The following is a 115,343-nucleotide window of genomic DNA, read 5'->3' as shown; positions in this document are numbered from 1 at the left end:
TGAGCAAGCATCCCCAAACCGAGCTGAAGTTACTCACAGGCAAAACTCATGAAATCGTCGCTTTTGTACGTGACAAAAAAGCAGACGCCGGTGTTGTCGGGTCTGCCATTCATGAGGCCGGACTGCGTTGCATTCCGCTATTTGACGATCATTTGGAGCTGGTCGTTCCGCTAGGACATGAATTAACAGCCAGAGCAGGAACGGCCTCGATGAAAGACCTGCAGGGTTTGCCAATGATTATTTTCTCCAAAGGAACCTGGTATCGCAGCTTGACAGATGATTTGTTCCAGCGCAGCGGCATCATGCCCGATATCCGGATGGAAATCGACTCCTTCGAGGCCATTGTTCGCCTGCTTCCAACCTGTAAGGCTTCTGCGTTACTGCCCAAATCCTATTTGCGCAGCGAACTGCTGCGGGATAATGGACTCACTGCGCTGTTCTTACCGGACTTGAAGGAGACACGCCGAACGACGTCTCTCATTTATTCAGAGACGGCAGATCTCAGCTCGACAGCGCGAAGCTGGATTAGCGAAACACGCGCGTCGTTTGCCGGCTATCGTATGGTGTAGCACGGTTAGCCTTCTTCATTGACGTTAACGACCTCATCCTCGAAGCGGGCGATATTGTCATTGGAACCGATGATGACCATAATATCGTCCGCTTTTAGCCGATCCATAGCCGTTGGCGCAATGAGAATACCGTTCGCCGTATGAAGAGCCACGATACTGCAGCCAAAGCGGGTACGGGCATTCAGCTCTGATAACGTTTTGCCATTGAGGCATGCGGGTACATTTAGTTCCACAATGCTGTATTCCTTGGATAGCTCCAAATAGTCGAGCAAATTAGGCGTAACCAGCTGATGGGCCACCCGTATTCCCATATCCCGTTCAGGATAAATGACACGGTCCACACCGAGCTTTTCCAATGCCCGTCCGTGCAGCACAGATATCGCTTTGGCTACGACTTTTTTTACACCCAGCTCTTTCAGCAAAATGGTGGTTAGAATGCTTACCTGAATGTCATCCCCAATAGCAACAATACCGCAATCGAAATTACGGATACCTAGCGACCGCAACGAATCCTCATCGGTAGCATCCGCTACAACAGTATGCGTCAGCAGCTCACTCATGCTGTCTACAACGTCCTCATTGCGGTCGATGCCAAGTACCTCGCACCCCATATCCACCAATTGCAAAGCCAGGCTTGAGCCAAACCGTCCCAAGCCAATAACTACAAACTGCTGCGTTTTCATATCTACTCGAAAACTCCCCTATCCTATAATCATTTTGCCTTCCGGATGCCGATATAATTCCTTACCCTTTTTGGGGCCAAGTGCATAAGCCAGCGTGAGCGGTCCGAGTCTACCTGCAAACATCGTCAGAGTAATCACCAGCTTGCCAACAACGGTCAAATCAGGTGTAAGCCCCATCGACAATCCCACCGTTCCAAAGGCAGACACCGTTTCAAACAAAATCATCAGAAAATGATGATCTTCGGTGGCAGACAAAATCATCGTTACCCCAATCACGAACAACAGTCCCAACAGAGTAATGGTCAAAGCCTTGTAAATTCGTGCTTGCGCAAGCCGATACTTGAACAATACAATATCTTCCCGACCTCGCAGCATAGAAAACACCGCTCCAACGAGTAGCGCGAACGTTGTCGTTTTAATCCCGCCACCAGTGGAGCCAGGGGAAGCCCCTATGAACATCAGTATAATGATGAAAAACTGCGTAGCCTGCCGCAGGCTTGCGATATCCAGCGTATTAGCACCAGCGGTACGAGGGGTTACCGACTGGAATAAAGATCCCAGCAGCTTGCCTCCCCAATCGAGCGAGCCTAATGTGTTTGGATTCGTAAACTCGAAAACAAAGATGACAAGGCTACCGACTACAATCAGTGCAGCCGTCATGCTAAGTACCACCTTGGTATGCAAGGTCAGTCTCTGACGTTTGCGATATTCTGCCAGATCCGACATCACCACAAAGCCGATGCCTCCCGAGATAATCAAAAACATAGCGGTAAAATTAACGACGGGATCATATACATAACCTGTCAGGCTGCGAAAGTGACCGAATAAATCGAAACCAGCATTGTTAAACATGGAAATCGCATGCCAGATTCCAAAATAAATCGCCCTGCCTACAGGCATGTCAAAGGACCAGCGAACCGCAAATATCGTAGCGCACACGCCCTCAATGACCAGTGAATACAATAACACCTTACGGATCAAGCCGATGATCCCCTCTACAGAGGTCTGATTCATCGCCTCCTGCAAAATGAGACGCTCCCGCAAGGAGATGCGACGCTTGAACACCAGCGCGATCAGGGTTGCCATGGTCATAAAACCGAGACCGCCGACCTGAATGAGCGCAGCGATCACCACCTGACCGAAGGTTGTAAAAAAAGTCCCCGTGTCCTTAACGACAAGTCCTGTGACACAGGTCGCGGAAGCCGCTGTAAACAAAGCGTCTATAAACGCAAGCGGCTTCCCCGTTGTATTGGAAATCGGCAGCATTAACAATAAACTACCTATAAGTATGATAACGGCAAAGCCCGCAACAAATATCCGCGGTGGAGAAAGCCGAAGCCAGCCGGCATTGGGGTTCATGAATCATCACTTCTCCTACTCCTTAAAACTATAAAAACAGTGATTTAATACGGTGTAAGCCCGCTACGCGGTCCATTTAAATCTGGAGAAGCGTTAGCGATCGGAAGATCAAATGGACCGCGCAGCGTCCTTAACTCAGCAAACTTTTATTTTCACACTTATACACAAAAAAAGACACCGGAAAACCGAGTGCCTGACTGGGTCCCTGTCACAGCCTACGAGGTTAGCTGACGGATTCGGGCAGCACAGTATGCCCTATTCACACGTCCAGTACGAGACCGGCTGTAAAATTCACCCCAGTAACAATGGTTCCCCCGTTTTCCTATGGAAATTCGGCTCAAATGTATGGCGTTACCTATTGATTTTATAGGCATTGCCTCAAGATTATAATCCTTCTGTATCCAGATCACAAAACCGATTTTGTCTAAAAAACGTTAATTTGGCTTTATTTTGCGAATAGGCAGCGTTTAATCGCAGTTTATCTTATTTTATTGAAACTTTAGGGTGCTTTCACTCCATTTTCATGAATATCACAGCTGTGTTGGCGGGAACCTGTGCAGTATGATATCTTTAATGGATGCACTTATTTACAGATTAAGGAGGAAACTCATGAATCCTATCGGGAAACCGGTCGTGCTCTCGGCCAACTTCAAAAGATTAGGCTTGTTGGGCGGGATTGGCCTGATTTGCTTTTTTATCTTTCAATTGCTGATTCCCTCGCTTAGCAATCCAAGTCCAGAATCATTGATGAGCACAGCGACGATCAGCAAACAAGAAGCGGTTAACCACGCATTAGACTTCGCTCGCTCCGAGCTGGGCTATACAGAATCACCGCCAGAAATGCCTGTCGTCACCTATCAGGCTGAAACGGATTTGTACGGTTATTTATCCAGAGAAAAACTGCTTCAACAGTACGACCGTACATGGAAAAAAAGCTACCCTTACGAAACTTTTCGGGTCGATATCCCAGATCCTTCCACGAAGGGAAAATTGCAAATTCATGTGGATTTATCGACTGGCAAAGTCGTTAGCTTTAAACGAATGACCTCCAGTACCAATTACGCACAAGCCGATATTTCTACGGATGAGCAAGCGCGCAGCAGGCTTGTTCGTGCGGCTGAGGGCGACATGACGCTTGAAGCAAAAGAGCAGGCAGCCTCTGTATGGGTCAAGCGCTTTGGCTTTAAGCCGTCGGACTTGAAGCTCGTGACCAACGAAGGGGAGGGTGGATTAAAGTATACCGTGGACGGAAAACAAATCGGCTCCTCGGTACTTACACTGGCGTTTACTTTTGAAGATGGGGATGTTCGCTCGTTTACACAGAGCTTTTCTGCCCCATCGTCCTATACCGATTATGTCAAAAAGCAAACCTACTGGGCCAACTGGATGACCTATGCGGGTTATGCCTTGTTTACCTTCGTATTGGCCGTACTCGCGATTGTCTACGCGTCTCTCACACGACGCCACACTTCCTTTGTACGCGGCATTGTTTTGTCCGTTGTGTATTTTGTTGCTACTATGGCAGGGACCTTGAACATGCTGCCTTTACTGCAAGCAGAAGCAGGCAGCCGGGGAATGCTTATATTTCTCATGGTTTTCCAGGTTGGTGTTTCCTTCGCTATGACCGTAGCACTCTATTTCTCCCTGGTCGGCGGTGACGGGCTTATGCGTCAGGTTGGACTGAATGCATGGCCACGTGCCAAAGAGCCGGGCTACGGGCTGTATGTGCTTCGCAGTATGTATGTTGGTTACCTGTGGGCCTTTATTTTACTTGGAGTACAATCCATTTTGTTCTTTGTACTGGAACGTACCTTCAATACGTTCTCCACAACAGATGCCACGCAATCTCCTTACAATATGGCTTATCCATGGTTATTGCCGATTATGGCCTGGATGGCTGGTATTGGGGAGGAGGCCGTATACCGTCTGTTCGGTATTCCGATGGTGAAAAAAATAGTGAGGAACACTTTTGTCGCTTGCCTGATCACCACGCTTATATGGGCACTGGGGCACACACTGTATCCGATCTATCCGGTGATTTCCAGACCTATTGAGCTGACCTTCCTCGGATTGCTGTTCAGCTTTGTGTTCCTGCGTTACGGCTTTATCGCTGCCATGTTCAGCCACGTTATTTTTGACAGCATTCTCATGGGCTTTAGTGTGATGAGTTTGGGAGATACCGTGAACCTGAGCGCAGGTTTGTTCTGGATCTTACTTCCAGCCATTGTGGGTTACGTTTTTTACTGGTTTAGTCCAAAAAAGCCTAATCGAATCATGTTTGAGCCTATTAAAAAAGAGGAGCCGTATACTACGACTCCTCCTCCCGAAGGGCAGCTATAATCTGACGCGCAAGCTTATCACCAATAGAGAGAGGCCGGAAGTCTTCGACGCTGGCCTCTCTTATTTTTCTGAGGGACCCAAAATGCTTAAGCAGCAGCTTGCGCCGCTTCTCGCCAATGCCCGGAATGGAATCCAGACGGGACGTTATCATGGACTTGCCGCGTTGCTCCCGGTGGAAGGTAATCGCAAAACGGTGAACCTCGTCCTGAATTCGTTGCAGCAGATAAAATTCTTCGCTATTACGAGCCAATTTCACAGCCTCACTGGATTCTCCCACCAGTAGCTGGGAAGTTCTGTGTTTGGCATCCTTCACGAGACCACACACCGGAATGAATAAACCAAGCTCATTTTCCAGTACATCAGTCGCCGCCTTAATTTGCCCACGCCCACCATCGACAACAATCAGATCGGGTCGCTCCAGATTTTCCTTCAGCACACGCTCATATCGGCGCCGAATAACCTCACGCATCGTTTCATAGTCATCTGGCCCCTGCACAGAACGGATTTTATATTTCCGATACTCCTTTTTGGCAGGCTTGCCGTCAATGAACACAATCATGGCTGATACAGGGTCAGAGCCTTGTATGTTGGAATTATCAAACGCCTCCACCCGATGCAAGCGATCCAGTCCAATTGCATGCCCCAGATTGCTCGCAGCCTTGGATGTCCGCTCCTCGTCCCGCTCGATCAGCTTAAACTTCTCATCCAAAGCGACACGTGCATTTTCCGTTGCCATCTCGGTCATTTGTTTTTTCAGACCACGCTGTGGTACAAACACCTTTACATCCAGCCATTCAGCCAGAGCAAGGGCTGCTGTAGCCGGTTCCTCCAGCCCGCCGGAGAGCTGGGCTTCTGTTTCTGGATGTGCTGACTCCGCATAAGAAGCTCGTTCCTCAGCCACCAGAAGTGTATCAGCAGGACGTTCTGAAGCAGGTTCTACACTCTGCCCATCCTGTTCCGTCTGCTTTACCAGCTTGGATGTATCGGGCAGCAAAATTTCCTGCGGTACTGCCGGGTTGTCACTGTAATATTGCGTCACATAGGACATAAAATCGCTGTAAGCCTCTCCGTAGAAAGGAAAAGTCGACATATGCCGCTCGATCATTTTACCCTTGCGAACATATAGGATTTGCACACACATCCAGCCCTTGTCTACCGAAAACCCGAACACATCTCGGTCCTTGGCATCAGAGGTTGTGATTTTCTGCTTTTCCATCATGGCGTCAATACTGATAATCTGATCCCGCAGCTCCTTGGCACGCTCAAAATACAGCTCCTCTGCGGCCTCCTGCATTTTACGCTGGAGATCTTTTTTAATTTCCTCATGTCCCCCGCTCAAAAAAGAAGCAATCTCCTGACCAATCTGGTCATACGTTTCCTGATCAACTTCTTTTACACAGGGTCCCAAACATTGATGCATGTGATAATACAGGCATACTTCCTTGGGCATCACACCGCACTTGCGCAGCGGATACATGCGATCCAACAGCTTCTTCGTCTGATGTGCCGCGTAGGAGTTGGGATAAGGCCCAAAATATTTTGCTTTATCTTTCAGAACGCGCCGGGTCACCTCCAGCTTGGGGTGGGCCTCGTTCGTAATTTTCAAATACGGAAAGGTTTTATCATCCTTCAACAGCACGTTATAGCGCGGCTGATACTTTTTGATCAGGTTGCACTCCAGAATGAGCGCCTCCATATTACTGGCTGTTACGATATATTCAAAATCACGAATATCGGCAACCAGTCGCTGCGTCTTGCCATTATGGCTGCCTGTAAAATAGGAACGGACCCGGTTTTTCAACACTTTGGCCTTGCCGACATAAATAATGGTGCCTTCGCCATTCTTCATCAGATAACAACCTGATGCATCCGGCAGTAACGCTAATTTATGCCGTATGTTCTCCAGCGCCTTCTCCTGATCGTGCAAGTCCTCCGTAAAAGATTTCATCCGCCCGGTTCCCCCTTCCATTCTTAAATGACTGCTTAACTACGATATAATATATAGGAATAATACGCAAAAAACGCCCCCGGTATATACAACCGGAGGCATTGACCAATCACGGCCGCTCCCCAGACCCCCGCAGGAGCATGGGTCACATGCAATGATTATTGGTGTTTGGTAAGCATGTTTTTCAGTGCTTCTTTTGAGTTCAAACCTACCACTTTATCAACAGGCTGTCCGTCTTTGAAGACGATCAGAGTAGGAATGCTCATAACGCCGAAACGAGAAGCAGACTCTGGATTTTCATCCACGTTTACTTTCGCGATTTTGACGCTGTCGCCCACCTCTGTGGACAGATCCTCCAGAATAGGAGCGATCATTTTGCAAGGACCGCACCATGGCGCCCAAAAATCAACCAAAACGGTTCCTGTGCCTTCGACTTCTGCGTTGAAGGATTGATCGGACACGTTAACAATTGCCATTGTATGTTCCTCCTTTATAGAAAAGTCAAGATTATTATAACCTGTAATGTCTTTTTCGACACCTATTAATTATATCACAATAGTTTTTTAATTGTAAGATATCAAAATAGCAGACGGGTGCCCCTTTACCCCCGCTGGTTTTTCCCCTTCACAGTAATGATATCAACAAAAGGACGAATCCGGTCCATCAAACGTTGTCCCTTGTACAATTCCTCCCCATCCTTGCTCGTAAAGCTGAGATGCTTCTCCAGCCCATCCAACGTGTAATTGGAGGTATAAAAGGTGGGCTTGCGGTTCATTCGGTAATTCAAAATAGAGCCCATCACATGATCCCGTACCCAGGGGCTTAAATTTTCGGCCCCAATATCGTCAAATACGAGCAGGTCACAATTTTTTAGCATTTCGGTCGTTTCCTTCAATTTCTGCCCATCCTGAATCATGGACTTTAAGTCCTCTACAAAATCAGGCATATACACGATCACACCGTTCAGCCCATACAAGGCCAGCTCGTGCAGCAAGTATCCCATTAAAAAGGTTTTTCCCGTACCAAATGTACCTTCCAGATACAGTCCTTTTTTTAACAAACCCTGGCTTTTGGTTTCTTCAATATAGCGGAATACCTGATTAACTGCGGGTACCCGCTGCAAGTCCTTGCGCGCAATTTCAACGGCATTATATCCTTCCAGCAGCGCGCGCTCATCTACATAAAAGCTTTTAATTCGCTGACGCACCCGTTGTTCATGTTGGGCAGCAACCAGCTTGGCGCACGGGGTCCGAATGTCCACGATTTCCGCTGTTCCATTCGGATATTCCACGCCCAGCTTGCAAAAATGGCCCTGAAAATCGTTAGGACACCGTTCCAGCCCCGGGCAATTGTCACAATTTCGACGATCCCGGGCATACTGAAAGAGCATGCTCATATTGAGTCGCAATTGCGCTTCGTCCACATCAGGATGCGCAGTGCAAAATTCCTGCACCAGCGGATCATTGAGTACCTGATCGGCCACATTGCGCGTGCGCTGGCGGAACGAAGGGTTCTGCATCTGCTGTAGCAAATCGCCCAGTGATTCCAAGAACACTCCTCCTTTCTAAAATGTGCAGAGTTATGGGGGGAGAGACGCTTCGCGGATGGATCATTCTTACGATCGCTGTTGCCACCGGACTTTTTGGATTAAGTTTCAATGGTAAAAATCCGGTGGCAAAGGCGAACGCTATCGCTTCTCCAGAACGATTCCATCCGCTTCGCTACCGACCGCCATAAAGTCGACACATTATTGAATTGGCTTCGCTTAATAAGTTAAGGACTAAAAACTTGACACCTTAAAATCTATCTACACCTTTTTCTGTTTACCCGATTGCATACGCTCGGCCAGGCGCAGCAGTTCGTCCAGTTCTTCCTCGGATACGGATTCCTCGGAAGGCTGGTCTTGTACGATCGGAATGGATGGCTTGGCAGAGCCATTATTTTTGGCATACGAGCGGGAGCGGCCGCCGGTAGAAGAAGCAGAAGACTGTTTTCCCTTTACCTTGGCTTGATCCCGTATATATTGAACGGCCTTTTCATAAGTATTTACCTGCTTAAGCAGCATGTTGGAAGCAACGGCCTCGACAAAATTGCGGTTGATCCGTTGATCACTCCCCGACACGAGCAGCGACATCAAGTAATGGATAAGAACGTTGATGACTTCACCCTGCAGCTTGTAGCTGATATCAATTTTTTCGAATATATCCAGCAGGTTACCGGGAACCGTGCCGGGGAAAAAGGTTTGCAGCAAACGGCGATAAGGCTCGTTGCGTAACATCATATTATATTGGTGAATGTCACACTTGGCTGTGAACTGTGGTGGCACCTCTACATAAAATTCCATTTCTACCGCTTGCTCTACGGGCGGCTCTTCAGATGGAGAAGCTTCCCTCTGGCGTAAAGCAACCACCTTGGCGGCCTGCACCTGCTGTTCCTCCTGACGCTTCCGATCCTGCCTGGATTGCTGGCTAGCGCGAAGCTGAAGCTCGTCGAGCAGCAAATCGCCTGCTTCGGTAAAAATACCGTCCTCATCCAGCAGACGGCTGATGTCCTGTACAGATAGATCAAATTTGCGGACAACGTAATTCACCATGCCTAACTGCTCATGATCAAAACGCAGACGCTCCACATGCTTGCGATTGACGGATTCACGCGGAAAACGGAGAATGATGTCTGCATAGTTCAGCGCTTCCTCCGACTCTGACGTTAATGCCCCAGTCTGACGGCCTGTGGACACTTCGGACAGCGCCTGCTCCAGCTCATAATCTATAACATGGGTGTTCAGCTCAAACAGCTCATAAAACGGAACCGAAATATTCTCTTTATTATAGGAAGATTGCGACCATTCGCTAGATTCCCTGCTCCACAACGATTCTCTCAGAGAAAGCACCGCAAACTTGCCGATTTTGTCTCTGAGCAAAAGGGTGAGATGCTGCGTTCTGAAAAATTCGGCAGGTGAGAGCGGCGGCTGCAGCTCATATTCATACATGTAATCGTCCGTTTCGGGCGCATACAGCCTGGACGTCTGCAACAGACCAACAGCCTCCAGCTTGGAGGTCTGTTCAATCAAATACTTGCGTCCCTTCTCACTCGGCTCCAGTCCCAGTGTCAAAAAAAGTCGACGCTGCTGTTCCAGCGGCGAATACCCAATCTGTCCGACTGGCACATGCTGGAACAACAGTCGATATAGACTGACCGCAAATGCACCTACCATCGGCTGATAGACGCTTCCCAGCATCAATTCATCCAATGCGCTCAAGCCAAATTCCCGATAAACGCAGTAGCGGTGGTTCTCAGTATAGTGCAGCAGGTTTTTCATCCGCATCCCAACATTCTTCCTTTCCTGACATAACGGTCTCCAAGATGTTTTTCTATTCTATCATACTTGCCCTCTGCTGGGACGAACAAAATAAGGGCAATTGTTCTCCATTTTGGCAGCCGTATTCGTCTGTGTTCTCCTTTTTTCGCGAATACTAACTATTTTATGACTTTGTGACCTGCATCACGGCAAAAATAAAATTCTTCACACTTCTTTCATTGGTGAAAAGTTTTACTTTGAGCTACAATATAATGGTTAAGCATCACGGATTGAATGCAAAGTAGATAGATTGAAGTACACATCATTTCGGCTGTGCCGATTATCATTTACAGATTGCAAAGGAGTGTAGATCGTGAATCAACATCAACCTCAACAACACCCGGCAACACCCAACGAAGTAGCCTCCACACTGGAGGGCTGGTATGCGCTTCACGATTTCCGGTCCATCAACTGGACGGCATGGAAAACGGCAGACGATGAGGAGCGCGCCGGAGCGTTGGACGAGCTTCAAGAATTTATGAAGGAATGGAGCGCTACCGAGGAAGCGGGTCTGGGCAGCTCTGCTGTCTATACGATCGTTGGACAAAAGGCTGATTTCGTTATGCTGCACCTGCGTGAAACGCTGGAAGATCTCAATAAGCTGGAAAATGATTTCAACAAGACAACCTTCGCCAAATATACAACTAAAACCTACTCTTATGTGAGCGTGGTGGAGCTGAGCAACTATTTGAGCAAGGATGAAGATCCAATGCAAAATCCGCAAATCGTCGCTCGCTTGAAGCCTGTTTTGAACAAGGCCCGTTATATTTGTTTCTATCCGATGAACAAAAAACGTGATCTGGACGACAACTGGTACATGCTTTCGATGGACGAGCGCCGTACCCTGATGCGCAGCCACGGTTTGATCGGACGCAGCTACGCCGGCAAAGTGAAGCAAATCATTTCCGGCTCCGTTGGCTTTGACGATTGGGAATGGGGCGTAACGCTGTTCTCCGATGATGCCCTGCAATTCAAGAAGCTCATCTACGAAATGCGTTTTGACGAAGTGAGTGCCCGTTACGGTGAATTCGGCTCCTTCTATGTCGGCAGCGTGTTGAATGAAGAAACATTCGAAGACATGCTGAAGCTGTAAAATGGGAAAGGTGTAACAGCTATACAAGAACAAGAAAATGAGGATTTCGTACTTCCCGCTCAGGGGACTACGGAATCCTTATTTGATTTTGATCTCCGCCTGCTCTTTCATTATACAACGCATTGGGAGTATGAGCTTATGACCTGAAAATATAAAAAAAGAAAGGGCACCTCGATCGGCGCCCGAATCCTGAATTAGCTTATTTTATGGTGTGGCTGGCTGAGCTGCTTGCGTATCTTGCGTATTAACAGATTTGGCCCATTTTCTTTTCTCCCGTGCCATCAAAATAAAGATCACCAGCAATAAGCCGGTTAACAGGAGTAAGAACCCGCCAAGCTCTGGAATAAAATATTGCAAGCCTCCCCCTTTGAACCCCATTCCCCTCAAAAATTTGAATTGCCAGGTGAGCGGAAGGATGTTGCCAATCGTTTGCAGTGGTCCTGGAAGCATGACTGTAGGCAATTGAGCCCCGCTAAGCAAAAAAGATGGGAGCATGATCAGCATGATACGAGAAGAGGCTTTGTCCGGGGTTGCCGCCGTCCATCCCAGGGCCATCCCCAAAAGACTAAGGGTAGTGGTGAACAATAAAAATGGAATACTGATTTCCCACACATTGGCCTCAAAACGAAGCCCGCCAACCTGCTTGAGTACACCAAGACTCAAATAGAAGGCTGCGCATCCCACCAAAGCATAAGGCAGCACTCGCATCAGCAGATTGCTCCAATGCTCCAATTCCCCCTCCAATTTCCCGTTCACCCGCAAACGGGGAACGATCGTCAGAGCAGCAGAGCCAATTAATGAAATCATGACCGTATTGACAAAGCCTATAACCGAGGTCATAAGTGTCGAGTTTGTCGGATTATATAAGAGGCGTTGCTGGAGCAGCATATTGGTGGTCATCCCCGTCAGCTGGCTGTCGCTTAACCCCATAGCCTTGAGACTCCCGCCAGCCAGCGTCGCATTTTCCGTCGAAATCACTTCAGCCACGGCTGAGCGCAGATTCCCTGTTGCCGCCCCCATCGTGTTATCTACATAAAAGCCAATATTGCTCTGAATTCCTTTGAGCCGATTTTCCTCCAGGCCAGCCGGAAGATAGATCACCGCAAAAAACTTTTCATTATATAAAAACAAATTCGGATCGGCCTCATTTTCCTGCACATAACGAACATCGATATATTGGGATGCGTCCAATTTATTAATAAGCTGCCGGCTGTAATTGCTATGGTCCAGATCCACTACGGCTATTGAAGCATCGTTGATCTGATTATTTTTAAAGACATAACCGAACATAGCAGCGACAACAATAGGAACGAACAGGATAATGTAAACCATCTTGCCGTTGAACAAATGCTTCCATTCATCAGCGAATGCTCTCATCGTGTTTTAACCTCCACTGTCATGCCAGGCAACAATTCAGGAGTCCGCTCTACATTGACACGCACCTGGAAAGAACTGATATCCGCCAGACCTTTATCGCGGCTCATTCTCATATTCGTGTACTGTGGAGCAGAGGTGATGTATCTTACCGTGCCTTGGATATCTTTATCTAAAGCAACGACATGGGAAGTAACATTGCCTCCTGCTTTAAACTTGGTCAAGGAAGCCTCATCCACATAAATATCATAGTATAGCTGGTTTGTTTCAATAACTGCACCTGTTGCCCCCGTGGAGACGATCTCACCCAGTTTCGGTACGACACGTGTGACCTTGCCGTCAGTCGTTGCCTTCAACACCATGCGTCCACGTTGCAGTTCCAGTGTTTTGAGCTGAACCGCCAAGGCCTGCTTTTGTTGAACGAGCAGGTCGACATTGTATTCACTGTTTTTGACATCTTTCCGTGTCTGGGCCGTTTGGGTTAATGCTTCCTTGGCCTTTTCTGTTTTGATGCGGGCTTGCTGGCGCTCCTCGGCTGTTGCCCCTGCCTGCATTTTCTCTAGCGCGGTCTGCTGCTGCTCGACCCCATTTTTAGCAATTTCGGCTTGTTTGCCGGCTGCTTTAATCTGATTATTCGCAATCTCTATCTGATCCCGGGCTGTATCTAGGGCAACCTGGGCCGTGTCCATTTGATTTTTGGCATTATCCAGCTCCGCTTTGGTACTGGCCCCGGCATCATACAGCGCTTGAACCCGCTTGTAATTGACCTTGGCCAAATCCAGCGCCTGTTGTCTGGAGGCCACTGTTTTTTGCGCTATCTCTGCGTTGCTTTTAGCCGTCTCCACCCCTGTCTGGGCAGCATCCGCCGATTGCTGCGCCGCTTCAACAGCCAGCTTTTGCCTTTGAATATCCTCCACACGTGTGCCCTGATTCAATAAGGATTCTCCTGCCTGCGCAGCCTGAATATCCAGTTCCCCCTGCTTTTCCGAAGCCGTAATTTTGTCCGACTGATTTTGCAGCCCCTCCTTGGCTTGCTTGATTTTCACATCGGACTGGGTGATATCGGTTTTTAATTTTTCAATTTGCAGATCAAGATCAACAGGATCAAGCGTCATGAGGACATCGCCTTTTTTCACCTGCTGCTCCTCCTTGACTTCAATAGACTTAACCCTTCCACCTACTCCTTGAAAGGAAACATTTACGGTATCTGCTGTAAGCAGCGTGTTTTTTTGTTGGGCCGCCATACTAACGGCATCTTTGCCGCTCATCGCCATCATCGTACCTCCAGTACCGAGTGCAAGTACAAGTAAAGCGTATGGAATAAGCTTTTTATTCATGGAAATGAATCTCCTTCATGATGGATTTAGCACATTATGTCAAAAACAAATTAGCCATCTTATAGTACGGCGTCTAACTATTTGTGTCAGGAAAAACATTATTCCCTTTTTACGCGTTCCACACCCATAGAAAGCTTCTGTAACAGTTCGGCCAAGCGGGCATGATCCTCATCTGCAAATTCAGATAGTAAATTTGAAAAAATTTGGATAAGCAAAGGGACTCTGTCCGTCATGAACTGCTTTCCCGCTTCGGTAAGATGAATGGCGGTCATGCGACGGTCTTTGAGCGTACTCCTCTGAATGATACCGTCACGTTCCAGCTTGTCGATTACACTGGTAACCGTCGAACGTGTAACCCCGGAATGATCAGCCAACTCCGACGGAGTAAACGAGCGGTCATGCAAAAACAAAGGCATGAGAATTTTCAGATTTCCGATCGAAAGGCCGTATTCGGACAATCTGGAGCATACACCATTGTAAACCTCATGAGCTGTCTGTACAAAAAGAATTAACGTGCTCAAACATTGCGGGTTCAATTGCGGAAATTTTTCTGTTAATAACTTTATTCTATTGGGATCGTGTTTAATATTAAACTCCGAATTCAATGTCAAGGTCCCCTTCTGTAATTAGTAAACATACTATACGATGCCGTATAGTTATGTGTCAATACGTATTTTCTGCAACCATACCAAAAAATCCTGTGCATCCGTCAAGCCTTCAAGATTGCACAGGATTTTTTATTTTTAGAAAAACCGTCCCTTTTTTAGTACTAGCGGAATCCCGCCAATGATAAACAGATAGCGGAGATCAACGATTTTTTTCAACTGTGCTGCGACCCAGCCTTTTATTTTGCGTTTGCCCACCACCGCAACAGCCTCACCTTTTCCAAGCGAGGCAACCGTCCCTTTATTGGAAAATACGAACTTGTTAAGCTCTTTATTACGGAGGGTAGCGACCAGATTCTTGGCACAGATCACCCCTTGCTGCATTGCAATTTGCGCAGTAGGCGGGTAGGGGCGACCTTCAGGATTTAACATCAGGGAGCTGTCCCCGATAATGAAAATGTCATCGTGATCCGGCGCACGTAGAAAATCGTCGATTTTCACCCTGCCACGCATCACTTCGAATCCGGCCTTCTCAATCAATCCGTTTCCACGGATACCCCCCGTCCAGACCACCGTGCAGGCTTCGATTTTCTCACCCTCACCCACGATTACGCCATCCTCCAGGCATTCCTTAATCGGAATACCGATGCGGAAGTTAACCCCCTTGCGCTTAAGAACATCCATTGCATATTCCACCAGCTCAGGGTCAAATCCCGGCAATGCCGTAGGGGCCGCCTCGACGTTAATGATTTGAATTCGGTTAAAATCGATGTCATAAGCTTTGGCCAGCTGTGGCAGACGATCTGCCAGTTCCGCAACGAACTCAATGCCGCTGAAGCCAGCGCCACCTACAACAAAGTTTAGTCTGCCTGGTTTACCGTCATTTTTATAGAGAGCCAACTGGTATTCAATATGTTCACGAATCAGGCGAACAGAGTTAATACTGCGGATCGTCAGTGCGAACTTATCCATTCCTGGAATCCCAAATGTTTCCGGCTCCCCACCCAGCCCGATCACCAGGTAATCATAGGACAACGAGCCATCCTCCAGTACGATTTTTTTCTCCTTTGGAATGATTTCCTTCACCGTTCCTTTGACTAAATCGACCTTGAACTCATCAATCAGCTGCGCAATCGGAATCCGTGAATGTTCAATCGTATCCGTGCCGGCTGCTGGCATATGAAGATGTGTCGTAATATAGTGGTAATCATGTCGATTAATCAGTGTGACGCTCGCCTCATTGTGCTTGAGCTCTTTTTGCAATTGCTGGGCCGTCAATATGCCACCATATCCTGCTCCAACAATCACAATTTTAGGAATATTGCCCATATGCCTATACCCCTTCCGGTACATAATCATTACATATTCACAGCTTTTCTCTTGAAATGGTATTTTCTACGCCCATGAAGTGTTCACTAAATATTAATTGCTTTACCTTTGCAAGTGGAATCCGGCAGTTTATAATAAGAAGCAATGAATCATGCATTCGATGGCTATTTAAACCTCTATATGACTGATTCAATATCCATAATTCATACCATAATCCCTTTCGGAGGTGTTTTTAGAGTGACAGCTCAATCTACAGGCGCGGAATTACGCGACCTGATTATTATTGGCGGTGGTCCAGCCGGTATATTCGCTGCTTTCTACGGGGGAATGCGTCAGACATCCGTCACCTTAATTGAAAGTATGCCCCAACTGGGCGGCCAGCTTGCAGCCCTTTATCCAGAAAAATATATTTATGACGTTGCCGGCTTTCCTAAAGTGACCGCACAGGAGCTGGTCAACAATTTGGTCCAGCAAATGAATCACTTCAATCCAGACGTACGACTGGAGGAGAAAGTCGTATCGTTAGAGAAAAAGGATGAACGCCACTTTATCATTAAAACAGACAAAGGCGGCGAGTATCATGGTAAAGCGGTTATCATTACCGCTGGTGTGGGTGCCTTTGAACCACGCAGACTGGAACTGCCTGGCGCAGATCATTTTGAAAAAACGAACCTGCATTACTTTGTCAGCGATCTGAACAAATTTGCAGGCCGAAAAGTGCTCATCAGCGGTGGCGGCGACTCTGCAGTCGACTGGGCACTTATGCTGGAACCGATTGCAGAACAGGTTACATTGATTCACCGCCGTGATAAATTCCGTGCGCATGAACACAGTGTAGAAAACCTTCTCGCTTCCAAGGTAAATGTCATTACACCAACAGAAATTACAGAACTGCATGGGGAAGATACCATTACCAAGGTCACGCTCGCACATGTAAAAACCAAAGAGACTCAGGAAATCGAAGTAGACGATGTCATCGTTAACTTTGGATTTGTGTCCACACTTGGCCCGATTGCTGAATGGGGAATTGAGATCGAAAATAACTCCATCGTGGTCGATTCCCGCCAGGAAACCAATATTCCCGGCATTTTCGCCGCAGGGGATATCACGACTTACCCAGGGAAGCTCAAGCTGATTGCCGTTGGCTTTGGTGAAGCACCTACGGCAGTCAACAACGCCAAGGTCTATGTAGATCCGGACGCCAAGCTGTCACCGGGTCACAGCAGTAACATGAAATTGTAGTTTATTTTAGACTATGACAAAAAAGGGTATTTTACTCCAAATTTGAATCGTTGGAGTGAAATACCCTTTTTCACGGTGTGCCTATTCGTTGCAGTGATTGTCTGTAAAGTCATCCGAACCCTGAACGGCTTTACAGTCGCAGTACGAGAGCTTGTCCGGTCTAATGAAGGACTACGGCTGTATTCATCTCTAGTTTTCTTTTGTGAATTTCAGCCAGCAACAGTGCAATGAAGTCACATTCAAGTTTAAGCTCGATTGCCATCTGATAGGAATCCAAAAGCATTTCATCCGTCAGCATAGCCATCCTCGACACAACCTTTCCTTTTATTTCAAAATCTATTCTATCAAAATACTAAAAACGGAACAAGCGTTCTGTTATCCACAGTCAATTGTGGAAATCCTGTGTATAAATTGTTGGTAAGTGTCGTTAACCCATGTATGTGACAGGGGATAATGTGGACAATACTTATACACAGAATTTTGACGCCTAAATGCAAAAAAATATTTTCATAGTTTGTACAAATTTATTATATTTGACGTCATGTCAAGGCATCTTATTGGGGCCTTGTGTTTACCTCCAAAATCCATACCCGTCCATTGGGATCAAGTCCATAATCAAACCCCAATTGCCCGATCCCTGGAAATCTTCTCTCAAGTACCGGAATACAGTGCCGGGTGAGATCCACGATTTCCCGCCGCTTCTTGATAGCCAGCCGCTGGGGATATATCATCCGAAGCGCCTCTCTTCCCTTTAATAGGGTTCCACCTTTGCACAGGTTCGTAATAACCAAACCAGGGCGGGCATGACGTGCAACCACTGCACGGAAAATCCACTTTTCTCCTTCCTTGGCCACCTTGACCCGATAGTCGACAGGTCGACCTTGAATGCTTGCCAATTGGATGCCTTGCTGAATGAGATACGGCCGCTGGATTCGAAGTCTGCTGATTCCGTCCACAAGTGCTTTAAAATGATTGAAACGATATGTGTTCTCCATACGCGTGCATGTATATTCCCTACGCTCCTTTGCAACGCGCATAACCCCGTTTCCTCCGCCTCCCTTCACGGGCTTTATGAATACAAAAGCATGTCGCCGCAACATCATGCGCAGCTGCTCCTCACTATATAGACACGTTTCCGGTATATAAACGGCGGTATATGGATGGCGGAGCAGCGCCTTCGTCTTTAACCACTTGCTTGCAAGCTGTCTCATCAATCCTCTCTCCTTTCGCCATCAGCTATACTTATACATACTCAACAGGGATACGCTATTCTTGGATGATTGTCTCCAGACGCATAGCATTTCGACAAGATCACTGCAGACGGTAGCATGCACCGGAGATCACTGGTACAATGACAATAATCTGACTACTATTTGCCCGGAGCAGCGGATTTTACCTGCAAATTGTTTTTTTCAACAAGGAGGTTAACGCATGAACAGCAAAATTGGCATCATGGACATTGGCTCCAACTCCATACGTCTGGTGATCTATGAAATGACAGAGACAGGAGCCTACCGGATTGTCCAGGAATGCAAAGAGGCTGCCCGACTAAGTGAAAAGGTTGGGGCAGGCGGCCGCATGGAACGGGAAGCGATTCGAAGCATCGCTCCACTACTGCGCCAATTCATGACGGTATGCCGTATGCACGAAGTAGTTCGTATGCGTGCAGCCGCGACAGCCGCAATCCGCAATGCGGTCAATTCGGACGAAATTGTTCAATGGATTGCGGAGGAAACAGGCTTAACGTTGGAAATATTAAGCGGAGAACAGGAGGGCTATGCCGGTTTTCTGGGTGTGGTCAATACAATGAATATAAACGACGGCATTATTATTGACATCGGGGGCGGAAGTACTGAAATTACACTGTTCCGTGAGCGGAAGCGGCTGCATACCGTTTCGTTTCCCTTTGGTGCGGTCAATATGAATTGGCGTTTTGGACGGGAAGTCAAGAATGGGGAATGGTCTCCTCAGCAGATCGAGGAAATGGAGAGCTTTGTTCGTTCTTCACTGCAAAACCATGATTGGATATTTTCCAATCCGGGCCTGCCATTCATCGGTCTGGGCGGCACCCTGCGCACCTTGGCTAAAATCAATCAAAAACAGCAGGATTACTCGCTGCCTGTCACGCACCATTACGAAATGACGGCAGCAGACGTCAATTATTTTTATGAAACTCTGCCCCATCTCCCTTATGAAAAACGAAAAAAAACAGCCGGCCTGTCCAAAGACAGAGCCGACATCATTGTACCTGGACTCATTATATTAAAAACAATATTCGATGCTGCTCAAGGCATCGCGTATTTGATCAGTGGAGCGGGCCTGCGGGACGGTCTGTTTCATGAGCTGGTGAATACCGACCAACCTGTGGTAGCTAATCCGCTCATCACCTCCATACGCAATATCCTGTCGTTCGGTGTCCCAGTTAGCGAGGCACATATCCGACGTGTTCATGAGTACGCTGTGCTGCTTTATGACGCATTGACCGACACAGCATCCATAGCAATGGACAAGCGCTTGCTGCTGACCGCGGCTACCCTTTACAAGACGGGAGCTGCCTTGAATTATTACCATTTCCGCCAGCATTCCGTGTTCTGGATCCTGCATGCAGGCATAGGCGGTTTAACTCACCGGGAAACGGTACTGGCTGCACTGATCGCTGATTACCATCCCAAAAATCGGACGCCTCGACTGTTGCGTACACATACCGACATTCTGGAGCCCTCGGACGAAGATCGCGTGCATCGGCTCGGTTCCCTGCTTCAGCTCGCCATCGGCATGGATCGGAGCGAATCCGGCATCATTACCAGCATCCATCCCACGACAGGAGAGGATGCACTGCATATTCGCCTGGAAAGCAAGAGTGAACCGATTCTGGAACAACGGGAGCTGGTAGCTGTCGCTAAAGATTTTCAAAAGGCCTGGAATCTTACATTGTCGTGGTCCATTCTTCCTTCTTCCAGTTTTTAACCTTCATCGCTTCGAATTGGCTCCTGATGGGAGCCTCTTCGTCGTTTCTTGCTACAAATTGATAGCTGCCATTAGGCAGAAGCTGCCGCGCCTTCACATTATCGTTCAAGGATAAACGTAAAATATCCGCCAGCATTTCTTTGATTCGTTCATCATAAATCGGACACATCAACTCAATTCGGCGAGTCAGATTGCGAGTCATCCAATCCGCACTGGACAGGAAAAGCTCCGAATGACCTGCATTTTCAAAGTAGAACAGCCTGGAATGCTCCAGGAAACGGTCGACAATACTGATAACCCGAATGTTCTCGCTAAAGCCCTCCACCCCGGGACGCAAACAGCAGACCCCTCGAATGATTAAATCAATCTTTACACCTGCTTGAGAAGCCGCATATAGTTCATCGATCATTTCCTGATTGGATAAAGAATTGATTTTGGCAATGATACGGGCCGGCTTGCCTGCAAGTGCTTGCTCCGCTTCCCTGCGGATTAACTCGAACAGCTTATTTTTCATTCCCGTTGGAGCTACCGTGAAAGCTTGCAGGGTCTTGAGTGCAGAGAAGCCCGTAATTTCATTGAACAGATCAGAGGCATCCTCGCCCAACACCGGATCTGACGTGAATAACCCGATATCCGTATATACACGAGCCGTACTTTCATTGTAGTTGCCAGTTCCCACATGCACGTATCGTTTGAGCGCGTTACGCTCGTGACGTACCACGAGGATGATTTTGGCGTGTGTCTTCAAACCGACCAGTCCGTACACCACATGACAGCCTGCTTTCTCAAGCGTACGCGCCCAGGCAATATTACGCTCCTCATCAAAACGGGCTTTCAGCTCCACCACCACCGTGACCTGCTTGCCTGATTCGGCCGCACGTGCCAGTGCCGGAATCAGCCTGGATTCCCCGTTGACCCGGTACAGGGTCATTTTGATGGCCATCACATCGGGGTCCTCTGACGCTTCAATAATAAAATCCGTCACTGCATCGAATGATTCATACGGATGATATACCAGCACGTCCCGCTTGCGAAGTACGCTGAAAATATCCTCTTGCGGGGGCAGCTCTTCCGGATACAACGGTTTGATTGGCGGAAATTTCAGATGCGAATGCCCCTCCAAGTGATCGGCAAAAGACGATAAAAACGTCAAATCGAGTGGCCCGTCCATCTCGAACACATGATCGAACAGCTTAAATTCACGTTGAAGCTCCGTTAGAGCAAAGGGATGAATCCCTTTTTCCACTTCCAGTCTTACCGGCGCACCGCGTCTTCTTCGACGCAGCTCTTTTTCAATCTCTTCGAGCAAATCTTCGATCTCTTCTTCATTAATGGACAAATCGGAATTACGCGTAACACGAAAGGCATGAACCGCCTCCGGAACATATCCCGTGAAAAGCGTTTGTATATGATGCTTAATAAGCTCTTCAATTAAAATAAATGATTTCTTCTTACTGTTTGAACGCAGCGGCACTGTAACAACACGCGGAATATTGGAAGGCACCTGCACAATGGCAAAAAGCGGCTTATCCTCCTCGGTGTCCCCCGGACGTTTCAAGACGACTGCTAGATATACGTATTTATTGTGAACCAATGGAAAAGGACGGCTTTGATCAACCGCCATCGGCGTTAGCACCGGAAATATAATGTCATGGAAATAAGCATCCAGCGACTTGCGCTGTGTCGTATTTAAATCTCCATATTCAAGCAATAAGAGTCCTTTTTTCGTCAAGAGGCGAGAAATATCGCGATAGGTCCGATATTGTTCGGATACCATCGAGACGGTGCGCTTCATCAGGCGTTTGTACAAACCGGAGGGAGTATACCCGGTAAAATCCTTTTGCATAAAACCAGCCTTGATCTTCTCTCTCGTCTCTGCTACCCGGACGGCCATAAACTCATCCAAATTACTAGACACAATCGCCAAAAATTTGGCTCTTTCCAGCAACGGTGTATCTGCATCCTGAGCTTCCTGAAGCACACGGCGGTTAAATTCAATCCAGCTTAAATCCCGGTTAAAATAACGTTCTGACCCGGCTTTATCCTTTTTCTGACTCTCTATCAACATATGGCCTCCATCAATTCATGCAGTATAGTTATCCTTTTATTGTACTATTAGATGAAATGCACTAGCATCACGGCTGTGTAAACGCAATGTAAAATGTGTGTAAACGCAGCTGGATGTTGAAAAGGTCAATCGGATGCTTTACAAAAATAGCATTAATAGGGTACAGTGTTTACGTCTGTTTCATAGAGTAGAATGATAAAATGCACCTTTTTCAACCACACTCAATTGCTGATTTTTAAATGGCATCCTATAGGGAGGATTTTCGTTATGGAACCCAAGAAAACGCCACGCGTACTGCAAAAAAACATCGAATTTTTTACCGCAGCGCTGTCTCAACACCTCGTTTCAGTCTGGCAAGAGGACCCTACGGGCGTATACTGTGAGATCGGCTGTGGATATATCGAGTTGTTCAGCAGCGAAATGATTCGAGTGCGCAATCAGGATGGGACCCCAAGCCATTATGACCGCAACATTACCATGTTTCAGTTGATCACGAAGGATCAACCGATATAATTATTATATGCTATGCCTATGCTGTTCTTCCAGATTAGAATTGTTTTTATCTTAAAGATAATGCATGTTCGCAGACCAATCCTTTAACCAGCTGTGCTACTGGCTTTATATCTGCCAAAGCTGGAAATTTTACTTAAAAAGCGCCATAGAGCGCTTTTTTTGTCGACTTTTTTTGAACATCGTTTCAAAAAGCAGTATGATAAGGGAGCATATTACCTACATTTAAAGGGGAATCAACCGATGGAGCACATAACATCAGATGGACGCATCCTGGTCATGACCGCGGTTGAAGGCGAACGGGAGGCCGTGCTGCGCGGCCTGAAAGGCGATACTCGCTTTAAGGTTGAGCTGGCAGGTGTGGGCGCTCCATCCGCAGCGGCTTCAACCGCGCTGGCGCTGGCTGCTGGCGGCTTCCGCCTGGTCATCAGCGCCGGGATTGGCGGCGGCTTCATCGAGACCGCCGCGCTGGAGAGCGTCGTCGTCGCTGACGCGATCATCGCCGCCGACCTCGGGGCCGAGACGGCAAACGGCTTTAGCAGTGTGGACGAGCTGGGCTTCGGCTCCAGCCGAATCGCCGTGAACACTGGCGCCAGCCAGCGGATTGTTCAGGCCTTGCGCGCCGCCGGACAGACAGCTGTCGCCGGGCCGATCCTGACCGTGACAACGGCCACAGGCACGTCGTCAACCGCGGAACAGCTGGCTAACCGTGTTCCCGGAGCCGCTGCCGAAGCAATGGAGGGCTACGGCGTAGCCGTGGCAGCGAACAAGCTGGAGCTGCCTGTGATGGAAATCCGCACGATTTCCAATGCCGTCGGTCCACGTGACCGTGCAGCCTGGCGGATCAAAGAGGCTTTGCAAGCGTTGGAAGCCGCATTTTCTACATTAACGGAGGTTATATAGATGCAAATTGCTTTTTCACCTTGTCCCAATGACACCTTTGTCTTTCATGCCCTGGCGCATGGTTTGATTCCGGGCGCGCCCGCGCTGGATATTACCTTTGCCGATATCGACATCACCAACAATCTGGCGATCACACCAGACGGACTGGATATTATGAAAATCTCGTATGCCGCGCTCCCTTGGGTGCTGGATGAATATGCTCTGCTGCCTTGTGGTGGCGCACTGGGCCGGGGTTGTGGGCCGCTCGTGCTGACCAAAGAAGGCTCCACGGTGGAAGGCCCGAAAGCCTTGTCTGGCAAGCGTGTAGCCGTACCAAGTGAACGTTCAACCGCCTACCTGCTGTTCCGCCTGTGGGCAGCCAAGCATGTGCCTGGAGGTGTAGGCGAGATCGTCGTCATGCCGTTTGACCAAATCATGCCTGCTGTCCGTGACGGTCATATAGATGCCGGACTGGTTATTCATGAAGCACGCTTTACATATCCGTCCTACGGACTCCGCAAGCAAGTCGATCTGGGCAACTGGTGGGAAGAAGATACAGGACTCCCGATCCCGCTCGGAGCGATTATTGCCCGTCGAAATCTGGATCTGGATGCGATCACAGACTGGATACGCGCCTCTGTCGAGTACGCGTGGAAGCACCCTGAAGCTTCCCGCGAGTATGTATTGTCTCATGCACAGGAGCTGTCACCGGATGTAGCCCAGTCACATATCGACCTGTACGTGAACGATTTTACCGCCAATCTGGGCGACAGCGGTTATGCCGCTATCGAAGCCTTGCTCGGACGTGCCGCACAGGAAGGGCTGGTGCCTTCGTTTGATTTGGCCAAGCTGCGCCTTGCCTCCACAATCCGCTAAAACCTATAAAACCTCCCGAACGAGCACATGCCTAACCATGCGTCCAGTTCGGGAGGTTTTATCATTTCTTCGTATAGTAAATTCTCATTTTAGACTCTCTGAATCCTGTCTTTAGTTCTGTTCTTGCTCCACGACCTCGGTCTTAAATACATTATCCAGCTTGGTGCCCAATCTTTTCACCAGCGGCACCTTGATATCCCGACTCAGTTCCTTGAAAAAAGCGTCCATGTCACAATTAATCTTATCCAACACAACCTTCACGGTGCCCTCTGCCAAAATCTGCTCATTCAGTTCTTCAGGTACCGTAACCGAGATGTCATACTTCTTGCTTAACGTTTTAATGTAGCGGCTAAAGATTTCGATAAGCTCCTCATTGTTGAAATTCTCAACAGCAACTTGCCCTTTGTTCGTAAATTTTAAATTCACTCTCACGTTAGCATTTCCCCTTTTCCTTTTGACCATTTATTTTGGATAAACGTTGAACCGTACAGCGGCTCTTCAAAGAAAGGGCCTTACCGATCGTTTTAGACTCTTGTCCTTTGATATACTAAGTATAACACATTAAGTCTGTTTTCATTTCCCAACTTGTCGTTTTATGATAAAAAATGATACTTTTTGCGCATTTTCAGCATGAATCATTACTTTTCATTCCAATTATTAGTAGAAAATCAAACAAAAAAATACAAGAAAACGCCTATCTTGCAATAGAAAGACGTTTCCACATAAAGAGCTTATATAGCATGCCTCACAGAGGTTTCGTGCATTCCCAACCGTGTGAACGATACTCACGCACGGCATCTCGTAGATCCTCAATATCATCAGTATGCAGCAAAACGGCAGGTAAAATGACCCAATACTCATTTTCCGCCAAATCGATAAATACATCCTCGACGTCATAATATTGCATATCTCCAAATGCCGTATCTCTGATTTTCTGTCCAACCAAAGGGGTAAACCGGGAATCGAATGTTTTCATCACCTTCGTATATTCCTTCACGCCCGTTGCTGTGATCTGCTGTGAAATAATGACGCTCAATACTCTGCTACCTCCCTGACCTAATAATGCTCATTATAACCTTTCCTCAGACCTTCTACAAAACCTTGCGCAAAAAGAATCGTCATATTTTATTTGATAAACTAGCATATTATTCCTGATTCTGTATTTCTATGCCTGGGTACAGGATTGCGTTTCATCAGCCTTGGCCGTTCGGCACCCTTGTTTTCTCGGCGAAGCCGTATTTACCAGATACACGCTGCCTGCAATCAGCACCAAGCCCGCAACAAAAGTCAGGGTAAGAGATTCCTTCAGCATCACCATACTAAAGATCGTAGACAGCACCGGGATCAAAAACGTGTATGAGCCAACGGTTCCTGCATCTCCATTATCGATCAGTTTAAAATAAATCATCCAGCCCATGGCAATCACGAAGATCGAAATAAACGATAAGATTGCAATAAAAGAAGCTGTCCAGTGGATATCGCTCCATTTCTCTGTCGCAAATCCAACCCCGTTAAGCATGATGCCTCCCAATATGAGCTGCATAGTGACCGCCCAAATGGAGTCCAACTGCTTGCTTTTTTTCTTCATATAAATGGTTCCCAGCGCCCAGCACAGTCCCGAGGCCAGCCCCAGCACAATCCCCAATACGGACAAATGGCCTGCCATGCCGCCAGAGCTAATCACGATCACCCCGCCAAATCCAAGCACCAGTCCGATAACCTTCATTGGAAACATACGCTCACCCAGCCATAACCAGGAGAACAATCCCAATAAGATGGGCTGGAGAAATACTAAAGTGGAAAATAACCCGGCAGGCAAATAGCGCAATCCTATCGTCTGCAAACCATAGTAGCCTGCAATATTAAATATCGCCAGAACGAGGTACGTCCATGCATTCTGTCTAAAACGCAAGGTTTTCCGGTGACGCAAAGCGAATAATAGCAAAATCAAACCGCCCAGCAAGGTGCGCATTCCCGAAAAGAATAGCGGGGGCGTATCTGGCAAAGCCAGCTTGGTCAACGGCCAGTTGATCCCCCACACCATGACTAATATCAATACAAGCCACAGCGTGGCTTTTGGTGTTAACTTTTTCATAGATGTCTTCTCTCCTCTGGCATTTTCATCGTTCTTTGCTTACGGTTATAGATATCAAGCCCGTTTGCAAAGCTTCGCTTTACTAGCGTATACTGTGATCACTAATAAATAAAATGAATGTTTTCGATAAGGGAGATAACTTTTCACTTATGACGATTACCCAGATCATGATCTTCGTCCGCGTAGCTGAAACGCTAAGCTTTACCCAAACTGCTCATGAACTGCATATGACGCAGCCCGCTGTCAGCCATGCGATCGCCAGTATCGAAAACGAACTGGATGTCCAGCTATTACTGCGGGATCGCAAAAAAGGCGTACTCCTAACCCATATCGGGCACAAAGTACTGCTGCAATTTCGCATGATGCTGCAAAGCATGGAAAAGGTACAGCAGCAGGTAGCCGCTGAAAAAGGGCTGGATGTTGGCACGGTCACCATCGGTGCCTTTCCCTCGGCCTCAGCCTATTTTCTGCCTCCCATCATCCATCATATTCGCCAGCATTATCCGAACCTGGTTTTTGATCTGCGCGAAGGCTCCACGAATGAGGTCAAGGAATGGGTGCATACCCGGGAAATCGAAGCGGGCATCATCCTGCTGCCTGATCCACAAGTGGATGTCATCCCTTTATGCCAGGATAATATGGTCATCCTCCTGCCGGACGGTCATCCCATGCAAACGCGCGACAAAATCGCCATTCGAGACTTGAATCAACAAGATATGATCTTTTGTAAGGGTGGACATGAGGTTGCCATTATGGAAGGCTTTGAACGCGAACAGAGCCAACTGAAAGCACAATTCATCACTCACAATGTCAGTACTCTGGTCAGCATGGTCCGGCAAGGGCTGGGTATGGGGATCGTTTCCTCACTCTCCTTGTCCACATTCCCCCATGATCTGACTGTCAAGGAAACCATGCCATTGATTACACGCGAGATTGGTATCGCTGTGCCATCCCTGCCCGATGCTTCTCCGGCTGTACAGTTATTTATCCGCACCGCTAAGGAGTTGTTTGTGGATGTGGAGACTTAATATAAAAAATTAGCGTATGGAAGGCATAACCATTTGTAGAAAAGGGAACAGCCCTATGCTATACTGTATTAAGAATACTGTATCATGTACTATGTGTCATATAGCCTATGACATGTGGGTAAAATAAGTATAGCCGCGATGTTCCACCATCGCGACTATCTGACAAAGGCCGGTGGGCGACCACGGCGAGAATTTCATACTAGGTACGAAAAATCACCGGATAGCTAGGCGGCCAACCTATTCCCGGTGGTTTTTCTTGTCTTTACGTGATTGTTTCCAGGCTTGGACCAAAGTCTTTAGACCAGTAGTTATACTGACCAACTTTAGCACAACGTCAAGAATCTTCACGATTAGATCAAATGACACGGCGTCACCCCCTCTCGGGCTAGCTTCGCCGCATCTTCCCCACCGGTTAATTTGTCCAAATCATTATAGCATAATTGGGAAAATTGGAATATAGAGTAGGAATAGTGAGAAGAACTACTAGATGTGTGGTGTCACTTTGTGTTTACAAGGTTAAGCTCGATATGGGTTCGACCGTGCAACCATAGCAGTTCGTCTAGTAAAAATGTCAAGCCATCCTTACTGCGCAAACGCTCAATCACCTCTGTAACGACTTCCACAATCTCACGTTGCACATTCTTCGCTAGTTGAAGGCCGCCACTGTCTCCATCCACATAAAGATGTGGATGATCCAGTTGGTCTATCTTTCGTACATGTCGCAGACACAACATCCCATTTTCCAGATAAAAGAAATAGCTACGATCAAACAGGACCCCCTCAAATAATTCATAGATATAAGGATCATCATCAGGTCCATATACCATGGTAGCTCTTTTCAATTCAACCGATTTGGTCATATAATCCCTCTCCTTTGGATTCATTAATTTTTTTGTTAAATAAAGACCAAGCTATTATATTTATATGTACTTAATGTACGACTTCTTATATATATAATACATCTTCACATTTAATCATTCAATACTTATCGAACAAAATGTACGCATTATTGTAATTCAGGTTTGACTTCACTAATATTTAAGTACATATAATAAGTAGAGGGGGATTGCTCATGGGATTGAAACCAAGTTATAAACCAATGGAAATCACTCTAATTAAACGAGATAAGACACGAACTTACCTTCGTACTCAATTAGGAATATCACCATCGACTTTGGCGAAAATGTCTAATGGGGAATTTGTAGCCATGAGTGTCATTGCACGGATTTGTGAGGAGTTGGATTGTAAAGTTGAAGAGGTTGTTGAATTTATAAAAGAACAACCATTAGATAAAGAGAAAGAGCGCTAATCCGTTTAGGGATAGCGCTCTTTCTTTTCAACTTAATATTGATTTAAAGCGACCGCTTCGCTTGTACAGCACCATTCCACGCACCAACAGATTTTGTCCCTCCTGTGAAACCTTCAAAATATTCTACTTCAAAATTAAAGAATTGACAGGAATGATTTTATACTTAAACCATTTTGTCTACAAATACTAATAAAGTCATTAAAAATGATCTGGCGTATATTCTCTTTAAGGACAAAACGCTAAACCATAAACTCTCTTAAGTAAAAACAGCTTTGTTTTTTAATATTTTCTCGCTCTAACGGATGCCTGATGTCTACTTAGTGAAGTTACGCATTTTTGAAAGAATCAACGCTAAAAATGTTTTGAATTTCGACATATTTTCTCATATATATCCAATATTTATTGATATATTCCATTGAAAATATTGACAACTATCTAATCTCAATGTATTGTATAGAAAATAAATACATTTTTTCTTGAATTATTTATTATTTGGGATCAATTTCCGGGAAGCCGTTGCTGCTTATTTATTCTCATCTAAGCATGGACAGGCCTCTTTGGAATGGATTCATAATAACTTTTCGGAAGGAGGAATCCATAAAGCCGCTTGATGATGACGTCTCAAACTATTGAAAGCGTTATCAAGACTAGACTAGAACCCCCTGAAAGATCCTATTAAAAAATGCAAGGAGGAGTAGTAACATGACAAACCAGACTTTTGTGAATCATCGTAAGTTATCTATGAAATGGTTTATTTTCTCGATAGGAGCCCTGTTCCTAATGCTGGCGGGTTCGTTTGTTTTTGCGGAAAGCGCTTCCGCTCATGGGTATTTGACGGATAGCCGCGCTCATCTATGTTCCACGGGCCAAAACACCAATTGCGGGCCAGTGAGATGGGAGCCTTTTAGTGTGGAAGGGCGAGGGGATTTCCCTGAATTCGGCGTTCCTGACGGCAAGATCGCCAGCGGCGCGAAATTTTTGGAACTCGACGAGCAAACGGCGGATCGCTGGACCAAGGTAGATATGGTAGGCGGGGAGCATACGTTTCATTGGAAGCTTACAGCCAATCACAGCACGAATACATGGGATTATTTTATTACGAAAAAAGACTGGGACCCCAATTCCCCGTTAAAACGAGAGGATCTTGAGTTATTCTGCCGTTATATAGATGACGGTGCGATTCCGCCAATCGACACTTATAACGATTGCTTTGTTCCGAATGACCGGGAAGGATATCACGTTATCGTTGGCGTTTGGGATATCGCAGATACGGAGAATGCCTTCTACCAAGCGATGGATGTTAAGCTCAGCATCAACCCGTCGGCACCGACCACGCCCGACAAGGGTTTCCCGGGAGATCCCAACCGTTTCGGAAAGTACCTCGTCTGGAATACCATCAGGGTTTATACCGAAGGTGAAATCGTTCTGCACAACGGGCAATTGTGGCAAGCTCTGTGGTGGACCCGTGGACAGGAACCGGGAACGACAGGACAGTGGGGTCCGTGGAAGCTGATCGGCGATGTGCCGCCCGATGAGGAAGGCAGCACAGAATTGGGCAGCGCATAAGGGCGGACATATTTTATTCAAAAACGAAGAGGCGGTTGTCGAGTCAAGTTTAAACCCTCAGACATATCCCGCGAGAGCCAGAGAGAAAAATTCTCTCTGGCTTTTTGTTCGTACGCCCAGCATGGGCGTCATCTCACTATCATATATGGACTGCAAATTTAACAAAATAAAAATCCTTTTGAAACTATGTTTGGTATTACACATAGTTTCAAAAGGATTGGATTGTTACTTTTACTCATATATTAACAAGGCTCTTCGCTTGGCTTCCCTGCATCATCACGCGTACGGAAGCTTGAACCACAGCCGCATGTAGCTACGGCATTCGGGTTATGAATCGTGAAGCCGCCTGACATGCCAGACTCTTCAAAGTCGATTTCCAGACCGTCCAGATAGCGGATGCTTTCTTTCTCCACTACGACTTTCATATCCTGTACGTTCATATATATATCCTGATCTGTCTCATTGTCGTCAAAACCCATGGCGTACGAAAATCCGGTACAACCGCCCGGCGTAACACCCAGACGCAAAAACATATTCGGCGTTTCCTGCTGCTCCAGCATTTCCTTCAAGCGTTCAGCAGCGGAATCGGTAATGTTAATCATGGCTCCATCCTCCTCTTTTACTTCATGTTCCCCTTCAGTATACTCCACTATTGGCACGTGCTCAAGTCATGGAATGTCCATGCCTTACGGGGTAAAAGACCTGATTTTACACTCATTTGTATTGATCACCTGTGTGGTGAGGTTTATAATAGATGAAGAGTGTGTAAAAGAAACTGTCGGAAAATTGTCAATTAAATGGCGTTGTTTTAAGACATCCGTCATTGTTGTAGCCTGGCATTGTAATATTTTTCACATATTCTACATCCGCGCTGCCGGGTTCGCACCGACGGAACGGGACATCCTGTGTGCATCAAGCGCTTGGACCGCAGATCATAGCGGAAAGCCTCGCACAGAGCAACTTGAAGGAGGAATGGGCATGTCCACATTAGTTACACCTTTTACAGACCGCAGAATGGCGGAGATTGTAGAAAAGGTTCAGAACGGTATTCGTTTGAGCCTTGAAGACGGTATATATTTATATGAAACTGACGATATTCTCACACTGGGTCAGTTGGCTAACGAAGCTAATTTACGTAAAAATGGAAAAAAGGTTTATTTTATCGAAAATATGAGCCTGTACTTCACTAATGTATGCGAAGCGCGCTGCGCGTTCTGTAACTTCCGCAAGGACCAGGGGGAGGACGGCTCTTATACATTGTCGGGACAGGAAATGATTGATTATGTTGAGCAGCATATCCATCCTGGGGTAAGAGAATTCCATATTGTTGGCGGTCATAATAATCATGTGCCTTTCCAATACTATGTAGACTCATTGAAGGCGCTGAATGAAAAGTATCCCAACGTTACACTGAAAGCCTATACTGCAGCAGAAATTGACTTTTTTACACGCATTAGCGGCTTGAGCATCAAAGAAGTGCTTCAGGAGCTGCAAAAGGCTGGACTTCAAACTCTGACAGGCGGTGGCGCAGAGATTTTGTCCGACGAATATCGCAAGAAAATGCGTGTTTCCAAGGCCAATGTGGATCGCTATCTTGAAGTACATCGCACGGCTCACAATCTCGGCATGAAAACTCATACGACCATGCTGTACGGTTCGGTCGAATCGTACCAGGATCGTATTGAACATATGCTGCAAATTCGTGAATTGCAGGATGAAACGAACGGATTTATGGTATTCATTCCACTGTCCATGCAGCCAAAAAGCAAAAATGCCAGCATTATGCGCCGCAATTCCGCTTATGAGGATCTCAAAACGATTGCGATCAGCCGCCTGATGCTGGACAATATCAAGCATGTCAAGGCTTACTTCATTAATATTGGCCCGCAATTGACGCAGGTCGCGCTTACGTTCGGCGCCTCGGACGTCCATGGCACGATTGTGCGCGAGCAGATTAGCCATGCCGCAGGTGCTTTAACTCCAGCCGGTTTGACCCGTAAAGAGCTGATTTGGCTAGTTAAAGGTGCAGGACGTATCCCGGTAGAACGGGACACCTTCTATAACGAAATCGAAGTTTTCGACTAATCGAGTCTCTCGACGAATTTAACAAACTCAACGAAACAAATTTATTTCGGATTCAGATTTCCCGCGAGCATTTTTTCCCCATTACTCACACTATGCAGCGACAAGTTGCCTCGGAATACTCCGGCCTGCCTGCCACAGCAGACCGGACTCCGGGTATTATAAACCAGGCTCCAGACCATTTGCCGGGGACACGGCAGCGAAAGGACGGCGGATTTTTGATGAAAAATTTCGTTATTCTGGGGGGCGGCTACGGCGGCCTTACCATTGCCAAAGAATTGCTGGACAAACATATTCCCGACGATGTTCAAGTTATTTTAGTGGACCGGATGCCCTTTCAAGGCTTGAAAACAGAATACTACGCTCTCGCAGCAGGGACGGTATCTGATTTTGATTTGCGGGTGCATTTTCCCAATGAGCAACGCCTGATCCGCAAATACGGAGAAGTCACCTCGATGGATCTGGAGAATAAAATCGTCCATTTTCAGGATGGCGAGCCTTTGCTCTATGATCAGCTTGTGATTGCGCTAGGCTGCACGGACCGTTTTCACAATACGCCGGGGGCTGAAGAGTATAGCTGCACGATCCAGTCTTTTAACCATACCCGTCAAACGTATCTGCGCTTGAATGAAATCAAGCCTTATGGGCACGTTCATATTGTAGGCGGCGGTCTGAGTGGTGTTGAAATTGCTGCGGAGCTGCGTGAAAGTCGTTCGGATTTAAATATTACCATTATGGATCGGGGCGAGCGGGTACTGTCGGCATTTCCGCAACGTTTGTCTGCCTATGTACATGCCTGGTTCAAGGAGCATCAGGTTCATGTACTGAATCATGCTGCGGTTTGCCGTATTGAACCGGGCGCTATCTACAATCATAACGAGCAGATTGTAACGGATGCGGTGGTATGGACAGCCGGGATTCAACCGGTAAAAATGGTGCAGGATTTGGCTGTTCCTAAAGACCCTCAGGGCCGCATCGTGCTCAACGAATATTATCAAATACCGGATCACCCCGAGGTGTACGTGGTCGGGGACTGTGCCAGTCTTCCTTATTCGCCAAGCGCCCAGGCGGCAGAGGTGCAAGGGGAGCAGATCGCACACATTGTACGCGACCTGTGGAAGGGCCAAACGCCTCACCCCCATCCTCTGAAGCTGCGCGGCACATTAGGCGCACTGGGCAAGAAAGCGGGCTTCGGCTATGGCTTTATGGGCAGCACCTCGTTGCGTGGACGAGTACCTCGCCTGCTTAAAAGCGGTGTGCTCTGGAAGTCCAAACGCCATTTTGGCTGAGCGATTGGCTATATAAAACACAAGAAGACCCGCTTTCCAGAGCAGGTCTTCTTCTTGTGTTTCTCAATCCAAATCAAGCTGATCCCATGCCTCAGCTTCCTTGATCTTGCTTATAATCACTTCATACAGCAGCTCTGCTGAATCCGCAGAAACAATCTCACCGTTGACCATCGCATAGGGCTCGGCGTTGCACTGACCACAATTGCTAAGACAGCCGTATTCGATTACATCATAATCCGGATTTTGCTCCAGCCTGGACATAATTTCATCGGTGCCAAAATGCATATTGCTGGTGCAAAATTCGATGATAGGTCTTAACATTTTTTCACCTGCTTTGGATGGCGGGCATTTTAATTTGGCCCGCTTTGTAATATAATGATAAGGTATAGGAAAGGAGTTGAAGTCTAATGAGCGAAGCACAAAGCGTTCAAATGTATGATGAAGTAGCAGATGTACTGGATAAGCTCCGTCCGTTCCTGCAACGCGATGGCGGCGACGTTGAGCTGGTTGACGTTGAAGACGGCATCGTTAAGCTGAAGCTGATGGGCGCTTGCGGTAGTTGCCCAAGCTCCACAATCACGCTGAAAGCAGGGATTGAACGCGCTCTTCTCGAAGAAGTCGAAGGCGTCCAAGAAGTGGTACAAGTATTCTAATGCTTGTTGCATAATGATCATGAGAGTCTTGGCTTCAGTAATGAAGCTCAAGACTCTTTTTATGTGATGCGTCTACCGGAATCTAGCGCTTAAATGGTGGGCCGAATTGGGTCCAACCCGCCCGACACATCCATAATATTGCCTGTTATAAAATCCGAATGCTCCTCACACAAATAAGCGATCACTCGCGCAATGTCCTCCCCACTTCCCGGACGCCCACGTGGTGTCTCTTGATCCTGCAAGCCGATGACGTCGGCAATAGACATTTCCTTATTCGCTCCTCGAATATCTCCGGGACAAATCATATTCACCGTAATGCCATATGGTGCTTCCTCCACAGCCAGTGACTTCGTAAAAGACACCAGCCCCACCTTGGCGGCTGCATAGACAGCGCGATGCGGCCAAGCCCTCGCTTCTCCAGCATGACCAAAGCCAAAATGAATAATACGTCCCCATTGCTGGCTCCGCATATGAGGCAATACCAGATGATCCAGCAGCATGGTGCCAACCAGATTCCCCTGTATCATGGTATGAATCTCGGCTACGCTGTAATCCGCAAACAGACGACGCTCGCGGATGAACGGTCCGGCATTGTTCACCATAATATCTACACCGCCCAGCCGATCCTCGACTTCGCCGATCAGCCTCGTGATATCCTCTTGCATGGAGATATCTCCTTGTAAAGAAAGGCAGCGTACTCCTTTAGACTCGATGACACGCTTCAGCTCCTCGGCTTCAGCTTGGCTATGCACATAATTCAGCGCAATATCACAGCCTTCATCGGCCAGACGCAGAGCGGTCATTTTGCCTAATCCCTTGGCACTGCCTGTTATGAGTGCGACTTTGTCTCTCAACAGTTTTCCTCCTCTTCACAGAGAACGGTCACCCCCAAGTATAAAATATTTAGGCTTCGCCTACAACTCCAGGCAAAAAGAAACCCCAGTCCTCTTGTTCAAGAGAATCCGGGGTTTGCAGTCAACGCATTTTCGTTCCCTACTTAAAATGCCGGGACAATTGCGCCTTGGTATTTGTCTTCAATGAATTTTTTAACTTCCGGAGATTGCAAAGCTTTCATCAGCTTTTGAATGGCTTCGGAATCTTTATTATCAGGACGTGCGACCAACACGTTAGCATATGGGGAATCCTTATCTTCCAAGGCCAATGCATCCTTGGTCGGGTTCAGCTTCGCTTCCAGAGCATAGTTCGTATTGATCAACGCAATGTCCACTTCAGGCAACTGACGTGGCAGCATTGCCGCTTCCAGCTCTTTGAATTTCAGGTTTTTCTTATTTTCAGTAATATCTTTTACTGTAGCTTCGATGTTGCTTTCGTCTTTAAGCTTGATCAGACCTTGCTTAGCTAACAACAGCAATGCACGACCTCCATTGGTTGCATCGTTCGGAATAGCTACTGTTGCGCCATCTGGAATTTCATCAAGCTTTTTATATTTTTGGGAGTAGATACCGAATGGCTCCAGATGAACTGCACCCACAGATACCAGATCCATTTTGCGCTCTTTGTTCATTACATTCAGGTAAGGTACATGTTGATAGAAGTTAGCATCCAGCTGCTTGTCGAACAATTGTACGTTGGGTTGAACATAATCGTTGAACTGAACGACTTGAAGACGAATACCCTCTTTTTCCAGTTGAGGCTTGATCGCTTCCAAAATTTCCGCATGTGGCACAGGGGAAGCGCCCACTTTCAGCTCAACTTCGCGTGGTGCGCCGCCCGTATTTCCAGTCGTTTTTGATGCATCGGATGTCGTGCTCTTCGTGCCGCAAGCAGCCAGCACCGCAATTAATGTCAAGCTTAATACGGCCAATACCCATTTCTTCATGTTATTACCCCTCCAATAATTTGTAATGTTCAGGATTCAGATGCCTGATCAATAAGGATATCTATATGGTTTCCCTATTTTCGAGTATAATGCCGTACCAGACGGTCCCCTGCCATTTGCAGCAGTTGTACCAGTACGACCATGAGCACGACGGCAACGATCATGACAGCCGTTTCATAACGGTAGTAACCGTAGTTGATAGCCAGCGTCCCCAGACCACCGCCCCCGATCATACCGGACATTGCCGTATAGGATACGAGTGTAACGACAGTAATGGTTAATGCGGCGAGCAGTCCCGGCAGTGCCTCACGCAACAGCACCCGACGGATGATTTGCCCAGTTGAAGCGCCCATCGCTTGCGCGGCCTCAATGACACCCTTGTCCACTTCACGCAGAGACGTTTCGACAAGACGTGCGAAGAAAGGGGCAGCCCCGATTACCAATGGCGGAATCGTACCCAGCACCCCGGTAGAGGTACCTACCAACGATCGTGTAAAAGGAATAAGTGCAACGATCAGAATGATAAACGGTACGGAACGCAAAATGTTAACGATGAAGGATAGTACAATGTATATCACTTTCATCAGAGTCAGCGAGGAGCGGCTCGCCAGGAACAATAATACGCCGAGCGGCAAGCCAATAATCAGGGTGAACAGCGCGGATGCCCCAAGCATCTGAAGGGTCTCCACCGTAGAATTCCATAGTTCTTCCCAACTCACTTGCGAAAAATCAAGTTCGCTCATTGTCCGATCACCTCCACATCAAGTCCTTGCCCGGACACTTCGCGCAACGTATGCTCAATATCCTCCTGATTTCCTTCAAAACGAACGATGAGCTGTCCATACGGTACGTTTTTGATGGTGGAGATCGTTCCCTGCAAAATTGCAAAATCAACGCCGGTATGACGGGCCGTACGCGATAGAATCGCATCATATGTTTTGCTGCCCAAGAAGGAAATCCGCACCACCTGCGCCGATTCACCGCCACCTGAGGCCGCAATTGCTGCTTGCAGCTCCTCGGCATGCTCAGACTCCCGCTGGATAAAGTCCTTGGTTACCTGGTGCTGCGGCTTCAAGAACACTTCCGCCACCGGCCCCTGCTCCACAATGTCGCCCTGATGAATCACGCCAACTCGATCACATATGCTTTGAATGACATGCATTTCATGCGTAATCAATACGATGGTCAGATTAAAGCGCTGGTTAATATCCAATAGCAATTTCAGAATCGACCCTGTGGTCTGCGGATCAAGCGCCGAGGTAGCCTCGTCGCACAGCAACACATGAGGATCACTGGCAAGCGCCCGCGCAATGCCTACACGCTGCTTCTGCCCCCCTGAGAGCTGTGATGGATATTTCCCACTGTGTTCTTCCAGACCCACCAGCTCCAGCAATTCTCGAACTTTCTTGTCCACCTGCTGCTTGGGCGTGTTCACCAGGCGCAATGGAAATGCGATATTGTCATATACCGTCGCCGACGATAACAAATTAAAATGCTGAAAAATCATTCCGATTTTACGGCGCTGCTTCTGTAGCTGGGCTTGACTCACGGTGGTGAGATTCACACCGTCTACCCATACTTCGCCTGAAGTGGGCCGTTCCAATAAATTAATACAGCGGATTAACGTGCTTTTTCCCGCTCCGGAGTGACCAATAACTCCAAATATTTCTCCACGCTCTATCGAAAGGTTCAACCCGGACAGCGCACTAACGCGTCGGTTCCCTTTGCCATAATACTTGGTTAACTGCTTAAGCTCTATCAACGTGCTGCGACCCCCTTCACTTTCCTTACCCTTTTAATCGGCAAAAAGAGCCCCTTTCACAGAATGAAAAGGGCCCCGCATGCGAACCTTTTCTCATCTGCCAAAACCGCTAAAACTCTAGCGGTTTTGTAGGAATTAGCACCATCATGTCCCCTCCCGGTGTATTACACCGGGAAAGAACGGGTTGCCGGGCTTCATCGGGCCAGTCCCTCCACCTCTCTGGATAAGAAAAATATATTAAACTCCAGCTTTAGCTGTCCGTTAAGTTTATATTAAAATCATAATTCAAGCATTTTTCTGAAACTAGATTTCAGTATAGATAGTTTACATAGCTTTGTCAAAGGATATTTTCTAATATAATTATGGACGCACTGCCCGGTTCTCCCAATGTTTCGCAGTATAAGAAAAAACGTTGGACAGCGATCTGCACACCATTTCCAGGCCCTGCTGCAAATCCTCCAGATGATGATCCAGATCTTCGAGATGTATCTTGCCGTACAGAGCACGATGTCTTTGCCAGAGATCATCCTGCATTTCCGTATTCATATAGTGTATTTCCGTATTTCGCCGCTTACGCAGCCGATTGATGGCATCAGTATATGTGTTTTTAATATCATTCAAGTTATCGGTCAATACAGGATGCATTTTGAGATACTTGAGCTGCCGCAACACGGTAAAATACGAATAATGGGCCTTATACTCCCCTGTTTTTAAATCATACAGATCATTCAGCCAGTTGCCCAGCTTATCCAGAATGGAGAATACTCGCACAAATCCATCCTTATAAAAGAAAACATACAATGCATAATCGGATTTTTCATCCTCGCTCATATCCTCAGCGTATCCGGCCTTCACTTTCATGCGGAAAAAAGCGGCAGCATGATGGCTCTGCTCCAGCTCATCCAGAGAGGACATCAGACCGCGTGTCAAAATATCCGCCTTACGAAAAGCGTGGGTCGGATCACCACTGGCCTGAATTTGCCGCTCCAGCAGGTTCAACATATCTGACATGCTATTCATGGCATCCAGCAGGACGCCCTTGCTCACACGTGGCGGCTCGCCCAGCAGCTTGCGTATCATGCCCACGCCTCCTTATGACTGTAAAATCCGGTTGTTCAATTCATTAAGGCGTCAAGCGAAATAACTCGTCCACCGTTGATCCACAAGCTTAACAATATCCTCACGCGGCAGCACTTCATCCGGGTAGCCCGGCTTCATGCGAGCATCCACTACAATCGGCAGCTTGTAGTTCAGATGATGCAAACGGACCTCGCTGTCGGCATACATATCTGTAGCCGGGTTAAAACGCGTAAATACCGTCCACAGGAACGAGGCTTGTGAGCGAACAACTTCCGTGGCATCATCCACGATAAAGACGAGGGGCCATTCTTGCTCACTCGCAGCCAGTCGTTCCAATACACGCGCCGCCAGTTCAGGCTCTTGCTCAAAAGTCGCCCCTGATACAACGAGGCAGCCTCCGCAATACGGCTTAATTTCGCGGATACCTGGCAGGTCTCCTCCCTCATAGGTACGAGGCAATTCACGTATTGGCTCTCCTACACCCATCAAGATCGCTTTACTGCCATGATTCAGCTTGCGGCCTGTATAATCGAGCGTATCGTGGGACGTATGATTGAATATGAACAAATCCCTTGCTGGATTGAACCGCTCCAGAATCGTTTCCAGCAGCAGGTTAAAATCAGATAAATCAATGACCCGGTCCGTCAACATCAGGAATTTGGTTAATGACAATTGACCTTGACCCAAAATGGTAAAGCCGGATACCAGCGCTTCACGAGAGTAGCTTTCACGTACGACGGCTGCTGCCAGCGCGTGTACGCCCGTTTCCGCATAAGCCCACAGGGACTTGACGGAAGGCATCACAAGCGGATAGGCAGGCGACAGCAGACGCTGTAAAAATTCGCCGAGATAGTAATCCTCCTGGCGTGGTTTACCTACAATCGTTGCCGGATAAATGGCATCCTTGCGGTGATACATATGCTTGACATGAAATACTGGAAAATCATGCTGTAATGAGTAGTAGCCAAAATGATCGCCAAACGGCCCTTCCGGACGGCGTTCATGAGGCGGTACATAGCCGCTGATCGCAAATTCGGCCTCTGCCGGAATGCGATGACCACCGAGCGGGTCTTCTGTCATTGGCAGTTTGCCTCCCATAATGAGCGAAGCGAGCAACAGTTCAGGCAAATTCTCCGGTGCTGGAGCAATCGCAGATGCAATCAGAGCGGGCGGGCCACCGATGATTATCGTCGTGGGCAATGGCTCATTGCGCAGCTCGGCTTCATGATAATGAAAGCCGCCGCCTTTATGAATTTGCCAGTGAATTCCTGTCGTTTGATCATCATAAATCTGAATACGGTACATCCCCAGGTTATGATCCTTGGCATGCCCCGGCTTCTCGGTGTATACGAGCGGAAGCGTAATGAACGGCCCCCCATCCTCATGCCAGCTCGTCACTCTAGGCAGTGGAGCCAGCGGAGCATCTGTCCGCCGAACACCCAATACAGGAGCCTCGCCATGGGATACCGTTTTCAGCCCTACTTTTAGCATGTCCTTAATCAGGCCACGTTCATTCCATAATGCTTTGGGGGTAGGAGGAAGCAAGGTTTTGGTCGCTCCTACAATCGCATCCATCAGCTGCTCCGGACGAGGACCAAAAGCCATATCTACACGTCGATTCGTACCAAACAGATTACTGGCAACAGGAAACGGGGTTCCTTTTACATTCGTGAACAGCAGTGCCGGTCCTTCTTCCTCAATGACTCTCCGATGGATCTCGGCCAGTTCCAAATAAGGATCGACAGGCGCTTCTATAATTTTAAGATGATTTTCTTTACGCAGCGCTTCAATAAATTGGCGCAAATTCTGGTAGATCAACTGGACGACTCCTCCTAAGCAAATCAAGCCCTCGAGAAACTCGTGGGCCTGGTTTGTTTCTTATATGCTATTATACGTGTTTGAACCCCTCTTGGGCAAAATATCAGCTTTACATAATCTATGAAATACTTAGGTACGTTGTGCTTGGGTCGGAACAAGCTTGCGATCCGGCGACAATTGCCATACACGATAGCTCAAATAACACAAAATGGAGAACAATGTGGCAATCACGAGCATATGTCCCAATACAACAAACATGTAAATTTCAGGTCTGGTGAAATACAGCAAGCTAATTCCAATAATGACCTGAAGTGCTATTAACAATACCGAAACAACACCCAATACACGAATATCCCGGTGCTTCGGGTGATAACGGTATGAGTAGTGGCCTACGGCCAAAATAATGACGAACAGCAGACCGGCTGTAATCTGATGCAGAAGCAGCGGAGATATAATGCCGCCGAGATTTACAACCTTCTGGATGACGGAATGACTGAGAAGCGCACCCGAATAGACAGCAATATACGTATAAATCGTCGATAGCCATATAAAGTTGCGATAGCCCCGGCTGACAGGTTCAGCGACCAATCGCGGAGTATAACGTGAATCCGAATGCTCCTTCCACACCCCCAGCGTCATCATGGTCGCACTGGCAAAAGCGATAAGCGCAAAGCCAAAATGCAGTCCCATGACTGCAGCCGATTGGGAAAATATTACAGCCAATGCCCCCATCGCTCCCTGTATGATGACAAACATGAGCGTTAACAGCGAGAATAACTGTAAATCCTTCCGATGCTTCATAAACAGCAAAAAGCCGACAAAGGAGGCGACAGAAAGCAGACCGGCCATAGCGCTAACAGAGCGGTGAGAGAACTCAATAATGGATGCGATTGTATGTGCCGGAACCAGCTTGCCGTTACAAAGCGGGAATTCCCGTCCACAGCCGAGACCCGAATCTGTCCGTGTCACGACGCCTCCACCGAAGGTAGCCAAAAACATGACAATACATGTTACGAGTGCCAGCCACTTTAATATTCTGATTTTGTTATTCAAAGAACTCACCCGTATCCTTCCAAATATAATATTTATTCACTTCATGTGTTGTGAAATAATCACTTAAAGTAATTATAACTGATATATTGTTCCTTGACATACGCGTTTTGTTGACAAAATGTGAACGTGTCCGTAAGAAAGCCGCCTCCTTTGGCAGGAAGCGGCTTTCTGTTTGTCCTGATGTCTAAAGGTTCCCTTCGGAGCCATCATACATGTACAGCATCTATTATTTTGCCAGATTAGCATGTACTTCTACTGCCCGGTCCAAAAATTGCTCGATTTCCTCACGGGATTTGCGCAGTTTGTTTACCAGACGCACCAGTTCGCGCCCTTCACTGTAAGCGATAAAGCTGGGAATACCCAACACATTCTGCTCCTGGCTGACGCTTTCGGCCTGCTCTACATCAATTTCAATCAATGTAAGCTTGTCTGCATATTGTTGCTCCACCTCAGGCATAAACGGATCAATAAAATGGCAATCCCCACACCAGTCCGCCTTAAACACAGCTACCGTTACGCCGGGAGTTGATATTGCGTTATTAAAGTCTTCATGAGAGACGATTTTTTGCATTCCTTATTCCTCCTCTAATTTCGGTTGTAAAAAGAACTTGCTGCTTCTATTGTAACGCCAAATTGTACTTTTGATAAGACAAGGCCGATCTTGGCCAGGGCAATCCGCATCAAAATACCGTTATTTCCTCGCACATACCATAAACAGCGGGGACGTTGAACTGGTCCAAACAGTGGAATAATCAATAAGCTTGTTCTTTTCATCATAGATTCGCTTTTCGATATCCAGATCCAGTACAATTTGTTTCATTCCAAGTGAGAGCAGAACTTCCACATCCCACTGAGGGCGTTTCTTTTTGCAGATGTATAGTGATTTGGCGATGGCATTCCGTTCTCTCAGCTGTTGTTGGGTTTGTGTCGGATGAGAAGGCTTTTCTCCTCTTTCGTCAGCCTGTTTGAATGCCTGACCGTAGTTGGCGTCAAAATTCAAGAGGGTTCCGCCAGGCGCAAGTACACGGTACATTTCGCTGTAGGCTTTTTGCGGATCAGGCAACGTCCATGTCACATTTCGGGTAATAATGAAATTGAAGCTGGCGTCAGGGAAATCAAGCTGTTGCGCATCCATTTGCCGAAAGGTTATGCCAGTATAGCCAAGATTTCTTGCATTGGACTCCGCGTTCATCAACATGGCGTGAGAATAATCAATACCTGTAACTTCACAGTCCAAGTCACGCATAATGAAAGCGAAAAAGCCGGCGCCTGTGCCTAGATCAAGGACCTTCAAGGGGCGGGATGCAGGCATATGCTCTTGGATTATCTTCGTATAGATCTGGCGTAACCCGCCTTCAAAGTCATGCATCCGCAGTCCGCTGAATTCATCCGCTCGTTCTGTCCAGTAGTCATTAATCCGTTCTTGCATCTGCCTCTACTCCTCCCGCGATACAGCTTCTTTTTTTGGTACCGGCTATCGAAACCATCGTAACCGGAATACCATACAGTTCTTCCATGTTTTTCTCCGTGACCACTTCATCTGGCTCTCCGAAATGAACAAAACAGCCATTTTTCAGCACTGCCGTATAATCGGCAACCTCCAAAGCATGGTCAGGATAGTGAGATGTCATAATGATGCCAACTCCTTTTTGCTTCAAGCTCTTGACGATTTGCAGGAAACGAAACTGATTTCCAAAATCCAGATGAGAAGTAGGTTCATCCAGCAGCAAGATTTGCGGTTCCTGGGTTAAAGCGGCAGCCATCATCACGAGTTGGCGCTCACCGCCCGAGATATTGGTGTAAATCTTCCCGGCCAAATGTTCGATGCCCAAAAAAGACAAGTTGTCCAGCGCGACCAGCTTGTCTTTTTTTCCCGGTGCTGAGAGATAGCCCAGGCGGGCAGTTCTCCCCATCGTGACCACATCCAGAACGGTAAAAGGAAATGTTGGCGTGTGCATTTGCGGAATATATGCCATACAAGAAGCCAATGTTTTGGTACTGTAGCTTTGGATGGGTCTGTCATCCAAGTATACCTGTCCTTTGCTGGGGTTGTGCTGGTTGACCAGGCATTTTAACAGTGTACTTTTGCCTGTGCCATTGGGTCCTAGAATGCAAAGCACGTTTGGAGAAGTGACCTCAAATGAAATATTGTGAAAGATTTCCCGCCCGTTTTTATAGTGAAAAGCCAGGTTTTCTGCCGTAATTTCCATTACCAGTTCACCTTCTCTCTGAACATGAAGTAGGCAAATAAAGGTGTGCCGACAATCGCTGTAATGACTCCCAGAGGGATTTCTTCTGCCGTCAGCGTTCGGCATAAATCATCAATAAGCAAGAGATAAGAAGCACCAAGGCAAATGCAGGCAGGTAATAATTTCCGGAAATCAGGCCCAACCAGCATTCTGCCCAAGTGAGGAATGACCAGTCCTACCCAGCCAATCACGCCTGATATACTGACCGCAGCGGCTGTTAAAATACTGCAACAAACAATAATGATAATCCGGTCGCGTCTGACATCGACTCCATATGACTTTGCTTCTTCATCGCCCAGGCTCAATACATTCAGCCTCCAGCGAAACAACCAGATGACAGTGATAAAAATTACAAACAGTGGCAGCGCGGTCAACAGCAATGTTGTGTTGACAGCAGACAAGCTGCCCATCAGCCAGAATACAATGGCAGGAAGTTTCTCGAAAGGGTCTGCAACAAATTTAATCAGTGAAACAAGTGCCGAAAACAACGAGCCGACAATGACACCGCCCAAGACCATTGTAATGGTTGAATTTTTGGCTCGCAGACTAAACAGAAATGTTAGACCTACGGCAACCAGACTAAAAATCATCGCAGATACCTGAATAGCAAATGAGTTATTCAGCAACAGAATAGCCAATGCGGCTCCAAATCCGGCGCCGTTGGAAACTCCCAAGGTGTAGGGCGATGCCAAGGGGTTGCGAAATAATCCCTGGAAAACAGCACCTGATACTGCTAACCCGGCACCAACCAGCATTGCAGCAATGGCCCTCGGCAGCCGCACCTGTACAACGATGTTCTCAGCCAAAGCCGTCCAGGTCTGATCATAAGGAATCAGTTTGCTCAAGAGAATTCGGCACACCTCTGTTGTTGTTACATGGAATTTGCCCATCATGAGAGATAGAACGAATACAACAACAGGGAAAATGACCAGAAGGACCCAAATCACGTGAGGAATTATAGGTTTGATCTTCTCATAATGTTTTGAAATCGCACGCATCCAGACTAATCCTTTCTGCACTGTAAAAAACAATCACTGCATTAGCAGTGATTGGAGGGCAGTTATTCTTGTTCTTTATAAGCGATGCCATAGAATTTTTGGTAGAAAGATTGAACCATCGCGTCCAGATCAACTTCCTTGAACGCTTCCGGATACAAGGTTTTTGCCAGCCAGATTTCTCCCAGTGCCATAGATTCCGGTGTAGGATTACCCCATGGTTTTGTATAGTCTGGTGCGATAATCAGCTTGTTGTTTTTCACGGCGTCAATAGCTGCCCAGGCTTTATCCTTTTTGATGTCATCCAGTACAGATTTGTAGCGGCTTTGGACAAAAATCACTTCAGGATTCCATTGAGCTACCTGCTCAACGCTAACTTGCTTGTATCCCTTGATGGTTTCGGCAACATTACGAGCGCCGGCTTTGGCCATGGCTACACCCACATATTTACCTGTCCCGTATGTATACATTTTTTCATTGGCCATATACACTTTGATCCGGCTATTCTCAGGAACTTCATTCAGGTGTTTGGCTACAATAGCCCGATTTTTAGCAACATAGTCCCATAATTCAGTTGCTTGTGCTTTTTTATCCGTAATTTGACCAATCAGGTTGATCGCTTGTTTAAGCCCTTCCGTATAGGCTTCATCTGGATTGACAAGATCAGGATGGATCGTGGATGCCTGCTCTTTGTCTGCTACATATAAAGTGATGCCCACGACGGGGATGCCCAGTTGTTCAAGTTTGGCAATGGATTCTTTGGGAACCTTGTTGGATACAAACACCACGTCCGGCTTTAAATCAGCGACGGCTTCTACATTTAATTCCGAGATCGTCCCCGGAGTTGCCAAATTTCGGATTCCTGGAAAAACATCGGCAGTATAGCTTCCAAGCAAACTTTCCCAGTCGCTCAGTACACCTACCAGCTTGTCCTGAGCATGTAGTTCAAGCATGATATCCAACGTGTGGTGTTGGAGAGCTACGATTCTTTTTACATTTTTCGGAATTTCAACCGTTCTGCCTAATTGATCGACAATAGTATAGGTTTGTTTGTCAGCAGTGGTGGCCTGACTGCCAGATTGAGTTTCACTGGCTGGTTTGGTTTGATTTCCACATCCATACAGGGGCAACGCCAGTAAAAACACACACAGAAGCATGACTAAGACGACTCGACGGTTTTTCATTCAATTTTTCCTCCCAGTTTATAAAACACATGATGTAAAGTGAGTTCTCTATTTCTAGCACACACTAACACAGGATTATAAAACAGGAAGAACGATAGTTCAATGATATATATAGCTATACCTTGATATATATAGATATATCTTGATATATATAGATATACTCTGATATATATAGATATACCTTGATATATATAACTATACATTCATGGTTCATGAACAGAAAAGGATTCGATTCCCCATCATAGATTGGAATATCTGCCATTAAGGCATACTAGAGCTATAAGGGAATGCATCTGAATACTGTGAAAGGAAGTAATCAAAACAATGTCTCTCACCGAATGGTTTCATATAGCAACAAAGCAGCTTCAAGACGGGCTAAAGCTGCTCGGTACTGTTCCGCGTGTTGCGGAGGAGGCTTGGGAGGGCAAACGGGCAGCCTGGACCGAATCCCGCAAGCTGCGTTATCCATTGCGTGAGCTGCCGTGGGATAATCAAGCCGCGCAGGCTGCAGTGGATGAAGCCGAAGCACTCATGCTGACGAACGGACCGGCTACGCGGCCCTCTTCGTTGAATATGCCTTTATGTGAAACAGATTGTGAGCTGCTGGAGCGGATCAAGAACGATACCGCACAGCAGAATCGCAGCAATATCACACGGACTGCCGCTTACCTCGACTGCTATCGCGGCTATCCGGAATTGCATTGGGCCCTGCTGGCTCATCTCGTTTCCCGCAACGGCGGTTACAATATGACCGATCTCAAAGGCGGCCTGATTGGCAACCTGTTCGGCGAACAGGAAAAGGAGTGGCTGTATCGGCTGCTGGAGCGCTGTAACGCGCTCATTTTTCAGGACGCGTATCCGCAGCTCCAACTGTACATGCACAGCCGCCGTTTGGGACGGAGCTGCTTTCATTTATTGCCCTATTTTCACGTATCGCCTTTCATGAAACCCTTTTGGGAACGCTTCTGGGCTTGGCGGGATAGCTCTCTGTTGACCGTCGCCCTCATTATTAACGAACAGAACTATATTGAGGGCCGTGTTGTGAAAGACCCGTATTTTCAAAAATTTGTGATGCACAAGCCTGGCTTTTATTTGCATGATTGGCTTCAGCTCAACCAGATTATATTTCCGCTGGGATTGAATGGCGGGCTCGCCGGACTGGTGATGGAACGTTTTGGTCATCTGGGCGAACGGATCGGCTTTGGTAAAAGCCTCTATGCCATGCTGTTTGGCCACCAGCAGGTGCTGGATCAAGTGTCAGCCTTCGTGACCAGCGTGCCGCATACCGGTTCACGCAGCGACTATTGGCCTGGACTGTTCACCTCGTATGAACAAAAAGCGCTGCGCTCTCTTCAAGAGAACGCAACGCTTTTAGCACATGAATGGCTGCCGCCGGGAAAACGTCTGTACAGCCCCGAACTGAATGCCGTCTGGTCGGATACGGCTTATGATCCGATTCCCCGTTATGACTGGTTTCAGGACGGCTCCACGCTCGGGCATCTGAGCGAGCCAAGGCGGCCGCTGTTATTTGCGATGCGGCATGAGCATCGCCACGGCATCCAAAAAACAGCCATGGCCCACGACACCCATGCCAGCCTGCGGCCTTTTCACTGAGAAAGCTGAAAGCTATCTATGCTTCTTTAGCCTTGTTGTCCTGAAGACTGACGCTGTAGACGCATCAGCGGACGCAGTACTTTTTGCAATATACGCGGATAATTGCCCAGCTCGTCCCTGCGAAGCACGCCCAGGACTACCAGCAGCACCAGATAGCATACCAGCACAACCGCTCCCGCAATACAGCATGCGATGAAGAAGGCCACCCGTGCAGGCATAAGCTGCACCAGCAGAATGCAAGCTTCATTTACACCATATCCGATAGCTCCCGAGACGACGACTGCGGTCAAAAAGCCTGCCCAGCGACGGCCCATGATGGAGAAGGAAACAATCCCTTTGAGTACACGCAAATTCAACAGTGTAATCACGAGGAAACATAATCCGGTCGCGCCAATGATACCGTAAATTCCAAGCCAGCCAGCCAGCAGCCAGCTCGCCACAAATTTAACCACGATACCGACCATGACATTAACCATGGAGATACGCGGCTTGCCCATACCGATCAAAATAGAGTTGGACGTCATCATTGTAATCTGGAATATCGTTCCGAGTGTCAAAACAGCGATAATCCCGCTGCCTCCAAGCGAGCTGAACAGCAAGCCATTAATGGAATAGGCGGTTACACATAAAGCCAGCACAATCGGCATTCCAGTCAAAATCGAGATACGCAGGGCCAGCGTCATCTGATTTTGCAAATGGCGTTCATCCTTGCGGGCAAAAGCCGCCGAAATGATTGGAATGAGCGATTGGCTGAGCGCAATGGCCAAAATCGGGGGAATTCCCGCTACACTTTGCGCCCGCGACCCTAGATAACCCAATTGGGTAGTAGCCATATCCAATCCAATTTGGCCGGACAGCAATCTAACCACAATCGACGTATCAATAAAATTGACCGCCGGAACGGTCAGGGATGACAATACAATGGGAATGGACAGCGTGAAAATGTCTTTGTAAATGCGCAGCATCGGCAACGGAGAGCTTTCCTCCTGGAATTGCTCTTGTCGATCCTGGCGATCCTGACGACGCAATTTCACCGTATAGTACAGCATGACCGCCAGAGCGCCAATACTTCCCATGACTCCCCCAAAGGATGCCCCGGCCGCAACCTCACGGTCTCCATAACCCAGCTTCAAAATAATAAAAGCGAGTAAAATAGCGGTCGCCACGCGTGCAACCTGCTCCACAATTTGTGATATACCGCCTGCGGTCATATTACCCCGCCCCTGGAAGTACCCGCGCATCATGGCAATGGCAGGAAACAGCAGCAAGGCTGGTGCCAAAGCCTGAATAGCCAAAGCAGACTGCGGAACCCCTGCTACATGCTCTGCAAAATAAGGCGCTCCAAAATACAGCACCACCGTGATGATAATGCCCGCCGCGGCCGCGAATAGCAAAGCTGCATGATATACACGTCGCGCTTCCGAAGGTCGATTCAGCGCATAGCGTTCTGACACCATTTTGCTTAATGTACTGGGAATGCCGGCTGTAGCCACTGTGAGCAGCATCAAATAAGCGTTGTTCGCAATGGTAAACGAGGCGTTCCCCACGGAACCGAGCAAATGCTCCAATGGAACACGCTGTACCAGACCAAGCACTCTGGCCACCAGGGCAGCAGCGGCTAAAATAAGCGTGCCTTTAAGGAATGTTTCTTTATTGGACAAAATGTGTTCCCTTCTTTCTTGCTGTTCACATGCATGCAAAAGCTCCGCAAAAACAGTCATGGCCTGAGCCATCACCGGTGCGGAGCCGCATGTCGATTCTGTCTCTGCAAATCATAATAACGAGCTATCCGTTATAACACCCAAATCAAGAATACTATAATCATAGCAAGCTGCAAAATCACTTTCATGGCAGTACTGGTAAACAGCCCCAGTACAGAGCCAAAGCCCACTTTTACAGCTTTGTCCAGCGGGGCTTTGCCTATCAGCTCACCCAGCACAGCACCGATAAATGGCCCCAAAATCAGGCCGAATGCCGGAATAACGAAGGGACCAATAATAATCCCGACGGTGCTAAGGATCGCCGACAGACGCGAGCCGCCAAATCGCTTGACTCCCCACGCATTAACAGCATAGTCCGCAACAAAAAGTGCAACAACGATCAGTGTTTGTATAATCCAAAACAATGCATTATATGGAGCAAACGAGAAAAACCAACCGTATACAAAAAAAGCAAAATAGATGGCGAGCGCCCCCGGCAATACGGGATATACCGCCCCAGCCATGCCAACAATGAACAGCGCGACAATCACAATCCAGCCTATAACGTCCATGGGCCTCCTCCTTCTTGTCCATTCATCCTGTATGCAGCCTCATGCGTTCTATTCAACAAGTATATAATCGCGGATCACTTCTGCGATACCGTCTTCATTGTTGGAAGCCACGACCAGGTCAGCCGCTTCTTTTACCGTATCCTGAGCATTGCCCATCGCTACGCCCAGTCCAGCCGCTTGAATGACAGCCAGGTCATTCAGACTGTCGCCAACGGCAACCACCTGTTCCATGGTAATTCCCAGCAGATCGCACACTTCAGCGATTCCACTGGCTTTGGATATGCCAGCCGGGTTAATTTCCAGATTCGTCATCGAGGAGTTGGAAATTTCAAGTCCCCCCATATCCTGAAGCTTGAGCAAAATTTGCTGGCGAATCTCGTCATTTTCCGTATTATAACCGAATTTGAGCCATTCCTGTGTATCTAATGTATCTGGCCAACGGTCTCTGTTATATAATTCCTCCGTTGAGTAGGCCCAAAACCAGGAGTCTGTTTCTACAGCAATCTGGTGCATCTTACGAATAAGCTCCCGATCAAGCAAATAACGGCGCCACAGCTCATGAGGTGATTTCCATACCTCACTGCCGTTTACCGTTACCATTGGCGTTTCCAAGCCGAGCTGCTGACCATAGGGCAGAGCATGCATCGCCGCCCGTCCAGTGGACAAGCATACGTGAATCCCTTCCTGAATCGCCTTGTTAATCCAGTTAATCGTATCCAGGGTAATCTCATGATTGTCGTTCAGCAAAGTTCCATCCATATCGAGCGCAAGCAGTTTGTATTTATAATGTTTCTCTCCCATGGTTTCTCTTCCTCCTGTATGTCCCATATGTCCAACGACATTTTACCATGAAAAAGAGAAGCCCACAAAAAAATTCAAGCCCTTACTTCGATGTCTGCGGCTTTTTTGGGATACCGTCCAGCCCGTACACCTCGTCATATGCATCAAATATTTTACGCGCCACCGGTCCTGCGCTCGTCGCGCCAAAGCCCCCTTCGGGAATAATGACTGCTACGGCCAGCTTCGGATTTTGCCGCGGTGCAAAAGCGATGAACACCCCGTTATCTTTAACCGCACGTCCCACTATCTGCTCAGAAGTCCCTGTTTTCCGGGCATAATCATACGGAAATCCATTAAATGCTTTAACATCCGTAGCCATGCCGCGAATGATCGTATTCCAGTACGTTTCGGAAAAAGCAACCTCATTCAGCACCTTAGGCTTCCATTCACGCACGATATTCCCTTGATCATCCACAATCTTACTGACCAAATGTGGCTGCATACGCTTGCCCTTTGTTGCCAGTACAGTCGTATACTGGGCGAGCTGCATCGTCGTGTATTTCCCTTGCTGACCGAAGGACGCCTGCACCAAGCGCGTCAGCGCACTTTCCTGCTTGCTCATATACTCAAGTCTGCCCGCCCATTCCCCCGGCAAATCTACTTCAGTCGGCACGCCTAATCCGAATTCCTTCATATACTTGTCCCAAACATCAATACCCTGATGCACGCCTACATTACTTCCGTACTTGTCATACAATGGCTTGCCCACCATATCCACCATAAACGTATTGGATGAGAACTCAATGGCTTTGTCCGGGGTCAAACTACCATACACATGTCCGCCCGAATTACCGACCCGGCTGGATTGGTTTTTACCATAATACGCGCTCCCTGTATCCAAATAAGTTTGTCCGGGTGAAAGCAAGTTTTCCTTCAACCCGATCAGCACCGTGAGGGGCTTAATGGTTGAACCCAGCAGCACGGAGGACTCCGGGTGCGGACCCGATTTTCCACTCGGTACAGACTTAATCGTTCCGTTCCCCATTTTATGCTGAATTTCGTTATATACCGTAGGCGACGTACTACCGGTTTTCCATACATTAGGATCATAATCCGGCATACTGGCCATCGCTACGATATTTCCTGTCTCGACCTCCATCGCTACAGCAAAGCCCGTAGTGGCATCTTGGTGGAGCTTCCCGGATACCGTATGCGTATGAAGCCAGTCAAGCTGATCCATAATCGCTTGCTCGGTTTTTTGCTGAATTTCCTTGTTGATGGTGGAATAGAGATGATGTCCTTTTTTCGGAGGAGTAATCGATTCTACTCCTTCCGGCATGCTGCGCGGATTGACTTCCACCGTTTTATAGCCGTTTTTTCCTCTCAGCTCGTCCTGATACTGTAGCTCCAAGCCATCATATCCGACCGTTTCACTTTCCAGGTAAACCTGTTCCGGTCTTAGAACCTCCGAATTGGCTTGGAACAGCTCTTTATATTTGGGCCGGTTCGCACGGGCACCTTTGAACTTGTACATATATCCAATCGCTTGGACCGCTACCCGATCCGGGTCATAATGACGGACACTCTCTTCTACGATCTCCACGCCGGGAAATTCCTTTTTGTGCTCCAGAAAATATGCGATTTCCTCCCGGCTTAGATCGGATTTGATCAGACGTGGGGTGAAGCCCCTATATTGATTATAGTCCGGGTCCAAACGCTTCTTAATTTCCGCTGCATCAAGCTTTTCTCCCTCTTGATACCCCAATTTATTTAATTTGGCAGCAAGTTTATCAGCAAACGCATTCAGTTCAGGAAGCAGCTTTTCTCCAGGCTTACGGCCTTTCTCTGCACGCTTGCTATAATCCTGTGACAAGGTCACATACAGAGATTGTACCGGAGTCGAATACGCCAGCTTGACCGTACCCGTAGAGTCATAAATCGTCCCACGATTCGGAACTAACGGGATATTTTTGGTATTTACAGACTGCTGTAGCCCCTTCAACTCCTCGGATTGCACAAACTGCAGTATAGCCAGTCTGGTAATGATAAGGGCAAACAGCACAAAAGCACTGAAAAAAACAAGGTTCGTTCGCAAGGTCGTCTGCTTTATTTGTGTCTCTTCGTTCTCTTCATTGTTTTTCTTTTTGAATGAAAATTTTTTATCCAAACCACTTTTGTTCATACTGGCTGTCATTACTCCTTTCTGCTTGATCTCACATTTTGGTCCCATATTCCTGATCCTACCACAATCCATGTAAATAACGATGAAATTGGCAATTACAATTTTGTAAGAAATCATATAAAAATAACAAAAAAACTTCCCTCAGCACAATGGCTAAGAGAAGCTTTATTAAATGATATTGTTGTATGAGATTATGGCTGTTTGCCTGCATTCGGGTCGGTTGCCGTGGTATCCTTTTTCTTAGGTACTCCGTCCAATCCATAAACTTCATCATAGGCATCAAAAATTTTGCGTGCTACAGGTCCGGCACTCCAGGCCCCGAAGCCACCTTCAGGAATAACTACCGCTACCGCCAGTTTTGGATTCTGTCGGGGGGCAAATGCAATAAACACCCCGTTATCCTTCAGCTTGCCGCCTACGCTTTGCTGCGATGTACCTGTTTTGCGGGCAAAGTCATAAGGGAAACCATTAAATGCGCTGACATCTGTCGCCATCCCGCGTATGACTTCATTCCAGTAAGCATCCGGGAAGTTCACTTCATTCAACACTTTAGGCTTAATCGTCTGGACTACATTGCCGTTGGTATCTTTAATTTGGCTGACCAGATGCGGCTCCATCCGTTTGCCCTTGTTTGCAATCATTGCTGCATACTGGGCAAGCTGGAGCGTTGTATATTTACCCTGCTGACCAAAAGAAGCATATGCCAGTTTAGATAATGAGGACTCTTTCGAATTATGGGCATACTCTCTGCGTCCAGCCCATTCACTTGGCAAATCCACTCCCGTAGGCACACCCAGCCCAAACTCCTTCATGTAACGGTCCCATACATTTACACCTTGATCTTCATTGGCATTATTAATGTATTTGTTATATAACCTTTTTCCGACCATATCGACCATGAATGCATTCGAGGAATGTCGAATGGCGGAAGCCGGGTCAAGTCCTCCATACACATGTCCTGAAGAGTTCCGTACACGTGAAGAATTGTTACGTCCAAAATAAGCAGCCCCTGTATCCTGGTAGTAGGATGAGGTACTGAATAGACCTTCCTCTAATCCCACCAACACGGAGAGTGGCTTGACGGTGGAACCGAGCAGGACAACCGACTCTGGATGCTGGCCCGATTGACCAGAGCCGAAAGAACGAATAGTACCATTTAAATAAACATTCTGAATTTTTTTATAATTATCGCTGGATATATTTCCAGTCTGCCAATAATTCGCATCATAGTCCGGCATACTGGCCATCGCGACTACATTCCCCGTATCCACTTCCATAGCTACCGCAAAGCCTGTTTTGGCATAAGGATGCGTACTGCCTGATACAGCATGTGAATGGAGCCATCTCAATTGATCCATAATGGCGTTTTCCGTTTTAACCTGAATCTCTTTATTAATGGTGGAATAAATGTTGTTTCCCTTTTGCGGGGGAGTAACAGAATCTACACCTTCCGGCATATTGCGCGGATCAATCGGGACGGTTTTATAGCCATTTTTCCCTCGTAACTGTTCCTGATATTGAAATTCCAGTCCATCAAAGCCAACAGATTCATTATCCATATAAATAAGTCCCGGGTCATTTTCAGCTGACATGGATTTTTGAATATTCCTATATTTATCCAACGATTCACGCGCACTTTTATAGCTTTTAATGTAGCCAACTGTTTGGACAGCCACCGTATCAGGATCATAATGGCGTACGGTTTCCTCTACGACATCCACGCCTGGAAACTCACTCTTATGCTGCATGAAATAGGCAACTTCTTCTTTGCTGAGATTGGTTTTAATCAGACGGGGCGTAAAGCCGCTAAACCGTTGATAGTTCCGGTCCATAGCGTCCATAATTTGCTCCGCTGTCATTTTCGGCTCATTTTTATCACCATATTCAGCAAAGCGATTCGCCAGCCTTTGCGTCATATTCTCCAGCTCAGGCAGCAGCTTTTTATCATTATCACGCAATTTTTCCATACTGTCGCTGTAGTTTTTGGAAAGTGTGATGTACAGCGATTGTACAGGTGTAGAATACGCCAGCCTGTTCTGCCCAGTTGAATCGTAAATCGTTCCGCGAATCGGCGTGAGCGGTACATTTTTGGTCACATTACTGGCCTCCTGCTGTTTAAGCTGAGGTCCCTCTACAAATTGAAGTATCGCCAATCTTACGATAATGACCGTAAATATAATGAACGAGCTGAAAAAGAACAGGTTGATCCTGAAGCTGAATCTTTTTCGGTCGGACGACTCGTTGTCTTTTCCCTGCTCGTTGTCCATCTTTCTCATGTGCCCTTCTCCACTCCTTTTAAATCACTTTATCCTTAATGTGTGTCTGGGCAAAACCAGGCGGATTAAACCAGTCCCCGCTTTGTGCCCAGGTCGGGTCTAACGGTACCCACTGATCCTGACCGCTTAAATACACTTCATTCCAGGCATGTGAACCATAGCCCCCCTGTCCGTTGTATCCAAGTCCGGTCACCACCTTGACCTGAAGTCCCTGAGATCGGGCCATCATTGCATACAGACGGGCATAATCAATGCAAACGCCCTTGCGTGTATCAAACGTGTCTCTGGGGGTCTGCTCATGCCACTCGCCACGCTGTTCATAGGCTTCTACCTTACCGTAATCATAGCTGATGCGGGTGCCTACCCACTCATACAGCGCTTTGGCCTTTTGCTCGTCACCACTAGCCCCCTGTGTAATCTTAGCCGCAGCTTGATTGATATCGTTCGGAATTTCACGGTCGATTATTTCGTATTTACGCTGCATAATGCCGTTTAATTCCTTGGTAACGGCCTGCGTAAATACGGGCAGCTTATCCTTAATCAGAGTACCGGATAACGGTTCAATGACCGATTGCGCCCCCTGCTTATAAATCGGTGAAGCCTGCACATAGCTGCTGAATCCGCTGTCCGGGTATAAGCTTACACCTATGAACAACAAGGCTATAACCATGATGGCGCGTGCTCCGCCGATCACCGTACCAATCCCGGCCCCGGTCACCCTGCTGAAAAATCCTGATTTCTTTTGCTGCTCACGAACAGGGGAATCCGACCTGCCACCTACTACCAGTACATAAATCGCACGCAGTACAAATTGAGCGATCGCATAACTAAGCATAAATAATACGGCAAACCGCAGTAGCGGAAAACCCTCTAAACCTGCCACAAGCGTATAATAAAATTGCTCGATCCCGCTTAGTCCTCGCTGCGGCAAGTGCTCCATATAACTCGCCAGCCATTGCTGCACCTTCGGTGACAGCCACATGGCTAACCCAAGCGAGCACAAAATACCCGCCACAGTGAGTATGCCATCCACGATGAGACTAAACAGCGCTCCTACAGATCTGGAAGCTCCTCGCCTCCACCCTTGTATCAACGACAACAGTACGATGGCGATCAGAAACACCGTCACGCCATTCCAATGAAGAACAGACTCCAGCCAGGATGGGTTCATTGTGCTCCTCCTGTCTTACGGCGACTGCGGCGACTGTGTAACAGCCAAGCCTTTCGCACTTTCGATATATTTCTTGACCGTATCGCTCATACTCCACTCGCCCAGCGACATTCCCTGATACCATACCTTGACCTTGTCACCCTCAAACGGACCTTTTACTTCCAGATTGGAGCTGGTTACCGAAAATGTACCATCCCCATTGGAGGTGTATTTTGCGTTCTGGCTCTCTTTTATCATCATGTTCAAAGCCTCGCTCTGAACCTTGTTAATCGCATCATCCTTTGCCTGAGTAACTACCTTGCCGACCTGCTCAAAGGAAATACCGCTGTAGATTAGCAAGCCTGCAACCACAATAATGACGATCAGCCATTTTACAAGAGTTTTTACAATATTCAATATGACAAACAATAGAACAAGCCCAATCAATATATACAGCCAGTTATCCTGAACGATCTGCCAATTATGTTGCAAAAACTCTGTCCAGACGTTCTTATCCATTTCGCTACACTCCCGTTTTCAACTGCATGATTCTAATTGCAAAATTGTCTCTGTAATTATACATGATTCCATGATGTCCTGTCAGCTTAGCTCTTTCCCACTGCATGTTCATTCAAATCTTGTCCGTACAAAATGGTCTATGTTCGTCCACTCCCGCGTACAACTTAGGAAGGGCCGATACGAACCAGTATGAAAATTCACATTAGGGAAAGGGGGTCATCCACATGAAAACAGCCCTCTGGCTGTATCTCTTTTTGTTCATTGCCTTTTTTGACCTGCACGCACAATATCCGATTCTGACACCATTCGCTATTTCCCTGGGTGCGGCACCTACCTTTATCGGCTGGATGATGGGGATTTACTCCCTGACTCACCTGCCTGGTAATTTGATGGCCGGACCCATGGTCGACAAGCACGGCAGCCGCCGATATATTATGTTCAGCCTGACAGCCGCAGGCATCATCCTTATCATTCAATCGTACATCCACACCCCATGGGAATTACTTTTTCTGCGTGCGATTAGCGGTTTTGTACTGGCCTTTTTGTCCCCTGCCTGTCTGGCTATGCTGGCCCAGCTATCTGATCATCCAGTTACACAGGGCAAATATATGTCAGGACACGGCGTCGTCCACACGCTGGCCTCTGTCCTGTCTCCAGCGGCGGGAGCGTTCATCGTAGCCAGCTTCGGCTTTAGTGAAACGTTCAGCTCCCTTGGCATCATTCTCGTAATCACGGGACTCATGGCGTATTTCACCTTGCCAAAAGCAGCCCCTGCTCCACAGGCCCAATTATCTGACGGACAAACGACACCTGCTCCATTGTCCGGGTCACAGCCACTTTTACCATTCAATTGGCGCTATCTGTTCCTGCCTTTTGTTTTGGCGTGCGCACAAGGCATTTTATTTTATGAGATCCCATTGCGGAATAACGGTTCTGCGTCCATGATGTCTACCGGATTGCTCTTTTCCATCATCAGCCTGGGAGCGCTCTGTACGCTCAGCCTGCTTTTTCTAAACAAATATTCACCGATGGTGCGGCTGATTTGCGGCATTATTCTAATGTCCCTAAGCTTCTACTCACTCGCCATCGTAGCCGAAGCGACCATCGGCATCATTCTTTTTATTTTGGGAACAGCCAAGGGCATCATTTTCCCTGCACTTGCCTCTCTCTTTATACGGCTTGGAGGTACGCGGCTAGGTAAAACCTTTGCACTGCAATCTATTGCAACATCCATCGGCTCCTTTGCCGGGCCTGTCCTGGCGGGTCAGCTGCCGGATGATCTTTCTCCTTTTTTTGTCGCATTCTTAATTCTAATGCTCGGTTTGTTGCTTATTCCTATAAAGCGCTTATCTTCGACACCGCCATTATCTACCCACGGACCCTATCATTCCAGCTAATTTAAGATACGGCTACCTTTACAGCCCAAAATGATGCTCCAGAGGGCAGATGCACAGTACCTGATATCCCTGTCAACATAGACTAATTTGACTGAACAAATTACTAAAAAGGGGAGGTGCAGCCATGAGCCACTGCCATCCTTGTCATGTTTTAGGAACTTCGACCGGCACTATTCTTGTTCTCTATATTCTTCTCGTCATCATTCTCCGTACTTGCTGGATTTAATATCTGAATTGCCCTAACATGCCGTCCTCATATCCATGCCTGCCACTTCTGGCGGGCTTGTTTTATTGTTTTTTGCATGAGAACCTCATTTGGAGCTACACTATACACATATTCATTCATTTCCCGGGGAATTTCGAGCACAGGCATCAAGCAGGGGGTGGCAAGATGGCAATTACCGTCATTGTCGAAGGAAAAAATGACCGCAGTAAACTTCGCCGATTACTTGACCCGGAGGTTCACATTTTGTGCACCTTCGGCACATTAAACACTACAAAACTGGAATCCCTCCGCAAGCATGTCAAAGATGACGAAATATACTTATTTATGGATAACGACAGCTCCGGGAAAAAAATACGGGGTGTGCTTGCAGACACTTTTCCAGATGCACACCATATATATACCCGCAAAGGATATGCCGGCGTTGAAGGCACTCCAGATGAATATGTGATCGCTCAATTGGAAAAAGCAGGGCTGGAGGAATATATTTTATATCCACCTGTTCTTTAGTCTAAAAAAACAAATATAGCTGTCCGCAGGCTGCTTTCACGCCTGTTGGACAGCTATAGGGTAACCCTGACAAATGGTACTAACAACCATGTTAGAACTTATGAACCGTATCAACGATCATCAGCAGGAAGCTGAGTGTCAGATGATTAATGGAAAAGAAAAAGACTTTTTTAGCCCAGGAATCCGTTTCTTCTTCCTTAATCGTAAAACCTTTAAAGGCATAAAATGCCCAAAGGACAGACAATAACACGGACACAATCATGAAAATCATACCGGCATACCCATAAGCGTACATAAGAATGGGTACCGGAATCAACAACACAATATAAGGAATCATTTGAATCTTAGTCCGATGAATGCCCTTCACGACTGGCAGCAATGGAAATCCTGCCGCACGATATTCCTCAACTCGGCGAATCGCAAGTGCCCAGAAGTGAGGCGGTTGCCATAAGAACAGCAATGCAAATAAGAGCCAGGCGCCCATGTCAATACGACCGGAAGCAGCCACATAACCGATCACAGGAGGCATCGCCCCTGAAATACCGCCGATGGATGTACTCCATGTAGACGATCTTTTTAACCAAAGTGTATAAATACCGACGTAAACGAACATGCCAAGTATGCCCAGTAGCCCTGCCTGGATACCAGAGAAGGAGAACAGCACAGCCAACCCGGCGATGCCCAAAATAATAGCGTATGACAACACCGTTCTAGGGGTCAAACGCCCTGTTGGCAAGGAGCGATTACGAGTACGTTCCATCTTCATGTCCAACTCACGATCAAAAAAGTTGTTAAAAACACACGAAGAGGCCATAATCAGCATCGTACCTAAAAGTGTAAGAATTAACTTTATATAGTCAACGTCCCATTGTGAAGCCAACCAGAAGCCACCGAAGGCTGCAACCAGATTTGTACGAAGAATGCCTGGCTTGGTAACTGTAATAAAATCTTTCCATGTGCCCGCTTTACCGGGTGGCTTAGATTTCACAGTATAAGCAGCCGCATCCGAAGAAGCTTTATAGCTAATGTTATCCATTATGAGTAACTCCCCCTTAGAGATATATGAATTCGGGAGTAAGTTTGAACTCCGATATAAATTTTATCATACCCTCTCCCTAAAAAGTTTGACAGAAAACGCACAAAACGTTCACAATTGGGCTGCAAATCGCCTCTGCTGATCGTTTACAGTAAATTTGGGTAGTAATAAGTACAGGATACAATCAAAAGGAGCGACAGATATGGATACAGCCACACACTTTGTCATGGGAATCGGGTTGGCCGGTCTGGCCTACACCGATCCTGCCGTCGCCGAAGATCCAAAGTTGGCGGCAGTCATTCTGATCGCTACTGTCATAGGGTCACAGGCTCCGGATTTTGATACCGTGTTTCGGTTGAAGAACAATGCAGCCTACATTCGCAACCACCGTGGACTATCACATTCCATTCCCTTCTGGTTAATATGGATCTTGTCCATAACGGGACTGATTTGCCTTATTTTCAGGGATGTGTCCGCAGGCCATGTAGCACTCTGGGTAACGATTGCCGTCTGCCTGCATGTGTTCACCGATTTGTTCAATACGTATGGGACACAGGCATTCCGGCCTTTTACGGACAAATGGATATCATGGAATATCATCCACATCTTTGATCCCTTTATTTTCGGCACCCATGTTGCTGCGATTATGCTGTGGATCACCGGATTGATTCCACCCACTCCCTTATTTATTACACTGTACGTTGCTCTTGGCTTGTATTACATTTGGCGCACCTGGAGCCATTTCCGTCTCAAAAATAGGGTACGTAATATGGACGACGAGCGCCGGCAGGGGGATAACTATTATATCATTCCCACGGTTTCATGGAACCGGTGGCATGTGGTAAAAGCACACCAGGATGGAAGTTATGATATTGGGGGATTAAACGGAAAGCATTTGTTTTGGACAAAGCACGCGGTCCCATCCACGCACCCGGCCGCAGAAGCTTCCAAATCCTATCGCGATGTGCAGGCATTTCGCTATTTTTCCTCCTTTGCCGTTGCCGAAGTGGAGGAGCTGGAATGGGGCTACATTGTGCGGTGGGCGGATGTAAGGTACCGTCACCGAAAACAATATCCATTCGTCGCCGTCGTCGCGATGGATAAGCAGTTCGGGCTGATCAACAGTTATATCGGCTGGCTCAGTCATGAAAAAATGCAAAAACGTCTCTCTTTGCATACAAATTAACAAATGCTTGTAAGCAAACCGCAAACCTTGTGAACGACAAACAGCAAGTCTCCTGTGATCTTGGAGCTTGCTGTTTTTTGCTTGTCGAAAAAAACACCTTCATAAAGACCTGGATGAAAGCGCCCTCTTGACGAAGCGGACTTGCGTGATTCACAATGGTCATAAGCCATGCGCGCAGAAAATCCGGAGCATGAATGCTCCGGATTTTCTTTCATCACAGTTGCTCATAATACAGCTTCCAAGATGGAGTGTTTATGTGTATTACTGCATACGGCTGCTGCCAGACAAGGATTGTTCTGCTTGTTGGACCAGCTTTTTCGTGATGTATCCCCCAAGAGAGCCTGTTTCGCGGGAAACCACATTACCGTAGTAACCGTCCTGAGGGATGGTGATGCCCAGTTCTTGAGCGGCCTCATATTTTAATTGTTGTAAAGCGGCGTTGGCCTGCGGTACTTGCAGGTTGTTTGAACGACGTCTGCTCATATTTGAATCTCCTTTCAGTTCTTTGTGAGTGAGGTTCATTGCAAGCTTGCAAGATTATTATGGCTCGCTTACACCTGCTTATTCCTGAAATTCAACATTCGAAGCTGGAGGTTTTTACCATGAGCAAAGGTTTATCCCTGTGGTTCGCCGTTTCATCCATTGTTCTGCTGACAGCAGCCGCAATATCGATCAGTTATTCCGCATGGCTTGCTATTTTACTCGGACTTCTTTCTGTAGGCAATATCGGCTGGGGCTTCGTGGTCAAGGCCCGCCAACGCCGCTCCTAGCCCATCCTATTACGCACCTGATTGCGTTGGCTGCCTGATTTACGCTGACTATGTGTGCTTTTAGCGTAGTTGGGGTAAAAAGCCCATGCGCTCTTTGACCGCAGTCAGCGTGACATCAGCGGCTTCTCGCGCACGCTCTGCGGATTGGGCTAAAATACGTCCAATCTCACCGGATTCCCGAATGTCATGGTATCGCTGCTGAATTGGCTCAAGTGTAGCTACAACAGCCTCTGCCAGTTCTTTTTTGAAGGTGCCGTACATTTGGCCTTCAAAGCGATCCTGTACTTCTTGGAGCGACAAACCGGAACACTGGCTATAAATGCCCATCAAATTGCTAATTTCCGGTTTACCTGCCGGATCATATCTAACCTCACTACCAGAATCGGTAGTAGCGCGGCTGATTTTTTTGCGAATGACTTTCGGTTCGTCCAGCAGAGCAATATAGCTGCCAGCATTCGGGTTGCTCTTGCTCATTTTTTTGGATGCATCATCCAGGGACATAATTCTCGCCCCTACTTCAGGAATGTAAGGTTCGGGAACCGTAAAATAATCTCCATAGCGGTGATTAAAACGACCTGCCAAATCACGTGTCAGCTCCAGATGCTGTTTCTGGTCTTCACCTACCGGGACAAGATCCGCATTGTAGAGCAAAATGTCCGCTGCCATCAGCGACGGATATACGAACAGCCCCGCTCCTACGGAATCCTTGCCTGCCGCTTTGTCCTTGAACTGGGTCATACGTTCCAGCTCGCCCATATTCGTCAGTGTTGTCATCAACCATCCCAATTCAGCATGCTGAGGGACATGGGATTGCAAGAAGACGTTGGATTTCTCCGGATTAATGCCTGCTGCGATAAACAATGCTGCTACCGCCTCAGACTGCTCGCGCAATTGAGCCGGTTCCTGCGGTACGGTAATCGCATGAAGGTCTACCACCATAAAGTAACATTGGTGATCCTCTTGTAATTTGACAAAATTTTTCATTGCACCGATGTAATTGCCCAAAGTAAGTTGTCCGCTGGGCTGAATGCCTGAAAGTACAGTTTTCATGTTCATCATTCCTCCTGTGATTTAATTCATTTTGAACGCAAAAAGGCCCCGCATCCTCAAGGGACGCGAGACCGTGGTACCACCCTTATTCATTGCCGCCAGCCTAGCACTTGTCGGGACTATGTCCATGGCTGCCTGCAATCTTAAAGCTCCGTTAACGGGGAGCAATCGGCCGACATACTGAGGATGGTCACATCCTGTTCTGTACGGCACTCCAAGGTCCATTCAGCAATACAGGCTCACCGATTCTCATCCACCACCGGCTTTCTGAAGAGCTTGTGCAAAGCTTACTTGTCCTCATCATCGTGTTTCCATGTCATTACTTTCTAAATTACATTTAATGATAATTCCGTATAATGTTATTGTCAAATGACGATTGTGCCCTGCGATCAAAAATCTGTTATCATAATGACACAAAGCTTCAACCGATTATAGTGGACAAAGGAGCATGGAATATGAAACAAGTGACCAAAGAACACTGGAACGGTTACGACACGTATGTTTTACATAGCCCTGAACTGGAAGTTACGATGATCCCTCGCCTCGGGAATAATATTATTTCAGTGCGTGATCTGAAGCTGAACCGTGATATCGTACGGCGTCCCGGCGAGGAGGAATTAGCTTTTTATTTACAAAAGCCTTATCATTTTGGCTTGCCGATTTTGATCCCTCCCGGCCGAATCCGCAAAGGACAATTTGAGTTTGAGGGTGTTTCATATCAGTTTGACCGAAACACGGCCAACGACAATCATATACACGGCCTGCACCGCAATCAATCCTGGCGCTGCAGTGATATTGAAGAGGATGAGGAAGGTTGCAGCGTAACTACCGAGCTTTTGACAGAAAGTGATCCGCACTGGATCGAGCAGTTCCCCACTCCTTTGCGTCTGGAGATGACTTACCGCTTGCAGGGTTCTGTATTAAGTCAAACGCTGCAAGTAACGAACCTGGGGGAAAAAGCAGTACCTTTTGGCTTGGGATATCACACCTGGTTTATGGTGGATGGAGAACCTGAGCGCTGGCGCCTGAAACTGCCTGTGAACGGAGTATATGAACAGGATGCTGAACAGCTCCCTACGGGTAAAATTACTGCTTTGGAGGATTTGGAGCAGCTCTCTTCGGGGCTCTCTCTGAAAGGAACGAATCTGGACACTCTGCTGCGGGCAGCGGAAGGCCCTGCTGAAGCTCTGTTGACTCGTGATGACGGTTATCAGATTCGCTACACAGCGGATGAGCAATACTTTAAGTATTGGGTGTTGTATACCAAAGGCGAATGCGATCAATATCTCTGCATTGAACCTTATACCTGGCTGTCTGACGCTCCCAATTTATCTGATCCTGTCGGAGAAGGTGGATTGATTCGTCTGGAGCCTCAGCAATCCATCAACCTCAAGACTCAGATCCACATTCATCAACCATAATTCTCCTTTTTATACTTTCCTTCCTTCGGCGCATATTTTCATAACACTGTCGCATACTAACCTCATCACAGCCGAAGGAGGTGACTACACATGTATGAGGCCAATCAAAGCAGAGGACGTCGCAGCAATAGCAATACGCTGGTCGTTCCTCAAGCCAACAACGCACTGCAACAATTGAAATATGAAGCTGCGCAAGAACTGGGCATCACCATTCCGGCAGACGGTTACTATGGTGATATGCCATCCCGTGAGGCTGGTTCTCTGGGAGGCTATATCACTAAACGCTTAGTACAGCTGGCCGAACAGCAATTATCAGGTCGTTCAGGTCAATAAGCGTCATTATTCCACATGGGCATTCCGTTCATTGTATTTTAACAAAATGCGCGTTATGACGAGCATATAACAAAGGCGGTCTTCCGAAGGAAGGCCGCCTTTCCTTTATTCTTTTATGGATGATTATTCCGAATTGGCCGCTCGATCTCGATATGTAGGCTTGTTATAACGGATCATGAGATTCGCCATGTTATAGTTCGATTCCAGCGTGGCATCCATCAGAATGATCCCCTGCCTTACAGCAAAATCAAAAGCAATCTCACCGTGAGTCCAGCTGCGCTTGTGATTTAACGTTTCCAAGGCCATATGACGAAAATCCTCACGATGCTTCGCAGATAATCCCGGCTCTACAGCTGCAAAGGTACCTCCCTTCCCTGCAATCGGATTATGTCTGATCCCAAATTTCCCAATCACATTATTGCGTATTTGTACAAATACGATGCCTGACGACAAACCCGCCAGCTCATGATCCAGCTCTTTAAAAACGATATCCAGCTGCCTCATTAAAGACAATTGACCTAAATCTTCTTTCATAAAAATCCCCCTATATACCTGTTTTGAAATTTTTAATAGGTCTTACGACTCAATTATATGTGAATAATTTTAATGTTACAATCAAAATCAACATAAATGGGTATTTATAACTATTATCTAAGTATATCCACTAATTTAAATTTCGCTAACAGGTAATATCAATAACACTTCGACATATTGTGACGTTATTCTTCATCTTCTGCATTGAATACAAAAAAGGCCTCCCTTAAGGGAGACCTGCTTGAAATGTATTTTTGTTAGTCTGTCATTTGCAAAAATTGCTCAATGTCCTGAACGGTTACTTGCGCAGCATTACGCCAGAAGTCAGATTGTGTCAGATCGGTACCCAAATGCTTGGATGCCAGTTCTTCCACCGTCATGCGACCTGTATCACGCAGTAAAGCATCATATTGATCGGCAAAACCGTCTGGATTCTTTTTCGCAAAAGCGTAAATCCCTGCACTGAACATATAACCGAATGTATACGGAAAGTTGTAGAACGGCGTGTCCGTAATATAGAAATGCAGCTTGGATGCCCAAAAATGAGGGTGCACCTCATCCAGAACACCGCTGAATGCTTCACGCTGCGCTTGCTCCATTAACTCGCTCAGCTGCTGCGCTCCTACGACCCCTTTTTTCCGCAATTCGTAAAACCGGGTTTCAAACAGGAAGCGGGCGTGAATGTTCATGAAGAAGGCTATTCCGCGCTGGATTTTGTCCTCTAGCAAAGCGACCTTCTCCTGACCTTCAGCAGCTTCCAGCAAAGCATCCGACACAATAAGTTCTGCCAGCGTCGACGCTGTTTCAGCCACGTTCATGGCATAATTTTGATTCAGCGGATGTAATTCGTTCATTACATGCTGGTGATAACCGTGTCCAAGTTCATGGGCCAGTGTCGAAACGTTGGATGGTGATCCGGCATAGGTCATAAAAATACGGGTCTCTTTGCTAAGTCGCAAGGATGTACAGAAGCCGCCAGGACGTTTTCCTGGACGATCCTCTGCTTCGATCCAGCTTTTCTCAAAAGCCATTTGGGCAAAATCAGCCATTCTTGAACTGAATTTGCCGAATTGCTCAACAATCGTAACGGCTGCGTCGTCATACGGGATTTTAGTGGTCGATGTTCCCAATGGAGCCTCAACGTCATGCCAGGACAGCTTCTCTAACTCCAGCAATTTCGCCTTCCGCTCCAAATATTTGACCAGAATAGGCTTCGTTTCATTAATAACCTGCCACATGGTATCAAGCGTTTGCGCTGACATACGACTAATCTCCAGCGGCTCCTTAAGTACGTCTGTCCAGCCTCGGTTTTCATATAGCTTGAGACGGAAGCCTGCCAGGTGATTCAGCGTATCTGCACAGTAGTCCTCCACCTGAGTCCATGCCGCTTCCCAACGTGCAAACACATCCTGACGCACGCTGCGATCCGGTTCATCCAATTTATTAGCCGCTTGCCCAACAGACAGGTTTACGATCTCGCCATTCTCTGGTACAGGAATCGTCATATTTTTGACAATCGTATCATAAAAGTCACCCCAGCCATGGTAGCCGTCCACACCCAAATCCAATGCAAGGCTCTCCAGCTCAGGTGCCATTTTCTCACGCGCTTCATTCCGGTATTCAGTCAGGACAAAAGAAATCGGCTTGATAGCTTCACGCTCCATCCACTTCTGCCAAATGTCTTCACTGGTTTGTGCCAGCAGGTTCTGGAAAGAGACCAAAACACTTTTCACCTGTGCGTACAGCGTATTCACGCGTGCCCCCAGTTGGACAGCAAGCTTGTCGTGCTGGTTTTGAGCAGTGAGACAAGAAACAAAGGAACCCGCCTGCGACGCACCATTAAACAGCTCCTGCATGCTATTCAGCACACTATCCAGATGCTCGGTATCCAATACCGTCTGTGGTACCTTCGCAGCTTTAAGCTGAGATTGCAACTGCTGAACTTTGCCCTCCAATTCCTCCAAAAATGCATGGAATGAGGCAGAGGAGGAGCCTCCGCTGAATATAGATTCCAGATCCCATGTTTGCTTTAACGGTGTTTTCATAATAGTTCCACCTTTCTTTTTGGCGAATTCATGTGGTTTCATATACAATAAAGCTACATCGTGATGATAAGATCACTACAATTGGGAGGAATACAGGATGAGACCCTTACAAATTTCGCCGGAAACGGCTGTGAAATTATCCGAAAAGCTTGGCATTCCGCTGGAACACCTTATGCATACACCCCAGCACATTTTGATGCAAAAGCTGGCCGAACTGGCTAAAGAAGAAACCACTGACCCGAACGGCGGAGAGTCGGACAAATCATGATCCCTTTTCATAAAACCTGGCCTTACGACATTGTCATGGGGGACGTATATGTACAGTCTTGTCCGTTTTGCGATCATGAGAATGTTTTGCTGCCCCTGAAGCCAAAAGAGCTTAAGCTCATCCATGAAGGTATGAAAAAGCTGCTTGTGTTCCCATGCTGCCATAACAAGATAACTTTGGTGGATTGTGATGCCGATTATTTGCTGTCAGACACCACACTCCGCCATCATTAATTCATGAGGCCGTTGGCAGTTGCAAGACAAGATAACCCGTTGTACAAACAAGGTGTGAACCATGAGCCTGAAGCGGCCATAGTACACACCTTTCTTTTCTTAAGAAGAGCTTGCGTCCTGCATTTCCTCTGGCAAACTGATATCCTTAGCCAGCATTTGCTCTCGCAGTACAGCCCATTGTTCACGGGAAGCCCGGATCATCGCCGCATCCATAATTTTCTTATCATTAATGACACGCGAAAACCAGCGTACCGCTTCGTGAAAATTACCTGTACGCCGATGCAATTCTCCAATCAGATAGAGCAGCTTGGCATTATTCGCTCCGACACCTTCCAGCTCATAGACCCGGATATAAGAATCCAGACTAAATTGGAGAAAACGAAGCTCCTGCTCCTCATTTCCACGATAACGGTACATCCATGCGATATGCTGCAATAAACTAGCTATGACCCGTTCCTTTTCTCCGATAACCTGCGCACAGAGTAGACCCAGTTTATACGTTTCTAACGCATCTTCCCAGCTACGGTGACCGCTATATTCACGAGACTGCCACCGATTACCAATTTTTTCCTTGAATAGCTTGGTTTGCTGATCACTCAGCTGAACGGTAGAATGCTCTGTCGAGGTAAATCCGCAATGAGGACAAACCCGAACGACGTAAAAGTCGGGATTTTCATTTTTGTAATACGCACAAAAGTCTGAATCCGTACGAATGGCCTTTTTCAGGCTTGGTCTGACACGGGAGGTCTTAAATTCCTGTTCACAGTGCGGACAAACGATCTTAATCTGATATAACGGTTCAATTTCCAATGTGTTTACAACCCTCTCCAAAATTCGGAAATCCCCGTAAGCTTACGGGGTATTTACAAAATGATGCGCAGGACCGGACAAACGGTTAAGTATGATTGAACGAAGCGGCTCCTCAATGCCCACATCCGTTAACGCACCTGCCATACAAGACAGCCACGCCTCTGCTCGCTCCTCCGTTACGGGAAACTTCATATGTCTGGCACGTAACATCGGATGACCATATGCATCGGAAAACAGGGATGGTCCACCAAAAAACTGGCTCAGGAACATGAACTGTTTTTCCTTGACCGGTTCCATGTCTTCAGGGAACAGGGGACTTAACAACGGATCTTTATAAACTCTCGGGTAGAAGGCCTCAATGATAGCACGAATACCTTCCGCACCCCCAAGATTGTCATAAATGCTCAGGCCAGGATTCACTTTTCCCCCAACTTTCTGTCCTATGGTAATAAATATACACCCGTATTATAACAAAAAACAAAAAATGACGCTAAAATAAGCGTCATCTTATCATTTGAAATATGAAGACAGGTTTGTTTGGTTATATATAGCACCGTCAGTTATCAATACAACAAATTATAACTAATAGCTTCGCCAATCCTCTTCACCGGGATGGACGCGAGAGACACGAATAACATACACAAAAGCACATACAAGCAAGCCGGCAACGATACTCATCCTGATCACTCCATCCTTAAGGTTATGGATCGTTGTTTTCCTATTTTAACATACTCTTTACAAAAATACAGCTTTTCATGCAATCGCTTTCTTTACTTTTTTGTACTCTTTGTCCTTCCCCGACATAGGAATAATAGTACAACTCCAAAGGAGGGGCCTCTATGTCGCTGTACCGTCGTTACTCGCTTCCTTTGCTCATCCTTATACTGCTGTCCCTATTTGTGCTTATGGCCGCATATCCGCAATCTTCGCTGAATGCCGGGCTGCGTGGTCTTGCCATCTGGTGGGACGTGCTGTTTCCTTCTTTATTCCCGTTTTTTGTGATTTCCGAGCTACTCCTCGGTTTCGGAATTGTTCATTTCATTGGTGCGCTGCTAGACCCGCTGATGCAGCCTCTTTTCCGTGTACCTGGCTGCGGAGGCTTCGTCGCTGCAGTCAGCTGTGCATCCGGCTACCCGATAGGGGCCAAATTAACAGCCAAGCTGTGGGAACAACGATGGATTACTCGCATTGAAGGAGAGCGTTTGGTCGCATTTACGACTTCCTCTGATCCCATCTTTCTGATCGGTGCGGTTTCCGTCGGCTTCTTCCATCAGCCAGAAATTGCACTCGTACTGGGTGCAGCCCATTACGGTGGTGTACTGCTCATCGGCCTGCTCATGCGCTTTCATGGTACCCGTTCAGGGGATGCTGATATTCATAGCAGGCAACCTGAACCAGCGTCCGGTAGCACCTCGGATGTAAAGACAAGCACATCCCCAGCACGACAGCCCGGGCAGCTGCGTCAAGCCCTGTATGCCATGCATGCAGCGCGCTTGGAAGACGGGCGACCGTTTGGCGAGCTGCTCCGTCAGGCGATTACTTCCTCTCTACGCCTTATTATTGTCGTAGGAGGGCTGGTTGTATTCTTCTGCGTTATTCTGGAGGCTTTGACGAACTCAGGTTTAATGAGCGGCCTTCGTCTGCTTACGGCGAGCTTATTGACTGTATGCGGTCTTCCTCCTACGTTAACGGAGTCTATTGTGGGCGGTATTTTCGAGGTCACGTTAGGAGCGCAAGCCGCAGGTGAAGCCACAGGAGCGGCGTTGCCGTTCAAAGTGGCCGCAGCAGCCTTTGTTCTCTCCTGGGGGGGACTGTCCGTTCATGCGCAGGTCGCAAGTATTTTAAATATGACGAATCTACGGTATATGCCATTCTTGCTGGCACGGGCTGCGCATGGTGTCATCTCAGCACTGCTCGCTCTTCTGTTATGGCGTCCACTAATGGGCCAAGGAAGCTCGCCCGTGTTTCATCCGATATATGACATTACATGGTCCCCTGGCTTTTCGTCTACGATGCTGTTGCAAAGCCTTCTGCTCCTTGCCTGCCTGCTGGTAGGGATGCTGGTTCTCTCCTGCTTGAGCGTCGGTACAAGTCACTTATTCGCGTGGTGGAAAAGGGCGTACAGGCAATGAACGATTGTGTTCTTGCTCATAATTGATTATGATCGGTATATACCCATGACAAAGGAGCTTTTCATCTTGAGATATTATGTTCTGGATCGCGGGGATCAGCACTCCATGGACTTGAGCCAGCAATTTCACCGTCTTGCCCAACAAAAGAATTTCAAGCTGGATGCCGAATCGCCGGAAATCGTCGTGTCTATTGGAGGCGATGGTACGATGCTGCATGCGTTTCATACCTTCATCGACCGAATTCCGGATATTGCCTTTGTTGGTGTACATACCGGTCATCTGGGTTTTTACGCTGATTGGCGTGCGGACGAGCTGGAGGAGCTGATCGAGCTGATGAGCCAAGGCGAATCTGAGGGGTTGCTTAACCCGAGAATCGTCAAGTATCCGCTGATTGAATTGGAGATTCACAAAAAGTCTGGAAATGCCTCTTTTATCGCCTTGAATGAATTCACGTTAAAAGGCGTAGATGGTACTGTTGTTGCCCAGGTAGATATTAACGATATTACTTTTGAAATGTTCCGTGGTGACGGCATATGCGTTTCGACGCCCTCCGGAACGACTGCCTATAATAAAGCACTCGGCGGAGCGATGGTTCACCCCACCATTGAAGCCTTGCAATTAACGGAGATCGCTTCCATTAATAACCGTGTATATCGGACGCTGGGATCGCCCTTGCTCCTGCCCAAACACCACCATTGTGATATTTTTTCGCGAAAGGAACAGCGTCTTTTATTGACGGTAGATCACCTGAACTTTCCTGTGGATGATCTGATCTCTGTTCGCTGTCAGGTCTCGAGTCAGAAAATCAGCTTCGCTCGTTACCGCCCTTTTCCCTTTTGGGATCGGGTACGCAACGCTTTTCTCAATTAGAATCTGTAAAAGAGCCGAAGTCGGCTCTTTTTTATTGGATTAATGTACAAAGGCTTACTTACAAACAAAACGGTTCCTGAAACTCAGGAACCGTTTTGTTGTGGAGCTATGAATGTTTTATTCTTTTTGCTGATCTCAGCTTTTTCGACTCTGACAGCAGATCCCGTCTGACGTTGGCCATCGGAGTCTCGTGAAACACGGGATTGACGCCCCTCCCTGTTTTCCTTGGATTGACGCTCAAAGCGTGATCCACGGGATTCCTTTTTGTCGAAATTCCCTTGCTGCGGACGTTGCCTCCGTGGCTCCCGAGCCTGCTGCCCTTCTCCCGGATTACGTCCATCCTTTGCTTCACGTGGTTCTCTCGGCTGACGCCATTCACGGGTTTCACGTGACTCACGCTGCCGGCTTCCTTCACGACCTTCTCTGGGTGGACGACTTTCCCGAGCTTCACGTGGCTGACGCTCACGTGCTTCCTGGGCTTCCTTCGATTCCTGACGTTGCAATTCGCGTGGTTCACGGGCTTCTCGTGCTTGCTCCGTTGGCGGCTCCTCCGGTATTGTGGAATCCTGCTGCGATTGCATCCATTCCCGTTCTACAGCTGTATGTTGCAATTTTTCTTGCTGCTCTTCAGTTTCTAACGTGTCCGCTTGTTCCTTTTGAGCATCTACCAGCTGTTGGATATCCGGGGCAATGGATTCATCATTGCTTCCGTTCTTGATGAGCACTTCACGGCTTTTTTGCAGCACAAAATAGGCACAACCGAAATTGCAGTATTCATTAATATAATCGTCCAGTACCACTATGGATGTGTCCTTATTTGCTTTAGGGTGCCCTTCTCTATAAAAACCCTTCAGACGCAGCTGATTATAGCCCCAATCACCAATAATATAATCATAGCGATCCAGCACTTCACTGTATCGATCACGAAATGCTTCGGGATTCCACCCGTTCTTGTGATCTTGCAACACTTCATAGTTTTTACCACCGATTTGAAACAAGCTAATCTAACCGCCTTTCCCGGATCAAGCCTGCGAAAGGGCGCTTTCTTCCTTATGCTGAGCGGCGGACTTCACCTGCTCATGCGCTTGGTAGGAGCTGCGGACCATCGGACCAGATTCGACGTGGCTGAATCCCCGCTGTAATCCCTCTTCCTTTAACTTCGCAAAATCTTCCGGTGGATAATATTTTTGCACATACAAATGCTTCTCGGACGGTTGCAAATATTGTCCAATTGTCAAAATATCACAATCAATTTTACGCAGATCATCCATGGCTTGCAAGATCTCGTCCCACTCTTCCCCGACACCCAGCATGATGCTTGATTTGGTCGGAATGGACGGATTCAATTGCTTCGCACGTTGGAGCAGCTCCAGGGAGCGGCGATATTTCGCCTTGGCCCGCACTTTATCCGACATGCGCTCCACTGTTTCAATATTATGATTCAAAATATCCGGCTTGGCATCCATGACGATCCGCAGCGATTCAATATCGCCCATAAAATCGGGAATCAATACTTCTATACTGCAAAAAGGTACTCGGCGGCGAATGGCCCGAACCGTTTCTGCAAATATAGTAGCGCCCCCATCCTTCAAATCGTCACGAGCCACACTGGTTACGACACAGTGCTTCAAGTTCATGTTTTCAGCTGCTTCCGCAACGCGTTCAGGCTCCTGCAAGTCCAGTTCCGTAGGCATTCCCGTGTTCACTGCGCAAAAACGGCACGCACGCGTACAAATATCTCCCAAAATCATAAATGTCGCTGTCCTGTTGGCCCAGCATTCATAAATATTAGGGCATCGTGCCTCCTCACATACGGTATGTAATGTCTTGGAACGCATCATGTTCTTGATATCCTGATAGTTGTCGCCTGTCGTAAGTTTAATACGAATCCAGTCGGGTTTTGCTTCCTTCACTTTTCTAGACAATGGCATAGACCTTCTTTCTGATGAGCTTAAGCTTTCATTGCCATACATTATAGCATGAAAGCGATGGAAAAACCTCCATTCATTGTTCCCTTTTTGATATGACATTGATGCCGGAAAAGTAAATTCTTGATATGGATAAAAGTAACGGTTATCGCTCAATCTAAACCAAAGCGCTTCTGCTCATGCCATGGATTGCGGGGCTAGAATTTACCCGGGCGATTCAAGCCCTCTAAAGGAGGTCGGTTCAAATGTCTCACCCTATACGGACAGCCCGTGCTATTCGTCTGTTATTACTGCTGTTATGTGCTATTACACTAACAACATCCTGTCCGCTTCCTGCTCATGCCTTTGACGAGGACTTACAGCCATCGTCTTCCCGAAGTACCCCGAAAGCTAAAGCGAATGCTTCACAATCTCTAGCCACATTATTTACGTCAAGGCTTGCTTTATATCAATCCATCGAAGCACTGACAGGAATTCCTTGGTACAGGCTGGCTGCAATCGATCAATATGAACGAACACTTACGGTGGCCCATCCCAAAGACCGCAAGCATGCGGAACGGATCACGGGTATATTTATTACGGGACCTGTCTGGTCCGGCCTGATGAACCCGGATTCAGATGATCAAATTCCACGCTCCATTGAGATGTTTTCCGGGCTGGGACAAGACGGTTCAGGCGACGGGATCGCTGACCGCGATAATGACAAGGACTTGCTGTTTAGCATGGCTTCTTATCTCGGGAAATATGGAAACAATGAGGATGAATTTGGTATTGCCGTATGGGAATATTACCATAACAGCCGCGCAGTTCAAAGAGTTCAACAGTTTGCCAAGCTGTATCGGACATACGGCAAGCTGGATCTGAACAGTCAGGCTTTTCCACTTCCTTTAAGCAGCATTTACAGCTATCGCAGCACTTGGGGAAGTCGTCGTAGCTGGGGCGGTTATCGTATACATGAAGGAACTGATCTGTTTGCTGGCTACGGAGTTCCGGTTCGCAGTACCTGCTACGGCGTAGTCGAAATGAAGGGCTGGAATCCATTTGGAGGATGGCGGATCGGCATTCGCGATCTCAACAATCGCTATCACTACTATGCACATCTTTCCGGCTTTGACAAAACTGTTCACAAAGGAGATATCGTTACACCTGGTCAAACGGTTGGCTGGGTCGGAAGCTCGGGCTACGGAAAGCCGGGTACCCAAGGAAAGTTTCCACCGCATCTGCACTATGGTATTTATCGGGACAATGGTTGGACCGATTGGTCATTCGATCCGTATCCGTTATTAAGAAATTGGGAGCAGACCGAGCGCAAAGCACTCAAAACAGAAAACGAAAAAGGGACCTCCTCGTAGAGTCCCTTTTCCTTTTCGATTCCTCACATTACTCTCCTCTGCTTTATGGCGTTAAAGTTTGACGGATGGGATTTTCCTCTTCCTGTGCTGCTGGAACACTCTCTATACCGGAATCTGGAGCGCCGCCACTTTCTATCGTATGTGAAGGCAGCGCCAGCTGTGGAGCAGTTGCACCATTTTTACCAACGGGCTTGCCCTGATTGTCATAGTAGTACATTGGAACATTGCCCACCACCAACAAATAAGATACCGGGATTTCCGTCTCCACAATTTGAGGCTGCATCTCAAACGGGATGACTACAGACACCTCCGTCGTAATCCGAATGTACACTTCCACCAGGATCATGTTAATGCCCGCATCCTGTTGTCGGGTATTCAAATCCACCTTGATGGCTCCATGCGGCTCCACCTTTAGGGGGACCTTCGGGCCATACGCTGCCAGCAGCGGGCTGCCCAATGCCTGACCAATTGGAACACTCTCATCAAAATGGCTCATGCTGTCCATTGTTGCCTTGACTGCTTTGAGCGTATCTGACGTAATTCTCATGTGCTCCGCATAATTGAGAACAAAACCGGACGTTCTCCCTTGTGCATCCGTTCTCCATTCGATCAGATTATCAGCTGTCTTGCCCTGCTCTACCTGTGCCGTAATCGCTGAATTGATAGCCTCTGTCGCCATTTGCTTAACCCGCACTTTTGCCAAATGCATCATGGGCGGCTTCAAATGCTGCTCCACATAAGCGGCCATCTGTATAATCCCTACCAGCAGCGCAAGTGCCACAATAAAAAATACTCTGCGTCTGCCGCGTCGCCTTCTGTTGGGTGCGCTGTGCCATTGCGGTCTTCTCATCATCCGATCCCCCCGCAGCGATGAACTTACCCTACAAGAATATGCGAGGGATACACGAAAAAGAAGCCGCCCGTCCGGCAGCTCCTGTTGATAGAAAAAATATAATTTCAAATCAAGCTCTATCTTATCATTTGAAAATGCGGTCAATCTTGTCGATCTCCGCCTGACTCAGCTGAACATTCAGCGTTTTCAAATTCTCCAGCACCTGCTCCGGTTTTTTCGCCCCTGGAATGAGCGCATCAATCGAGTCGCGTGTCAAATACCATGCGAGCACAACATGAGCTACCTCAGCATTCAATGCATTGGCAATCTGCCGCACCTGCTCCACCTTTTCCAGATTGCGGGCAAATGTTTCTCCCTGGAACAGCGGATTTTTGGCTCTGATGTCCGTGAAGGTTGTATCCTTCGTATATTTTCCGCCCAGCAACCCGGCTGCCAGCGGGAAATAAGGCACAAATGAAATGCCATTCGCCTTGGTGTAAGGCAGCAGTTCCTTTTCCGCTTCCCGTTGGAGTAAATTATATTCGGATTGAAGCACATCCACATAGCCGTCGCTATTCGCATCCTTCAACTGTTCAATGGAGAAATTGGATACGCCAATCGCTTTAATCTTACCCTCGTCCTTGAGCTTCTTCAGTTCTCCGACTGCTTCTGCCTTCGGCGTTGCTTCATCCGGGAAATGAATGTAAAACAAATCAATAGTATCCGTTTGCAATCTTTTCAGACTGGATTCGACAGAGTCACGCAAAAATGCCGGCGAGTTGTCAAAAACAACCTCTCCGTTCACAAATTTGTGTGCTCCCTTGGTTGCGATCACGGCTTCATCACGTTTGCCTCGTTCTTTCAACACCTCGCCAATCAACCGTTCAGAGTGCTCAGGTCCGTAAATAAAAGCCGTATCCAGAAAATTGATGCCGTTATCCAAAGCTGTGCGAACGACCTCTTTGCCCGTTTCATCGTTCAAACCAGAAAAAAGATTATGTCCTCCTACCGCATTTGCACCCAAACCGATTGGTTTTACATATAAATCTGTTTTGCCAATACGCACTTGCTCTGCCAATTCACGTCATCTCCTTTTCGAAAGTTACTTCCATTTTATTATTGGATTCCAAAAAAAGCAAAGTGCGTACCCGACTGCTGATCCTATCCTTAAATAAGCAGCCAATCCTATTTTCTTTTTCGCTTCATACTGCGCATGATTGTTTTTGTTGCCTGATCCACCCGGTATGATTCGATGATCTTTTGCAGAGCTTTATTGAACGTAAAATCGTCCAGCGTACTGTTCTGCAAGTAATGCATCGTAATCTCCGGCAGCTTGATATAGCAGATGGATATCGCCCATGCTACCGCCATTTGTACATAGTAATCCTCACGATGAGTCTGATCCAGTAATTCAAGCACCTGATTAATATACGGTTCCTCAATATAAAAATTGAGAAGCATAACCACGCCAAACCGAATTTCATATTCTTTTTTGGAGAATAGATAGGGCTGTATAAACTCCCACACCCGTTCCTTATGATTTTTCGTAAACTTCAATCCGGCACAAAAGCTGTCGCATACGGACCAATTATCAATTTTAGGCACAAATTTGGTGACATAACTTAACGCTTCATCTATATCCATTTTCACATAGCCAATAACCATGCCCTGCAGCATCACTTCCTCGAAGTAATCACTTTCAGCAGTTTCGAGATAGAAACGCCAATCTCCTTTGGCAATATCCTGAGCCAGCTTGCGCAATACCGGAAGACGTACGCCTAGTACATTATCAATGGTCGGAAGCAATGCAGCCGTGAACTTCTGAAAGTCCGTATCCACGCTCGACAGTATTTGTTCTCTAATTGTTTTTTCCAATCATCTCCACTCCCTGATCCTTAACTAACGAAATGAAATGCTCCACAAATAAATCGAGGCGACCGATCCATAGGGCGAATAGGCTCTTCTATACTCCTCGAACTGCTTCCTGGTAAGCGTATCCAGATTATATAGCTTCATCATTCCCCGCCGAATAGCGATATCGCCCCAACTGACGACATCTGGACGCTCCATACAATTAATCAACATCATTTCAGCCGTCCAAGGGCCTATCCCCTGCAGTGAGGACAGTTTTTGGATCACCTGCGGATCGGAGAGTTCATATAATTCCTGTAAATCCAGCAAGCCCTGTTCTATCGTTTGGGCTATGTTCAGGATACATACGGCCTTTTTCATGGTAATGCCACAGCTTTGAATATGCTCGGCCGCCTGGATAGCAATATTTTGTGGAGTCATCGCACCTAACTTCTCCTGCATTCTAGCCCATATGGTTTCAACCGCCTTGGCAGAGATAAGCTGTCCAACTATGGCATGAACAAGCGCCGCGAACAGATCCGGAATGATTACCCGTTCTACTCTGCCCATTTGCGATATAGCTGCGCCAAGTACGGCATCTGCGTTTTTCAGATAATGGATTTCCTTTTCCCCATAGTCAAAGTTTTTGGTGATTACAGTTTGCATTAGCTCCCCCTCTTCAACCCAAATCAGGGTAAAAATCCTTCCTTGCTCATATGGAGCTGTTCTTCAGGAAAAACATGAAGGAAACGCTCATAAACCATTTTGTAAGCAGTTGGGTGATACCAATCTTCCAGCCCCAACGACTCATATAGCGCACCGATATTCAAGCTTCGTGTCCGCCTTCCTCCACTGCCGTCCCCCATAAAATAATCATCAATACAGACACGGTTGACCAGAGGCCAAAGCTTGTCGGCAAAATGTTCGCTGCTTGGAAGTATGGGAGCGATGGTGGCCTGCGCTGGTACTCCTGCCTCTTTTAACAGTTGGAGTGTTTTGAAACGGGCCTGAATGGGAGGCGCATCCGGTGTGAAATGCTTGCGGATATCCTCGCGATCTGTTTCGATCGTCATACTCACCCGTACGCGGTCCTCTAATCGGAGCAGTAAGTCAGCATCCCGTCGTACAAGAGGACTGCGCGTCTGCACCAACAGAAAATCCGGCGGATCTTCCAGCATCACTTCCAGTAATGAACGGGTCACCTCTTCCTTGTACTCAATAGGCTGATAAGGGTCCGTGCTGGACGACATAAAAATCGTGACTTTGCCTTTTGATTTGGCCCTGCGAAGCTCCTTGCGAAGAATATCTGCCGCCTGATTTTTGATATCTACCCATGTCCCCCAAGCTTCCTTCCGGAACGTAGAGACTGGCAATTGACGCACATAGCAATATGAGCAGCCAAAGGTACAGCCTGTATATGGGTTCAACGAGTGTGTATACCCTGACAGGAAGCCTGTCCCTTTATTCAGAAGAGTTTTGGGATTTTTGTAAAAATACTCATTTTTCATCATTCGCCTCGTTCGAGCTGCAAGAGCTTTACTTTCATATCCAAACCGCCACGATATCCGGTCAAAGCCCCATTTTTGCCGATAACCCGGTGACATGGAATGGTAATCAAAATCGGATTAGCACCGATCGCAGCTCCCACCGCACGTACAGATGCAGGCTTTTGTATAGCATGGGCAATATCTGAGTAGGATTGTGTTTCCCCATACGGAATGTCACATAGCGCGCTCCACACCGCCATTTGGAACACAGTTCCTTGAAAGTCAAACTGAATGGTAAAATTTGTTCGTTCTCCTTGAAAATATTCAATCAGCTCCTTGGCATAGGGCTGTAAGAACGTAGCCTCTTCAACTACAGAACTGCCGGGAAACCGATTCCCTACCCATGAAATCAATTCCGCTACAGGTTGATTGGGCGAGCCTACATAACATAGTCCTTTAGATGTGGCTGCAATATATAAATTCCAATCCTTATGGGTCAACAATGACCAATAGATCGTCTTATTCGTTTGATTTTCCATGCTGTATACCTCCATTTTGTGCTTCCTGGGATTTGAGCTGACGATATTGCAACGGAGTGCAGCCCATATTCTTTTTAAATAACGTAATAAAGTAAGGAGTATTGGACAAACCTACGCTCTTCCCCACTTCCGCCACCGACTTATCCGAGCCAATCAGCTGTTTCCTGGCTTGCGCCAATCGGGTTTGTTGAATATATTCCATCGGGGTTATATGCATGATCCGCTTGAAGGTGCGATGTAAATGGTACGGGCTTCCATGACTTATTTCAGCAAGAATGTGCAATGATAGGTCTTCCATATAGTGAGAATTCACATATTCTGTAACCCATGCCATCCATTCATGATCAGGCAAATGCTGTCCTGTCGGTTTGCACCTTTTGCATGGACGAAATTGCTCTGCCAAAGCCTGCTCTGCTGTTTTAAATACACGAATGTTTTCTTTCTTCGGAGGACGGGATTTGCAGGAGGGGCGACAAAATATGCCTGTTGTCTTTACAGCGTACCAAAAAACGCCGTCATAAGACTTGTCATTTTCCACAATAGCTCTCCACATGTCATCAGTTATAGACAAATCAGATGTTTCCATTCTAATCACCTCTCTTGTACAATGCGGCCTCCCACATGTCTATGTCTAAATTATAAACCAAATAGTGAACGTATGTACCCCTCTTGGAATGTAAAGGCAAGATAACGAAAAAAAGATGACTCCAATGGGGCCACCTTTGATCTTGCTTATCTATCATCTTCCTAGACTTGAAGCTTGCCCGGTTCAACGGTGATCGTTAGCTCATCAGCAGGCTGGCGGTATTCCTTGGACCAATACTCGGCATTGGGAATCCCCACCTTCTCCGGGTCGAATACCGGATCCAGCCCATGCTTTCGCTGCCGTTCGTAATCCTTAAGCACGCGAAAGGCAGGCTTGGCCAGCAGAATCATGGCGATTAGATTCACCCAGAGCATAATGCCGACACCCATATCCCCCAAGGTCCACGCCAACGCTGATTCCTTGACTACCGTTCCGTAGAACGTCGAGCCCAGAATAACCAGTTTTAGGACGAACATGGGCCATTTGGCTTTGTGGTCCGCAACGAGATAGGCCATATTCGTTTCTGCAATGTAGTAATAAGCGATGATGGTCGTAAATGCGAAAAAGAACAATGTAATCGCCAGCAGACTGGAGCCGAAGCCCGGAAACACCGACTCTATAGCAGCCTGCGTATATTGGGTTCCTTCTTCGACGCCAGGGAGATTGTGTACAATATAATCGCCACCAGGTCCCTTCACGTTATACATGCCTGTGAACAGAACCATGAAAGCCGTAGACGTACAGACCAAGAAGGTATCTACGTATACGGAAAATGCCTGAACCAGCCCCTGCTTGGCCGGGTGAGATACTTCAGCAGCGGCAGCCGGATGCGCACCGGAGCCTTGTCCGGCTTCGTTGGAGTAAATCCCGCGCTTTACGCCCCAAGCAATCGCTGTTCCTACCATGCCGCCGAACACGGAATCCATACCAAAGGCACTGCGGAAAATGAGTGAGATTACACCCGGGAGTGCAGTGATATTCGTCATCATAATATAGAAAGAGACGAGAATGTAGCCAAGGGCCATAAAAGGAATGACCACCTCAGCGACCTTGGCAATTCTTTTTACCCCGCCAAAGATAATAAGTGCCAGTAAAACGACAACTAAAATCCCTGAAACCTTCATATCTATCCCAAACGAACTGTGGAAAGCTACAGCAATGGAATTTGACTGGGTTCCCGGCAGTAACAAACACATAGCTACCAGTGCGACAACCGCAAAAATAACAGCAAACCATTTTAGCCCCGTTCCTTTTTCAATATAAAAGGCAGGGCCACCCCGGTACAAACCATCGCGCTTTACCTTATATACCTGAGCCAGTGTGGATTCAACAAAAGCCGTAGCTGACCCGATAAAAGCCATGACCCACATCCAAAATATCGCCCCCGGTCCGCCCATGCCGACAGCCAAGGCAATACCTGCTATATTCCCCGTCCCTACACGCCCTGATAGCGCCATTGTAAAAGCCTGAAAGGAGGATACACCTGCCTCAGAGCTTTTCCCTTTAAATACCAAGCGAATCATCTCTTTAAGATGCCTGATTTGCAGGAATCGTGTCATTATGGAAAATAACAAGCCCACGCCCAAACAGACATATACCACCGGATTACTCCAGATGATGCCATTCACTGCTTCTGCCCATTTCTCTAACATTCCTTGCCTTTCCCCCTGATCAGTCAATAAATTTCTGGTCTATTTTTCCGGTAAATTTGCATAATTACAAAAAAATTATAGATTAGATTGTATCACCATACAAGTTAATTTAATTGACATATTGTCAATTACAGATGGACTTATCGGCTACATAAATGACGACAAAAAAGCTCTGATGATCCAGAATGTGGATCATCAGAGCTTTGTCCTTAAGACATTCAGGCGATGCCCTCTTTTTCATTCGAAGCACTAGACAGTTTCAACAGCGGGGTCTGCTCCGTTATATCCCCTTGAGGGATGGGAAGGATTTCAGTATATTCGGAAGAATTCGTAATGATAACTGGCGTAATCGTAGGATAACCCTCTGCCCTGATTTGCTCAACATCAAACTCAAGCAGCAGATCTCCTGCTTTTACCTGATCTCCTTCTTTGATATGGGAGGTAAAATGTTTACCGTCCAGCTTGACCGTATCTACTCCGACGTGAACCAGAACTTCTGCACCATGGTGCGAAACAATCGCAAGCGCATGTTTTTTCTTGAACGCCACAGTAATGGTTCCATCGAATGGGGCTACAACTCTGCCCGTTGTCGGTTGGATGGCGATACCTTTACCCATAGCTTCCGAAGCAAATGCGGGATCGGGAACCTCCGACAGAGCGACCACAGTTCCTTCAATCGGGCTAAGAACCTCTTCATTAGATACAGCAGCTGTAGGAGCAGATTCTTTAGTCGAATTGTCAGTGCTTTCCTCTTCTTCTACCGGATCTTCAAATCCCAAAATATAGGTCAAAATGGCCGAAACCAGAAATGATACCGTAATCCCTAGAATCAATCCCGGGAAGCCTTGTCCGCCAGGACCGTAAAAGATTGGCAAGGTCAGCAATCCAGGTGCGCCAGAAGCGAATGCCTGCGTTCCTGCTTGACCGATAATCGCACCACCGATAGCACCGCCGATAACACCGGCAATAAACGGACGCTTCAGCGGCAGCGTAACCCCATAGACGGCTGGCTCCGTGATGCCGAACAAAGCGGTAAGTGTAGCTGAGCCTGCCAGGGTTTTCAGCTTTTTATTTTTAGTTTTCAGCATGACACCAAATGCTGCGCCGGTTTGAGCAAAGATGGAAGCTGAAGCAGAAGGCTTGATTCCGTCTCTGCCGTTAACAGCAATGTTGTTAATAAACACAGGTATAAGGCCCCAGTGTACACCGAAAATAACGAGCAACTGCCAGCAAGCGCCGAGGATTGCTCCAGCCAGCAGCGGACTAAAGCTGAACGCAGCAACGAGTCCGGCAGCAATCCCGTTACCTACGTACACCCCGACGGGTCCGAAGACCATCAAAGTCAGAGGAAGCATAATAACTAGTAAGATCAACGGTGTAACGAAGTTTTTGACACTCTCATGTATGAATCGATTGCACGCTTTTTCCAGCTTACTCATAACGATGACAGCTAAAATGATCGGAATGACGGTAGACGAATAACTCATCATGACAATCGGAATACCGAAGAAGTCCGTAGGTGTACCTTCCGTTTTCAATGTGACGATAGACGGGTAAAGCAACCCTCCGGCAATCGTCAGGGCAACAAAGATGTTGCCTGCAAATTTCCGGGCTGTTGTAACCGCTAACAAGAGGGGGAGAAAATAAAACAAGCTGTCAGCTGCAGCATACAAAATCATGTAGGTCGTTTCTTTCGGCTGCAGCCAGCCAAGGTTGCTGGCGATCAGCAGCAGACCTTTCAAAATACCGGACCCTGCCATAACTCCGAGCAGCGGTGCAAAAATACTGGAAATGACATCTATAACAGCGCCAAATCCCTTGTTGCCTTTAGCCGATTTGTCTTCTTGTCCAGTTTCACTCAAAATGTTGGATACTTTGCCGATTGCATTATAAACCTCAGGCACTTTGTTGCCGACGACGACCTGGAACTGACCGCCGCTCTGCTTGACCGTGATAATACCATCGGTTTTTTCCAGCTTTCCTTTGTCTGCCTTTGCCTCATCTTTTAGCACAAAACGCAGGCGAGTGGCACAGTGAACGAGCGATACTACATTTTCTTCTCCACCTACCAGATGCACGATATCTTTAGCCAGTTTTTCATAACTCATGTTAGACACCTCCATGTTCTAAGGGCATTTTACATATTTAGGCACACAAAAAACCTAAGCCTTGAAAAATAGTGGGCAATGGGTGTCCCGCGATTTTTCATGACTTAGGTTTTGCCTGCATAACCAGTAACAATCCCAGTTAAAACTTATTAAATTCCTGTTGCTCTCATAATATAATTAATCTTACATATTTGTCAACAAAAACATTTAAGCGTATATTCTTGATTCATTTTCGTTGAAAAAGCTCGGCTTATCTGTTCACCACCCGCTCAATATGCACAGTCAGATACAACTTTTCTTCATTCGTCAATTCGTGATTGTATTCTTTTTTCACAAAAGCTCCGATTTTCTCCGTACAGGCTGCGGCTTCCTTGTGCTTTTCCTTAATCATGTCGTACAAATGATCATAGTTATTTTCGTAGTGATTCCCCTTAAATACGCGCTGGGCGAAAAATTTCAGATGCGTAATAAAACGGAAATAGCTCAGAGAATCCTCGTCAAAATCGACCTTAAAATGATATTTGGCGATATTGATAATCTGCTGGATAAACTTTGTAATACTCATGGTGGTAATGACTTCTTCGTTCATTTCAGCATTCACGATGTGAATCGCAATAAAAGCCGCTTCGTCTACAGGCAGTTCAATACCGAGTCTTTGTTTGATTTGTTCCAGCGTTTTCAGACCAATTGCAAATTCTTCTTTGTATAGCTGCTTGATTTCCCACAATAACGCGTTTTTGATCTCCAATCCTTCCCGGTATCTTTCCACGGCGAAATTGATATGGTCGGTCAAAGAAACATAAATATTTTCGTTCAGCTTTCTGTTCAGATTATGCTTGGCGTCATTAATGATTTCTTCCACGATCACGATCAAATCAAGCGGAACTTCGCGCAGCAGCATTTTGAAGTTATCGGACGTCTGCTTGTTTTTCAGAGCAAATACCTTCTGAATTCTGGTTTCGTCCACTTTGTCTCCAGGCTTTTTCTTAAATGCAATCCCCCGTCCCATCACCACGAGTTCCGTGCCATCGGACTGGTAGACGCTAATTACATTGTTGTTAATGACCTTTGCTATATTCATCTCGATCCCCCGTTCTATATGCCAGCAAGAGCCACACCTATTCCATCCTTTATTTGAAAACAGAAAAAAACCAAAGCGCAGCAAATAAACAAGACCATAAAATCTGCTTATTCGTGGCTTAGGTTTTGCCTGCTACGCAGTAACAATCCTAAAAATGATGGAATTGCGTCAAGTATAGCCCGAAGAGGATCGATTGTCAACGCTTTCACCCAAGAAACGGAAACGGAAATCCCCGGAAATCCGGGGCATCCGATCCTGTATACTTGTTGTACAATTACTCGTTGTACGTTTACTCTCCCAGGTTCTCGCCGTCAGACTGAATCACATTTTTGTACCAGTGGAAGCTTTTCTTTTTAATCCGTTTCAGAGAGCCGTTGCCTTCGTTGTCACGATCTACATAAATATAGCCATAGCGTTTTTTCATTTCTCCTGAGGAAGCACTAACAATGTCAATAGGTCCCCAGCTTGTGTATCCGATAATTTCGACCCCGTCTTGAAGAGCTTCGCCCATTTCGGCAATATGTCGCTTCAGATAGTCAATCCGGTAATCGTCGTTGACTTCTCCTTCCGGCGTAACCACGTCGTTGGCACCAAAACCGTTTTCCACTACGAACAGCGGCTTTTGGTAGCGGTCATGCAATTGGTTGGCTGTAATGCGGAATCCTTTTGGATCAATCGTCCAGCCCCATTCGGACTTATCCAGATACGGATTGGACACGGAGCCAAACACATTGCCGCTGGTCATATTCTTGACAATTTCGGGATCTGTGCTGGTCGTCCGGCTCGAATAGTAGCTGAATCCGATGTAATCAACAGTATGATTTTTCAAAATATCGGCGTCGCCAGGCTCCATCTCAATGTTTAATCCATGATCCTTGAAGAAGCGTTTCGCATAACCAGGATATTCGCCGCGTGACTGTACATCGATGAAGAAGTAGGATTCGCGGTCTTTTTCCATTCCTTGATACACATCCTCAGGGTTGCACGTGTACGGATAAAAGCTGCCTGCAGCGAGCATACAGCCAATCTGGACATCCGGAATGATTTCGTGGCCCGCTTTTACAGCCAACGCGCTAGCGACAAGCTGATGATGTGCGGCCTGGTACTGAATTTGTTTAACGTTTTCACCTTCCTGGAATACAAGCCCGGCGCCAAGGAACGGCAAATGGAGCAGCATGTTAATCTCGTTGAACGTCATCCAGTATTTCACTTTATCCTTGTAACGGGCGAATACTGTTTTGGCATAAGTTTCGAACAGATTTACCAGCTTCCGGCTCCGCCAGCCTCCATATTTTTCAACAAGGTCTACCGGAACGTCAAAATGGGCGAGGGTGACCACCGGCTGGATGCCATGCTTATGCAATTCGTCGAACAGATCATCGTAAAATTGCAACCCGGCTTCATTCGGAGCAGCATCTTCTCCAGTTGGAAAAATGCGAGCCCAGGCAATGGAAACACGCAGCGCCTTAAAGCCCATTTCTGCAAATAGCGCAATATCCTCCCGATAGTGATGGTAAAAATCAATTGCTCCGTGCGAAGGATAAAATTCGCTTTCAAGCGGGGTGAGTGAAGGAACATTTCCCTTCATAATGCTTCTTCTCTTCTCTCCGGTAGGCAGCAGATCCACCAGACTCAGCCCTTTACCGCCTTCCAAATAAGCTCCCTCGGCCTGATTGGCTGCAAGGGCACCGCCCCATAAAAAATCTTTAGGAAAAATAAAACTGGACATAAACGTTCTCCTTCCAAGTGTGAGATAAAAGGGAGACCAAAAGGGGAATAGTTAATAAAAAAACCCAAACCAGCCTGAATACACTTGTAGTGTAAACAAGCCAGTTCAGGTTATGCCCTATCGGTAACATCCCATGAAAAGGTTATACATATTTGAAGAAAACTCTAACAAAGATTTGGGAACCTGTCAAATTCATATTACTGGCTTGACTTAGGAACTAAGCACAAGATTTACGCTATATATTCCCCTTATTTCTCCACTTAAACTGGATGCCGTCTTTACAGGAAGGTTCCTCCCTGTTCTTGAGCAGTGACGATGAATGAATTTCCGCTACAGGCGGAAAAGGCTTGGGTTTAGATCTCGGCTGTAAACCTTTACACTGAATCTGTAAGCTAAAGAGAAAAAAGCATGAGGTGAAAGAGATGGATGAGTATCAGGAAATCATAATGGGAATTATAACCAATGCGGGCGTTGCCAAGAGTAAGGCGATGGAAGCGATTGCTCTGGCTCAAAAAGGTCAAACACAGCTGGCGGCAGAGCGTCTTGAAGAAGGCAAAGACGAGTTGGTTAAAGCGCATAAATTACAAACGAGGCTGATTCAACAGGAAGCGGGCGGAACCGTCCACGAAATCACACTGTTAATGGTGCATGCTCAGGATCACCTGATGTCGGCCATCACAACTAAAGATCTGGCTGGACATATGGTTGAGCTTTACGCCAGAGTGAATCGCTATGAAGAAATCACAGATCACACTTCAATCGGAGGGAACAACGGATGAAACAAATTACACTGGTATGTGCTGCTGGAATGTCTACAAGTATGTTGGTACAGAAAATGCAAAAGTCCGCACAAGCGCAAAACCTTGAGGTTGAAATCAGAGCTACTTCCGAAGGTTCTTTTAAAGAATATGCTGACAAGACGGATGTGCTGCTGATTGGACCACAGGTCGGCTACCTGGAGGACGATTTCAAGGCAAAATATGAACCTAAAGGCATTAAAGTAAGCGTTATCAACACGATGGACTACGGTATGATGAACGGTGAAAAGGTGCTGGGAGACGCGCTTAAGCTGTAAAGTTCAGGGGCAGGCGCTTACCCACCTGCCAGGAAAAGGAGGCTCACGTGAAGCGCGAAAAATTGAATTATGATCTCATCAAATGGAAGCGTTCTCTCATTTATTATATAAGCGAATGAAAGTCTAAAGCAGGAGTTGAATAACTATGGCCAACCAACAAAAATTCTCTCATAAGCTTCAAAAAGTGGCGGGCAAAATTCAGCAAAACCGTTACATGAGCGCAATTTCCAACGGGCTGATGTCCACTCTTCCCTTTCTGATTATCGGGGCATTTGCAACCCTCTTCTCTGCGCTTGCTTGGGAGCCTTATCAAAACTTTATCGCACCCGTGAAGGGCATCATCGGGTTGGCATCGACGATGACCACGGGTATCATTGCTCTGTATGCGGTATTTTTTATAGCCTACAGGCTGGCGCAAGCTTTTGACAAGGACCCCCTTGTTCCAGCGGCAACCGCCCTTCTCTCTTTTCTGATCGTCACACCGGTCGAGACCTTTGATAAAGTCCGGGCCTTGCCGCTTCAATGGCTCGGCGCACAGGGATTGTTCGTCGCCATGTTCGTCGGCTTGATTGCCGCACGGTTGTATATTTGGATTGTCGACCGCAATTGGACGATCAAAATGCCTGACGGGGTCCCGCCTACCGTTGTCAAAACCTTTTCAGGTTTGATCCCGGCCGTCTTGGTAGCCCTTGTGTTCGTCATCGTGGCTGGTCTGTTCATGCAGACTCCGTTCGGTACGGTTCACGATTTTATCTACACTTATCTCCAAGTACCACTGGAAGGATTGGGCGGATCGCTCGGTGCTTTGATTGTCGCGCTGATCATTATGCAGGCTTTGTGGATGTTCGGGATTCACGGGGCAATTGTTACACTCGCTATCGTTAAACCGATCTGGATGAGTCTGGATCTGGCTAACCTTGACGCTTTCCAGGCAGGCACTCCGCTTCCGAACATTATCGGGCTGGCTTTTTGGTATATCTACTGCAATTATGCACCGATGCTCGGCTTTGCCCTGCTGTTGGTTTTCCTGGCCAAGAGCAAACAGCTTCGCACAATCGGGAAGCTTGGTCTTCCGGGTACCTTTTTCTCGATTCACGAGCCACTGGTTTTCGGGATTCCAATCGTATTGAACCCGTTACTGGCGATTCCGTTTGTCGTTACTCCTATCATTTGTGCAGTACTCGGCTATATTGGCACCAACATCGGCTTGTTGCCGGCACCCATCGGGATTTACCCGGCTTTCGGCACCCCTATCTTTGCTCTGGGCTTCATTGAGGGCAGCTGGAGACTGGCCGCCGCACAACTGGTGCTCATCCCGATCAGTATGCTGATCTACTATCCGTTCTTTAGAGCGCTGGATAAACAGGCTCTGAATAAGGAACGCGAAGCGCAGGAGCAATTGGAACAACAGCAAGCGAGTGAAACCGCAGCAAGTCCTGTCATCTCATAATAGAAAAAAAGCAGAAACGGCGGACGGCAACGGTCGCCGTTTCTGCCATTACAACCGTTAGGAGAGGAAACTTTTGATTAAACTGAGCATCGCTGAGAACAAACGTTATTTTATGAATGAAGGTACTCCCTTTTTTTATCTGGCCGATACGGTTTGGAGCGCGTTTACCAATATTACACTGGAGGAATGGGCCTATTATCTGGATTACCGGAAAAGTCAGGGATTCAATGTCCTGCAAATCAATTTGTTGCGCCAGTGGGATGCAAGCGGCAGCGATTTGAGCTGCGAACCGTTCGCACGTGCCGAGGATGGCAGCTACGATTTCTATACGCTGAACGAAGAATACTTTACCAGAGCTGAGACGATGATAGAGATGGCGGTAAGCAGAGGCTTTGTTCCTGCACTGGTCCTATTGTGGTGTAATTATATCCCGGATACGTGGGCCGCCAAGCTTCGTGAGGAGAAAAAAATGCCGCTTGAGGCAGTGGAACCTTATGTGCGTTATGCTGCCGATCGGTTCTCCAAATTCTACCCTATTTATATTATAAGCGGTGACACCGACTTCCCTTCCGAGCGCGCCAACCAATATTACCGGATCGCTCTTCATACCGTAAAGCAGCACAGTCCGCAGTGCCTGACCACTCTGCATATTCAAGGAAGATTAGCGGTACTCCCAGAGGAATTTATCGATGATCCCCATTTGGATTTTTACATGTACCAGTCGGGACATAATTCACAATTTCAACCAACGGCTTACACGCTCGCACTGGACTTCTATAATAAGACTGTCACCCGGCCAGTCCTCAACTCGGAGCCCTGCTATGAGCAGATGGGCTACAGTCGGAAAGTCTATGGCCGCTTCACCCGCGCCGATGTTCGTAAGGCAGCCTGGCAAAGCCTTCTGTCCGGAGCCTCTGCTGGCATAACCTACGGAGCCCACGGCATTTGGAGCTGGCATCGGAAAGGCAAAAAGTTCGGTGTAACCGGGGAGGGATTCGACAGTCCATATGATTGGCAGTCTGCTCTTAAATTTGAAGGGGCATGGGATTATGGATTGGCCAAATGGCTCTTCGGGATATACGGACTTACGGATATGCAGCCTTGGAACATTGTGCTTAAAAATACGGAAGAAATCCGTGCGGCTGTAACCGCAGATTACACAAAGGTCGCCATCTACGTTCCAGTCAACACGGTGTTGAAGCTGGACGCAGATCTTAGTGAATACAATTTTACGGTCATTGACCTGGAGAATCGTCGTTTTGGCACAACTTCAATCTCTGTGCAAGAGCAAATCACGACCATCGATATGCATGATTTCGAAGCGGATGTCCTGCTCATCGGCATTAGAAAGTAACCGATGAATGGTTCAAGGTAATCGGCTGCTCCTAAAAGCTGATGTCTACAACCCGTCTACAATTATAGGCATAACAAAAGCCCATACCGGATAAGGTTGGGCTTTTCATAATGAAGGCGAGGCGTGGACGTGCAGAGTCACAAGGTAGCTGCTTATTATAAATAGCAAGGCGAACCGAAATAAAGAACGAACGTTCCCTTTTATACTCACATACAGTAAAATCTTATTTAAAGGGAGATGCAGGCTGAATATTGCAGCAAGAATAATCCGATTCCTTTAAGCGGAAGATACTATTTGGCGTGGTGTACATGGCACAGCCGATATGGTGTTATTTACCTTACGCTCTCAAATAAGCCAGGACTCCCCATCACAGAATTCCTCTTCGAGACATCTTGAGACAAGAAGGAGGATGGAATACAGTATTGATAATACGATAAAAAGGGGAAATAAGGTATGAACAAATTTGGTTTGTATACAAAATTCATCGCTCACGAAGGTCAACGTGACACTCTGATTGAAATGCTGTTGGAAGCTGCAAGTGGTATGGAATCAGTTGAAGGTTGCGATCTATATGTCGTAAATATTCCTGAGAATGACTCTAATAGCATTTGGGTAACGGAAATATGGAGTGATCCTTCAACTCATCAAGCATCATTGTCTTTAGACGAAGCCAAAGTACTCATCCAGAGAGCAAGGCCGCTCATTGCTGGTATAGAGCAAATTAAACTTCGCCCGCAAGGCGGAAAAGGAATCTAGTTTTTGTTAAACAAACGGGCACGATAGCAATAAACCGCCAAAAAAACGTAATTGCGTGTACAGTAAACACAAAAGGGTTCAGCATATTAGCCATGCATAATATGTTGAACCCTTTATTTGATTTTCTTAAGTTTAGGTCTTGATCATTTTTAGTCAAAAACCATATATATATTATACTTCGCTTTTTGGCTGCCGAAGCAGATAGCTTCTCTAGGACTGCCTTCTACCGTACTCCACAAACTCGTCCACCGTCACAATCTGGCCAGGCCAATGTAATGCAGACGCCAGTTGACTTACAGGCGGAGCCTGAATATGGCTTTCCTGCATCAGAGCAGGCTGCCAAAAGATTTCCCCAGCGGTGCTGTCCGAAATGACATGTCGGTTCGCCATGAGAACAACCCGTTTGAAATGATTCGCCACATAAGCCATATCATGTATAATTGTGATGACTGTTTTACCTTCCTGTGTAAGATAATCAATGATGCGAGTCAGTCGGTCCAATGAACGACGATCCTGCCCTGCGGTTGGCTCATCCAGAATAATGACCTTGCTCTGCATCGCGATAACCGCTGCAATGGTGACAAACTTACGCATCGAATAAGGAAGACTGTAAGGATGTAGAGTCGCATATTCCGTCGGTCCTGCCAGCTCCAGCGCCGTGGCGGTCATTCTCTTGGCCTCTGCAACATCAACCTTGAGGTGTCGCGTGCTGAACGCAACCTCTTCGTAGTCTCATGGAACAGCTGATCATCGGGATTTTGAAAAACGTATCCGACCTTCGAAGAAATTTGAGCGGTTGTGTGATCTTTCGTATCCCATCCATCGACGATGACGGTCCCTGATGACGGCTTCAAAAGTCCGTTCATCAGCTTGACGGCGGTTGTCTTCCCGACTCCGTTTTGTCCAATAATGGCTACCTTTTCCCCTGCCTGGAAGGACATCGAGATATGATCTACTGCTTTTGTACCGTTCGGATAATGGAAAGAAACCAGCCTCATCATTAATCATCTGAACTGGAGATGGATATTCCTGGTAAATATTCCACTCTGCATCGTTGCCATCATTATGGCGTGGAATGGGCTGCCCAATGAAGAGCGCGGAACCCGAACGTTGCGGCTGGATCTGTTGGGACTGATGCTGCTTTCCCCGGCCATCGTTCTCATTATTTGCGGTCTTGGAGAAGTAAGCTCCAACCACGGTTTCGGCCATGTCGCGGTTCTCGTTCCCGTTTTAGCGGGTTTAGCACTTTTGGCTGTGTTTGTCGTTTATGCGTTTCGCAAAGGACACGAAGCGTTGCTTGATGTTAGGCTGTTCCGGGTGCGTTCTTTAGCCGTATCCACGACACTGCTCTTTTTATCCGGCCTGACCACCTACGGGGCGATGCTTCTGCTGCCGTTATATTTCCAACAAGTCCGCGGCGAATCCGTGCTTATATCCGGTCTGCTGCTCGTGCCGCAAGGGGTCGGGATGCTGCTGACAAGATCGCTTGCTGGCAAACTAACGGATCAGATCGGTTCGAGACCCGTCGTTCTTGTCGGAACCATGCTTACCTTGCTTGGAACATGGCCATTTACACAACTTAGCGCGGATACGAGCTATTATTATTTGAGCGCAGCATTGATCGTGCGGGGGGCAGGATTAGGGGCTGTGTTTCTGCCGGTCATGGCTTCCGCGTATATTGGCCTGTCTTCGAAGCAAATCCCGCATGCCAGCAGCACCACTCGTATTATGCAGCAAATCGGCGGCGCCTTTGGCTCATCGGTTATCGCTATTATTTTGCAGAACGAGTTTAATTCTGTCATGTCACATGACCCGACAGCTGTAGCTGTTGCGTTCGATCATGTGTTTATCTGGTCGATTGCCTTCTCTGCACTGGCTCTAATTCCGGCGACACTTCTGCCGAGAATAAAAAGATAAATTCGAGTTAATTCATAATATCAAGGTGAACGAGCTTTCATTGGTATTTAATACCGTGATGGCCGTCTTTTTTCACCATAAAATAAGAAAACTTAGATCAATCATTAACAGATGATTTTGTATTTACTTAACCTTTATCCCGCCCTTACTGGGTCTGCGGGGTTATTCACTGTCTCATTTAAATGATATAAATAGTCTCATTTGACAATATAATTAGTCTCAATTGATGTTATAAACCACACATCTTATGTGGATTTAGCTATGGCTCCGCTGCCTCATCGCCTCAAATAATAGCACCGTAGAAGCCATCGCTGCATTTAGCGATTCTGCTTGCCCTTGCATCGGGATGAATACCGATTCATTGACACTGCGTGCGGTGGCATCGGAAATGCCTTGGCCCTCGTTGCCAATCACGAGCCATGTGGAACCACGCAAATCCACGGCATAGCATGACAGGCTCGCATCCAGCGAGGTGCTGATCAAGCGGGCTCCCTTGCTTTGAGCCTGCGGCAACAGCTCCTCCAGGCTGCCCTCGATCACGGGCAGGTGAAACAACGATCCCATGGTGGAGCGGATCGTTTTGGGGTTGTACAGGTCGGCGCAGCCATGACCCAGAATAACGCCTGCGGCTCCGGCGGCGTCCGCACTGCGGATGATGGTGCCTACATTGCCGGGGTCCTGCACCCCGTCAAGCACCATCACCAGCGCATTTGGCTGCTCCAGCAGTGCCGCGAATGCGCTGCGCTCCTCCTTACGCACGATGGCGAAGACGGACTGTGGCGTCTTCGTGTCGGTGCATTTGGCAATGACCGCCGCCGACACGGGAATCCATTCCACCGGCTGGTCAGCTTGGTCCAGGCCATTCAGCTCAGCGGGAATGCCCTTGTCCAAATCATAAGCGACGCTTTCAACAGCCGCGTCTGAACGCAGCGCTTCCTGCACCAGATGAATACCCTCGACAATATATTTATGCTGCCGGGTGCGATGCTTTTTCTCCAGCAGTTGCGCCCATTCTTTTACACGGGCATTGTTCGGTGAAATGATTTCCATACGTTATCCGTCCGTTTCTTTAAAAATAAATGAAGCTTCACTTGTGCTTAAATACCAAGCCTCTGCTATGCAGCAAAAGCCAGCTCCAGCTTGGTCAGGTCATCTTTATGGCCCACAATGATCAGCACATCCCCCGATTCCAGGCGATCTTCCGCATAAGGCGAGATGTTCATCTCCTGATTTCTGCGAATCGCCATCACATTGCAGCCGAAGCGTGCGCGTATATCGAGCTCCTTGAGATTTTTTCCAATCATGGAATCGGCAGCTTTCATCTCCAGAATACTATAGTCCTTGGACAGCTCGATATAATCCAAAATATTGGGAGAGGTCAAATGATGGGCTACCCGCAGCCCCATATCCCGCTCAGGATAAACGACTTTATCTGCCCCAATCTTGTGCAGCACTTTCCCGTGTAGTTCATTTTGCGCTTTGACCACTAGAGCCGGTACACCCATGTCCTTAAGGATCAATGTCGTCAGAATACTGGCTTGAATATCTTCGCCAATCGCGACTACAATCACGTCAAAATTACGAATACCCAGCGCTCGCAGCGCTTCCTCATCCGTCGAATCGGCAGACACGGCATGCGTCACAATATTTGACATCTCCTGTGTGCGCTGCTCGTCCGAATCAATAGCCAGTACATCAAACCCCATCTCACTCAGTGCGGTGGCGATACTGGAACCAAAACGCCCCATGCCAATAACCGCATACTGTTTTTTTGCCATTCCTTCTTAACCTCCCGATTACCATTCTGTCCGTCATAGTATAGCATAACACGCCATAAACATAAATTTTGACATGCTTATGCCAAATGCTTCTTCATGTATACCCGGCTGTAGCACAAGCCATAATACACCTGATAACTACTACAAACCTACGGGAGGTACACATGCCCATTACACTGGATTTACGACAAGCGATTGTTCACAAAGTTCACGGCAAATCAGAAGCTGATCTTACAGATATGATTATGGGGTCAGTGGATGGACCAGAGGCCGCTTTGCCTGGATTGGGTGTCATTCTTGAAGTCGCCTGGAAGCAAATGAGCCCAAACCAGCAGCAGGAGTTCGTCCATTTGGCGCATGAACAAATTGATAAAATCAAACCCGTTCCATTAACCTAGTTCCTACTGTGCAAGTTCTTGTTTATGTCCAGCCGTGCCCATGATTCTGCTCTTATCCGAAAATGACAATAGTCCACTCGCCGTAACCTTGAGTGGACTATTCGTTGTGTAGATCAAAATGGCAGAGATCAGTCTGCGATTGTGATTAAACCTTATGGAGCCATCTCCAAAAACTTGGCTGACGGATTTTTCTCCATAGCGGTACGCATGGCATACTCGTTTTCGAACAAGGCGACATAATTGCCTTTTTTATCTTTTACCAGCGTAGAGTTAATACGGAACTTGCTCGGATCAATCTGCTCATCCACGATCCAGCGTGCAAATTGGAACGGCATACGCTGGAGCTGTACGTCTACTCCGTATTCGCCCTTCATGCGATATTCAAATACTTCAAATTGCAGTTGGCCGACTACACCCAATAGCGTATCGTCGAAGCTCACCGTATGGAACACCTGAATCGTACCTTCCTCGGTTAGCTGATCAATCCCCTTCTGATACTGCTTGTGCTTCAAGGCATTTTTCACAGTAACCTTGGCAAAGATTTCAGGCGAGAAGGTCGGCAATTCATCAAATACGATCTCGCTGCCTTGACTGAGTGAATCGCCAATCCGGAAAATGCCCGGATCAAACAATCCAATAATATCGCCCGGGAAAGCTTCCTCGACAATATCACGATCCTGTGCCAGAAACTGCTGCGGTTGGGACAGCTTAATCTCTTTGCCCATGCGTACATGCTTAACACTCATCCCGCGTTGGAACTTACCAGACACGATGCGCAAAAATGCGATACGGTCACGGTGAGCCGGGTTCATGTTAGCTTGAATTTTAAATACATAGCCGGTAAATTTCTCGTTCGTTGGCTCGATTTCCCCCGCTGTGCTACGACGCGGCTCCGGTTTGGGAGCAAGCTGGAGAAAGTTTTCCAGGAATGTTTGCACACCAAAATTATTGATCGCACTACCAAAGAATACAGGTGTTAATTCTCCGCGCTGTACTTTCTCCATGTCAAAAGGATCGCCCGCTACATCAAGCAGCTCCAAATCCTGACACAATTGGTCATGCAGATATTCACCCGCCATTTCGCGAATAATCGAATCATTATAATCCTCCACTTTTTGTACCTTAATCGTGGAATGATCGTCTCCCTGAAACAACTCGACCTGATTTTTGACACGGTCGTAGACACCGCACAGATCCCGCCCTGTTCCAATCGGCCAGTTCATAGGAACCGAACGGATACCAAGCACCTGCTCCAGTTCTTCCATCAGATCAAAGGGGCTGCGTCCCTCACGGTCCAGCTTGTTAATGAATGTGAAAATTGGAATTCCACGCTTCGCACAAACTTGAAACAGCTTGATCGTTTGCGCTTCCACACCTTTCGCCACGTCAATCAGCATGACCGCGCTATCTGCGGCCGTCAACGTGCGATACGTATCTTCACTGAAATCCTGGTGACCCGGGGTATCCAGAATATTAATACGATGTCCCATATAATCAAATTGCATAACCGAGGATGTAACCGAAATTCCCCGCTGCTTTTCAATTTCCATCCAGTCACTCGTCGCATGCTTGCTTGCTTTACGCGCTTTGACTGTACCTGCAAGACGAATTGCGCCCCCGAACAGCAGCAGCTTTTCCGTCAATGTCGTTTTCCCCGCATCCGGGTGAGAAATAATCGCAAACGTGCGCCGTTTGTCAACTTCCTGTTGAAGTATATCTGTCGTTTTACTCATTTCACATATCCCTTCATGATCAAATCCATTGCATTCGTTGCTCAAGCTATTCATAAAAAGGCCATGATGCACGCCTAATTTCATCACCATACTCATTATAAATACGATCTTATTTACATGTTTTTAGCCTGCCTTTAACTTATAATCAGTTGCAAACTGAAAACCTGAGACTAAGCTATTATAGCATACTCCGAACGCAAAGCATCCCCTTACATCCTGAACAGGACATAGGGGGATGCTGGACAAAAGGAGATTACTGAGGGCCGCCTACCCGCCAGATGACATTATCTTCATCCTGACCGCTAACCGGCCACCACTTGAAGCCATCCTGCTCCAATAGCTTGTGGGCACCTTCCGGTCCCCATGAGCCTGCAGCATAGGTTTCCAGCGTATCCGGGGTTTGCTGCCATGCCTTGGCGATTCGATCGACGAATCCCCAAGCTGTGGCAACCTCATCCCAGCGCGTGAAGTACGTCGAGTCACCCTCAATCGCGTCCATTAGCAACCGTTCGTAAGCCTCCGGTGAGTTGATACCCACCATACAGCTTTGGCAAAAATCCATAGCCAACGGCTCAATATCTGATTCAGAGCCAGGCTTCTTGGCATTGATTTTAATGTAAATGCCCTCCATTGGATTGACCCGAATGACGAGCAAGTTCGGCTCCAGCTTATGCTTTTGACCGAGATATACATTTGTCGGCATGCTCTTGAATTCCACTACGATCTCCGTTGTTTTGACTGGGAGACGCTTGCCTGTGCGAATATAGAACGGTACGCCCGCCCAACGGAAATTATCTACAAACACACGCGAAGCAAAATAAGTCTCTGTGTTCGACTGTGGATCAACCTTATCCTCTTCACGATATCCAGGCAGCTGCTGGCCGCGATAGCTACCTTCTGTGTATTGGCCACGTACCACATTGGTCTTCACATCCTCAGTCGATTCAAAAGGACGCAACGAGCGCAGCACTTTTACCTTTTCATCACGGATATCCTCAGGCAACAAACGACTTGGTGGTTCCATCGCAATCATCGTCAGCATTTGCAGCATATGGTTCTGTCCCATATCACGCAAGGCACCGGAATGATCGTAGTAACCCCCACGTTCTTCGACGCCTACGGTTTCACTAAGTGTAATTTGCACATTGGCAATATGCTTATTATTCCACAGTGGTTCAAAGAAGGCATTTGCGAACCGGATCACCTCGATATTTTGTACCATTTCCTTACCCAGATAGTGGTCAATCCGATAAATCTCTTCTTCGGCAAATACTTCACGTATTTCAACGTTCAACTCTTGGGCAGATTCGAGGTCGTAACCGAACGGTTTCTCAATAACCAAACGATTCCAGCCCTTGCCATCCAGCATGCCGCCTTCTTTCAGGCTTTTCGACACGCTTCCGAATAGTTCAGGAGCCAAAGCCAAATAAAACAACCGATTTCCCTGAATGTTAAACTTGTTCTCGATAGACTCCGTCTGCCGTCTCAGCTCATGGAAGCCTTCAACATTGTTGATATCCAGCGATTTATATTCAAAATGGTCGGCAAACACCTGCCATTCTTGATCATTCTCTGCCTTGTAGCGACTAAACTCCTGTATGGAAGCGTACAGGTCATTACGGAATTCTTCCTCTGTGCGAGGGCGTCTTGCTACACCAATAACGGCGAAATCTTCCGCGAGCTTCCCTTCACGGTACAAACTGTAAATCGCAGGAAATAGCTTGCGGCGAGCCAAATCGCCAGTAGCACCGAAAATAAACAGAACTGCACCTTGCGTCATAACAGATTCTCTAACAGGTATGTCAGCCATGAAGTACCTCATTCTTCCCATGTCGAGATTCCGCAATCCACAATCCTCGAAATCCGCATGTAGTATTGTGTATATTTAAACAAGATGATACTTGATTTTCTACAAACATGGAACTAAAGATTTGATGACATTTTAACATATTCTACATGGATAAGCCATCCGGCCAATCATAAATTTACCTTATAAATCAGTATTCTATCGTAATAAGTGGAAACCCAAGTGTAATACGTGTATCGTGCTTCTCTCCATCTTCATGCACAGCCATCTGCATATGTACCTGATGCTCCCCGCTTTGAATGCTTAACGGAAGCTTCGGAGCTTCATAGGATACTGCCACCGTAGTTGCATCTGTGTATCTTTCTTTGGCTTGCATGGAAAGGTCTCTGGCTAAGCTCTCCTCTGTCAGCTTCAGCAGTTGATTTACGGATTTCTCAGAATGCAGTGAACGCTGAACGGCCGTGTTCCACTGCGCTTGTACTCCCACGGACTTTAATAGCTCAGCACAGAGCTTATGAAGTCGGACCAACTGCTCACGTCCTGCAGCGCTGCTGTCCAACTGAACAACCACATACCATTGCTCAGCCTGCCGCTCCATCATGTTTAAACGCAAATTAAGGCTTTCACTGTCACGAACAGAACGATATACCGTGTGCCCATTTTCAACAAGCTTGTTTACAGCAGGCATATTCAGTTGATCGGCTATCTGTGCCGCTATAACCTCTGGATTTTCACCGTTAGCAGCCCAATCCCCTTGCCATTTCACAACCAGCTTATCCAGCGTACCGGGAGCCTGATCCGAGACGGTTAACAACGAACGCAATGCTTCTTCTGCCTCACGGGAATCATACCGAGTCGTCTGAACCGCTCCATAACGCCAGCCAGCAAGTACCAGCACCGCCCCCAAAACTACAATAGCAATCATCCCTTTTTTAATCATCCCTGCTCTTAGCATCGTCATTCCTCCCGCTTCATAACCATCCGTTTCCAAATACAATCTGAATGCCTTCTTCTTGGGCTGGTTTGAAATCTATGAATCTATCAATAGCATTCCCATTACTGGAGGTTCTATACGCGCAAAAATGAAGCAATGCCTTTTAAAATATTCATCTGCCTACTGGGTGTTCGACCATACATCGTAGGCACCGTGAGAATAAACTATGATCACAACGCATCTTATCCCAAAAGAGGTGAAATCATGATTCCTATTTATCCTGTAAATGAAGCCAGCGTAGCACCTTATGGCGGTCAGATGGTATGTGCAGTTATGCGTGATGGTACGAGGTACGTCGGCATCTTAAGCGGGTGTAGCAAAGGCAAGTTGATGTTGAACGGATATCCTTCCTCCTCGCCCGGCAGCCTTTATTCCGGAAGCTATAGCAACAAGGAGAAACAACAAGACAAGAAGGCATCCTCTAAAAAGAAAAAAAGAAATCCTAAAAACAAAGCAAATTCCTCTGCCAAATTAAATTCCTTAACTAGACCACCCAACCGACCTCTGAGCCCATCCTATCCTTATGACACTGGAGGATTGTCTGGAAATGGCTACGGTGGATATGGATATGGTGGACCGGGCTATGGCGGCGGGTATGGTAGATACGGCGGATATGGATACGGGGCAGGGCTTGTGCTAGATTTGGCTTTAATCGCCTTTTTGTTCCTACTTATCTAAGCATTGTGCATTGAACGCAAAAAAACCGGAGGGCAAGATGCGCCCTCCGGTTTTTTGTCTTCGTCTACTCTACATTCTACTCTGCCAATCCGTTTTTGTAAGCGTAGATGGCCGCCTGTGTGCGGTCTTCTACGCCTAGCTTGGCTAGAAGGTTCGTGACATGGAATTTTACCGTCTTAATCCCGATAATCAGCTCATCTGCGATATCCTGATTGGATTTCCCTTGTGCCAATAACCGGAGTACCTCCATTTCTCGATCCGTCAGCTCCGCATGCGCGGGTGCTTCAGCCTGTGGTTGACGGAATCGATTCATCATCTTGGAGGCGACCTGCGACTCCAATACCGACTGTCCTCGTGCAGCTGCACGGATCGCATCCGCTATCTCGGAGGCACGAGACGTTTTGAGCAGATAGCTGAATGCCCCCGCTTCAATGACGGGATACATTTTCTCGTCGTCCAAATAACTCGTCAGCACAATGACCTTCGTCTCTGGAAGCAGACGCAGCACTTGGCGTGTCGTCTCAATACCGTCCATGCCATCCATGACCAGATCCATCAAAATCACATTCGGCTTGTATTCCGTAGCCAACCGTATGCCTTCTTCTCCGCTCCCAGCCTCGCCAACCACTTCTATGCCTTCTTCCGTACCCAGCACCGCCGCGAGACCAATCCGCACCATTTCATGGTCGTCTACCAGCAGTACGCTAATCGGTAATCCCGTTTCCATGATCATCGTTCCTTCCGCTTTCATCATTAATGACTGGCACTGACACCTCAATCCGTGTCCCTTTTCCCGGAGCCGTTATATACTGAATAGCTCCTCCAATCTCGCTGACCCGTTCCTGCATCGTGGATAATCCGTATGAAGTCTGCTTTTTCTCATCCAGTTCAAATCCAACACCGTTATCGCGAATTGTCAAACGGACGGAATCCGGCCGTTGCACGATACGAATCTCCATACGGCTTGCTTTGGCATGACGCAACGTATTAGACATGGCTTCCTGAACAATACGAAACAGGTGATTCTCAATACCTTTAACTAACTGTACTCCGCTCTCCATCTCAAAATCAATCTCCATCGGTACCTTCGCCTGCAGCTCCTGTATCAAATCACGCAAGCCTTGCTCCAGTCGTTTCCCTTCCAGATAGACAGGCCGCAGATGAAGCAGTAGCGCCCGCATTTCGGATTGCGCCACGGAAGACATTTCTTCAATCAGCGCCACTTGACGCTGCGCTTTATCAAAATCCTTATCCAGCGTCCTGCCGACAGCCGTCGCCGTCATGGAGATGGCGAACAATTGCTGGGATACTGCATCATGCAGCTCTCTTGCCAACCGTTGCCGTTCCTCGACAATCGCAGTTATCCGGGCCTGCTCTGCCAGTTGGGCATTATTCGTAGACAACCGCTGCAAAGACGTAACCTGCTCCTGCCATTTGCGCCCGATTCGCTCCAGTTGCTCGCCCAGCCTGCCTAGCTCATCGTGACCCAATGGCGGCAGCTCGCGTGCGGGGGTCCCCTTTTCCCACATCAGCAGCGTCTCTCTCAGCATTTCCAGCCTGCTTTTGAAGCGATAGCTCTCATAAAATCCGTATATGGCCCCTGTTCCAATCAACACCAGTATTACGGCTCCTGCAAATTTCAATATCATTCCCCAGGTCGGAAACGACTTCACATATCCATATGTATACAGCATATAAAAAACAACTACGCCCACAACAACACACAGGAGGATACCTTCACCCATACTGCGGGTTACCATGTTGGACGTTTTTTTATGACTCATCCCGGTTCCTCCTGATCAATAAAATCGAACGCGTACATTGCCCGCCAAATATGAAACGACAAACTTCACTTTACATTCACTCTGCGCATAGTTCGGTGACTTCCAAACCATTCGATTGAGCATACCCGCTTCATGATCACGGTCAAACTGAATCTGCCCGAACAGTACGAACATTTCCAGCTCTACACCGTAATTATCCGGCAGCGTGATATCAATATCACCAAAGATTCCCTGCAAAAATACAACGGGTTCACGTTCTTCCGGAATAGCCAACGTCAAATCGGCATCCACATCCCCAACCACATGCCATATACTTGTGCTGCGCAAGCTCCACGGCACTTCATCCCATTTATGATTGGATATAAAGTTGTGCTTGAATATAGAGCTTTGGCCTTTATGCAGCTTTCTGGAACGTGAATAGAACACAGCCAACGAGCCTAACGTGATCACCACAAACAAAAACAGATGATCCAGCACCAGCAGCCCGGCTCCGATTGCGAGCATCGTGTATCCCTTTTTGATTTTGGAATTGCGAATCTTATATATCCCAATCAACATCAGGATCAGTGCAACCACGGAGAGGAAACCAATCCACTGACCGAATAATATTATAATTCCGACGCCGATCCCTGCCAGTGCCAAAGCTGATTTTCTTCTCTCCATGCTGCACCCCCTTTTTGTTTATACAGGAAGGAAAAGCCATAGTGGCGCGACTACCGCCATATGGCTTCTCGAACCGTACAGATTGAGCACTGTTATTGGCTAGTGTCCATCTATACAGCATATCATAATGTGTTGTTTCCGAGTAGTCAGTCCTTCTTAATATCTACAGGTTTAGCACCTGCCTGAATTTTGGACTTCAACTGTTGAAGCTGCTCATCCACTTTGAATTGTTTTTCAGCCTCTGCCGGATTGACATATGCTTCTCCCGGAGCTTGACGGTAAGGAGCACGCAGTACGTCAGCCTCTGCCTCCATTTGCATGATTTTTTCTTCCATGCGGTGGAAGCCGAGCGAAGCAGATCCGCTTTCAATCGTGTGCAAGCTGTTGATTTGCGACATTTGCTTTTTGGCTTTCGCCATTTGGGCACGGGATACCAGCTCATTACGCTTATTGCGCATTTTGTAGAATTCATCCTTCATGTCGTGAAGCTGCTGTACCAATTCTTTGGCTTGGAGCTCAGCTTGTGTGTGCAACTCACGGTATTCATCCTGCTTTTGCACAAAATAAATCTTCTCGCCCAGCAGCTTGCGTGCTACTTCTTCCTGACCATTCCGCAATGCGGATTCGGCTTGCTTTTCACGCTCATTGGATACACGCACGGCTTCCTCCAGGCGCTGTTTCATGCGACGTTCATTTGCCATTTGCTTGGCAACCGTTACCTCAGCCTCGTGAATTTCGGCCTCCATATCGCGCAAATATTGATTTAGCATAATAACCGGATCTTCCACTTTATCCAGCACTTCATTCACCGATGCTCTTGTCATATCCTTCATTCTCTTAAAGATTCCCATTATTTACGTTCTCCCTTCTCAAATTGCTCTACTTTTTTACGTAACTCTTCCAATTCCTTTTTCATTGCTTTTTTCTCGATATCTTCCATCATGGAATCCAGATCACTATTGTGGCCTGTATTAAATTTGGATGAATGGCGGGCATCTGGACCAAACGGGTTCGAATTGCCGTATGCTCCGCCCTGATTGTAACCAGTTCCCTGTCCATACTGCGATCTTGTACTATTACCGCCATAATAGCGTGAATCCTGTTGGGTGTAGGGACCACTATCTGGACCAAATCCTCCATCAAAAGGAGATCTTGGCTCCTTGGAGATCACCAGCGCAGCAATCACATAAATCATAAATGTGGTACCTGCAGTAATAAAGAAACTGATCACAACCAGAATACGTATCCAAGTTGAGTCCATTCCTGTTGCGTCAGAAAGACCACCACATACCCCAGTTAATACTTTATCCCGGCTCGATCGGTAAATTCGGGTCATAATCAACTTACTCCTTCCCGCTGTTGTTCAGCTTGCTTTTCAGTCTCGCCCACTCTTGTTCGAGCAGCGATCCACCGCTGTGAGCATCCCTTGCATGCTCCTCACCCCGACGTAAATCACGCAGACTCTGCGTTTCTGCTTCCATATCGGCTACCCGGTCTTCCAAGCGGTTGAACATTCGGGGAACATTTCGTCCGCCGTATGTACCTGCCCGTTCGTTCATCTGTTGCTGGAGTCTCAATGTTTGTACACGTGCGGCATAATACTGACGCTTGCTGTGTACCGTCTGGTATTCTGTCTTTAATGTATCCAGCTGTTGCTCCAATTCACGTAGTGATTCACGGCTCTGCTCCCACAGCTCTCTATACTGCTCTTCTTTTTCTGCATACAGCATTTTTTCCTGAAGGGCCAGCTTTGCAACGTGTTCTTCATCTGCTTTCAAAGCCAGTAGCGCCTGTTCCTCCCGTTTGGCCTGCATGGACAATGCATGATCCAACTGCTGCTTCATCTGTCTTGTATGCACTGCATACTGCTGATGGAGTTTTTCCGCTTCGGCGATTTCCTGGCGGGTATTATATAGAAACTGGTCAATCAGTTGCACCGGATCTTGACTTTGTTCCAAATGCTCATTGAAGGTTGCTACTGTAATATCACGCATTCTTCGAAAAACACTCATTAGCGCCTGCTCCTTTCACATTTCGTATTTTCATAATTTTAATACTGCTTGTTTTCTATAACCTTCTTCATTTCTCAAACTATCAAACTTAGTAGCGTCTTCTGCGGTCGCTCAGCATGGATACACCAAATATGATTAACCCGATTGCCAGCAGCGGCCCAATGAGCCAGGATAGTTTGCCCAGTAAAATCAGTACCCCGAGCACAAGCACGATCCAGCCGAAGAGTGCATTTCCTCTTTTCACACCGTAGTAACCCAACATAATCATGGCTATCGGAATCAAGTAACCAATCAGATGTCCTACAAAGTAACCGAAAAACGGAGTAAACTTACCAAGCAGCAAAATCGAACCTAACACGATCAGTACAATAGCCAAGCCATTCCCTTTGTTAACTCTCATGATCTCTCACCGCCTTTCACTGTGTCTTGCTTATGTCCTTATTGTACGCTGATCAAGCGTTCGTCAAAACGGACTCCAGACGGTTTTCGAACCTAGACCTTAGTCGGGGACATATACAGACCTGCGGCTATCCACCTCTACGCTGTTCTGCTACATGGGTTGTTGAGCGCGGCTCTCCCGCTTGCTTAGAGCGGAGTGAAAGGACGAGACACAGCAATAATGCTATCGCGGCAACCATATAAGGCATATTGATATGAACATCAAACAGCACCCCCGCAATCAGCGGCCCAATCACATTCCCCAAACTTGTATAGGAAGAGTTCATACCTGCCACAAACCCTTGCTCATCCCCCGCCTGTCGCGACAAAGAAGTGCTTACTGCCGGACGAAGGATATCCATAGCCAGAAAAATAATGAAGGTCGTTATCATAATCATCGCGTACTTTTCAGCAAACAGCGTTAGAAAAATAAACAATCCCCCAACGGCCAAACAGCTGTGAATTACTTTTTTCTCGCCAAAACGATTAATGATCCAGCCAAATATAGTTGCTTGCACAACTGCGCCCAAAATGGAGCCAGTCGTTATAATGATCGCAATATCCATCGGTGTAAAACCATATTTATGATCAACAAACAGTCCAAATACCGTTTCAAAATTAGCCAGCCCAAATGCAACGACAAATACAATCAACAAGCCCATAAAATAAGGAGAACGATAGGACTTGGCAAATTGCTGCAAAAGGTTTTCCCTTTGACGTGGAAGCTCTCTGTTGTATTGCTGCTTTTCTTTGCTTAAGGATTCCGGCAGCACCAGCCAGGACAAGACAGCGGCTATTCCTGCGGCTCCTGCGGCTGCAAAAAAGGGAATACGTATTCCATATGTGGCGAGCAAACCGCCAATCCCTGGTCCAATAATGAAGCCTGTGTTGATCGCTGCATTAATCATCCCCATTCCCTTTCCCCTTTCCTCGAATGAGGTCACATCAGCGACATAAGCCATAATAGAAGGAGTTAGAAGCGCTGCTCCTACCCCGCCCATGATTCGTGCAACAAACAAGATTGGAACAGAACTGGCAAGTCCAAAGACAAGCTCAGATAACATAAAAACGATCATGCCGAAGACAATCAATTTTTTACGTCCATAACGGTCAGACCACTTTCCCGATAATGGTGATAATAAAAGCTGTGTCAGTGCAAAAGCTGCAACCATCAGCCCCATCGATGAGCCATTCATCCCTAGCTCACTTATAAACTTAGGTAAAACAGGTACAACCAAGCCAATCCCCATGAATGCCAAAAAAATATTAAGCATTAACAAAAGCATAGCTCCCCGGTTCCGTGTCAGTATAGACATGTTTCCACCCTTCCTTTTCCATATCTCTTTTATTTATCATTTCTTAAACTTGTTTGCTGCATCTCTAGAACAATAAAACTTAAATTGTTTTATTAGTTTTCTTATAAAAAAATGGCCCCTTCACATATGTAACATGTTGTTGAGGCCATTTTCTATTTTTCAACCAGCCCAAATAACAAAATATCTGCAATAGAATAAGTGGCATCCTCTACCGTCACGCTGTTCTCCAGAAAAAAGCGCTGATCGAGCGTTAAATTTATCGAATCAATAATAAGCCTCATAATGAGAGCCTCGTTTTTGTTTACAATAATCCCTTCCCGGATGCCCTGCTGAATTAATGTTCTGATCTGGGGCCAATCATTCAAATCGGCATGCACACTTTTCCAATGCTCAGGATAATATTTTTTCATTTGTTCCAATATTCGTAAGTCATAAAACTCATAATATTGCGGCATGACCCTAATCGACTGCTTAATCTTCTCTAATGTAGACAATTGATCGTTTTCGATAATTTGCTTGGTTTTTCGAACCATATCATCATTCGTACGCTCTATAAGCGTTTCTAAAATGAGTGTTTTGGACGAAAAATGCTCATATAAGGTACGCTTGCTAATAGCGAGTCTTTTTGCAAGGTCATCCATGGTAAATTTCAAACCACTTTCATGCGCTTCCTCCACAAAAGCTTCTAAAATCCTTTCCTTCATCTTCATCCCTCATTTCTTTCTACTCAATAAAACTAAAAACGTTTTTTCAGTACCAACATTCTACTATACACATCAAGCCCTGGTCAAATTCACTCCTTATTGGCTTGTTGTCAAAATCAATTAATGTAAATACATCTAGAGATTCCCAATCAATTTTGAGTCGCACCTGCTATTCAATCATAGCTGTCGTCCCCATATTGGGAGCTACCTCGAGTAGCTTTGTATCAGGGGTGATTGATTCGCCCCCAGGATTCTTTCCGTTGGAGCCTTACCTCCTGGACGCAATCTAGTTTTACCCAGGGAGGCTAGAAATAGATGGGCGAACTTTTCATTGGCAGTTTTATTCATGTATGGGCACATTGTGATTCGAATCACTAGATTCGTAAAAAAAAAGAGTATATTTCTATTAAATCAGTTAAACACCTTTATGTTGGACACCATATCTCTAACAATACAGTAATTGACTACCTGAGGAGCGAACAATATGACGAAATTCTATCAAGTATTAACCCCCTATTATGATGAAATATTTCCTGTAAATGACAAGCAAATCAGCTTTCTATCCTCCTGCTTCCCAGCCGCCTCCACTCTGCTTGACGTGGGCGCAGGAACGGGCAACACTGCGATTGCTTTGACAAAGGCTGGCTATATCCTTACTGCAGCTGAACCCGAACAAAGCATGACCGTTAAAATTAAGGAAAAAGCAAACCGTGACCAACTTCATATAAAAGTGATGCCAAACAGCATGCAGCAAATACCCCAGTTAAACGAAACGTTTGATGGTATTTATTGTATCGGCAATACTTTTGCCCATCTGGACAATTTCAATGAAATATGTACATTTCTTCAAGCTGCATATGACATGCTGAATGAACAGGGAAAGCTGGTCATTCAAACTGTAAATTTCGAGAATGTATTACGTCATCAAAAATATTCCTTCCCGCTGATACAAAAGGACACGTTTACATTTACTCGCAAGTATGAGCCTTTAGATCATAAAATCAGGTTTACTACAATTTTGGAAGATCATTCAGATACTCATTCAAATGCGATCCTTCTTTATCCTGTTACAAAAACCCAACTTCAGAACGAGCTTATGAATTGCGGATTTCATTCTATATCGGTATACGGTGACTATGGCATGTCTCCCTATAGCATAGAATCACCAGCGCTCGTTATTATCGCATCCAAATAGGTGACGTAATACTCCTAATAAAGATAAAACGGGACGAACGGCACACAAAAATCAGAACGGCTGCTTAAAATAAAAAATAGGTTTGTAAAAATTGTTTAATACAATTTTTCAAACCTATTTTTGGTATGCCAGCGAGAGAACTCGAACCTCTACAGTTTCCCACTCGATTGTGAATCATACATACTAGTTAGTCTACTTAATTACTCTACTTAATTAATTTAGTTCTCACTGCCCTATTTAAATAAATCCGGATACATTTCTTTCGCTAGAATCTCCATCCCGTCTATGGTGTTATAGCCATATCCGAACATATAATTGTAATCGACAGCATAAATTTGTTTGTTTTTGATCGCCTTCATACTCGACAGCTTGGAGTTGGCATAAAGCGCCTGTTTAATCGCATCAGGAGTAGTGCCACCGTTATTCGACCAATCTGGAATAATTAAGACATCTGGATCGGCATTAATCAAGGTTTCTAAATTGACCTGTCCCGTCTCACCCTCAAAAATATTATTCAGCTTGACCATTTTCATCGAATCATTAAACATTACCATTTGCTGAACGGTTAGATCGAAATGCATTTCATTAAATTGGCTGACCACCCCCATTTGCTGGGATACTTTTTTTTCGGAGGTTTTGAGTACATCCATATCATCTAAAAAAACGGTGCCTTTCTGGGGCACTAAGCTTTTATAAATACTTTTTAACAGCGTCGATTTCCCACAGCCATTCGGCCCTATCAGGCCCACGAATTGTTGATTTTTCACTCTTATGGAGACATTTTTAATGATTTCTTTTTTGCCGATCCAGATTTCCATTTGTTCCGCGGTTAATTCCATGCTGCTACCCTCCGAAATTGTACCCTTTTTTTACAATCATATAGATAAATAATGGGGAACCAATAACAGAAGTAATGATTCCGATGGGCAATTCGACATTATGAATGAGTGTTCTCGATAAAATATCGGACCATATTAGAAACAGTCCTCCTGACAGGAGCGTTCCCAACATCAACCGCCTATGATCGGCGCTGAATATGCCTCTGGATATATGCGGGACGATAGGCCCTACAAAACCTATCATTCCGGCGTAAGCAACCATGGTTCCTGTAATGAGGGCCGTAGCAATCATGTAAAACTTGCGATAAGAACTCAAATTAATGCCAAGCGTAATAGCAGGCTCATCACCTAGCAGCATCGTATTCAATACCCGATGTTGAAAAAGGAACAAGATACAGCCAAGCAAAACTACGACCGCCAAAATCGGAACTTTCTCCCAGCTTGACGAAGCGAGACTTCCCATTGACCAGAACGTCACCGTCTTGATCCCATCGGCATTGTTGGCAAAATAGATGATCAAACTCGAAAATGCGCTGTACAAGGCGCCAATGACTACCCCTGATAAAACCAGCTTCACCGATGTCGCCTTTCCCCCTATACTGGACAACACAAGCACGGCGACCGAAGTGATCATGGCGCCAACGAATGCGCCGAAGGCCACACCAAACTGTGATAATAAAGCGCCGCTTCCAAACCCGACCAGAATTGCAAAGGTTGCTCCCAGCGAAGCCCCCGACGAAATACCAAGTATGTATGGATCGGCGAGCGGATTTTGAACTACCGCCTGCATTATCGTTCCGCACAAGGAAAGCCCCATTCCGATGAGAAGGGCGAAAATGACGCGCGGCATTCTAACTTGCAAAATAATATTTAGAAAGTGTTCCAAACAAAAGAACCCTGGTCGTGAAATCCCTTATGACCAAGGCTATATCATCTATAATAAAAATGTTACAAATTTACAAAAAATATTAAGAATGAATCGCAGTTTCCCTTTTCTTAGATTTTGCACCAACGAATCCAACGATAGCGGCCGCAATGACCACAAACAAAATCGATTCGGCCAGGATTGTATAAAAGGATTGATCAAAAGGGGTGCGACCAGCAGTCTTAAGCACTTCTGCCGCCTGTGCAGGCAAACCTTCTACAGTCAAAAGCACTTCATCTAGGCTATCTCTTACACGATCGGGAACTTGAAGACCCGCGGAAAGTTTCATTGCCAGAGTATACACAAGAGCCGACATACTTCCAATAATGACGATTCCCGGCGGTCCCCTGATTTCGTAGGCTACTTCTTCAATCGAAGCGGCAATCAACAAAGCGGCACTCTTGATACGAATCACATCCAATCGATGTAAAACCAAGCCGGTCAACGGTCCAGCCAAGAGAGAAGCAAAGGGGATGCTGATGGTATATTCGAAGAAAGTTATTTCTACCCGAACTATATCGCCAACAAATTAAAAGCGCCAATTCAGGCTGAGAGATTAATGACAAAACCTAAGGGTCTGTATGCGGTTATAAACCATAGAGGACCTTATGAAACAATGTATAAAACCTATATCGTTTTAAAAAATATATAAAAGATAATCGATTAGATATAGTTGAGAATGCTTACTCCGTGGACTTGCTCAGCTATTTCGCAGAAAGAAATCCAGATAACTATGTTATCCGGATTTCAGTGGGAGTTAAGATGTTAGGTAAGCAGCGCATATAGACGAACATTCCCGCATTTTAGACAACACATCGGCGGGAAGTCCGCTACCCGTCACCAGAGAGCGACTTTCATTATGCCTTTGAAGCATGGCGTCTTTGCTTATTATGCACATGCTCCACCTATGTATAATTACATACCATTCGAGAGGAAATTCATTAGAATACAGTTCCAAAGTATTTTAAGCAAATACAATGAATGAAATAATAAAAACATAAGCAAAAGCTCATTAGAAGTTATTTCTAATGAGCTTTTGCTTATGTTTTTAATACCGGCGAGAGGACTCGAACCTCCACGGTTTCCCACTCGATTTTGAGTCGAGCGCGTCTGCCATTCCGCCACGCCGGCATACTCAAATTATGGAGGCGCCACCCAGATTTGAACTGGGGAATAAAGCTTTTGCAGAGCTTTGCCTTACCACTTGGCTATGGCGCCAGAGTATATCAAAGCGGACGACGGGAATCGAACCCGCGACCCTCGCCTTGGCAAGGCGATGCTCTACCGCTGAGCCACGTCCGCATGAAAATGGCTGGGGATATAGGATTTGAACCTATGCATGACGGAGTCAAAGTCCGTTGCCTTACCGCTTGGCTAATCCCCAAAATTAAAGGGCGGCCGATGGGGCTTGAACCCACGAATGCCGGAGTCACAGTCCGGTGCGTTAACCACTTCGCCACGACCGCCGCAAGAAATGAATATTTGGCAGGGGCAGCAGGAATTGAACCCACACCAACGGTTTTGGAGACCGTTGTTCTACCTTTAAACTATGCCCCTATAAAACTGGTGGAGGATGATGGATTCGAACCACCGAACCCGTAAGGGAGCAGATTTACAGTCTGATGCGTTTGGCCACTTCGCTAATCCTCCACAGTGGTGCCGGCGAGAGGACTTGAACCCCCAACCTACTGATTACAAGTCAGTTGCTCTACCAATTGAGCTACACCGGCAAAAAATATTCATTTAAAAGTGGCTCGGGACGGAATCGAACCGCCGACACGAGGATTTTCAGTCCTCTGCTCTACCGACTGAGCTACCGAGCCTTATAATAAGGCTCTTCTTTAAAACAATGTACTACTAATGGCGGAACTGACGGGATTCGAACCCGCGATCTCCTGCGTGACAGGCAGGCATGTTAGGCCTCTACACCACAGTTCCATAATAAAGTTAATTGGTTGCGGGGGCAGGATTTGAACCTGCGACCTTCGGGTTATGAGCCCGACGAGCTACCGAACTGCTCCACCCCGCGATAGTAATAAATATTAATTTTTCAAATGGTGGAGGCTGAGGGGATCGAACCCCCGACCCTCTGCTTGTAAGGCAGATGCTCTCCCAGCTGAGCTAAGCCTCCACAATTGGAACACTTCTCATATAATACCATAATGAACTTTTTATTTCAAGCTCTTTATGGATTTTTTATGACCCGTAGGGGATTCGAACCCCTGTTACCTCCGTGAAAGGGAGGTGTCTTAACCCCTTGACCAACGGGCCATGCAATAAAATAATTCTGGCGGAGAGAGAGGGATTCGAACCCTCGAGACGCTTTTGGCGCCTACACGATTTCCAATCGTGCTCCTTCGGCCAACTCGGACACCTCTCCATATGGCTCCCCGAACAGGACTCGAACCTGTGACAACTCGATTAACAGTCGAGTGCTCTACCAACTGAGCTATCAGGGAATATTAAATATTTTTTCAAGGTTACACCCTGAAAACTGGATCCGAAACTCCATTGCGTTTATCTTTAGGATAAGCCCTCGACCGATTAGTATTGGTCAGCTCCATGCATTACTGCACTTCCACCCCCAACCTATCTACCTCGTCGTCTTCAAGGGGTCTTACGTATTGGGAAATCTCATCTTGAGGGGGGCTTCACGCTTAGATGCTTTCAGCGCTTATCCCTTCCGTACATAGCTACCCAGCTGTGCTTCTGGCGAAACAACTGGTACACCAGCGGTACGTCCATCCCGGTCCTCTCGTACTAAGGACAGCTCCTCTCAAATTTCCTACGCCCACGACAGATAGGGACCGAACTGTCTCACGACGTTCTGAACCCAGCTCGCGTACCGCTTTAATGGGCGAACAGCCCAACCCTTGGGACCTACTTCAGCCCCAGGATGCGATGAGCCGACATCGAGGTGCCAAACCTCCCCGTCGATGTGGACTCTTGGGGGAGATAAGCCTGTTATCCCCAGGGTAGCTTTTATCCGTTGAGCGATGGCCCTTCCATGCGGTACCACCGGATCACTAAGCCCGACTTTCGTCCCTGCTCGACTTGTAGGTCTCGCAGTCAAGCTCCCTTCTGCCTTTGCACTCTTCGAATGATTTCCAACCATTCTGAGGGAACCTTGGGGCGCCTCCGTTACTCTTTAGGAGGCGACCGCCCCAGTCAAACTGCCCACCTGACACTGTCCTCGTACCGGCTTACGGTACCAAGTTAGAACCTAGATACGATCAGGGTGGTATCCCAAGGATGCCTCCCCTCAAGCTGGCGCTCAAGGCTCGACGGCTCCCACCTATCCTGTACAGATCGTACCCAAATTCAATATCAAGCTGCAGTAAAGCTCCATGGGGTCTTTCCGTCTTGTCGCGGGTAACCTGCATCTTCACAGGTATTAAAATTTCACCGGATCTCTCGTTGAGACAGCGCCCAAGTCGTTACGCCATTCGTGCGGGTCAGAATTTACCTGACAAGGAATTTCGCTACCTTAGGACCGTTATAGTTACGGCCGCCGTTTACTGGGGCTTCGGTTCATAGCTTCGCCCGAAGGCTTACCACTCCCCTTAACCTTCCAGCACCGGGCAGGCGTCAGCCCGTATACTTCGCCTTGCGGCTTCGCACAGACCTGTGTTTTTGCTAAACAGTCGCTTGGGCCTTTTCACTGCGGCCCCCTCGGGCTATTCACCCTACCGAGGCACCCCTTCTCCCGAAGTTACGGGGTCATTTTGCCGAGTTCCTTAACGAGAGTTCTTCCGCGCGCCTTAGAATTCTCTTCTCGCCTACCTGTGTCGGTTTGCGGTACGGGCACCTTCTCCTGGCTAGAGGCTTTTCTTGGCAGTCTGAGATCATGACCTTCGCTACTGCAATTTTCGCTCCCCATCACAGCCCAGCCTTATGATGTGCGGATTTGCCTACACACCAGCCTCACTGCTTGGACGGACATCCATCAGTCCGCGTCACTACCCTACTGCGTCACCCCATCGCTCATAGCGGATTACGGTGGTACAGGAATTTCCACCTGTTGTCCTTCGACTACGCCTATCGGCCTCGCCTTAGGTCCCGACTTACCCTGAGCGGACGAACCTTCCTCAGGAACCCTTAGGCTTTCGGCGGATCTGATTCTCACAGATCTTTTCGTTACTCATACCGGCATTCTCACTTGAATGCAGTCCAGCGCTCCTTTCGGTACACCTTCAACCCGCATTCAACGCTCCCCTACCCCTGATGC

The 115,343-nt window shown here is 47.1% G+C and carries 113 protein-coding genes, 15 tRNA genes, 1 rRNA gene, 1 pseudogene, 2 riboswitches and 1 other annotated feature (2 of these 133 running past the window's edge); of the genes and pseudogenes, 37 read left to right on the top strand and 93 right to left on the bottom strand.

Annotated features, from left to right (window positions below):
* Positions 1 to 569, top strand: partial view of a LysR family transcriptional regulator gene (locus B4V02_RS04975; protein ID WP_094153961.1) — the 3' portion only. Its footprint begins 337 nt before the window's first position; only the last 569 of its 906 coding nucleotides appear in the window; its start codon lies beyond the left edge, outside the window; its stop codon occupies positions 567 to 569.
* A 5-nt stretch (positions 570 to 574) separates the two neighbouring features.
* On the opposite strand, the gene B4V02_RS04970 is transcribed toward B4V02_RS04975, so the two are convergent.
* Positions 575 to 1,252 carry a potassium channel family protein gene (locus B4V02_RS04970; protein ID WP_094153960.1) on the bottom strand — a complete coding sequence of 226 codons (678 nt, stop codon included), beginning with the start codon at positions 1,250 to 1,252 and terminating at the stop codon, positions 575 to 577.
* An 18-nt stretch (positions 1,253 to 1,270) separates the two neighbouring features.
* A complete protein-coding gene (locus B4V02_RS04965) occupies positions 1,271 to 2,611 on the bottom strand; it encodes a TrkH family potassium uptake protein (protein WP_094153959.1) in 1,341 nt (446 codons plus the stop codon).
* 198 nt (positions 2,612 to 2,809) lie between these two features.
* Positions 2,810 to 2,959: riboswitch (cyclic di-AMP (ydaO/yuaA leader) on the bottom strand.
* Positions 2,960 to 3,220: 261 nt separating this feature from the next.
* Between B4V02_RS04965 and B4V02_RS04955 the strand changes: the two genes are divergently transcribed.
* Positions 3,221 to 4,951 (top strand): CPBP family intramembrane glutamic endopeptidase, encoded by a 1,731-nt coding sequence (locus tag B4V02_RS04955; RefSeq protein ID WP_094153958.1) that lies wholly within the window; start codon positions 3,221 to 3,223, stop codon positions 4,949 to 4,951.
* Here the strand turns inward: B4V02_RS04955 and uvrC are convergent.
* From uvrC to dnaI, 3 genes are all read right to left on the bottom strand, one after another.
* Complete coding sequence (uvrC, locus tag B4V02_RS04950) at positions 4,920 to 6,899, bottom strand: excinuclease ABC subunit UvrC (protein WP_094153957.1); 1,980 nt, start codon at positions 6,897 to 6,899, stop codon at positions 4,920 to 4,922. The two genes, B4V02_RS04955 and uvrC, sit on opposite strands and share 32 nt — an antisense overlap.
* Positions 6,900 to 7,057: 158 nt before the next feature.
* On the bottom strand, positions 7,058 to 7,375 hold the full coding sequence (gene trxA / locus B4V02_RS04945; protein WP_007431909.1) for a thioredoxin: 318 nt from the start codon (positions 7,373 to 7,375) through the stop codon (positions 7,058 to 7,060).
* A 125-nt stretch (positions 7,376 to 7,500) separates the two neighbouring features.
* A complete protein-coding gene (dnaI, locus tag B4V02_RS04940) occupies positions 7,501 to 8,448 on the bottom strand; it encodes a primosomal protein DnaI (protein ID WP_094153956.1) in 948 nt (315 codons plus the stop codon).
* Between the two features lie 32 nt (positions 8,449 to 8,480).
* Between dnaI and B4V02_RS25820 the strand changes: the two genes are divergently transcribed.
* Positions 8,481 to 8,636 (top strand): hypothetical protein, encoded by a 156-nt coding sequence (locus B4V02_RS25820; protein WP_157739707.1) that lies wholly within the window; start codon positions 8,481 to 8,483, stop codon positions 8,634 to 8,636.
* 70 nt (positions 8,637 to 8,706) lie between these two features.
* On the opposite strand, the gene B4V02_RS04935 is transcribed toward B4V02_RS25820, so the two are convergent.
* A complete protein-coding gene (locus tag B4V02_RS04935) occupies positions 8,707 to 10,224 on the bottom strand; it encodes a replication initiation and membrane attachment family protein (RefSeq protein WP_094153955.1) in 1,518 nt (505 codons plus the stop codon).
* A gap of 346 nt (positions 10,225 to 10,570) precedes the next feature.
* On the opposite strand from B4V02_RS04935, the gene hemQ reads away from it, so the two are divergent.
* A complete protein-coding gene (gene hemQ, locus B4V02_RS04930; protein ID WP_094153954.1) occupies positions 10,571 to 11,350 on the top strand; it encodes a hydrogen peroxide-dependent heme synthase in 780 nt (259 codons plus the stop codon).
* A 204-nt stretch (positions 11,351 to 11,554) separates the two neighbouring features.
* On the opposite strand, the gene B4V02_RS04925 is transcribed toward hemQ, so the two are convergent.
* The 4 genes from B4V02_RS04925 to B4V02_RS04910 form a co-directional block, all read right to left on the bottom strand.
* Positions 11,555 to 12,727 carry an ABC transporter permease gene (locus tag B4V02_RS04925; RefSeq protein WP_094153953.1) on the bottom strand — a complete coding sequence of 391 codons (1,173 nt, stop codon included), beginning with the start codon at positions 12,725 to 12,727 and terminating at the stop codon, positions 11,555 to 11,557.
* Positions 12,724 to 14,061 carry an HlyD family secretion protein gene (locus B4V02_RS04920; RefSeq protein WP_094153952.1) on the bottom strand — a complete coding sequence of 446 codons (1,338 nt, stop codon included), beginning with the start codon at positions 14,059 to 14,061 and terminating at the stop codon, positions 12,724 to 12,726. Before B4V02_RS04920 ends, B4V02_RS04925 begins: the two co-directional genes overlap by 4 nt.
* A gap of 98 nt (positions 14,062 to 14,159) precedes the next feature.
* Positions 14,160 to 14,666: a MarR family winged helix-turn-helix transcriptional regulator gene (locus B4V02_RS04915; protein WP_094153951.1), complete on the bottom strand. Its 507-nt coding sequence runs from the start codon at positions 14,664 to 14,666 to the stop codon at positions 14,160 to 14,162.
* A 138-nt stretch (positions 14,667 to 14,804) separates the two neighbouring features.
* The gene (locus tag B4V02_RS04910; RefSeq protein ID WP_094153950.1) at positions 14,805 to 15,995 is read right to left on the bottom strand and encodes an NAD(P)/FAD-dependent oxidoreductase; all 1,191 of its coding nucleotides are present in this window, start codon (positions 15,993 to 15,995) and stop codon (positions 14,805 to 14,807) included.
* 237 nt (positions 15,996 to 16,232) lie between these two features.
* Here B4V02_RS04910 and B4V02_RS04905 point away from each other — a divergent pair, with 237 nt between their 5' ends.
* Positions 16,233 to 17,237, top strand: coding sequence for an NAD(P)/FAD-dependent oxidoreductase (locus B4V02_RS04905; protein ID WP_094153949.1), 1,005 nt, complete (start codon positions 16,233 to 16,235; stop codon positions 17,235 to 17,237).
* 160 nt (positions 17,238 to 17,397) lie between these two features.
* On the opposite strand, the gene sda is transcribed toward B4V02_RS04905, so the two are convergent.
* A complete protein-coding gene (sda, locus tag B4V02_RS04900) occupies positions 17,398 to 17,541 on the bottom strand; it encodes a sporulation histidine kinase inhibitor Sda (RefSeq protein WP_023990158.1) in 144 nt (47 codons plus the stop codon).
* A 250-nt stretch (positions 17,542 to 17,791) separates the two neighbouring features.
* Positions 17,792 to 18,448 (bottom strand): YheC/YheD family protein, encoded by a 657-nt coding sequence (locus B4V02_RS04895; protein WP_094153948.1) that lies wholly within the window; start codon positions 18,446 to 18,448, stop codon positions 17,792 to 17,794.
* A 220-nt stretch (positions 18,449 to 18,668) separates the two neighbouring features.
* Between B4V02_RS04895 and B4V02_RS04890 the strand changes: the two genes are divergently transcribed.
* A complete protein-coding gene (locus B4V02_RS04890) occupies positions 18,669 to 20,204 on the top strand; it encodes a Ppx/GppA phosphatase family protein (protein WP_094153947.1) in 1,536 nt (511 codons plus the stop codon).
* On the opposite strand, the gene ppk1 is transcribed toward B4V02_RS04890, so the two are convergent.
* Positions 20,164 to 22,272: a polyphosphate kinase 1 gene (gene ppk1 / locus B4V02_RS04885; RefSeq protein ID WP_094153946.1), complete on the bottom strand. Its 2,109-nt coding sequence runs from the start codon at positions 22,270 to 22,272 to the stop codon at positions 20,164 to 20,166. The two genes, B4V02_RS04890 and ppk1, sit on opposite strands and share 41 nt — an antisense overlap.
* Before the next feature lie 267 nt (positions 22,273 to 22,539).
* On the opposite strand from ppk1, the gene B4V02_RS04880 reads away from it, so the two are divergent.
* The 3 genes from B4V02_RS04880 (at position 22,540) to B4V02_RS04870 (ending at position 24,540) form a co-directional block, all read left to right on the top strand.
* Positions 22,540 to 22,785 (top strand): hypothetical protein, encoded by a 246-nt coding sequence (locus B4V02_RS04880; RefSeq protein WP_007431922.1) that lies wholly within the window; start codon positions 22,540 to 22,542, stop codon positions 22,783 to 22,785.
* 240 nt (positions 22,786 to 23,025) lie between these two features.
* On the top strand, positions 23,026 to 23,685 hold the full coding sequence (locus tag B4V02_RS04875; protein WP_094153945.1) for a futalosine hydrolase: 660 nt from the start codon (positions 23,026 to 23,028) through the stop codon (positions 23,683 to 23,685).
* Positions 23,686 to 24,540, top strand: coding sequence for a 1,4-dihydroxy-6-naphtoate synthase (locus B4V02_RS04870; RefSeq protein ID WP_094153944.1), 855 nt, complete (start codon positions 23,686 to 23,688; stop codon positions 24,538 to 24,540).
* 111 nt (positions 24,541 to 24,651) lie between these two features.
* Here the strand turns inward: B4V02_RS04870 and B4V02_RS04865 are convergent, their stop codons facing one another.
* From B4V02_RS04865 to B4V02_RS04855, 3 genes are all read right to left on the bottom strand, one after another.
* Positions 24,652 to 24,972 carry a hypothetical protein gene (locus B4V02_RS04865; RefSeq protein ID WP_007431945.1) on the bottom strand — a complete coding sequence of 107 codons (321 nt, stop codon included), beginning with the start codon at positions 24,970 to 24,972 and terminating at the stop codon, positions 24,652 to 24,654.
* 313 nt (positions 24,973 to 25,285) lie between these two features.
* The gene (locus B4V02_RS04860) at positions 25,286 to 25,576 is read right to left on the bottom strand and encodes a hypothetical protein (protein WP_007431946.1); all 291 of its coding nucleotides are present in this window, start codon (positions 25,574 to 25,576) and stop codon (positions 25,286 to 25,288) included.
* Positions 25,577 to 25,705: 129 nt separating this feature from the next.
* Positions 25,706 to 26,635, bottom strand: coding sequence for a DMT family transporter (locus B4V02_RS04855; RefSeq protein WP_094153943.1), 930 nt, complete (start codon positions 26,633 to 26,635; stop codon positions 25,706 to 25,708).
* A gap of 149 nt (positions 26,636 to 26,784) precedes the next feature.
* On the opposite strand from B4V02_RS04855, the gene B4V02_RS04850 reads away from it, so the two are divergent.
* The gene (locus B4V02_RS04850) at positions 26,785 to 27,663 is read left to right on the top strand and encodes a LysR family transcriptional regulator (RefSeq protein ID WP_094153942.1); all 879 of its coding nucleotides are present in this window, start codon (positions 26,785 to 26,787) and stop codon (positions 27,661 to 27,663) included.
* Between the two features lie 497 nt (positions 27,664 to 28,160).
* Here the strand turns inward: B4V02_RS04850 and B4V02_RS04845 are convergent, their stop codons facing one another.
* Positions 28,161 to 28,523, bottom strand: coding sequence for a hypothetical protein (locus tag B4V02_RS04845; protein ID WP_094153941.1), 363 nt, complete (start codon positions 28,521 to 28,523; stop codon positions 28,161 to 28,163).
* Positions 28,524 to 28,735: 212 nt separating this feature from the next.
* Between B4V02_RS04845 and B4V02_RS04840 the strand changes: the two genes are divergently transcribed.
* Positions 28,736 to 28,972: a helix-turn-helix domain-containing protein gene (locus B4V02_RS04840; RefSeq protein WP_094153940.1), complete on the top strand. Its 237-nt coding sequence runs from the start codon at positions 28,736 to 28,738 to the stop codon at positions 28,970 to 28,972.
* A 702-nt stretch (positions 28,973 to 29,674) separates the two neighbouring features.
* Positions 29,675 to 30,538: a lytic polysaccharide monooxygenase gene (locus B4V02_RS04835; protein WP_094153939.1), complete on the top strand. Its 864-nt coding sequence runs from the start codon at positions 29,675 to 29,677 to the stop codon at positions 30,536 to 30,538.
* A 242-nt stretch (positions 30,539 to 30,780) separates the two neighbouring features.
* On the opposite strand, the gene B4V02_RS04830 is transcribed toward B4V02_RS04835, so the two are convergent.
* Complete coding sequence (locus B4V02_RS04830) at positions 30,781 to 31,140, bottom strand: HesB/IscA family protein (protein ID WP_007431955.1); 360 nt, start codon at positions 31,138 to 31,140, stop codon at positions 30,781 to 30,783.
* A gap of 376 nt (positions 31,141 to 31,516) precedes the next feature.
* On the opposite strand from B4V02_RS04830, the gene mqnE reads away from it, so the two are divergent.
* Both mqnE and B4V02_RS04820 read left to right on the top strand, forming a co-directional pair.
* A complete protein-coding gene (gene mqnE / locus B4V02_RS04825) occupies positions 31,517 to 32,623 on the top strand; it encodes an aminofutalosine synthase MqnE (RefSeq protein WP_007431956.1) in 1,107 nt (368 codons plus the stop codon).
* A gap of 218 nt (positions 32,624 to 32,841) precedes the next feature.
* Entirely contained in the window at positions 32,842 to 33,909 is a 1,068-nt protein-coding gene (locus tag B4V02_RS04820) for an NAD(P)/FAD-dependent oxidoreductase (RefSeq protein ID WP_094156938.1), read from the top strand.
* Positions 33,910 to 33,972: 63 nt separating this feature from the next.
* Here B4V02_RS04820 and B4V02_RS04815 read toward each other — a convergent pair whose 3' ends face one another.
* Complete coding sequence (locus tag B4V02_RS04815) at positions 33,973 to 34,230, bottom strand: YuzB family protein (RefSeq protein ID WP_094153938.1); 258 nt, start codon at positions 34,228 to 34,230, stop codon at positions 33,973 to 33,975.
* An 86-nt stretch (positions 34,231 to 34,316) separates the two neighbouring features.
* On the opposite strand from B4V02_RS04815, the gene B4V02_RS04810 reads away from it, so the two are divergent.
* Positions 34,317 to 34,562 (top strand): NifU family protein, encoded by a 246-nt coding sequence (locus tag B4V02_RS04810; RefSeq protein WP_094153937.1) that lies wholly within the window; start codon positions 34,317 to 34,319, stop codon positions 34,560 to 34,562.
* Positions 34,563 to 34,651: 89 nt separating this feature from the next.
* On the opposite strand, the gene B4V02_RS04805 is transcribed toward B4V02_RS04810, so the two are convergent.
* From B4V02_RS04805 to B4V02_RS04750, 12 genes are all read right to left on the bottom strand, one after another.
* A complete protein-coding gene (locus B4V02_RS04805; protein WP_094153936.1) occupies positions 34,652 to 35,416 on the bottom strand; it encodes an SDR family oxidoreductase in 765 nt (254 codons plus the stop codon).
* Positions 35,417 to 35,559: 143 nt separating this feature from the next.
* Positions 35,560 to 36,402: a MetQ/NlpA family ABC transporter substrate-binding protein gene (locus tag B4V02_RS04800; protein ID WP_094153935.1), complete on the bottom strand. Its 843-nt coding sequence runs from the start codon at positions 36,400 to 36,402 to the stop codon at positions 35,560 to 35,562.
* A 74-nt stretch (positions 36,403 to 36,476) separates the two neighbouring features.
* Positions 36,477 to 37,145, bottom strand: coding sequence for a methionine ABC transporter permease (locus B4V02_RS04795; protein ID WP_010346659.1), 669 nt, complete (start codon positions 37,143 to 37,145; stop codon positions 36,477 to 36,479).
* Positions 37,142 to 38,164, bottom strand: a complete 1,023-nt coding sequence (locus B4V02_RS04790) for a methionine ABC transporter ATP-binding protein (RefSeq protein WP_094153934.1) — start codon at positions 38,162 to 38,164, stop codon at positions 37,142 to 37,144. Before B4V02_RS04790 ends, B4V02_RS04795 begins: the two co-directional genes overlap by 4 nt.
* A 90-nt stretch (positions 38,165 to 38,254) precedes the next feature.
* A riboswitch (SAM riboswitch) is annotated at positions 38,255 to 38,394 on the bottom strand.
* 130 nt (positions 38,395 to 38,524) lie between these two features.
* Complete coding sequence (locus B4V02_RS04785) at positions 38,525 to 39,244, bottom strand: Cthe_2314 family HEPN domain-containing protein (protein WP_007431964.1); 720 nt, start codon at positions 39,242 to 39,244, stop codon at positions 38,525 to 38,527.
* Between the two features lie 51 nt (positions 39,245 to 39,295).
* Complete coding sequence (locus B4V02_RS04780) at positions 39,296 to 41,062, bottom strand: UbiD family decarboxylase (RefSeq protein ID WP_094153933.1); 1,767 nt, start codon at positions 41,060 to 41,062, stop codon at positions 39,296 to 39,298.
* A 129-nt stretch (positions 41,063 to 41,191) separates the two neighbouring features.
* A complete protein-coding gene (locus B4V02_RS04775) occupies positions 41,192 to 42,124 on the bottom strand; it encodes a COX15/CtaA family protein (protein WP_094153932.1) in 933 nt (310 codons plus the stop codon).
* Positions 42,125 to 42,341: 217 nt separating this feature from the next.
* Complete coding sequence (locus B4V02_RS04770; protein ID WP_094153931.1) at positions 42,342 to 42,686, bottom strand: thioredoxin family protein; 345 nt, start codon at positions 42,684 to 42,686, stop codon at positions 42,342 to 42,344.
* Between the two features lie 120 nt (positions 42,687 to 42,806).
* A complete protein-coding gene (locus tag B4V02_RS04765) occupies positions 42,807 to 43,544 on the bottom strand; it encodes a class I SAM-dependent methyltransferase (RefSeq protein ID WP_094153930.1) in 738 nt (245 codons plus the stop codon).
* Positions 43,528 to 44,325, bottom strand: a complete 798-nt coding sequence (locus B4V02_RS04760) for an ABC transporter ATP-binding protein (protein WP_094153929.1) — start codon at positions 44,323 to 44,325, stop codon at positions 43,528 to 43,530. Before B4V02_RS04760 ends, B4V02_RS04765 begins: the two co-directional genes overlap by 17 nt.
* A complete protein-coding gene (locus tag B4V02_RS04755) occupies positions 44,325 to 45,362 on the bottom strand; it encodes a FecCD family ABC transporter permease (protein WP_094153928.1) in 1,038 nt (345 codons plus the stop codon). The genes B4V02_RS04760 and B4V02_RS04755 overlap by 1 nt, the downstream gene beginning before the upstream one ends.
* 62 nt (positions 45,363 to 45,424) lie before the next feature.
* Positions 45,425 to 46,543 (bottom strand): ABC transporter substrate-binding protein, encoded by a 1,119-nt coding sequence (locus tag B4V02_RS04750; protein ID WP_094153927.1) that lies wholly within the window; start codon positions 46,541 to 46,543, stop codon positions 45,425 to 45,427.
* Between the two features lie 324 nt (positions 46,544 to 46,867).
* Between B4V02_RS04750 and B4V02_RS04745 the strand changes: the two genes are divergently transcribed.
* Complete coding sequence (locus B4V02_RS04745; RefSeq protein WP_094153926.1) at positions 46,868 to 48,157, top strand: DUF2515 family protein; 1,290 nt, start codon at positions 46,868 to 46,870, stop codon at positions 48,155 to 48,157.
* Between the two features lie 26 nt (positions 48,158 to 48,183).
* On the opposite strand, the gene B4V02_RS04740 is transcribed toward B4V02_RS04745, so the two are convergent.
* From B4V02_RS04740 to B4V02_RS04710, 7 genes are all read right to left on the bottom strand, one after another.
* Positions 48,184 to 49,818 (bottom strand): putative polysaccharide biosynthesis protein, encoded by a 1,635-nt coding sequence (locus B4V02_RS04740; protein WP_094156937.1) that lies wholly within the window; start codon positions 49,816 to 49,818, stop codon positions 48,184 to 48,186.
* 131 nt (positions 49,819 to 49,949) lie between these two features.
* Positions 49,950 to 50,429 carry a DUF456 domain-containing protein gene (locus B4V02_RS04735; RefSeq protein ID WP_094153925.1) on the bottom strand — a complete coding sequence of 160 codons (480 nt, stop codon included), beginning with the start codon at positions 50,427 to 50,429 and terminating at the stop codon, positions 49,950 to 49,952.
* 48 nt (positions 50,430 to 50,477) lie between these two features.
* Positions 50,478 to 51,230 (bottom strand): Cof-type HAD-IIB family hydrolase, encoded by a 753-nt coding sequence (locus B4V02_RS04730; RefSeq protein ID WP_094153924.1) that lies wholly within the window; start codon positions 51,228 to 51,230, stop codon positions 50,478 to 50,480.
* An 82-nt stretch (positions 51,231 to 51,312) separates the two neighbouring features.
* The gene (locus tag B4V02_RS04725; RefSeq protein ID WP_094156936.1) at positions 51,313 to 53,391 is read right to left on the bottom strand and encodes a peptidoglycan D,D-transpeptidase FtsI family protein; all 2,079 of its coding nucleotides are present in this window, start codon (positions 53,389 to 53,391) and stop codon (positions 51,313 to 51,315) included.
* A 191-nt stretch (positions 53,392 to 53,582) separates the two neighbouring features.
* Positions 53,583 to 55,667: a peptidoglycan D,D-transpeptidase FtsI family protein gene (locus tag B4V02_RS04720; protein WP_094153923.1), complete on the bottom strand. Its 2,085-nt coding sequence runs from the start codon at positions 55,665 to 55,667 to the stop codon at positions 53,583 to 53,585.
* A 19-nt stretch (positions 55,668 to 55,686) separates the two neighbouring features.
* A complete protein-coding gene (locus tag B4V02_RS04715; RefSeq protein ID WP_094153922.1) occupies positions 55,687 to 56,838 on the bottom strand; it encodes a transglutaminase domain-containing protein in 1,152 nt (383 codons plus the stop codon).
* 15 nt (positions 56,839 to 56,853) lie between these two features.
* Complete coding sequence (locus tag B4V02_RS04710; RefSeq protein WP_094153921.1) at positions 56,854 to 57,336, bottom strand: hypothetical protein; 483 nt, start codon at positions 57,334 to 57,336, stop codon at positions 56,854 to 56,856.
* A 224-nt stretch (positions 57,337 to 57,560) separates the two neighbouring features.
* Between B4V02_RS04710 and B4V02_RS04705 the strand changes: the two genes are divergently transcribed.
* The 3 genes and pseudogenes from B4V02_RS04705 (at position 57,561) to B4V02_RS04700 (ending at position 59,466) form a co-directional block, all read left to right on the top strand.
* Complete coding sequence (locus B4V02_RS04705) at positions 57,561 to 58,733, top strand: MFS transporter (RefSeq protein WP_094153920.1); 1,173 nt, start codon at positions 57,561 to 57,563, stop codon at positions 58,731 to 58,733.
* Positions 58,734 to 58,890: 157 nt separating this feature from the next.
* A pseudogene (locus tag B4V02_RS27185) lies at positions 58,891 to 58,959 on the top strand (YjcZ family sporulation protein); the annotation flags it as partial.
* Between the two features lie 165 nt (positions 58,960 to 59,124).
* Positions 59,125 to 59,466 (top strand): toprim domain-containing protein, encoded by a 342-nt coding sequence (locus B4V02_RS04700; RefSeq protein WP_094153919.1) that lies wholly within the window; start codon positions 59,125 to 59,127, stop codon positions 59,464 to 59,466.
* A 91-nt stretch (positions 59,467 to 59,557) separates the two neighbouring features.
* Here B4V02_RS04700 and cyoE read toward each other — a convergent pair whose 3' ends face one another.
* Positions 59,558 to 60,502, bottom strand: a complete 945-nt coding sequence (gene cyoE, locus B4V02_RS04695) for a heme o synthase (protein WP_094153918.1) — start codon at positions 60,500 to 60,502, stop codon at positions 59,558 to 59,560.
* Between the two features lie 202 nt (positions 60,503 to 60,704).
* Here cyoE and B4V02_RS04690 point away from each other — a divergent pair, with 202 nt between their 5' ends.
* Positions 60,705 to 61,688: a metal-dependent hydrolase gene (locus B4V02_RS04690; protein WP_094153917.1), complete on the top strand. Its 984-nt coding sequence runs from the start codon at positions 60,705 to 60,707 to the stop codon at positions 61,686 to 61,688.
* Positions 61,689 to 61,949: 261 nt separating this feature from the next.
* Here the strand turns inward: B4V02_RS04690 and B4V02_RS04680 are convergent, their stop codons facing one another.
* The gene (locus B4V02_RS04680; RefSeq protein WP_007431985.1) at positions 61,950 to 62,171 is read right to left on the bottom strand and encodes an alpha/beta-type small acid-soluble spore protein; all 222 of its coding nucleotides are present in this window, start codon (positions 62,169 to 62,171) and stop codon (positions 61,950 to 61,952) included.
* Positions 62,172 to 62,290: 119 nt separating this feature from the next.
* Here B4V02_RS04680 and B4V02_RS25815 point away from each other — a divergent pair, with 119 nt between their 5' ends.
* Positions 62,291 to 62,458, top strand: coding sequence for a hypothetical protein (locus B4V02_RS25815; protein ID WP_007431986.1), 168 nt, complete (start codon positions 62,291 to 62,293; stop codon positions 62,456 to 62,458).
* 60 nt (positions 62,459 to 62,518) lie between these two features.
* On the opposite strand, the gene trpS is transcribed toward B4V02_RS25815, so the two are convergent.
* Positions 62,519 to 63,508 (bottom strand): tryptophan--tRNA ligase, encoded by a 990-nt coding sequence (gene trpS / locus B4V02_RS04675; protein ID WP_094153915.1) that lies wholly within the window; start codon positions 63,506 to 63,508, stop codon positions 62,519 to 62,521.
* A 56-nt stretch (positions 63,509 to 63,564) separates the two neighbouring features.
* Positions 63,565 to 63,821: a binding site (T-box leader), on the bottom strand.
* Positions 63,822 to 63,963: 142 nt separating this feature from the next.
* Here trpS and B4V02_RS04670 point away from each other — a divergent pair.
* Positions 63,964 to 64,929: an aldose 1-epimerase gene (locus tag B4V02_RS04670; protein WP_094153914.1), complete on the top strand. Its 966-nt coding sequence runs from the start codon at positions 63,964 to 63,966 to the stop codon at positions 64,927 to 64,929.
* A gap of 90 nt (positions 64,930 to 65,019) precedes the next feature.
* Entirely contained in the window at positions 65,020 to 65,262 is a 243-nt protein-coding gene (locus B4V02_RS04665; protein ID WP_094153913.1) for an alpha/beta-type small acid-soluble spore protein, read from the top strand.
* 123 nt (positions 65,263 to 65,385) lie between these two features.
* Here B4V02_RS04665 and B4V02_RS04660 read toward each other — a convergent pair whose 3' ends face one another.
* Both B4V02_RS04660 and B4V02_RS04655 read right to left on the bottom strand, forming a co-directional pair.
* Positions 65,386 to 65,796, bottom strand: coding sequence for a hypothetical protein (locus B4V02_RS04660; RefSeq protein WP_007431990.1), 411 nt, complete (start codon positions 65,794 to 65,796; stop codon positions 65,386 to 65,388).
* Positions 65,797 to 66,053: 257 nt separating this feature from the next.
* Complete coding sequence (locus B4V02_RS04655) at positions 66,054 to 67,841, bottom strand: M3 family oligoendopeptidase (RefSeq protein WP_094153912.1); 1,788 nt, start codon at positions 67,839 to 67,841, stop codon at positions 66,054 to 66,056.
* Between the two features lie 97 nt (positions 67,842 to 67,938).
* On the opposite strand from B4V02_RS04655, the gene B4V02_RS04650 reads away from it, so the two are divergent.
* On the top strand, positions 67,939 to 68,109 hold the full coding sequence (locus tag B4V02_RS04650; protein WP_007431992.1) for a YycC family protein: 171 nt from the start codon (positions 67,939 to 67,941) through the stop codon (positions 68,107 to 68,109).
* Entirely contained in the window at positions 68,106 to 68,342 is a 237-nt protein-coding gene (locus tag B4V02_RS04645; protein ID WP_007431993.1) for a hypothetical protein, read from the top strand. The genes B4V02_RS04650 and B4V02_RS04645 overlap by 4 nt, the downstream gene beginning before the upstream one ends.
* Before the next feature lie 99 nt (positions 68,343 to 68,441).
* On the opposite strand, the gene B4V02_RS04640 is transcribed toward B4V02_RS04645, so the two are convergent.
* Together B4V02_RS04640 and B4V02_RS04635 are read right to left on the bottom strand one after the other, a co-directional pair.
* Positions 68,442 to 69,152 (bottom strand): DUF2225 domain-containing protein, encoded by a 711-nt coding sequence (locus tag B4V02_RS04640; protein WP_007431994.1) that lies wholly within the window; start codon positions 69,150 to 69,152, stop codon positions 68,442 to 68,444.
* A 42-nt stretch (positions 69,153 to 69,194) separates the two neighbouring features.
* Positions 69,195 to 69,572 carry a globin domain-containing protein gene (locus B4V02_RS04635; RefSeq protein ID WP_007431995.1) on the bottom strand — a complete coding sequence of 126 codons (378 nt, stop codon included), beginning with the start codon at positions 69,570 to 69,572 and terminating at the stop codon, positions 69,195 to 69,197.
* A 419-nt stretch (positions 69,573 to 69,991) separates the two neighbouring features.
* Between B4V02_RS04635 and ylbJ the strand changes: the two genes are divergently transcribed.
* A complete protein-coding gene (gene ylbJ, locus B4V02_RS04630) occupies positions 69,992 to 71,284 on the top strand; it encodes a sporulation integral membrane protein YlbJ (RefSeq protein WP_094153911.1) in 1,293 nt (430 codons plus the stop codon).
* Between the two features lie 66 nt (positions 71,285 to 71,350).
* Complete coding sequence (locus B4V02_RS04625; protein WP_007431998.1) at positions 71,351 to 72,154, top strand: NAD kinase; 804 nt, start codon at positions 71,351 to 71,353, stop codon at positions 72,152 to 72,154.
* Between the two features lie 83 nt (positions 72,155 to 72,237).
* Here B4V02_RS04625 and B4V02_RS04620 read toward each other — a convergent pair whose 3' ends face one another.
* Together B4V02_RS04620 and lipA are read right to left on the bottom strand one after the other, a co-directional pair.
* Positions 72,238 to 73,152, bottom strand: coding sequence for a YutD family protein (locus B4V02_RS04620; protein WP_094153910.1), 915 nt, complete (start codon positions 73,150 to 73,152; stop codon positions 72,238 to 72,240).
* Between the two features lie 24 nt (positions 73,153 to 73,176).
* A complete protein-coding gene (gene lipA / locus B4V02_RS04615) occupies positions 73,177 to 74,079 on the bottom strand; it encodes a lipoyl synthase (RefSeq protein WP_007432003.1) in 903 nt (300 codons plus the stop codon).
* Positions 74,080 to 74,327: 248 nt separating this feature from the next.
* Here lipA and B4V02_RS04610 point away from each other — a divergent pair, with 248 nt between their 5' ends.
* Complete coding sequence (locus tag B4V02_RS04610; protein ID WP_094153909.1) at positions 74,328 to 75,434, top strand: M23 family metallopeptidase; 1,107 nt, start codon at positions 74,328 to 74,330, stop codon at positions 75,432 to 75,434.
* Between the two features lie 43 nt (positions 75,435 to 75,477).
* Here the strand turns inward: B4V02_RS04610 and yunB are convergent, their stop codons facing one another.
* The 11 genes from yunB to B4V02_RS04555 form a co-directional block, all read right to left on the bottom strand.
* Positions 75,478 to 76,287 (bottom strand): sporulation protein YunB, encoded by an 810-nt coding sequence (gene yunB / locus B4V02_RS04605; protein ID WP_094156935.1) that lies wholly within the window; start codon positions 76,285 to 76,287, stop codon positions 75,478 to 75,480.
* A 124-nt stretch (positions 76,288 to 76,411) separates the two neighbouring features.
* A complete protein-coding gene (locus B4V02_RS04600) occupies positions 76,412 to 77,344 on the bottom strand; it encodes an aldo/keto reductase (protein ID WP_094153908.1) in 933 nt (310 codons plus the stop codon).
* 107 nt (positions 77,345 to 77,451) lie between these two features.
* Positions 77,452 to 78,141 (bottom strand): DNA alkylation repair protein, encoded by a 690-nt coding sequence (locus tag B4V02_RS04595; protein ID WP_094153907.1) that lies wholly within the window; start codon positions 78,139 to 78,141, stop codon positions 77,452 to 77,454.
* 24 nt (positions 78,142 to 78,165) lie between these two features.
* Entirely contained in the window at positions 78,166 to 78,783 is a 618-nt protein-coding gene (locus B4V02_RS04590; RefSeq protein ID WP_094153906.1) for a DNA-3-methyladenine glycosylase family protein, read from the bottom strand.
* A 23-nt stretch (positions 78,784 to 78,806) separates the two neighbouring features.
* Positions 78,807 to 79,625: an SPL family radical SAM protein gene (locus B4V02_RS04585; protein ID WP_094153905.1), complete on the bottom strand. Its 819-nt coding sequence runs from the start codon at positions 79,623 to 79,625 to the stop codon at positions 78,807 to 78,809.
* The gene (locus B4V02_RS04580; protein ID WP_094153904.1) at positions 79,625 to 80,143 is read right to left on the bottom strand and encodes a methylated-DNA--[protein]-cysteine S-methyltransferase; all 519 of its coding nucleotides are present in this window, start codon (positions 80,141 to 80,143) and stop codon (positions 79,625 to 79,627) included. The genes B4V02_RS04585 and B4V02_RS04580 overlap by 1 nt, the downstream gene beginning before the upstream one ends.
* Entirely contained in the window at positions 80,124 to 80,729 is a 606-nt protein-coding gene (locus B4V02_RS04575) for a bifunctional transcriptional activator/DNA repair enzyme AdaA (RefSeq protein WP_094153903.1), read from the bottom strand. Before B4V02_RS04575 ends, B4V02_RS04580 begins: the two co-directional genes overlap by 20 nt.
* A gap of 161 nt (positions 80,730 to 80,890) precedes the next feature.
* On the bottom strand, positions 80,891 to 82,381 hold the full coding sequence (locus tag B4V02_RS04570; protein ID WP_094153902.1) for an alanine/glycine:cation symporter family protein: 1,491 nt from the start codon (positions 82,379 to 82,381) through the stop codon (positions 80,891 to 80,893).
* 218 nt (positions 82,382 to 82,599) lie between these two features.
* Positions 82,600 to 84,489: a beta-glucoside-specific PTS transporter subunit IIABC gene (locus tag B4V02_RS04565; RefSeq protein ID WP_094153901.1), complete on the bottom strand. Its 1,890-nt coding sequence runs from the start codon at positions 84,487 to 84,489 to the stop codon at positions 82,600 to 82,602.
* A 250-nt stretch (positions 84,490 to 84,739) separates the two neighbouring features.
* Positions 84,740 to 85,570: a BglG family transcription antiterminator LicT gene (licT, locus tag B4V02_RS04560; RefSeq protein ID WP_094153900.1), complete on the bottom strand. Its 831-nt coding sequence runs from the start codon at positions 85,568 to 85,570 to the stop codon at positions 84,740 to 84,742.
* A gap of 289 nt (positions 85,571 to 85,859) precedes the next feature.
* Positions 85,860 to 87,299, bottom strand: coding sequence for a 6-phospho-beta-glucosidase (locus tag B4V02_RS04555; RefSeq protein ID WP_094153899.1), 1,440 nt, complete (start codon positions 87,297 to 87,299; stop codon positions 85,860 to 85,862).
* Between the two features lie 422 nt (positions 87,300 to 87,721).
* Between B4V02_RS04555 and B4V02_RS04550 the strand changes: the two genes are divergently transcribed.
* The 5 genes from B4V02_RS04550 (at position 87,722) to B4V02_RS04530 (ending at position 91,934) form a co-directional block, all read left to right on the top strand.
* Positions 87,722 to 88,078, top strand: coding sequence for a PTS sugar transporter subunit IIA (locus B4V02_RS04550; protein WP_094153898.1), 357 nt, complete (start codon positions 87,722 to 87,724; stop codon positions 88,076 to 88,078).
* Complete coding sequence (locus B4V02_RS04545) at positions 88,075 to 88,374, top strand: PTS sugar transporter subunit IIB (RefSeq protein ID WP_094153746.1); 300 nt, start codon at positions 88,075 to 88,077, stop codon at positions 88,372 to 88,374. Before B4V02_RS04550 ends, B4V02_RS04545 begins: the two co-directional genes overlap by 4 nt.
* A 145-nt stretch (positions 88,375 to 88,519) precedes the next feature.
* Positions 88,520 to 89,824: a PTS sugar transporter subunit IIC gene (locus tag B4V02_RS04540; protein WP_094153897.1), complete on the top strand. Its 1,305-nt coding sequence runs from the start codon at positions 88,520 to 88,522 to the stop codon at positions 89,822 to 89,824.
* A 73-nt stretch (positions 89,825 to 89,897) separates the two neighbouring features.
* A complete protein-coding gene (locus B4V02_RS04535; RefSeq protein ID WP_094153896.1) occupies positions 89,898 to 91,178 on the top strand; it encodes a glycoside hydrolase family 140 protein in 1,281 nt (426 codons plus the stop codon).
* A 453-nt stretch (positions 91,179 to 91,631) separates the two neighbouring features.
* Positions 91,632 to 91,934, top strand: a complete 303-nt coding sequence (locus B4V02_RS04530; RefSeq protein WP_094153895.1) for a putative quinol monooxygenase — start codon at positions 91,632 to 91,634, stop codon at positions 91,932 to 91,934.
* Between the two features lie 210 nt (positions 91,935 to 92,144).
* Here B4V02_RS04530 and B4V02_RS26460 read toward each other — a convergent pair whose 3' ends face one another.
* Together B4V02_RS26460 and B4V02_RS26455 are read right to left on the bottom strand one after the other, a co-directional pair.
* Positions 92,145 to 92,603 carry an ATP-binding cassette domain-containing protein gene (locus B4V02_RS26460; protein WP_244188452.1) on the bottom strand — a complete coding sequence of 153 codons (459 nt, stop codon included), beginning with the start codon at positions 92,601 to 92,603 and terminating at the stop codon, positions 92,145 to 92,147.
* Complete coding sequence (locus tag B4V02_RS26455) at positions 92,600 to 92,935, bottom strand: ATP-binding cassette domain-containing protein (protein ID WP_244188451.1); 336 nt, start codon at positions 92,933 to 92,935, stop codon at positions 92,600 to 92,602. The genes B4V02_RS26460 and B4V02_RS26455 overlap by 4 nt, the downstream gene beginning before the upstream one ends.
* On the opposite strand from B4V02_RS26455, the gene B4V02_RS04520 reads away from it, so the two are divergent.
* The gene (locus tag B4V02_RS04520; protein WP_094153894.1) at positions 92,931 to 93,851 is read left to right on the top strand and encodes an MFS transporter; all 921 of its coding nucleotides are present in this window, start codon (positions 92,931 to 92,933) and stop codon (positions 93,849 to 93,851) included. The genes B4V02_RS26455 and B4V02_RS04520 overlap by 5 nt on opposite strands.
* Positions 93,852 to 94,106: 255 nt before the next feature.
* On the opposite strand, the gene B4V02_RS04515 is transcribed toward B4V02_RS04520, so the two are convergent.
* Together B4V02_RS04515 and B4V02_RS04510 are read right to left on the bottom strand one after the other, a co-directional pair.
* Positions 94,107 to 94,901 (bottom strand): TrmH family RNA methyltransferase, encoded by a 795-nt coding sequence (locus tag B4V02_RS04515; protein WP_094153893.1) that lies wholly within the window; start codon positions 94,899 to 94,901, stop codon positions 94,107 to 94,109.
* A gap of 65 nt (positions 94,902 to 94,966) precedes the next feature.
* Positions 94,967 to 95,629: a potassium channel family protein gene (locus B4V02_RS04510; RefSeq protein ID WP_094153892.1), complete on the bottom strand. Its 663-nt coding sequence runs from the start codon at positions 95,627 to 95,629 to the stop codon at positions 94,967 to 94,969.
* 164 nt (positions 95,630 to 95,793) lie between these two features.
* Here B4V02_RS04510 and B4V02_RS04505 point away from each other — a divergent pair, with 164 nt between their 5' ends.
* Complete coding sequence (locus B4V02_RS04505; protein ID WP_007432068.1) at positions 95,794 to 96,027, top strand: small acid-soluble spore protein SspI; 234 nt, start codon at positions 95,794 to 95,796, stop codon at positions 96,025 to 96,027.
* A gap of 152 nt (positions 96,028 to 96,179) precedes the next feature.
* Here the strand turns inward: B4V02_RS04505 and B4V02_RS04500 are convergent, their stop codons facing one another.
* The 3 genes from B4V02_RS04500 to B4V02_RS04490 form a co-directional block, all read right to left on the bottom strand.
* Entirely contained in the window at positions 96,180 to 97,760 is a 1,581-nt protein-coding gene (locus B4V02_RS04500; protein ID WP_007432069.1) for a peptide chain release factor 3, read from the bottom strand.
* Between the two features lie 253 nt (positions 97,761 to 98,013).
* Positions 98,014 to 99,570, bottom strand: coding sequence for a glucose-6-phosphate dehydrogenase (gene zwf, locus B4V02_RS04495; RefSeq protein ID WP_094153891.1), 1,557 nt, complete (start codon positions 99,568 to 99,570; stop codon positions 98,014 to 98,016).
* Positions 99,571 to 99,757: 187 nt separating this feature from the next.
* A complete protein-coding gene (locus tag B4V02_RS04490; RefSeq protein WP_094156934.1) occupies positions 99,758 to 100,522 on the bottom strand; it encodes a YwmB family TATA-box binding protein in 765 nt (254 codons plus the stop codon).
* 243 nt (positions 100,523 to 100,765) lie between these two features.
* On the opposite strand from B4V02_RS04490, the gene B4V02_RS04485 reads away from it, so the two are divergent.
* Positions 100,766 to 101,239, top strand: a complete 474-nt coding sequence (locus B4V02_RS04485; protein WP_007432072.1) for a hypothetical protein — start codon at positions 100,766 to 100,768, stop codon at positions 101,237 to 101,239.
* A 76-nt stretch (positions 101,240 to 101,315) separates the two neighbouring features.
* Here the strand turns inward: B4V02_RS04485 and B4V02_RS04480 are convergent, their stop codons facing one another.
* The 9 genes from B4V02_RS04480 to B4V02_RS04440 form a co-directional block, all read right to left on the bottom strand.
* A complete protein-coding gene (locus tag B4V02_RS04480; RefSeq protein ID WP_094153890.1) occupies positions 101,316 to 101,966 on the bottom strand; it encodes a response regulator in 651 nt (216 codons plus the stop codon).
* Positions 101,944 to 103,023, bottom strand: coding sequence for a sensor histidine kinase (locus B4V02_RS04475; RefSeq protein ID WP_094153889.1), 1,080 nt, complete (start codon positions 103,021 to 103,023; stop codon positions 101,944 to 101,946). Before B4V02_RS04475 ends, B4V02_RS04480 begins: the two co-directional genes overlap by 23 nt.
* A 15-nt stretch (positions 103,024 to 103,038) precedes the next feature.
* A complete protein-coding gene (gene liaF / locus B4V02_RS04470; RefSeq protein WP_094153888.1) occupies positions 103,039 to 103,686 on the bottom strand; it encodes a cell wall-active antibiotics response protein LiaF in 648 nt (215 codons plus the stop codon).
* 146 nt (positions 103,687 to 103,832) lie between these two features.
* A complete protein-coding gene (locus B4V02_RS04465; RefSeq protein ID WP_007432076.1) occupies positions 103,833 to 104,537 on the bottom strand; it encodes a PspA/IM30 family protein in 705 nt (234 codons plus the stop codon).
* Positions 104,537 to 105,022, bottom strand: a complete 486-nt coding sequence (locus tag B4V02_RS04460; RefSeq protein ID WP_094153887.1) for a PspC domain-containing protein — start codon at positions 105,020 to 105,022, stop codon at positions 104,537 to 104,539. Before B4V02_RS04460 ends, B4V02_RS04465 begins: the two co-directional genes overlap by 1 nt.
* Positions 105,023 to 105,029: 7 nt before the next feature.
* Complete coding sequence (locus B4V02_RS04455) at positions 105,030 to 105,698, bottom strand: PspA/IM30 family protein (protein ID WP_007432078.1); 669 nt, start codon at positions 105,696 to 105,698, stop codon at positions 105,030 to 105,032.
* 88 nt (positions 105,699 to 105,786) lie between these two features.
* A complete protein-coding gene (locus B4V02_RS04450) occupies positions 105,787 to 106,098 on the bottom strand; it encodes a LiaF transmembrane domain-containing protein (RefSeq protein ID WP_007432079.1) in 312 nt (103 codons plus the stop codon).
* Between the two features lie 127 nt (positions 106,099 to 106,225).
* Positions 106,226 to 107,452 carry an MFS transporter gene (locus B4V02_RS04445; RefSeq protein ID WP_094153886.1) on the bottom strand — a complete coding sequence of 409 codons (1,227 nt, stop codon included), beginning with the start codon at positions 107,450 to 107,452 and terminating at the stop codon, positions 106,226 to 106,228.
* Between the two features lie 152 nt (positions 107,453 to 107,604).
* Complete coding sequence (locus B4V02_RS04440; RefSeq protein WP_094153885.1) at positions 107,605 to 108,156, bottom strand: TetR/AcrR family transcriptional regulator; 552 nt, start codon at positions 108,154 to 108,156, stop codon at positions 107,605 to 107,607.
* A 484-nt stretch (positions 108,157 to 108,640) separates the two neighbouring features.
* Here B4V02_RS04440 and B4V02_RS04430 point away from each other — a divergent pair, with 484 nt between their 5' ends.
* A complete protein-coding gene (locus tag B4V02_RS04430; protein WP_094153884.1) occupies positions 108,641 to 109,351 on the top strand; it encodes a class I SAM-dependent methyltransferase in 711 nt (236 codons plus the stop codon).
* Between the two features lie 233 nt (positions 109,352 to 109,584).
* Here the strand turns inward: B4V02_RS04430 and B4V02_RS04425 are convergent, their stop codons facing one another.
* From B4V02_RS04425 to B4V02_RS04335, 19 genes are all read right to left on the bottom strand, one after another.
* Positions 109,585 to 110,190, bottom strand: a complete 606-nt coding sequence (locus B4V02_RS04425) for an ATP-binding cassette domain-containing protein (protein WP_094153883.1) — start codon at positions 110,188 to 110,190, stop codon at positions 109,585 to 109,587.
* A 4-nt stretch (positions 110,191 to 110,194) separates the two neighbouring features.
* Positions 110,195 to 111,040, bottom strand: coding sequence for a FecCD family ABC transporter permease (locus B4V02_RS04420; protein ID WP_244188530.1), 846 nt, complete (start codon positions 111,038 to 111,040; stop codon positions 110,195 to 110,197).
* 118 nt (positions 111,041 to 111,158) lie between these two features.
* Entirely contained in the window at positions 111,159 to 111,536 is a 378-nt protein-coding gene (locus B4V02_RS04415) for an MFS transporter (protein WP_167383741.1), read from the bottom strand.
* 631 nt (positions 111,537 to 112,167) lie between these two features.
* A tRNA-Leu gene (locus B4V02_RS04410) sits at positions 112,168 to 112,246 on the bottom strand.
* Between the two features lie 12 nt (positions 112,247 to 112,258).
* A tRNA-Cys gene (locus B4V02_RS04405) sits at positions 112,259 to 112,333 on the bottom strand.
* Between the two features lie 12 nt (positions 112,334 to 112,345).
* Positions 112,346 to 112,417: transfer RNA gene (locus B4V02_RS04400), tRNA-Gly, on the bottom strand.
* A gap of 7 nt (positions 112,418 to 112,424) precedes the next feature.
* Positions 112,425 to 112,499: transfer RNA gene (locus B4V02_RS04395), tRNA-Gln, on the bottom strand.
* Positions 112,500 to 112,508: 9 nt separating this feature from the next.
* Positions 112,509 to 112,581: transfer RNA gene (locus B4V02_RS04390), tRNA-His, on the bottom strand.
* A gap of 17 nt (positions 112,582 to 112,598) precedes the next feature.
* Positions 112,599 to 112,672: transfer RNA gene (locus tag B4V02_RS04385), tRNA-Trp, on the bottom strand.
* 7 nt (positions 112,673 to 112,679) lie between these two features.
* A tRNA-Tyr gene (locus B4V02_RS04380) sits at positions 112,680 to 112,765 on the bottom strand.
* 4 nt (positions 112,766 to 112,769) lie between these two features.
* Positions 112,770 to 112,845, bottom strand: a tRNA-Thr gene (locus B4V02_RS04375).
* Between the two features lie 20 nt (positions 112,846 to 112,865).
* A tRNA-Phe gene (locus tag B4V02_RS04370) sits at positions 112,866 to 112,938 on the bottom strand.
* Positions 112,939 to 112,976: 38 nt separating this feature from the next.
* Positions 112,977 to 113,053 (bottom strand) — tRNA-Asp (locus tag B4V02_RS04365).
* A gap of 14 nt (positions 113,054 to 113,067) precedes the next feature.
* Positions 113,068 to 113,144: transfer RNA gene (locus B4V02_RS04360), tRNA-Met, on the bottom strand.
* Between the two features lie 26 nt (positions 113,145 to 113,170).
* Positions 113,171 to 113,246 (bottom strand) — tRNA-Val (locus B4V02_RS04355).
* Between the two features lie 68 nt (positions 113,247 to 113,314).
* Positions 113,315 to 113,386, bottom strand: a tRNA-Glu gene (locus tag B4V02_RS04350).
* A gap of 17 nt (positions 113,387 to 113,403) precedes the next feature.
* Positions 113,404 to 113,495, bottom strand: a tRNA-Ser gene (locus B4V02_RS04345).
* A 3-nt stretch (positions 113,496 to 113,498) separates the two neighbouring features.
* Positions 113,499 to 113,574, bottom strand: a tRNA-Asn gene (locus B4V02_RS04340).
* A 65-nt stretch (positions 113,575 to 113,639) separates the two neighbouring features.
* Positions 113,640 to 115,343 (bottom strand): 23S ribosomal RNA (locus tag B4V02_RS04335); it runs 1,222 nt beyond the window's last position.

Source organism: Paenibacillus kribbensis (assembly GCF_002240415.1).
Taxonomy (GTDB): domain Bacteria; phylum Bacillota; class Bacilli; order Paenibacillales; family Paenibacillaceae; genus Paenibacillus; species Paenibacillus kribbensis.
This window is presented reverse-complemented; position numbering and strand designations above follow the sequence as displayed.

Excerpts from the sequence above, each read along its gene's own strand:
- B4V02_RS04970 (WP_094153960.1), bottom strand. The coding sequence starts at position 1,252 with ATGAAAACGCAGCAGTTTGTAGTTATTGGCTTGGGACGGTTTGGCTCA.
- B4V02_RS04965 (WP_094153959.1), bottom strand. The coding sequence starts at position 2,611 with ATGAACCCCAATGCCGGCTGGCTTCGGCTTTCTCCACCGCGGATATTT.
- B4V02_RS04955 (WP_094153958.1), top strand. The coding sequence starts at position 3,221 with ATGAATCCTATCGGGAAACCGGTCGTGCTCTCGGCCAACTTCAAAAGA.
- uvrC (WP_094153957.1), bottom strand. The coding sequence starts at position 6,899 with ATGAAATCTTTTACGGAGGACTTGCACGATCAGGAGAAGGCGCTGGAG.
- trxA (WP_007431909.1), bottom strand. The coding sequence starts at position 7,375 with ATGGCAATTGTTAACGTGTCCGATCAATCCTTCAACGCAGAAGTCGAA.
- B4V02_RS25820 (WP_157739707.1), top strand. The coding sequence starts at position 8,481 with ATGGGGGGAGAGACGCTTCGCGGATGGATCATTCTTACGATCGCTGTT.
- B4V02_RS04935 (WP_094153955.1), bottom strand. The coding sequence starts at position 10,224 with ATGCGGATGAAAAACCTGCTGCACTATACTGAGAACCACCGCTACTGC.
- B4V02_RS04925 (WP_094153953.1), bottom strand. The coding sequence starts at position 12,727 with ATGAGAGCATTCGCTGATGAATGGAAGCATTTGTTCAACGGCAAGATG.
- B4V02_RS04920 (WP_094153952.1), bottom strand. The coding sequence starts at position 14,061 with ATGAATAAAAAGCTTATTCCATACGCTTTACTTGTACTTGCACTCGGT.
- B4V02_RS04910 (WP_094153950.1), bottom strand. The coding sequence starts at position 15,995 with ATGGGCAATATTCCTAAAATTGTGATTGTTGGAGCAGGATATGGTGGC.
- sda (WP_023990158.1), bottom strand. The coding sequence starts at position 17,541 with ATGGCTATGCTGACGGATGAAATGCTTTTGGATTCCTATCAGATGGCA.
- B4V02_RS04895 (WP_094153948.1), bottom strand. The coding sequence starts at position 18,448 with ATGAGACAGCTTGCAAGCAAGTGGTTAAAGACGAAGGCGCTGCTCCGC.
- B4V02_RS04890 (WP_094153947.1), top strand. The coding sequence starts at position 18,669 with ATGAACAGCAAAATTGGCATCATGGACATTGGCTCCAACTCCATACGT.
- ppk1 (WP_094153946.1), bottom strand. The coding sequence starts at position 22,272 with ATGTTGATAGAGAGTCAGAAAAAGGATAAAGCCGGGTCAGAACGTTAT.
- B4V02_RS04880 (WP_007431922.1), top strand. The coding sequence starts at position 22,540 with ATGGAACCCAAGAAAACGCCACGCGTACTGCAAAAAAACATCGAATTT.
- B4V02_RS04875 (WP_094153945.1), top strand. The coding sequence starts at position 23,026 with ATGGAGCACATAACATCAGATGGACGCATCCTGGTCATGACCGCGGTT.
- B4V02_RS04870 (WP_094153944.1), top strand. The coding sequence starts at position 23,686 with ATGCAAATTGCTTTTTCACCTTGTCCCAATGACACCTTTGTCTTTCAT.
- B4V02_RS04855 (WP_094153943.1), bottom strand. The coding sequence starts at position 26,635 with ATGAAAAAGTTAACACCAAAAGCCACGCTGTGGCTTGTATTGATATTA.
- B4V02_RS04850 (WP_094153942.1), top strand. The coding sequence starts at position 26,785 with ATGACGATTACCCAGATCATGATCTTCGTCCGCGTAGCTGAAACGCTA.
- B4V02_RS04845 (WP_094153941.1), bottom strand. The coding sequence starts at position 28,523 with ATGACCAAATCGGTTGAATTGAAAAGAGCTACCATGGTATATGGACCT.
- B4V02_RS04840 (WP_094153940.1), top strand. The coding sequence starts at position 28,736 with ATGGGATTGAAACCAAGTTATAAACCAATGGAAATCACTCTAATTAAA.
- B4V02_RS04835 (WP_094153939.1), top strand. The coding sequence starts at position 29,675 with ATGACAAACCAGACTTTTGTGAATCATCGTAAGTTATCTATGAAATGG.
- B4V02_RS04830 (WP_007431955.1), bottom strand. The coding sequence starts at position 31,140 with ATGATTAACATTACCGATTCCGCTGCTGAACGCTTGAAGGAAATGCTG.
- mqnE (WP_007431956.1), top strand. The coding sequence starts at position 31,517 with ATGTCCACATTAGTTACACCTTTTACAGACCGCAGAATGGCGGAGATT.
- B4V02_RS04820 (WP_094156938.1), top strand. The coding sequence starts at position 32,842 with ATGAAAAATTTCGTTATTCTGGGGGGCGGCTACGGCGGCCTTACCATT.
- B4V02_RS04815 (WP_094153938.1), bottom strand. The coding sequence starts at position 34,230 with ATGTTAAGACCTATCATCGAATTTTGCACCAGCAATATGCATTTTGGC.
- B4V02_RS04810 (WP_094153937.1), top strand. The coding sequence starts at position 34,317 with ATGAGCGAAGCACAAAGCGTTCAAATGTATGATGAAGTAGCAGATGTA.
- B4V02_RS04800 (WP_094153935.1), bottom strand. The coding sequence starts at position 36,402 with ATGAAGAAATGGGTATTGGCCGTATTAAGCTTGACATTAATTGCGGTG.
- B4V02_RS04795 (WP_010346659.1), bottom strand. The coding sequence starts at position 37,145 with ATGAGCGAACTTGATTTTTCGCAAGTGAGTTGGGAAGAACTATGGAAT.
- B4V02_RS04785 (WP_007431964.1), bottom strand. The coding sequence starts at position 39,244 with ATGATACGCAAGCTGCTGGGCGAGCCGCCACGTGTGAGCAAGGGCGTC.
- B4V02_RS04770 (WP_094153931.1), bottom strand. The coding sequence starts at position 42,686 with ATGCAAAAAATCGTCTCTCATGAAGACTTTAATAACGCAATATCAACT.
- B4V02_RS04765 (WP_094153930.1), bottom strand. The coding sequence starts at position 43,544 with ATGCAAGAACGGATTAATGACTACTGGACAGAACGAGCGGATGAATTC.
- B4V02_RS04760 (WP_094153929.1), bottom strand. The coding sequence starts at position 44,325 with ATGGAAATTACGGCAGAAAACCTGGCTTTTCACTATAAAAACGGGCGG.
- B4V02_RS04755 (WP_094153928.1), bottom strand. The coding sequence starts at position 45,362 with ATGCGTGCGATTTCAAAACATTATGAGAAGATCAAACCTATAATTCCT.
- B4V02_RS04750 (WP_094153927.1), bottom strand. The coding sequence starts at position 46,543 with ATGAAAAACCGTCGAGTCGTCTTAGTCATGCTTCTGTGTGTGTTTTTA.
- B4V02_RS04745 (WP_094153926.1), top strand. The coding sequence starts at position 46,868 with ATGTCTCTCACCGAATGGTTTCATATAGCAACAAAGCAGCTTCAAGAC.
- B4V02_RS04735 (WP_094153925.1), bottom strand. The coding sequence starts at position 50,429 with ATGGACGTTATAGGCTGGATTGTGATTGTCGCGCTGTTCATTGTTGGC.
- B4V02_RS04730 (WP_094153924.1), bottom strand. The coding sequence starts at position 51,230 with ATGGGAGAGAAACATTATAAATACAAACTGCTTGCGCTCGATATGGAT.
- B4V02_RS04725 (WP_094156936.1), bottom strand. The coding sequence starts at position 53,391 with ATGAACAAAAGTGGTTTGGATAAAAAATTTTCATTCAAAAAGAAAAAC.
- B4V02_RS04720 (WP_094153923.1), bottom strand. The coding sequence starts at position 55,667 with ATGAGAAAGATGGACAACGAGCAGGGAAAAGACAACGAGTCGTCCGAC.
- B4V02_RS04715 (WP_094153922.1), bottom strand. The coding sequence starts at position 56,838 with ATGAACCCATCCTGGCTGGAGTCTGTTCTTCATTGGAATGGCGTGACG.
- B4V02_RS04710 (WP_094153921.1), bottom strand. The coding sequence starts at position 57,336 with ATGGATAAGAACGTCTGGACAGAGTTTTTGCAACATAATTGGCAGATC.
- B4V02_RS04705 (WP_094153920.1), top strand. The coding sequence starts at position 57,561 with ATGAAAACAGCCCTCTGGCTGTATCTCTTTTTGTTCATTGCCTTTTTT.
- B4V02_RS04700 (WP_094153919.1), top strand. The coding sequence starts at position 59,125 with ATGGCAATTACCGTCATTGTCGAAGGAAAAAATGACCGCAGTAAACTT.
- cyoE (WP_094153918.1), bottom strand. The coding sequence starts at position 60,502 with ATGGATAACATTAGCTATAAAGCTTCTTCGGATGCGGCTGCTTATACT.
- B4V02_RS04690 (WP_094153917.1), top strand. The coding sequence starts at position 60,705 with ATGGATACAGCCACACACTTTGTCATGGGAATCGGGTTGGCCGGTCTG.
- B4V02_RS04680 (WP_007431985.1), bottom strand. The coding sequence starts at position 62,171 with ATGAGCAGACGTCGTTCAAACAACCTGCAAGTACCGCAGGCCAACGCC.
- B4V02_RS25815 (WP_007431986.1), top strand. The coding sequence starts at position 62,291 with ATGAGCAAAGGTTTATCCCTGTGGTTCGCCGTTTCATCCATTGTTCTG.
- trpS (WP_094153915.1), bottom strand. The coding sequence starts at position 63,508 with ATGAAAACTGTACTTTCAGGCATTCAGCCCAGCGGACAACTTACTTTG.
- B4V02_RS04670 (WP_094153914.1), top strand. The coding sequence starts at position 63,964 with ATGAAACAAGTGACCAAAGAACACTGGAACGGTTACGACACGTATGTT.
- B4V02_RS04665 (WP_094153913.1), top strand. The coding sequence starts at position 65,020 with ATGTATGAGGCCAATCAAAGCAGAGGACGTCGCAGCAATAGCAATACG.
- B4V02_RS04660 (WP_007431990.1), bottom strand. The coding sequence starts at position 65,796 with ATGAAAGAAGATTTAGGTCAATTGTCTTTAATGAGGCAGCTGGATATC.
- B4V02_RS04655 (WP_094153912.1), bottom strand. The coding sequence starts at position 67,841 with ATGAAAACACCGTTAAAGCAAACATGGGATCTGGAATCTATATTCAGC.
- B4V02_RS04650 (WP_007431992.1), top strand. The coding sequence starts at position 67,939 with ATGAGACCCTTACAAATTTCGCCGGAAACGGCTGTGAAATTATCCGAA.
- B4V02_RS04645 (WP_007431993.1), top strand. The coding sequence starts at position 68,106 with ATGATCCCTTTTCATAAAACCTGGCCTTACGACATTGTCATGGGGGAC.
- ylbJ (WP_094153911.1), top strand. The coding sequence starts at position 69,992 with ATGTCGCTGTACCGTCGTTACTCGCTTCCTTTGCTCATCCTTATACTG.
- B4V02_RS04610 (WP_094153909.1), top strand. The coding sequence starts at position 74,328 with ATGTCTCACCCTATACGGACAGCCCGTGCTATTCGTCTGTTATTACTG.
- yunB (WP_094156935.1), bottom strand. The coding sequence starts at position 76,287 with ATGATGAGAAGACCGCAATGGCACAGCGCACCCAACAGAAGGCGACGC.
- B4V02_RS04590 (WP_094153906.1), bottom strand. The coding sequence starts at position 78,783 with ATGCAAACTGTAATCACCAAAAACTTTGACTATGGGGAAAAGGAAATC.
- B4V02_RS04585 (WP_094153905.1), bottom strand. The coding sequence starts at position 79,625 with ATGAAAAATGAGTATTTTTACAAAAATCCCAAAACTCTTCTGAATAAA.
- B4V02_RS04580 (WP_094153904.1), bottom strand. The coding sequence starts at position 80,143 with ATGGAAAATCAAACGAATAAGACGATCTATTGGTCATTGTTGACCCAT.
- B4V02_RS04575 (WP_094153903.1), bottom strand. The coding sequence starts at position 80,729 with ATGGAAACATCTGATTTGTCTATAACTGATGACATGTGGAGAGCTATT.
- B4V02_RS04570 (WP_094153902.1), bottom strand. The coding sequence starts at position 82,381 with ATGTTAGAGAAATGGGCAGAAGCAGTGAATGGCATCATCTGGAGTAAT.
- B4V02_RS04565 (WP_094153901.1), bottom strand. The coding sequence starts at position 84,489 with ATGAGTTATGAAAAACTGGCTAAAGATATCGTGCATCTGGTAGGTGGA.
- licT (WP_094153900.1), bottom strand. The coding sequence starts at position 85,570 with ATGAATATAGCAAAGGTCATTAACAACAATGTAATTAGCGTCTACCAG.
- B4V02_RS04555 (WP_094153899.1), bottom strand. The coding sequence starts at position 87,299 with ATGTCCAGTTTTATTTTTCCTAAAGATTTTTTATGGGGCGGTGCCCTT.
- B4V02_RS04550 (WP_094153898.1), top strand. The coding sequence starts at position 87,722 with ATGGATGAGTATCAGGAAATCATAATGGGAATTATAACCAATGCGGGC.
- B4V02_RS04545 (WP_094153746.1), top strand. The coding sequence starts at position 88,075 with ATGAAACAAATTACACTGGTATGTGCTGCTGGAATGTCTACAAGTATG.
- B4V02_RS04540 (WP_094153897.1), top strand. The coding sequence starts at position 88,520 with ATGGCCAACCAACAAAAATTCTCTCATAAGCTTCAAAAAGTGGCGGGC.
- B4V02_RS04530 (WP_094153895.1), top strand. The coding sequence starts at position 91,632 with ATGAACAAATTTGGTTTGTATACAAAATTCATCGCTCACGAAGGTCAA.
- B4V02_RS26460 (WP_244188452.1), bottom strand. The coding sequence starts at position 92,603 with ATGACCGCCACGGCGCTGGAGCTGGCAGGACCGACGGAATATGCGACT.
- B4V02_RS26455 (WP_244188451.1), bottom strand. The coding sequence starts at position 92,935 with ATGATGAGGCTGGTTTCTTTCCATTATCCGAACGGTACAAAAGCAGTA.
- B4V02_RS04515 (WP_094153893.1), bottom strand. The coding sequence starts at position 94,901 with ATGGAAATCATTTCACCGAACAATGCCCGTGTAAAAGAATGGGCGCAA.
- B4V02_RS04510 (WP_094153892.1), bottom strand. The coding sequence starts at position 95,629 with ATGGCAAAAAAACAGTATGCGGTTATTGGCATGGGGCGTTTTGGTTCC.
- B4V02_RS04505 (WP_007432068.1), top strand. The coding sequence starts at position 95,794 with ATGCCCATTACACTGGATTTACGACAAGCGATTGTTCACAAAGTTCAC.
- B4V02_RS04500 (WP_007432069.1), bottom strand. The coding sequence starts at position 97,760 with ATGAGTAAAACGACAGATATACTTCAACAGGAAGTTGACAAACGGCGC.
- zwf (WP_094153891.1), bottom strand. The coding sequence starts at position 99,570 with ATGGCTGACATACCTGTTAGAGAATCTGTTATGACGCAAGGTGCAGTT.
- B4V02_RS04490 (WP_094156934.1), bottom strand. The coding sequence starts at position 100,522 with ATGCTAAGAGCAGGGATGATTAAAAAAGGGATGATTGCTATTGTAGTT.
- B4V02_RS04485 (WP_007432072.1), top strand. The coding sequence starts at position 100,766 with ATGATTCCTATTTATCCTGTAAATGAAGCCAGCGTAGCACCTTATGGC.
- B4V02_RS04480 (WP_094153890.1), bottom strand. The coding sequence starts at position 101,966 with ATGGAAACGGGATTACCGATTAGCGTACTGCTGGTAGACGACCATGAA.
- B4V02_RS04475 (WP_094153889.1), bottom strand. The coding sequence starts at position 103,023 with ATGAGTCATAAAAAAACGTCCAACATGGTAACCCGCAGTATGGGTGAA.
- liaF (WP_094153888.1), bottom strand. The coding sequence starts at position 103,686 with ATGGAGAGAAGAAAATCAGCTTTGGCACTGGCAGGGATCGGCGTCGGA.
- B4V02_RS04465 (WP_007432076.1), bottom strand. The coding sequence starts at position 104,537 with ATGGGAATCTTTAAGAGAATGAAGGATATGACAAGAGCATCGGTGAAT.
- B4V02_RS04460 (WP_094153887.1), bottom strand. The coding sequence starts at position 105,022 with ATGACCCGAATTTACCGATCGAGCCGGGATAAAGTATTAACTGGGGTA.
- B4V02_RS04455 (WP_007432078.1), bottom strand. The coding sequence starts at position 105,698 with ATGAGTGTTTTTCGAAGAATGCGTGATATTACAGTAGCAACCTTCAAT.
- B4V02_RS04450 (WP_007432079.1), bottom strand. The coding sequence starts at position 106,098 with ATGAGAGTTAACAAAGGGAATGGCTTGGCTATTGTACTGATCGTGTTA.
- B4V02_RS04445 (WP_094153886.1), bottom strand. The coding sequence starts at position 107,452 with ATGTCTATACTGACACGGAACCGGGGAGCTATGCTTTTGTTAATGCTT.
- B4V02_RS04440 (WP_094153885.1), bottom strand. The coding sequence starts at position 108,156 with ATGAAGGAAAGGATTTTAGAAGCTTTTGTGGAGGAAGCGCATGAAAGT.
- B4V02_RS04430 (WP_094153884.1), top strand. The coding sequence starts at position 108,641 with ATGACGAAATTCTATCAAGTATTAACCCCCTATTATGATGAAATATTT.
- B4V02_RS04425 (WP_094153883.1), bottom strand. The coding sequence starts at position 110,190 with ATGGAATTAACCGCGGAACAAATGGAAATCTGGATCGGCAAAAAAGAA.
- B4V02_RS04420 (WP_244188530.1), bottom strand. The coding sequence starts at position 111,040 with ATGCCGCGCGTCATTTTCGCCCTTCTCATCGGAATGGGGCTTTCCTTG.